This is a genomic window from Seonamhaeicola sp. ML3, assembly GCF_023273855.1.
Classification (GTDB): Bacteria; Bacteroidota; Bacteroidia; order Flavobacteriales; family Flavobacteriaceae; genus Seonamhaeicola.
In genome coordinates, this window is the sequence record NZ_CP096884.1 from 922,744 (window position 1) to 1,038,086 (window position 115,343).

Sequence of the window (115,343 nt, forward strand, 5' to 3'; positions counted from 1 at the left end):
CTTCTGCATTTTCTTTTCTAGAATTACTTAACTCTAATGCATCTGTTATGAACTGAATACTCTTTTTTGCATCTTTCTTGAGGTAAGTTTCAGCAGAATCTATGAACCAGTTAAATTGAGGTTTCACACCAGTTTTAGATGACTTTTTGGAGACGAATCGTTTCTTTTTCTCCGGATGCACCTCTACCAGAATACGTTCGCTACTTTGAATGGTATAATATATGGTTTCAAAATCGATGTGCCTTATAATTAACTCATCTCCTTGTTTGGCCTGAACTCTAAACTCTCCAAATATATCGGTGGTTGTGTACGAACCGCCATTTACCTCTACATTTACATCTGGTATGGCTTCTCTTGTTTCACTTTCAATAACCTTTCCCCTAACGGTAAACTTCGAGGTATTCTGCAAATCTTGTTGAGCTATTAGCGACATGGAGCCAAAAACAAAACCAAAAGTTAATATGTACGTGAGTGCCTTGAGCATAGATTCTTATATATCGATAAACTTACGCACTTTCATTGGTTTAAGAAAATAGCAAATTTAGAATTTAGGCTGATTTTGTTCGTAAAATGGAACATTTACATATTGAAACTTCGCCTTTACTCATTGATATGAAGACTTAACTCATTCTACTTTTTTTAAAAAAAACTTTGATTATAGATTTATGGCACTCTATTAAAATAGTTCATTAAATCAAAAAACAAATCTTATGAAAATCATTAATTACCTTTTACTATTCATTATTTCTACTCAGGTCATTAGCGCTCAATCTGGTAGCAAGAATTTTATCGACCAACCGTACATTGAACTTACTGGTAAAGCTGAAACAGAAGTCACTCCCAATGAAATCTACCTAAAGATTCAAATAAACGAAAATGATAAAAAAGGTAAAGTTAGTGTTGAGAAGCAAGAAGCTCAATTAATAAAAGTTCTGAAGTCACTCAATATAGACATTGATAAAAACTTCTCAATTTTAGACTTTGATGGTTATTTCCAAAGAAAATTCTTAGCTAACAATGAAGTCTCTAAAATTAAAAATTACCAACTTATAGTTAATGACGGTAAAACCTTAGGTAAGGTTTACGTAGCCCTAGACAAAATAGATGTTTCTAATATTTCTATAACTAAAACGAGTCATACCGATATGGAACAGATAAGAAGAGATACTAAACTAAAAGCGTTAAAAGCCGCCAAAGAGAAGGCTGATCAATATGCTAATGCCATTAACCAGTCTATTGGAAATGCCATTCACATACAAGAAATCAATAATACATTCAGAAATAACTCTATGGAATCGAATACTCTTAATGCCTTTTTTAAACATGAAGACAAATCTTATGAAATAGAAAATTTGAATATTAAGTCTATTACGGTGACTGCGAGTGTTATGGCCAAATTTATATTAAACTAAAAACAAGTCTTATGAAAACTTACTTAAAAACACTTTTTATCGGCTTAACTTTAATTGGATTCACTACCTGTTATGCCTATGATAAAAAACCAAAAAACACAGTAACTACTAAAACTGAAGTCAACAAAACGTTACATGACAAAAAATTCATTAAAGTTGCCTTACTGTTAGATACTAGCAACAGTATGGACGGTTTAATAGACCAAGCTAAAGCCCAACTTTGGGACTTAGTCAATGAACTTTCTTATGCGAAATGCGGAACGGACAAACCTCAACTAAAAATTGCGCTTTACGAATATGGTAATGATCGACTAAACGGCGAGGAAGGATATATTAGACAAGTACTTCCTTTTAGTGAAGATTTAGACGATATCTCTAAAGAACTGTTCTCATTAACCACAAATGGAGGTAATGAATACTGCGGACAGGTAATACAAACCTCTCTTAATCAATTACGTTGGGGAAACAATCCAGACGACTTAAAGTTAATTTTTATTGCAGGGAACGAACCTTTTACCCAAGGAAGCGTAGATTACAAAAGGGCTGATGTAAACGCCAACGAAAAAGACGTTACTATTAACACTATTTTTTGTGGTAATTATGACCAGGGCATATCTACAAAATGGAAAGATGGAGCCAAATTAACAGACGGCGACTACATGGCAATAAATCACAACAAGAAAACGGTTCATATAGATTCACCTTTCGATGATGACATACTCATCCTTAATCAAAAATTAAACAAAACCTATATTGCATACGGTAAAAAAGGGAAGCATAAAGTTGCCGAACAAGCCAGGCAAGACACTAACGCTAGTTCTTACGGAAATGCAAATGCCGTAAAGCGTTCCATTAGCAAAAGTTCTCATTTCTACAAAAACTCATCTTGGGATTTAGTAGATGCGGTAGCATTAGATAAAATTGATGTAGAAGATATTGAAAAGGAAGCGCTACCCTCAGAACTTAAAGAAAAATCTACAGAAGACATCAAAACTTATATTTCCACCAAACAAAAAGAAAGAAAGGAAATCCAAAAAAAGATTCAAGACTTAAATGTAAAACGAACCAAATATTTATCTGAACAGACAAAAACTGACAAAAATAATGGTTTGGAAAATGCTATGAGCAAAGCCATAAAGGAACAGGCCAAAAAGAAAAAATACATTTGGGATTAAACAATATAGGCTCGTTATTTTACGAGCCTCTGTTTTTTTAATAATTAACTGCTGGACAATTACAATCGTAACGCTCTCTTCTACAGCCAAAGTTGTAACCTAAGGTAAATTGATGAAATCCACCATTGGTGAAAACGACAGAGTTTGTTTGGTGCGTGTAATTATACGCAAACATAAAGTTCTTATAATTAACTCCTACTAGAGGTGTTATTTGCTGTAGTCTTTGACTGTTAATGGTATTGGCATTAATGTACTCAGCACCATCAAAACTATTTCTGTACGATAAACCAGCCCAAATCGTTCCGAAATCCATTTGTCTGTATACCTTGGCGTTTAAGTCTATTGAGGCCTCTTGAGTAGCATCTCTATATTGGAACATAACAGAAGGTTCGTAACTCCAAGCACTTCCGTATTTTCCAAGAACACCTCCAGCTGTGATTAAATAACGTCTAAGGTTACTGGTTACATTTTCTTGTTTGTTAATACCATCATTATTCAACATATTCTTAACGGCACCATGAACGTAGTAGTCTAAATAGTGATAGGAAAATCCAAAATCAACATTAAAATTCGTTGCATTCTGCACAATCCCATCAATTAACGGGTCTCCAAATGGTGCATCGGCTAAAAAAGTAGTCTCGTCTAACCTGTATTGAATAACCCCAGCACTAAGTCCAAAAGACAGCATATTTAAATCTACTTCACTTCGTGAAAACATAATGTGGTGCGCATAAGTCGCATACGCTCCGGTTTGTGAATGGAATCCGTTTTTATCGGTGTACAATATCCCTCCAACACCTGAAGGACCATCACCTATTCTACCATTTACACTAACCGTTAAAAGTTTTGGTGCATCTTCATGGCCAAACCACTGTTGTCTGCCAGTCATTCTTATCTTAGAACAGTTAGCCGCACCAGCCATAGACGGATGTATTAAATAATAATTATCGGTAAGATAATCTGTGTAGATGGGTAAACCTTCTTGTGAAAAAGTTGCTTCGGTTAAGATGATAGCAAAAATTATAGCAAATATATTTTTTAGACTCATAATCTGTTAGACCAAGTGGGTTTAGATAAGTTTAATCCAAACGTCTTGATTCTTAAAAAATTACACAAAAAAGAACAAAACCTCAACTTTGTTCTTCTGTATCAGAAATTTGGGACACAGAACTCAAATATATGGATATCTATAGTTTTCTTTTAGTATTTTTGTAAAAAATTAGCTAAAATGAACACTTTCACGGTTTCTGTGCAAGAAACATCAAACGACTCAATAGTAAAATTTGAGACCAATCAGTTTTTAACAAAACACCAAAGTTTTGAATTCGGTAACATAGACGAAGCTAAACTATCTCCTTTAGCGCAACAATTATTCTACCTTCCTTTTGTAAAAAAGGTTTACATTTCTGGAAACTTTATTGCCGTGGAACGTTTTGATATTGTTTCATGGAAAGATGTTCAGGATGAAGTTGCAGAACAGATACAAACATATTTAAATAACGGAGGTGTGGTAATAACCGAAGCGGAAGCTCCTAAAAAAGTTCCTGTAACGGTTTATGCTGAGGCAACACCAAACCCTGCCGTAATGAAGTTTGTTGCCAATAAAAAAATAGTAACGGCACTTTTTGAGTTCACATCCATAGACGAAGCTAAATTATCGCCTTTAGCCTCAGAATTATTCCATTTACCATTTGTAAAAAGTGTATTTATTGAAGAGAACTATGTTTCCATAACAAAATACGAAGTTGCAGAATGGCAAGACATTACTATTGAGCTTAGAGAATTCATAAAAAAATTCATTGAAAGCGGCAAAGACATAGTACTTCCTGAAGCTGTAGAAAAACTGGAACAAACCACGCAGCAGAAAGATTCTAATTTCGAGGCACTCGATGACACTTCAAAAGAAATTGTAAACATTTTAGAAGAGTACATTAAACCTGCTGTTGCAAGTGATGGAGGTAATATACAATTCCTGTCTTACAATGAGGAAACCAAAAATGTAAGTGTACTTCTTCAAGGTGCGTGCAGCGGATGCCCATCTTCAACATTTACACTAAAAAACGGTATAGAAAACATTCTTAAACAAATGTTGCCCAACAAAGTTGAAATGGTTGAGGCCATTAATGGATAGTTGATTTCTTTGTGACTTTTGAAATTGCGATGGGTCTTACATTCTAGAACAAAAGGTTTGTTATATAAATTCCTCATTTAAAAAACTCAAAATTTATTAATTTATAAAAAACACATTTAAATTATGGATACAGAAAAATGGATTGCTATCGCCCAAGATCTAATTGTAGAATATGGCTTAAAAGTTATTGGAGCTATTGTCATATGGATTATTGGTTCTTGGATTATTAAAAAAATTACAAAAGGCATTGCCAAAGTAATGACTAAGCAGAATTATGAAGTAAGCCTTCAAAAATTCTTACTCAATCTTATAGGCTGGGGCTTAAAAATTCTGTTGTTCCTCGCTATACTCTCTCAACTAGGTATTGAAACAACATCTTTTGCTGCGATCCTGGCCGCTGCAGGTTTGGCAATTGGTATGGCCTTACAAGGGTCTTTAGGAAACTTCGCAGGAGGCGTTTTAATAATGATTTTCAAACCATTTAAAATTGGCGATTTGATTGAAGCCCAAGGCGAGCTTGGTGTTGTTAAAGAAATTGAAATCTTTACCACTAAATTAACAGGTTTGTCAAATAAAGAAATTATAATTCCTAACGGCTCGTTATCTAACGGTAATATCATTAATTACACAACAGAAGGAACTAGAAGAGTGGATTTGGTTTATGGCGTTAGTTACGATGCCGACATTAAGCAGACAAAAGAAGTCATGATGAATGTACTTACATCACACCCAAAGGTTTTAAAGAATCCTGCTCCAGCGGTTACTGTATTGGAATTAGCCGATAGCTCTGTGAACTTTGCGGTTAGACCTTGGTGTAATACGGAAGACTATTGGGATGTTTACTTCGACATTACTGAAAATACCAAATTAGCGCTTGACGAAGCAGGAATAGAAATTCCTTATCCGCATCAAGTCGAAATTCAGAAAAAAGGATAATTACGATTTGGGCTTTAAAGCCACAAAATCCTTTAAATAATAAGGTTCAAAATAGGCGACATCTTCGGTGTCGTCTATTTTATATTTATTAAAAGCCAAAGCTCCCATATTGTTAGCTGATGGCAATTTGTCTTCAATAAATACAGCGTTGGGATGATTAATAAGTGTTTTTGTTTTCTCAACACCGTCTCCTATAAAGTATACTTTACCCTTATTTAGAAATTCTGAAAAAGAACTTTCTTCTAAAATTTGTGCTTGTGTTTCTCTAATTTGAGTATTGTTTTCGTCAAAAATAGCAGAATATACCTCCATTCTTCTGGCATCTAACATTGGCACTATAACACCATTATCGCAGGAAACCTGTTGCGCCAAAGATTCTAATGTAGACACCGATAACAAAGGGACATCTAATGCAAAAGCCAAACCTTTAGCTGCAGAAACCCCTATACGCAGGCCGGTATAAGACCCAGGGCCTTTACTTATTGCAACAGCATCTAAATCCGTTTTAACAATACCTGCTTCCTTTAGAGCTTCTTCAATAAAAACGTGTAACTTCTCGGCATGTGAATACCCATTTCTACTATCCTCCTTTAACTTAATAACCGATTCTCCTTTTGAAATCGATACCGAACAATTCGTAGTTGCGGTTTCTATATTTAATATTATTGCCAATTATTTAGTTTAATTCCTGTATTGGAATTCCAAAATAAAACTCCAACACTTTTAGTTTAAAAATATAATCGTATTTCGTTCTAATTACCTCACTTTGAGATTGTTCAAATCTTGCTTGAGACTGACTAAAATCGAAAGAATTGGATAATCCAGTACCAAAACGTTCTTTAGCATAAAAGTAGGCTTCTCTTCTTGCCTCTTCTGTTCTTAATGCAGCATCGTAAGCTTTAAGGGCGCCTTTGGCATCATTCATTGCTTGAAACACTTCAGTTTCAAGATCCAGTTTGGCTTGTTCGAACTGATTTTTGGAACGTTCTAGGTTTACCGTACTTCTTTGCACATTATTTTTAGCCGAAAAGCCGTTAAAAATAGGCACTCTTAAACTTAAACCAAAATTATGACCATCATTCACACTAAATTGATCAAAAAGTCCGTCTGGTCCACCAATAATACGCTCGGTATTAAAATTTGGCGATAACACGGTTTCGCCGCTTCCCTCAACAAAACCAATAGATGTAAATGTACCATCAGGAACCCTATCTACTCCTAAAATTTGATCACTGTTAGATGCTCTGGTATTATACCCATAAAACCCCGATAAGGAAGGTTGCAGATTTCCTTTTGAAAGTTTTAAGTCATATTCTGCCAATTTAACATTGGCATCAGCAATTTTAATATCGTAACGGTACTGTTCGGCCTTTTCTACAATAGTCTTGGGTGATTCGTTAAGTATCGAAGTTAAAGGGATATCATAAACAACATCCTGAGTGTCGAAATTTTCGTAGTCGTCTATTCTTAATATTTGCGCCAAGCTAATTTTAGAAAGCATTAGTGCATTTTCCGTATTTACTATTTGCTGCTCTTGCGTCGCTAAAGTTGCTTTAATCTCAAGAGCATCCCCTTTAGGCAAAACACCAGCCTCAACAAGTTCGTCGGTACGAATTAAATCTTGCTTGGTAATTGTGTACTGAGCTTGTTGAATCTTTAGCTGTTCTTTATTGAATAGAATCTGTAAAAAAGAATTTGCTACCATGAGCGAAATATCATCTTTCATGTCCTCTAACCTATATTGACTGGCAAGAATGGCTAGATTAGAACGGTGTAACTGATTTACATTTCGTAAACCATTGTAAAGAGTAACATTCGAGGATAAACCGAAAGAAGTAAACTGAGTGGTTAAATTTTCTAATAAACCTGTAGTGATATTCTGGTTTAAACCAATATTCCAAGAATGACTCCCTGAGGCATTGAGTGTAGGAAGAAAATTTCCTCTAGCATCTTTTTTGTCTATTTCATTTTGCTTAACATTCAACTCACTTTGCTTTACACTTATATTATTTTCTAGAGCATAATTAACACATTCCTGTAGTGTCCATTTTTTTTGTTGCCCGAAAGAAAACTGTAGTGTGCATAACAGAGCTGCTACCAAAAACCCATTTTTCATAAACACTGTCTTGAAATTAAAATTAGTCATCGTCGTTACTTTCATTTTCATCTTCAGAGGCCTTATTCCAAACTTTAATTTTATCACCTTCCTTTACGCCTTTGGTTATCTCTATATTGATACCGTCAGACAATCCTAGCTCAACGCTTTCCTTTTTGTATTTGTTTTCATCAACTAAAATTTCAACAAAAGGTTTTTCTGTTATTCTGTTATACTGAAGTAGAGCTTCTCTTATAGCGAGAACACTATCTTTTGCCTCAATATCAATTTCGGCATTCGCACTGTAACCCGCTCTAATATTTGTTTCAGAATCTACTTCAACATCAGCTTTTACGGTAAACTGAACCGCGCCGTTTTCCTCTTTTCCTTTAGGAGCAACGAAAGTTAACTTAGCAGGAAACTCTTTTTCTCCAATAGCTCCAAGAATAACTTTTATATCCTTACCCTCTTCTATTTTGCCTACCTCAGCTTCATCTACTTTACCTTCAAAAATCATAAAACTCATATCGGCAATAGTAGCTATAGTTGTCCCTGCATTAAAGTTATTACTCTGAATAACTTGATCTCCCTCTCTAACAGGAATTTCAAGAATAGTACCAGATATTTGAGCTATAATGTTCGTATTGGCAGAACTTCCTCCAGATATAGAGCCCCGTTTAATAATTTGATAATCGTTCTGAGCCTGGGCTAAAGTCTCTTTAGCCTGTTTGTACGACAACTCACTGTTCTCAAAATCCTGCTGGGATATCACACCTTTTTTATGGAGCGCTTCATTTCTTTCATAAAGGGTTTTAGCATTATCAAAAGACAGTTTAGACGACGCTATTCTACTTTTAGCACTCACTAAGGCTTGCTCATTAGGCACTACTCTAATTTTTGCGATTAAGTCCCCTTTTTCAACAATATCGCCCTCTTCTACAAGAATTTCATCTACAATACCAGAGATTTGAGGTTTTAACTCAATTTCCTCTTCCGGATTCAATTTACCTGTAGCTACTGCTTTGGTATTTATTGAAGTGTAAAAGGGTTCTTCTACATCAAAAACCTCAATTTCCTTAGAATTGGCATCCATGAAATATTTTAATACGAAAGCTAAAGCGAGTATCGCTACAAGAACTAAAATAATTTTTACTGTTTTATTCATTTTTTTGATTGTTTATTCTTCTCTTAATGCTTCTATTGGCTTTACACTTGTGGCTTTAAATGCCGGTATCAATCCAATTAAAGTACCTAAAGTGATTAAAATTACTAGGGCTACAAACACCACATTGATTGAAACCGACGGGTTTACTAGTGTAGCATCGGGCCCTTGTCCTGCTACTTGATTTAGTATCATTAACGTTATACCGCCAAAAATAATCCCTATGAAACACGCAATTAAACATAGTACTATAGCCTCTAAAATTACCTGGCTCTTTATTTCAAGAGGTGTTGCTCCTATTGCTCTTCTCAAACCAATTTCCTTGGTTCTTTCCTTAACGGTTATTAATAATATATTCCCAATGGCAAAAACACCTGCGATAAGCGTTGCGATGCCCACAAACCAAGTTAGGAATTGCATTCCTGTTAAAAACCCAGTGACCTTTCCAAATTGTTGCCCTGCATTGGCACTCCCAAAGGCCCTTCTATCGCTAGGATGGATTTTATGTATATTTTTAAGCAATAGTTTGCTATCCTTTTCTACCTGAACAATATTAAACTCAGGCTTAGCCGTTATGACCATCCAGCCAATTCTTCCTCCTTGATTAAATATTTGTTGAAAGGTGGTAAATGGTATATGCATATTAATAGGAGGCCCCATGTTTATGTTTGAAACTTTGAAAACCCCAACCACTTTAAAATTTATTCCGTTAATAATTATATACTCACCTATAGCTTTTTCATCTTTTTCAAACAATTGTTTGTAAATATCTTCGGAAATGACAGTCACCTTTCTCTTGTGTTTCATGTCGTTTTCGTTTATGAAACGTCCGTGAATCAGTTTTTTCTTTTCTACGGCATCTAAAAGCGGGTAGTCTCCTCCAACTTGAAAAGTTCCAGAGAGTACTCCCCGATCTACTTTGGTACTTCTTTGGCTTCTTGGAACCACAAACTCTACTCCCGGAATATGTTCTTCTACGCGATGAGCGTCATCTAAAGTTAACCTTACTCCTCTACCTTCCTGAAAACCCTTAAATGGCTTACTTGTTCTTTGTCCCCATATAAATACAGTGTTGGTTGCAAAATCACCAAATAGTCTATTAAAACTATTTTCCATACCTCTGGCCGAACCTAATAATGCAATGAGAAGAAATATGCCAAAGCCTACCCCAAAAATGGTAACTATTGTCCGCAATTTATTTTTACGAATACTATCGTATAATTCCTGCCAAGTATCTCTATCAAACAAAAATTTAATCATACTATTCGTTTCTTAATGCTACTATTGGTTTAATTCTTGAAGCTTTTCGTGCAGGTAAGTAACCCGCAATCACACCAGAAATTATAAGAAGTATTGTTGCTCCAACAACTACAGAAGTCTCTACCGATGGATTGGTTATAAAATACGTTTTCAGTCCCGGTCCTACCAAGCTTAAAATTGTCGCTCCTATTAACAAGCCTATATATCCCGCTAATGAAGTAATTAAAATCGCCTCAAGGAGAATTATGGATACTATAGATCTAGGAGAAGCCCCCAGAGCTTTTCTTACTCCAAGCTCTTTTGTACGTTCTTTTACTATAAAAACCATAATATTACTTATCCCCATTATTCCCGCTATTAACGTACCCAAACCAATGAACAGGACAATAAAATTAAGCACGAACATCATTTGGCTAACATTTTTTGTGCCCTCTGCAAAATTCCGCACTCTTATTGCTCGTTGATCATCTCTAGCTACACCAAATTTATCTTTGAGCTTCGTTGTTAGAGCGTTCCCAAATTCTATGGCTTGGTTGTAGTCTAATTTAGGATTGTAGGTTAAGTGAATAAAATCTATATAATCGTTATTACCATAAATTCTTTGAGCTGTTGTTATTGGTGTATAAATAACCTTTTCTTCATTATCACCCTCATCATCGGAAAAAACACCAACAACCTTGTACGGAATTCCATTTAGACTGATATACTTACCAATAGACTCAACACCGGCAAACAAATCTTCGTCTATCGCCTCTCCAATAACGGCTACTTTTGTTCTATTTAATAAATCTGCATTATTAATGTACCTTCCCTTCTCAACAATGTTGTTTTCTATGTACATATGTTCAGGATGGACAGACCTTACCTGATAGGAATCTTTCTCACCTTTAAAAGAAGCTTCAACATTCCTGTTAACCTTAGAGGTTATGTATTCAACATCATCTCCAAACTCCTCAAGAATAAAATCGTAGTCTTCGTTTTTAAACCTTATTCTTCTACCTGACTGAAATCCTTTATAAGCCTTGGTAGTCCTCCCTGGGAAAACAACGATAGAATTTCTGGCATCTGTACCAAAAAATTCCATGAAGGTGTTTTCTAAACCATTTGCCAAACCAAACAAGATGGTGAATAACATGATGGCAAAAGCAATGGTAAAACCAGAAAGTAAACTCCTGGTTCTATTTTTATTGATACTTTGAAATATTTCCCTCCAAAGGTCTAAATCAAACATACTGCTCTGCTCTTACCTGTGTAATTTTAGCGTCCTCCATAATAACACCATCGCGCAACCTAACAATACGCTTGCACATGTTGGCGATATCCTCTTCATGGGTTACCATCAAAATGGTTTTACCTTCATCATTTAATTGCTGGATAAACTCCATAATCTCGTACGAAGTCTTGGTATCTAAAGCTCCCGTTGGCTCATCTGCTAACAATAACTTAGGATTAGCGGCTAATGCCCTTGCAATAGCAACACGCTGTTTTTGACCCCCCGAAAGTTCTTTAGGCAAATGGTGAGACCAATCTGCCAGACCAACTTTATCTAAGTGAAATAATGCTTTTTCTTGACGCTCCTTACGTTTCATGCCTTGGTAATAAAGTGGCAAAGCAACGTTTTCTAAGGCATTTTTGTAATTAATAAGGTTAAAGGACTGAAATATGAAACCCAAAAACTTATTTCTGTAAACGGCTGCCTTTTTTTCAGTTAAATCTTTTATGGGCAAGCCATCAAGAATATATTCCCCTTCCTCGGCAACATCCAGCATACCTATAATATTCAACAAGGTAGACTTTCCAGAACCCGAAGACCCCATTATGGCTACCATTTCTCCTTCTTTAACAGAAAGATTAATTCCTTTTAAAACATGTAAATGAGAATCTCCTATAGGATAGGATTTGTGTAAGTCTTTGATTTCTAACATCTCTTGGCTGATTATTTAGGTAATAACACTTTGTAGTAAGACTACCAATGCAAAGAAATGTTACAAAAACTAGGCTAAAAAGTTTTTATTATTTTTTTAACGTGCCGTATTTCTTGTAGATAATAAAAATAATACCTCCAACTAGTAAGTAAGGAATAGCCATTAGGTAAACAATACCGTCGTTTATACCCTCTGCAGCACTCTTGGTTTCTTCACTTTCAAGAACCGCTCTACACATGGCACATTGTGCATTACTCTTTAGAAAAGAGAGCAGAGAAAAAAGAAGAAAGGCCGTTTTATATTTCATCTTAGAGGTTCTTACGTTTCGATAAGAGCTATATTTAGTAGTAAGGCGAAATCATGATATAAACTACAACACCTGTTATAGCCACATAAAGCCAAAGTGGGAATGTTATTTTAGCTATTTTTTTATGCTTTTCAATATTATTGGTAATGGCCCTTACATAGGTAATAAGCACAAAAGGAATAACCGCAATAGATAATAGTATATGACTTATTAAAATAAAGTAATACACATATTTGATGGGACCTTCTCCAAGAAATTCGGTGGAATCTGTTGTCATGTGGTGTACAATGTACATTAACAAAAACAGAACAGATAACGCTATGGCAAACTTCATTAAGCGTTCATGACGTGTTATATTTTTATTTTTTATTGCAACAAAAGCCAACACTAGAACTAAAGCAGTTACGGCGTTTATCATAGCATATACTGGTGGCAAGAATATGGGGAGCTCTACATCTATTCTAATTCCAAAAAGTGCTGCTACAGCCAATGGAATAATAATTGACAATGCCACTATTAGCTTGTTGTACTTTTTATCGTCTAAAGTTTCTTTCATGGTTTAAAGACTTTGCTTTGCACTTAACAACAAAGCTATTCGTTTAATAGTTTTTTAATGTCTTCTTTTAAAATACTTATTTGCTCTCTTTCGCCTTCGTCATTAACTTGTTCATCTTCTGATGTTATTCCTCTGTAATAAACAATAGGATTTCCATCTTCTATTCTAGAACGTATAAATCCGTTTTTATCTATTAAAGCGAAATTACCGGAATGTTCAAAACCACCTTCAGCATCTTTATTCTCCCCAGCGTAAATATAGAATCCTTTATTAGCCAAATTGTATATTGCCTCTTTGTCTCCCGTCATTAAATGCCAATTAGGATTGGTAATTCCATAATTATCGGCATAGGCTTTTAACACCTCTGGGGTGTCGTAATCTGGATTTATAGTGAACGATGCCACGCCAAAATTTTCGAAATCCTTGAATTCATTTTGAATCTTAACGAGATTCACGTTCATTCTTGGGCAGATAGTCGGGCAGGTGGTAAAGAAAAATTCAACAACATAAACGCGACCTTCAAAATCTTTATTGGTTATGGTTTTTCCATGCTGATTGGTAAAACTAAAATCTGGAACTTTTCGTTTTTCCCCAAAACTCTCTATAAAGGCTAAATCTGATAGTTTGGAATCTACTGCCTTTTTTTCTTCGGCATAATCACTTCGGCTCTCCTGTCTGGTAATATCGCCTTTGGTAATACGGTCTATTATTCTGGGCACGAATATGATACCGAAAACGAGAATGATAAAAGCTATCCCTATGTACGAATAATTATTTTGCTTGCTCATGCTATTCTTCTATCGGTTTTAAATCGTTCGCTCGCCTTATGGTAGAATTAAATTCTCCTTTTCTTTTCTGCCTGTACTCTGTAAATAGAATCCGCATATCTTCGCTCATCTTGTTTTTTATTGTAGCAACCTCAATACAGTTGTAGGCGCTTAAGCCATAAACAGGTCGGTCTTTGGCTATTTCATCATCCTCCCTGTCATCAATACGACCTCTTTGGTTTAGTTCCTTATCAATTACAAAAACATCATCTGTCGCCAAATCGTTATCTAATGTTGGCACAACTTTTAAGGTGCTGTATAATCTTTTAATAGTTTCTGGTTCCCCATAAACAAAATGCCAAAACTTTAAATCCTCGTAGTGACTTATTTCCTGTCTCAGTTTATTTGCCGTAATCTCAGCGCCTGTTGGCAACACAATCACCACTTGAAACTTTTTAAATCCCTTAAACTTGTCGTAAACCAGTTCTTTTAGATTAGAGGCCGCTGTTGTTTTATTCATGGGATTGTTTCCAAAGAACCCTAAAACCGTTATATGGTCTTTAAGCTGAATGGGCGTATCGCTATTTGAAGTAAACGCCTTTAATTCAATGACATCTTCATTAACAATATCCAGTGGTGTATAGTTGTGAGTGGCAGGATAGAGTAGTAACAAAAAGGTTACGGGCAAAAAAAACAATACTACTAAAACTGTATATCTACCTACTTTCTTTAAATCCATTAAACTAGATTTTATAAAACTATGCAAAAATAAAAAAGGTGGTTCTTAAAAACCACCTTTTAAACTATATTTTAACAGGTTTCCCTGTGTTAAAAATCTCTTTTTATAAAGCCGTCTTTGTAAACACTAAATACATAACCTCCTTCTTGTAAAAGAATAAAGATTAAATAAATAATCAAGAATATTCCTGTCCAGACTACAGCACGTCTTAGACCTGCAGTTTCATCGCGCATGTGCATGAAATCCCAAGTAATGTAATACGCCTTAACAATTGTTAGGATAATGAATATCCAGTTAAGTAATTTCATTCCTAAAAAAGAAACCATTAAGCTTTCTGGCTTAATTATACCCAAAACAACTTCTACAGCTGTTACAATAGACAATAGTATTAGTACTCCCCAAATTTTTTGGGTATTGCTCTTAAACTTTATTAGACCTCTTAATATTGCTAAATTATGTCCGTGTCCCATGATATATCTTAAAATCTATATTTATTAAACTAGGTAGAAGAATGTAAATACAAATACCCAAACTAAATCTACAAAGTGCCAGTACAATCCAACTTTTTCAACCATCTCGTAGCTCTTACGACGTTCGTAAGTTCCTAGTACCACATTAAAGAAGATGATAATATTAATTACCACACCAGAAAATACGTGAAAACCATGGAAACCAGTTATGAAGAAAAAGAAATCTGCAAATAAAGGCGACCCGTATTCGTTAGCATGAAGGTTGGCACCTTCAACGATAACTTTTCCGTTTTCTTTTATTTGCTTAATAGATTCAGCTCTCGATAAAACTGTTTTCTCGCCTTCTTCGTTAATAATTTGTGTTCTTACCAATATATTTTCGTTGGCCTCTAAACCGTGAAGCACTTCGTCTACTGTGTAAGTTGGCAAGCTGCCTTCAGAAGTAAACCACAAGCCTTTGTCACGCGTGTTTTGCACTCTTTCTTTGTGAGCATCTGCTATTGCAAAATCCCTAAGAGCAACCCTTTCACCTTCAGTATCTACAAACTGTAAAATATTACCACCTTTGGTTTGTACAGCGCCATAATCTCCTTTAATGAATGTATTCCATTCCCAAGCCTGAGAGCCTACGAATATTAAACCTCCTATTATGGTTAAGAACATGTAAATGGTTACTTTTGCTTTGTTCATGTGGTGACCAGCATCTACCGCCAATACCATAGTTACAGACGACATAATAAGAACAAACGTCATAAATGCCACATAGTACATAGGAGCATCTACACCATGTAAGAAAGGAAAGTGGGTAAACACCTCATCGGCAATTGGCCATTCTTTGATGAATTTAAACCTTGAAAAACCATAGGCTGCTAAAAAGCCCGAAAATGTTAATGCATCTGAAACGATGAAAAACCACATCATCATTTTACCGTAACTCGCCTTTAGCGGCTGGTTACCGCCTCCCCAAGTTTTTCCTTCTGCTTCAGCATTTACAACTGTAGTACTCATATATAAGGTTGTTATTTAAAAAAGTTGCACAAAAATAATCATTTTATTCATGTAACGAAACAGAACCTCTAAATTTTAAACTATGATAAAAATCAGTTTCAAAAAAATTAGAAATACGCTAATTAATTTCGTTAAATTTTAAGAATCCTTAACGTACAAAATACAAGAACAAGAATAGGTAAACCCAGAGCACGTCTACAAAGTGCCAAAAAATGGCCGACAACTCGAAACCTAGCATTTGCTCTGCTGTATACTTTTGTTTAAAATGATTATAAATTACCACCAATAAACTGATAATACCGGCTGCTACATGCATAATATGCACCACTGCAATGAGGTAAATATAAGACATGGTTACATTACTGGTAGGTCCTGTAAAATTGTATCCTAAGTCTATTATTTGCTGAAAGCCCTTAAATTGAAACACTATAAAGAAAACACCTAAAGTTAAGGTTAACAACAACCATATGGTTGTTGCCGCCCTATTTCCTTGCTTTAAGGTTTTCTTTGCTGCAATAAAGGCAAAACTGCTAATAATGATAAGCACCGTGCTGGTAATAAAGGCATTTGGCAATTGAAAATCCTTTAACCAATCTGGCCTTGAGCTACTTACCAAAAAAGCACTGGTCCATCCCATAAAGGACATAATTAACGAAATGATACCGAACCAAAGCATCATTTTTTTTGCCCTAGCTTGCTTTTCTTGAGGTGTTCCTTGAGTTAAATCCATGGTTATCTTATAAATTTATCAACTACATATACTATTTGAACAAGTGTTATATAGAGCACACTGGCAAGCATTAATTGCCTGGCCGCTTTGGCGGTCATTTCCTTGAATAGCTTGACAGCATAACTTAACATTCCTAAACCTAGCGCAAAAACAGTAATAGCCGCTACAACAGATAATTGTAACTTACCCGTAAACCCAAAAACAGGAATAATAGATACAATAATCGTCCAAATGGTGTACATAATGGTTTGTACCGTTGTACCTTTATCTTGCTTACCTGTAGGAAGCATTTTAAACCCTGCTTTTTCGTAATCCTCAAATAAAAACCAGCCTATGGCCCAGAAATGCGGAAACTGCCAAAAGAACTGCAGCGCAAATAAAGTTCCGGGTTCTATCCCAAAGTCATCGGTTGCAGCTACCCAACCCAACATAAACGGTATTGCTCCTGGAATGGCACCCACAAATACTGCAATGGGCGTCATTGTTTTTAGTGGGGTATAGGCACAGGTATATAAAAATATAGATATGGCACCAAACATTGCTGTTTGTTTGTTTATGGTGTATAGAATTATAATGCCCAGTATGGTGAAAATGGAAGAGATTACAAATGCCGAATTCACAGACATTCTACCCGACGGAATTGGCCTGTTTTTAGTACGCTTCATTAAAGCATCTAAATCCTTCTCTATAATTTGATTGAAGCCGTTGGAAGCACCCACCATAAAATACCCACCAAAAGCAAGTAATATGAGTGTTTGAATATCTATGGTTTCTACACCTAACAAATAACCAGCAAGCGAGGAGAAAACGACGCTCAATGACAAACGCATTTTTGTAATTTCCTTAAAATCTGAAATTACCGAAGGTGTTGCTACTGAAGATTTTGACCTACCCAATGCGATATCATGTTTTGCGAGTGCAAAGATACGCCATAATAGCTTTTTGGCAATGGGTTTGTAAAAATAAACCATCATGATTTTAAAATCCATAGTTTTAAACAAAATGGTGAAATTCTTTTCAACTGCAGGTTGTTATTATTGCGAAGACAGGAATCCTAGAGCAAAACTAGATTCCGAAACAAGTGCGGTACTTTAAAGATTAGGTAATTATATTGAAAAAAGTTTATAAGAACTATAGTATTACATGGCATTCTCCTTTAACTTGAAACTAAAAAAGCCACTTTAAAAAAGTGGCTTTACAAAAAGAAATAATCTTTACCTTAAATCTATTTTTACTCAATTACTATTTGATGGGTTTCCTCTTCACCATTGGCATTAATTTTAAGAATATATGTGCCCTTCTTGAGCTTTGATACATCAATAAGAGTTTCATCATCCATTTGCCCAGATATCACCAAGTTACCGCTAAAGTCAAAAAGCCTGTAAGTGTTTACACTTCGAGAACTTGTGACCATAGCACTTCTGTTCATTGCAGAAAACTCAAAAGGGCTACTTGCAAAATCTTTTGAAGTTTGCGTATTCATGATGGTTAATGTACTTGATGTTGGATTAGGATAAGCCCTAAACATACCTGGATTACTGCAATCTTGATATGATACAAAATAATGAAACCATGGTGACCAACCACAGGAATTTTTAAACCTGATTTCAAATTGGTAGGTTCCGGGGATTAGATTGGGCATAACACCTTCTATGGGATTATTATTAGAAGTTTTTAATGAAGAAATATAGGTATAAGTTGAACTGCCCCATAACTTAATTTTATACTCATAATTTATGGTACCGTTGGCACCATTTAAACTAAACCTATACCTATTATCGTTATGATAAGAGCAAAGATAACCCATAGCCCCTGTGTTAAGGTTATAAAACTCTATAAAACTGGCTAATTGCGGTGCCCCTACCCAAATTTCCTTTTCTATGGTTTCACTAAAACTACATCGATTACTGGATAAAGTACCTTGTAAAATTAATTTTCCGGTGGAATTTAAGTTATTTGTTGTTAAACTTACCGTTTGAGTATTGTTCCCATTGAGACTCGCTAAATGACCTCCAGATAAAATTTGCCAAAAATAGCTTTCTGCTCCAGCCGTTAAACTATAATTATTAGTAACACCATTACACAAAAAACTATTCCCTGACATATTTATACTAGCTCCACAAGCAAAAGCACAGGACTCTGATACAGGTGTATCGGTAAGCTCAGACATTAACCAATTACTGTTGTTTAATGTAAATTGGATATGCTGTTCACTTGTTAATTCATTGGTGTAGAAATTATCAAAGGGTATATGCTTGGGAGCTCTAGGTGGACGAGTAGGCGAATAGGTCTTAGCTAAATCTGTTGTATTAATTACTTCCTGTCCTTCACCAATATCTAAACTACTAAAAGTAGGTATAAAATTAAATGAGGTTTCTAAAAAGGCATCTTCTATAGCCTGTGGCAATTGTACACCTAAGGCTTGAATATCATAAATGCCACCACCTGCATTGTCCAATGGCAACATATTTGATGAAGAGTATACGCTCTTTTCATCTATCAGAGGTTCATGAATGATAATGAAAAATTAAACCTCCTTTCTAATAAATATTTTCCCTTTGTATATCTCTTTTGATTGTTGGTTGGGTAAACCTTTCAAGTTAAATTGCAGGTGAATATCTGAATCTGTTGTCAAAACGGATGAAACAAGCTTTAATGGATTTATTGAAAATGCATTCAAAACTGTCAAAATGAAAGCTAATCCTGATTGAAAACCAACCGTATCATTAATATCTAGAAGTGTGGCGTTGTCGGCAAAACCTAATGGCGTACCACATTCTGAGCCATTGGCAATAGCAATGTTACGTATGCCATTTTGTTGAGGGTAACCCATATTACTGTATTCCGTAGCAAAGCTACTGTGCAATGTATTGGTGTCTATAGCAACATTCCCACCTGTGCCTTGTAATTGGTAAATCAACATTTGTTGGGCGGCAGGCGTTTGTAACAGTTCTAAGGCATTTTCAAGCTCTCGCACAAATTTTTTTATATCTACAACATCAACATCAAAAAGGCTAAGAAAGACCGGTATGTTTATGGTTTCCCCAACCAAATGCCTTACCATAGCTTGATACGCCAAAGGCACATTAGCTCCTTGATGCGGGGCATCATGGCTTATGTATAGCTTTGTGTCATGCGTTTCACTATTAAGTTCCATGTCGCGCAAGGCATAGCGGGCTATTAAGCCGCCCATACTCATGCCCAATACCACGTTTTGCTCCGTACTGCTTCCCTTTAAACCGTTAACCCAATCAATAACGGCTTCTACTACATAGGCATTACGTTGAATATAATCTGTACCGTTTACAAAGTCTATAAATACCAAATCGTAGTCTTCGGCTTCTATAGCATCATTCAAAGTATATAAAACTGCTGGATCTGGGTCTAAATCAACCTCTAATCCTCCTGGATCATCTCTATCAATTAGACTGCGATAATCAAACCTGCTATCTGGGTCAAAACCTTCCACCACGATTAGGGGCTTGGTGAGTTGCATATGCCCTGGTGCCAATTCAACGGTAACCAAAGCCGTACCTGCTATACCTTGCCATGTATTACCTGTTATAGGCTGTCTATTAAAAATAACATCAGTACCAGTACCATTGAAACGTGCAAAAAGCCCACCCTGAGGAGCTATATAATCCACCCAAATTTTAGAATGACTGTATAACGTTGGCCCACCACTATATACAAACTTTACCTTAAGTTCCTTTTCGCCTCCAGAGGTATAGCTTATGGTTTTAACTGCATTAATGGCAACGGTTTGGTAGCCCTGTCCGTTATCAAAATCTATTTGCAATTGGCTTAAGGTCAATCCAGAATTGGTGTATACCAAACTACTCGGCAGTTTGAAGGTAAATGTATCGCCCTGCAACTCATTTTTTAAGGGTGCTACACCAAAAATGGTCTTGGTGTCGTAGGGGTTTCTGCCAGATACATCATAGATGCGGTCATTGCTTACCGTAACATCCCCATTGCTTACCGCATTGGTTTTATATTGTTGGTAATTGTAATATTGTGCTGCCAGTAGCACATCTTCGGTACTATTGGCCTGTTGGGTTTTTAGGTTATCAAACACCACATCTGGCGCGGTCATATTTTGGGCCACTGTACCCACGCGCATGGTGTAAAGCGAACTGTAAAGGGATTGCCACTGGCTTTTATCCACTAGATTATTGGAACTTATAACGCCATTATAGGCTTCTGTCTCATTAAAACGAATGCCAAATTCCTTTAAGTAACCAGTGGTTACCTTGGTTTTATCAATGTTCCCAAAGATGTGTTGCATACGGTTGTAGTAGTTGTTTTGTGCATTGCCGTAAAAAAAGGCAATACAGAGCAGTGTAAAAACGAGTCGTTTTTTCATGATTAAAAATGGATTAAAAGGTTTAAGAATTATCTTAGGGAGTATATTTTACATCGAAACGTCCGTTTGTTATTTTTATATCTTCACAATCATTTGTAACAGTTGAAAATTCAAATGTTCCTGACAATATTAAGTTCTGACTATCTACATTAGAGAAGGTAATTGAACCCTCATATGCATCCTCAATATCATATTTACATTTATCTAAAACATTGAAGTTAGTATATTTAGAGAGTTTTACTAAACTGTAAGAAATATTTTCTTCTAAAGGTCCACCAACAAACAATGCAATATCAACATCTATGTCATCATTTGTTACTCCCCCCCCTAATTGCAATTGGTTTTGTTGGTATATTGCGGTTATTTTCCTTGTGGTAGAAACCACAACAGCTTCACCATTTACCAAATACCCAAACGTATTCTCGCCGGTCTTTGTAGCCAGTGGCAGTTGGTCTATAGGGTCGGTAGAGTTATCATCATCTTTGTTGCAACATGCAGTACTCAGCACAAATAGGCTTAGAAGTAGGACTGTAAGTAGGTTTAATTTTTTCATAGTTTTATTTTTTTGTTTCAACTTAAAAATACTGCTTTATTTGAGAGAAGTTTTAGGCCTAAATACGCTGCTGAAAGATTTGCATATTTATTTCTTTAAAACAGTATTTTTCCTTTTAACAATGTAGTAAAAATATGTCAGAAAAAACTTTTAACTTATGACAAATGTTAGTTCTTTCTTTTTACTTTAAAAATTTATACACCTTAAAGTTTCAGGTAATTTATTAGAGATTCTTCGCTCTGCTCTGAATGACATTAGTTGTCGAAATACCAATTAAACAAATCGGTTCTTAAACCAAAATTAAACCAAACGGTATTGTTGCTAAAGGTTGTAGAAGTGGTAGCGCTAGGGTCGAAATTCCTAACCGTTATATCTGTAAACAACTTTAAATTAGACGCAGTATTTATAATATATCCGGCCTGTAAATTACCGTAAAAAGATGTAGCCTTTATGCCTTGCCCTACCTCCACACCGGTATCGAAAGGTCTGTCGGCTTCGTCGCGGTAAATATCGCCACCATAACTAAAGTTATCGGTGCCGTTATTAAAATCTAAACCTCGGTTTCCAAAAATAAATTTGGCATCGGCAAACCAGCGGTTTAAACGATATCGACCTATTAAAATCAGTTCACTAAAATTCGCTCCCCAAAGATGCGCTAAAGACTGGTTGTTATGCGCATAATTGAGCACTATAGTGTTGTGCGAATAGGTATAAGGTCGAATTCTGTTATACTCCAACTGCAAAAACAGATTATCTACCTTAAAGGCATTGTAATATTTCACCCCTACTTGATAACCGTATTTATTCTTCCAACTTTTTTCACCGCCTTTTATATCGCTTAACGAAAACTCATCTAAGATAAACTGAGCATAGGCGTTTATGTTATCTGTAAACTTATACTTGGCAGCAGCCCCTAAAAGCGCGTTACCTGCCCCTTGACCTGTTTCGAATTCTATGGCCCTGTAAAATATAACCGGATTAAGGTAATTTACATCAAAACCGCGGTCGTTACTGTTGGTCCAAAGTACAGACTCAAACAAACCTAAATTAAAGCGTTTAGATACATTCCAACTTAGGTAATGGTTGGCAACGTACTTGGTTAAAAAAGCTTTGTCTTCGACCACCTCATCGCGTACGTCTTTCATCCACATAAACGTGTTGGTGTATTTTAGTTTCCAAAACTTTGTGTTTAACTTTAAAAATGGGTGCGGACTCGTAACATCGCTTAGCAATAAAGAACGGTATCCATCTCCAATAAAGTTTTTACCGTGCCCGAACTGAATATTTAAAAAATCTACAGGTGAATACGACAGATAGGCTTCGGCCACAGGATAATCGTAAGAGTCTGTTTTAAAGCGCTTGGCAATGCCCCGACCGGGAATTATGGCTGGATCTGGCCCAAAAGCCTTTAAGGTTTCAGCATACCTATTTACGTAATCGGCAAAACGCCCCTGACTTTCGAACACAGCCGAATAAAAATTAAATCTTTTACCCAAACCGCCCTGTACTACAAATCCTCTGGTATTGTTATAGGTTGAATTAAAATCGGCGTCGGTATCTTTACCCACTTGTAAATCGAAAACCGGGTCTATAACAAACCAATAATCCTTTCCTTGAATTTGCACCAAATGTTCGTTCCATAGCTTTTTGCCAACCCAAGTTTCGGTGTCTTTTTGGAGCTTTTTATGTTCGGCTTCAAAATCATAATACTGTGAAACTTCACTATACAAAAATGGTTTTGATGCCGTATGGTTGTTAGTTCCAAGAAGATTCATAGCTCTATCGAATCTGGCATAATCGCTATGAATAAACTGTATGTTTAGCGCACTGGAAAATCGATTATTAGTATACGGTTTAAGTGTTTTATTGAGCTTATCATATTCTTGCTTGGCCGCCATTTCTAATTCAGAAAGTGGTTTTTCTGCCTTGGTATCTTGCAAAACAGCCTTTTCCTTTACCAAAGGAATTCTTATGGGTATTGTGTATTGTTTAAATGTTTTTCTGCCATTGTAAGTTCCGGGCGTAATTTTAGGAAATGTTTCAAAAACCCTATGAACTTCTGCTTTGAGTTCTTTGTAAGCCGCATTTACATAAATGACCTTAAACGTTCCTGTGGTATCTACTTCAAACAGTACCGATACTTTCCCCTTATAATCGGCGTCCACTATATTTTGAGGGACTTTAAAATTTTTAAAGATCAGCTCTGAAACGGTTTTATTAAAACAAAATTGAAGGGAATCTGTACTTACCGATTGGCAATCTGGAAATATAGGAGGTTTTTCGTTAAACGACGTTATCTGAGCGTATCCACTTAATTGAACTAAAAACAGTAATAGTACAAGATATCTCGCCATGAAATAAAGGGCTTTTGTTTTACCACGGAAAGATAGTGTATTTTTTAGTAACCTTGTCTGGGTCTTTAAATCGTAATGCTAACTTGATATACCGAAAAAACCGCTACCAACTAAGTTGATAACGGTTAAATATGCTTAAAATTATTTTTGCTTAATTCTGTACGTCAAACACAATGGGGAGCGTATATCTTACCTTTACAGGTTTATCGCGCTGCTTTCCGGGTTTCATCTTTGGTACTTTATTAATAACGCGTACTGCTTCGCTTTCTAGTTTTGGGTGTGGCGCTCTCGTTCTTATATCAATAACTTCACCTTCTTTGTTGATTGTAAATTGAGTCGTAACAGTTTGTCTTCCAGACAAGCCCAACGCATCGCCCAACGATGTATTAAACTTACTCCTAATTAATTTACTCAGTTTCTCCGACATGCATTTTTTCTTTGCATCATTGGTTTTCTTCTTTTCACATCCAGGATATACGGGCACTTCTTCAATAAAAAGAAAATCTACAATGGGTTCATCTGTTGGTTCATCAACCAAGGTCATATCCTCTAGTGGTGGATTCTTATCGGCTATAGGGTCATCAGGAGTATCAAAAATCTCAGGTAAGATTTCAATGTCATCTGGGACTTCTATGGGGTTTGTAGCCTTCTTTACATCCTTTTGCTCAATGGTCTTTTCTGGCTCTGGTTCTTTTGGCTTGATTAAAGGTATATCAATACTATAAGGATCTTCTACAGTGTACAAATCTGTAACCTCTTGAGGCGTTGTTTCAAAACGCATTTCTAACATCCCATAGGTTACCAAAAGGCAAACTATTAGCCCGACTTGAAAGTACAGGGTGGAGTTTTTTTGTAAATTTGTGTCGTGCTTGTGTGATTTTTTCACAGCTGGGTCATTTTGCCGAATGCCGCTGTGAGAGTCTTTACGATTTCTCATAATAAATTATAGTTTAAATGCCTGCTTTTTAGCAGGCTGGTTAATATTATGTTAAAATCGCAATAAGCATACCAAAAAAGAAATCCCGCTACATTTCTGTAACGGGATTTCGCTTTATGTATTTATTCCTTTAAATTAACACTTAGACTCCGCTAGTGTATTGTGGGGAATTATAATTTCAATTAATCTTGTACCTGGAAAATAATCGGTAAAGAATATGGTACGTTTACTGGCTTACCACGTTGCTTTCCTGGTTTCATTTTTGGCAACAAACCAATAACGCGTTTTGCTTCTTTCTCTAATCCAGGGTGTGGTGCTCTAGCTCTGATACCAACGACAGACCCTGTTTTGTCTATTTTAAAGATAACGTTGATACGTTGTCTTCCTGATAAACCTAAATCACTTGCTAACTCTGTGTTAAACTTTTTATTAACAAACTGAGATATCTTTTTAGACATACAAGCTCTTTTGGCGTTGTTATCCCCTCTATCACATCCAGGGAAAATTGGCACGTTTTCAATAACTGCAAATGGAACGTCGATATCTTCTTCTACTTCTTCTACAACTACCTCTTCTACTTCAACAATTTCAGTTTCTTGGTCAGCCTCGGTAGATTCGATTACAGTCTCTTCTACTTCCTCCTCATCTTCTACAATCTCTATGACTTCTGGTGCAGCTGGTGGCGGTGGTGGAGGTGGTGGTGTTTGGATTTGCTCCGTGATTGGAATTTCTTCTTCTAGCTCTTCATCCATATTAACCATACCTATATCTGTTTCAGACTTATCATAAGTTTTATGGTTAATGGCTAAATTGGTTAACAACAACATTAACGCTAGTCCTATAGCAAAGTACAAGGAACTGTTACGTCCCACATTGGCTTTAGAATTTTTCTTAGGTTCCATAATTTGTTTAGTTTATCAAGATTGCTAAAATAACTTTTTTTTTACCAAAAAAGCAAGAGTTTATATTTTTTTAATGTAGAAACTTTTGGTTATCCACAAGACCGCCAACGCCAATGCTGCCCCTAAGGTATTCGCAAAGGCATCGTAAACATCTAACCCTCTATATTTGGTAAGTGTACCTTGTAATACTTCAAGAATTATACCAAAAATTACGGCTAAGAAAAAAGCATAAAATAATGCCTTGCCTATTCTAAATTTAAATTTAACTAAGAATGAAAAAGACCATAGCATAGTTAATAGACCATAAGCCCCGCAATGAAAAATTTTGTCGGCAAACGATATATCTAGGTCAGGTAAATTTTTTAGCCGTATCAGGCTTATATAAGCTATAAATACTGTGTAGGCAATACTTATTGCTAATATACTTTTTCTAAGCACCGATTAACTCCTTGTAGCCTTCGGCAGATAATAAACTATCGGCCTCAGACAAATCTGAACATTTAATTTTTATCATCCAACCCTCACCATAAGGATCGGTATTTACTTTTTCAGGGTCGTCTTCCAAGGACTCATTGAATTCAATGATTTCACCCGAAATTGGCAAAAACAAGTCCGACACTGTTTTAACAGCCTCTACCGTACCAAATATTTCATCGGCTTCTAAAGTTTCATCTACAGTTTCAACCTCAACATAGACAATATCACCTAGTTCGCTTTGTGCAAAATCTGTAATTCCTACAATGGCAATATCGCCTTCTATTTTAACCCATTCGTGGTCTTTAGAGTATTTTAATTCTGATGGGATGTTCATAATGCTTTTATATTGTTTTAGACAAATGTATTTATTCAAAAAGGAAAATCAAACGCTTGTTCGTTAATTTCCAAAATTATATCGTAATGTTATACCAGACCTTACCGTAGTTTGGGGAAATGCCGTTGAAATAGCATACTCAGAAAACGCATAATCAAAATAAAATATGCCCGTAAGGTTTCTACTGAAGGCATAATCTGCGGTGTACTTTAGGCCCCAAATGGTTTGACCGGAAGTAACTTGATTATTATCTAAATCTAAGTATCGTATTATCGTTTTGTTATCCCGAACAGAAACATCTGCTTTCATATTTAAATCGCTAACAATACGCTTTTTTGGCCCTGCCAATTTGGAGCGAATTCGTAAGTCTTTAATACGATATCCGAGACCTATTGTATATTCGTTGCCAAGTACTTCGGTTAATAAATTATTATCGAAACTAAGCGATAACATACGGTCTCTGGCGACTTCTGCTAAAATCTTTACCGAATTTTTCATTTCGAAATCTATTCGCACTAACGGACTAAAAGATTCGGTTAAATTAACACCTCCAAAAAGACGTTCGTTTTTAAAATTACCCGATTGATCAAAAGCTTCTTGGGGTTGGCTTGCATAATCTACCCCTGGTACCGGCGCTTCATTATCAAAAGGATCTGTGTTTAGATTTAAGTTTGTATTAAACTGGTTTATGGTGTAAGACGAACGGTAACCGTGGGTAACGGAAAAACGTCTGAAGCGTTTTTTAAACCACGCAAATTTCATAAAACCAGAATATTTCAAGTCCCAGTTAGGAATTGGAATATCCCTGAAAGCACCTGTTTTAACTTTGCCTGCATCCTGCCCAGTATACGCTGCTAAAAATGCAGGTAGTAGTACTTTTTGGTTGTTTTTCCCAAAGCCTAGAGGATACCCCTCACTGTCTCTAGCAAAGGTGGAATTTCCATAGAACTCCTCTGCCAAACGATCGGCTATCTTAAGCCTATTGTTACTAAACTCTGTAAAAGGCGCAGAACTAATTTCATCACTCTGCTTAAAAGCAGTCTTAATCAAGACTGTAGAGATATTAAAATTACCAAAAGTATTTGGTGCTAAGGATTGATACTCTAACTCTCCTGCTATGTTATCTACACGGTAATTTTCGGTGTAATTTTCAAAGTAAGTTCTATTACTAATGATATCTATCTTTAAATCCTTAACAGGTTCCAAACTGGCAGAAACATCTATTTGTTTGGTATGTGTAGCTGTATACTGTTGGTTAAACGCATCGAAAACGGTTAACCAGCCTTTTCGAGCGGCCAAAAATCTCACATCGCTTTGGCTACCAAATGTAAAGCCTAAAGTAGGCTTAAACGTACCTATAAACCCTGGTGTTTGCGTAAAACCAGGCAAGAAGGTTCCGTTATTTTCAGAATAACGTATTTGCATTCTTTTAATGCTTGTAAGCAATCCTATACCGGCATTTAAAATCTTAGTAGCAGTTTGGTTTTTAACTTTTGGTTTTGGTTTCTTTTTTACCCCTGGACCTCCTGGTGGCGTTCCTCCTTGAGTAACTCTACTTCTGGCTCTTTTTATTGGCTTTTTTACCAAGCCAATATACCTATAGAACTTGTTCATGTCTAACGATGCATTTAAATCATGAATATTAGAGTTTTGAACTGTATGTGCCGGTGTACCTATACCGCCATCTGCAATGGGTCTTTCATAAAAATCCGAGCCTTTATCCCATTGAAAAGCACCTGTGTATTGATATGTCGCATCAATAAAACTGAACGCTGGAATTTTCTTTAAAGGCAATTGGTAGATTATTCCTAAATTTTGACTTTGTCTATTAGGATCACCAAGATCCAATAAACCGTCCCAAACATCAAGTGTTTCATCTTGTTCTCCCCTAATTAAATCGTTGTCCTTAAAATAATTACGTACTATATTATTGTTTGCAGCCGTAAAATTAAGCTGTAGGGCATCTGTTAAGTTATAGTTGATAGTATACTGAAAATCGAAGGTGTAATTTCTCCTAAACAGTTCTTCTACCGCTATATTATTACCCGTTAAATCAACCTCTCTAAACTTTTGTGTATTAAACTGTCGGTTGATGTCTGTATTTATTGCCACACTCGATGGTAATAAATTAAAGTTCATGTCTTTTAAGAATTTCCAGTAGCGCCCCGTAAATAAGGAATCGTTTTTCTTAAAAGGTTCCACTTTAACCGGATTAAAATTGAAGGCATAATTCGCCCCCATTCTTACGGTTTTATTTACCGAGTTCTCTATTTCGAAATCCCGATGCTCCACTTTATTATAAGAGTAATTGAGTGTTAGATTTTCTACATCGTAAAAACGCGGTGTTTTTTCTGTTGTCCTCGTTTTCCTAACCCCTATAAAATTGATACTCTGGCGCTTTGTATAATCTTCAGATTGTTGTTTAACGGTTTCTCTTTCCTCGGCACTATTAGCCGCTGCCAATCGAGACTCTAAAGTTAAATCCTTATAAAACTGATCGTATTTTGGCGTAATAAGTTCTTCGCTTTGCGCATAATTAAATGGTACTTGAACACCCCATTTTTTTGGTAATAGCTGCCCAACTTGAACATTAGTGACTACATCGTATTGTTTTATATCTTCTAAACTACGCTGAGTTGGGCCTTGCTCAATCCCACCAAAACCAGAGGTACTTTGCCTACCCGTAGCACTAATGTTTGCAAAATCAGCAATATTGGTATCCATACTTACCACAGCTGCCCAACCACCTTCATTATCCATATCGGATAAACGCAATTCGTTGAACCAAACTTCGGCACAAACATCATTTCTACTGGTGGCATTCTTTACACCAACCATCAAGGTTCTAATATCTCCAAAGTTAGGATTACCCTTTATCCCTATTCTTTGCTGTCCGGTAACATACCCCGAAAAAGCATCGTTTACCAATACCAAATCATTACCAACCACATCGTAAAACGTGGGGTCTTCGTCTCCTAGAGTTCCGTCGGAAATCCCCTGTGATTTTATCCTACCTAGAAGTTCTATAGGTAAATTGATTTCATTGACTTCAGGCCAAAGCCCTTCTCTAGTTAGAGACGTGGAAACCTGCAATGGTATTTCAATTTGGTAGAAGTTATCGTTTAAATCGTTACCAATTCTTATGAATCCTACAACTTCATTATCGGATAAGCTTTGTCCGTCGTCGGCACCAGCATGCATAAACATCCTAAGACGTTTAAACTGACGCATATCCACATTAATATTTTTGAATACTGCCTTAGAATCTTTGGTTTCCAAATTACAAACATTCACAACTAAGGATTGTTCGTTTTGTTCGATAACCGTGTTATTATTAAATAACTCCTCTGGCTCAATTCCTGGTGGTCTGTCGTAACTCCCTTCATTTTCCAGTGTTCCTATTACACCCACAGAAAAATCGGTTTGCGGATCATCTGGAGTAGGGTCGTCTTTATCCAGAGCTTGGGTGTAACGTCGCCAATCACTTCGAACCAAATCTAAAGTACCAAAACGGAAAATGGTTTGCTCAGTAAACTCTTTTAGATACATACGCACAAAACGAACCGATCTGATATCTGGACTGTTAACCAACTTTACATGGCTTCCTTGTACTGGAATTCGTAATAAATACCATCTCACATTTTCAGTACTTCCATTGGGCATGTTTCGAGGTCTTTCCTTAAAATCCCTTAAAAAATCCCGAAGAGGATTACTCAATGGTAAGTTATCGAATTCTGCCTGTGTAGCTGGTAGCGTTTGCCTAGTAATATCTAACTCGTATTCAAAGTAACTATCAATAGTATTCATTGTATTATCTCTATTGATATCTTCTACATCGGGTTGCGTATTGGCTGCTCTCTGCGTATCTGTAAAGGTATCTGGTGTATTACCTTCTACCCCATTAAACTTTTTATAGCGATCAAAAATATTTCCTGAAGCGTCAAGGAAATAGGTGTAGTTATCTTTTGAAGGATCTGGTAAATCTCCATAGGCTGGTGGCAACCCTTCTCTACCAACAAATTTAACCTCTTCCGGATCATTATACCCATCATAACCAACATCTTGATTTGTACGTTCCTGACCTGTTGTATCGAATGCGTAAATCAAAGATTGGTTTTGTGGTACTATAGATCCCCATGTTGTAGGGTTTTGGGTAAGTAAATCTACATTACCATCTTCAGGAAGGCCATTTTCATATAGCTTCTTACCATCTTTGATAATGTCTTCTGAAATATTACCGAGGTTGAACACCAATTTACCTCCAGGGTTGGACGGATTTTCTTGAAAAGGATCTTGTAACCAGAACTCTATATACTCTACATTTTGTTGCTCAAAGTCTGTAGAGGTTAACTGTCTTGTTATTCCTGCCCAAGAATCTTCTGGTCTTGTAAGTGTTTCAGAAGTTATATCTATATCGGTAGTTTGAAAATTATAAGGCCCTCTTTCCGTAGGATAATAAGCCAAATCTAAAGTAAAAAGCACTGAATTTTGCCCTTGTACTAGATCTCTATCTGGGAACAGCTCATTAATGAATACTCTACTGGTAAATAACGATGATAGGTCATTATCTGTAATCCCAGTTGGTCTTCTTGAACTGTAAAAAATAGGATCTATGCTATACCAGTTTAACATCGCTCTACCATAACCATTTTGAATTCCTTGACTATCTTCAATCTCATCATCTATACCATTCCCATCCACGTCCAGAGGTCTACTGGATAGAAACCACGATTGTTGTGCCCTTAGATCTATGGCGTTTTGTGTGCCTTCGAAATCGTCTATGTAAGAGGTAGCCTCTCCATTAAAATCAGTACCATTAGGAGCTCCAGGAGCCAAATAGGCAAACTCACCCCGTAAGGACAGGTTAGATTCTGCATCGGTATCTATATTTGGTAATTTGTTAGCCAACCTAGTAAGGAAAGGTACTTTTGTGGCATAATTACCATTAAAACCAAAAATAGTGTTGTTTGTAGGCTCTGTACCAAAATTAGCCTTTTGTGTTATTGGGCGCTCATTTAAGTTTAAAAGTGTTGCTCCAAGCACAAAATCCTCGCTAAACTTATGTTCTATGTTAAGCCCAGTAAATCGTCTGGTTTGTTGTCCAAAAACCGCATTACTCTCGTTTGAAACTTCGATGGGGGTGTTCGATTGCAATAAGGCTTCATCAAGAATTTGAACAGTTCCAACCTGATAGTTAACCGTATAATCAATACCTTCTACCAAAACACGACCCCCGGCTCTCACAACGACCGATCCTGGTGTAGCTGCAAAACCAATAGGAATACCGCTGGAACCTTCAGATTTAAATCGTCCTTTTAATTTAAATTTGTTCTTTTCAGCTTCTTCTAAAGCCGCGGTTTTTGTTTCTTTATAAAGAATATCGTAAACATATTTTCTTTGATTTTCATTGTATAGACTGTTATCGTCCTCGTAGGTTCCTCCTCCTAACACATCAAAGAGATACTCTCCGAAAGGCTCGGCATTGGTGAAAATAATTTTACCGCCCTGTGGAATGACCGTAATACCCGGAAAGAAATCGAAGAAACCATCACCATTGGCCTGTGGATCGTTATTAAAGTTTAATTTATCGAGATTAAAAACTCTTAGGAGCGGTATATTCTCAATAAGATCTTCTTCAGGAGTAGATCCGTTTACCGGGTTTCCGTTTATATCTAAGTCAAAATTAGCTCCAACTGGTGTAATATAATTTAATGGAGAGGCTTCGTTGTAAAAAATATTTAATGTAAAATCATCGGGACTTAGGGTGAATGCTCCCGTATCATAGATATTTTTCATCATTAAGTCCCAAACGGGTTGATCTACATTGGTAATACTACTCTTTAACATTTTTAAAACCAATGCTTTATTTACCACATTGGTTACTTGACCAGAATTACTATCTACATTAACAGCTGTTGCTTCTACACCATCGTTTGCAAATTCACCTACTTGATAAACTTCACCACCAAGGGTATATTGAAATGCTACCGCTAAAACTTCATCATTATTTAAACGCTGCTGAAGTGATATGTATCCCAATTGCGGGTTTAACGTATACTCTTGCGGTGATAACTTTCTGGCATTTTCCAGCTTCGCATAATCAAACCCTTCATTAAGACCAGAGATTAAGAATCCACCTGTATCTACGGTAGAAATATCTCGTATGGCCTCGGTTATTTGAGAACCGGCTCCACCAATATTATTGGGGTCAAAATCGTTGTTACCGTTATCTGGATTAGCATTAGGCCCAACATTTACAAATCCTGGAGGAGGTGATTGCAACCCTATTCTATTCGATTCTCCAATATCTTGAATCGCCACGATATTCCTTACATTCTCAGTTCTGTTGCTTCTGTTGGTTATCCATACTTCTAATCTGGTAATCTGAAGTCCCCTATTATTTATGTTAGGATAAAACTCTAACGATTTATCATAGGTCTCCCTAAAGTATTGCGATAAGAAGAAGTGCCTATTTTCATCGTAGTCTCTTATAAAAAGTTCAAACTCCTCTACCGTTCCACCACCTTGGGCAACTACCGTATTACCTTGTGATCGCTGTTCTGAGAAAACCCCTGTTATGGTTGTCCTCCCAAATTGCAATTGTGTTTTTACACCAAATAAACTTTGTGCTCCTGTTATTAAAGAACTGTTTAAAGGCATGTTAACGTTACCTACTTCTATCTTTTGAATGATATCATCTTCCGTTGGGGTATACTCTAACTTTATTAAGTTTTGGAAATCGAAGGATGCCTGCGTATCGTAATTTGCATTAACTTGCAACCTCGTACCAACTTTCCCTTGAAGACTTAAATTAATTCTTTGATCAAAATCGAAAGTAAAATTACTTCTATTTCGGGGTGAAAACGATGGATTATCCTGTCTTGAAAATAGAATACCTAAATCCATTTCAACAGAACCTTGTGGTATAACCTCTATAGTGTTGCCGCCAAATATACTTTCAAACAATCCAGATTTAACATAAAATTCTGGCAATAAGTTCTTTTGGGCTTCTTCACCGCCTTTTTTTCCATCGAACGCATCAATCTTTTCTTTGTAATACGATTTTATATTTTCCTTGGCAACAAGTTGATGGTATTCTTGTGGCGTTAATATTACCGGGTACTTGATATTAAAACTCCCTAACTTTTCGGTGTAGATGTACCTATCTGTTATAGGGTCGTAAGTATACTTAGATTCTATACTATTTGGCAATGGTGCTTTAATACTTCCTTTGCTAAACCCTGTTTTTGTTGAATCTTGAGCTGTTTCTTGAGACCAAGATACTATTGAAAAAAGCAGTAGCAAGGTCAGGATTGTAGATTGTTTTTTCGAATTATAAAATTTGAGGTTGGCTTTATTCAAAATAAACTATAAATTTTTTAGAGCTTGTTTTATAATGGTCTCGACGTTGGCTTCTGGTTCTGAAGCTACAATCTTATCGACCACGCGTTCTGCCTGTTTTTTTGCAAATCCAAGTACTTCTAATGCAGATAACGCTTCTTCTTTACTGGTATTGTCTTGAGATACCGAAACTTCGTCGATATCATAAATCTTTAATATTTTGTCCTTTATATCTAAAATTACACGTTGTGCCGTTTTAGCGCCAATACCTTTAACAGACTGAATTAAAGCTACATCGCTATTAGCTATACCTTCCCGAATCTGTTTAGGAGTAAGTGAGGATAACATGGTACGCGCTGTGCTTGCTCCTATACCGCTTACCGAGATTAATAATCTGAAAATCTCTCTTTCGGCAACTGTAGAAAAACCATAAAGTGCATGCGCATCCTCCCTAACTTGAAGATGTGTATATAACTTCAGAAATTCATTATCTGGAATTTGAGAGAATGTGTTTAAAGAAATATTAATCATATAGCCTACACCATTACAATCAATAACTACATGTGTTGGTTGTTTTTCGGCAAGCTTACCCTGTATATGCGTAATCATTTAATCATTTTCCTTGACCTCCAAATGTACTAAAATTATTGGCATATCATTACTTACCAAGTACATTTTCCTTGTCTTGTTTTTCCTTCTCTTGAGCATCGATTACAGCAATAGCCGTAATATTTACAATTTCGTCAACACTTGCGCCCAATTGAAGAATATGTACCGGTTTACGCATACCCATCATAATGGGGCCAATAGAGTCTGCTTCATGTAGTTCTTTCAAGAATTTATATGAGATATTTGCCGAATCTAAATTAGGGAATACTAACGAATTAACTTTTTTTCCTACCAACTTTGAAAACGGGAATTTCTCTCTGAGCATATTATCATTTAATGCAAAATCTGTTTGCAATTCACCATCTACTATCAAATTTGGGAAATGACGATGCAAATAGGTAACCGCTTCACGAACCTTAGAGGCTTTCTCATTTGGTGACGACCCAAAATTAGAATAGCTCACCATGGCCATAACAGGCTCCAAACCAAACAGTTTAACTACCGAAGCAGTTAATTGCGCTATTTTAGCAAGATCTTTAGCAGATGGGTCTATGTTAATAGAGGTATCACTTAAAAACAAAGGACCTCGTTTAGTCATCATAAGATTGGTAGTTGCCACCCGTGTTACTCCAGGCGCCATGCCTATAAGCTCTAACATAGGTTTCACCACAGTTGGATAGTTTCGTGAATATCCAGATACTAGGGCATCGGCTTCACCTTGGTCTACCATCATGGCTGCAAAATAATTACGCTCTCGCATTAATCTTTGCGCCGAGTAATAAGTTACTCCCCTGCGTTTACGTTGTTCCCAGTATACTTTAGCGAACCTATCTTTTCTTGGGTTTTCTGCTTCGGTCTTGGGATCAATTATAGGAATATCTGCATCAAATTCAATTGACGCCATGAGTTCTTTTATTGTCTCCGTTCTTCCCAATAATATAGGTTTAGCAATACCTTCTTCATAAACTATTTGTGCTGCTTTTAACACATCTAGCTGATCAGCCTCGGCAAAAACAACACGTTTAGGATTGGTTCGTGCCCTATTCATTAAGAGTCTAATCAATTTATTGTCAGACCCTAATCGTTGTAACAAGGTGTCTTTATACTTCTCCCAATCTTTTATTTTCTTTTTAGCTACTCCAGATTTTATAGCTGCCTTGGCTACCGCAGGTGGAACTTCGGCAATTAAACGGGGATCGAACGGCTTGGGGATGATGTAATCTCTACCAAAGGTTAACTTAGTTTCTCCATAGGCAATGTTTACTTGTTCTGGCACGGGTTCTTTTGCTAATTTCGCTAAGGCTTTAACTGCGGCCATTTTCATGTCTTCGTTAATTGCAGTTGCTCTTACATCTAGAGCGCCTCTAAATATAAAAGGAAAGCCAAGAACATTATTTACCTGATTAGGATGGTCGCTACGGCCGGTAGCCATAATGATATCGTTTCTGGTTTTAATAGCTAGATCGTATTTAATTTCTGGATCTGGATTGGCCATTGCAAAAACTATAGGGTTATCTGCCATAGCCAATAACATATCTGGTGTTACGATATTTGCCATAGATAAGCCTATAAAAACGTCGGCATTTTTCATGGCTTCATCTAGGGTATTTATTTTTCTGTGAGTTGCAAACTCGGCTTTTTCGGCAGTAAGGTTTTCACGATCATCTCTTATCACTCCTTTGCTATCCAACATGACCATATTTTCTTTTTTGGCCCCAAAAGCCTGGTATAATCTTGAACAAGAAATAGCCGCAGCCCCTGCTCCACTTATTACAATTTTGGCTTCAGATATATTTCTATTGGTAAGTTCTATAGCATTAATAAGTGCCGCCGCAGAAATGATGGCCGTACCATGTTGATCATCGTGCATTACTGGTATGTCCAACTCCTCCTTGAGACGTCTTTCAATTTCGAATGCTTCAGGTGCCTTGATATCCTCAAGGTTTATACCTCCAAAAGTTGGCGCTATATTCTTTACGGTTTCTATAAATTCATCAACATTTTCTGTGTCTACCTCAATATCGAACACATCAATATCTGCAAATATTTTAAAAAGCAACCCTTTACCTTCCATTACCGGCTTAGATGCTTCCGGACCAATATTACCTAGTCCTAAGACAGCTGTTCCATTAGAAATTACAGCAACTAGATTTCCCTTAGAAGTATACCTATAAACCTGATCTTTATCCTTTTCAATTTCAAGACAGGGTTCTGCAACACCAGGAGAATATGCTAAAGACAAATCTCTTTGAGTAGCATACTTTTTTGTTGGAACAACTTTTATTTTACCAGGAGTTGGTTTCGCGTGGTATATCAGTGCCTCTCTTCGCTTACTTTCTTCGCTCATAATGGATATTTTTAAAGGTTTTTACTTTTCCTGGGAAATGTAAAATCTATAGAATAATTTAAAGTTTCAAAGATAAGAATCCTCAAAACTATAGCATCAATCTTTCAGAAATTTGATGTTTCTTTTTAGTCCAGTAAATTTAGTTCGCTTAACCGCCGATTTTTTAAATACCTTACGGAACGTGTCTTCGGTTATTTCCTCCCAGTCTTTCTTAGACATAGACAGCAACTCTGGTTGGGGGTTGAATAAAGGCTCACTATGGGATTTTGAAAATCGATTCCACGGGCAAACGTCTTGACAGACGTCGCAGCCAAACATCCAATCATCAAATTGCCCTTTGAATTCTGTTGGAATATTATCTTTAAGTTCGATGGTGAAATACGAGATACATTTACTACCATCTACCACATAAGGTTCGACGATAGCTTGTGTGGGACAAGCATCAATACATGCCGTACAGCTACCACAATGATCAGTTGTAGGGCTATCATAATCTAACTCTAAATCAACAATTAACTCGGCTATAAAATAAAAAGACCCTACCTGCTGGGTTAACAAATTACTGTGCTTACCAATCCAACCAAGACCAGATTTTGCCGCCCAAGCCTTGTCTAATACTGGTGCAGAATCTACAAAAGCACGTCCACTAACTTCTCCTATTTCATCTTGAATAAAATGTAGTAGTGACTTTAATTTGTCTTTAATTACGAAGTGGTAATCTGTTCCAAAGGCATATTTAGAAATCTTGAACGTGTTATCTGTTTGGGTTTCTTCTGGAAAGTAATTTAGCAACAAGGATATAACACTTTTAGAACCTTCAACCAGTTTAGTGGGATCTAAACGTTTATCAAAATGATTTTCCATATAGCGCATTTCGCCATGCATATTAGCATGTAACCATTTTTCTAAACGTGGTGCTTCTTGCTCTAAAAATTCAGCTTTACTAATACCACAAGACAAAAAACCGAGGCGTTTGGCTTCGGTTTTGATAATTGAAGCCCTCTCTCTAGCTCTCTCCCGAGGGGAGAGAGAACTCATACTCAAGTCTTTTTTTCTATTCATAAAATTTCCTCCCCTTTGGGGAGGTTAGGAGGGGCTTTAGAACAACCCTCCTTGAATATTACCTTTAATACGTCCCAAATGTTTATACGCTAATTCAGTAACTTCACGACCTCTGGGGGTTCTCATAATAAACCCTTGCTGGATTAAGAAAGGTTCGTAAACCTCTTCGATAGTTTCTGGACTTTCGCTCACCGCTGTAGCAATTGTAGTAATACCAACGGGCCCGCCTTTAAACTTATCTATAATTGTAGACAAAATTTTATTGTCCATTTCGTCTAAACCATGGGCATCAACATTTAGAGCCTCTAGAGCGAACTTGGCAATTTTTATATCGATACTACCGTTCCCTTTAATTTGAGCAAAATCACGTACCCTACGTAATAACGCATTGGCAATACGAGGTGTTCCTCTACTTCTACCTGCAATTTCTATAGCCGCTTCCATAGAAATAGGAACATTTAAAATGGAAGCACTTCTTTGTATAATCGTAGTAAGTAAGTCTGTTTTATAATACTCTAGCCTGCTTTGAATACCAAACCTGGCTCGCATTGGGGAAGTTAACAGTCCCGAACGGGTTGTTGCTCCAACTAGTGTAAATGGATTTAAGTTGATTTGCACCGTTCTGGCATTAGGGCCAGTTTCAATCATGATGTCAATCTTATAGTCCTCCATAGCCGAGTATAAATACTCTTCTACTATAGGGCTTAAGCGATGGATTTCATCTATGAACAATACATCGCGTTCCTCTAAATTAGTTAATAATCCAGCTAAATCGCCTGGTTTATCTAAAACAGGTCCGGAAGTTACCTTAATACCAACACTTAACTCATTGGCCAAAATATGAGCTAGTGTGGTTTTTCCTAAACCTGGAGGGCCATGAAACAACGTATGGTCTAAGGCTTCGCTACGTAAGTTAGCCGCTTGAACAAAAACTTGAAGATTATCCAAGACCTGATCTTGTCCGGTAAAATCATTAAATGCCAATGGCCTTAACTGCTTTTCAACATCTAATTCTTCTGATGAATAATTTTCGTTGGATGGATTTAGGTTTTCGTTCATGCTAACTTCCCACGAAAGTGGGAATCTCTTTTAGGTTTTCTATAAAGAAATTGAAATAAATTCAATGCAAAACAAATATAATGAAAAAGACCTTTAGAAGTATTTGATACTATCTAAAGGTCTTTTATTATTTCTTGTAAGATTCCTGCATTCGCAGGAATAACTTAATGTTGTAGTTCTTCTTCGCCGTCTTTTAAAGGAACATCCTGAGGTACAAAGTCAACATCGTGTCCAGGTTTACTGTAATCGTAAGGCCAACGGTGTACATGAGGTATTTCTCCTGGCCAGTTACCGTGAATATGCTCTACAGGAGCAGTCCATTCTAAAGTCGTAGATTTCCAAGGGTTTTGTGTAGACTTCTTACCGTAAAAAATACTGATAAAGAAGTTATATAAATAAACCAACTGTACAACACCTCCAATTAAGGCGAAAATGGTTATGATAACGTTCACATTAGATACATCATCAAACAAAGGGAAGTTACTGTTGGTATAATATCTACGTGGTAAACCTGCCATTCCTATAAAATGCATTGGAAAAAATACACCGTAAGCACAAACTGCTGTTATCCAGAAATGGATATACCCTAAGTTTTTGTTAAGCATTTTTCCATACATTCTAGGATACCAATGGTAAATACCAGCAAACATACCATACAATGCAGAGATTCCCATTACTAAGTGGAAGTGAGCCACTACAAAGTAAGTATCGTGAACATTAATATCTAAAGCACTGTCCCCTAAAATAATTCCAGTTAAACCACCAGTGATGAATGTAGATACGAAACCTATAGAGAATAGCATCGCCGGATTCATTTGGAGATTACCTTTCCATATGGTCGTTATCCAGTTGAAGGCTTTTACAGCCGATGGAATAGCAATTAATAAAGTTGTAAATGTAAATACAGACCCTAAGAACGGATTCATTCCTGATACGAACATATGGTGACCCCATACAATCGTTGATAAGAATGCAATTGCTAATATAGAGGCAATCATTGCACGGTAACCAAAAATAGGTTTGCGTGAATTTGTTGCCATAATCTCCGATACAAGACCCATTGCTGGTAATATTACAATATATACCTCTGGGTGACCTAAGAACCAGAATAAGTGCTCGAATAATACTGGAGAACCACCTTGATAATGCAATACTTCTCCTTGAATGAATATATCTGATAAGAAGAAGGATGTACCGAAACTTCTATCCATTATTAACAATAATGCAGCAGATAATAACACTGGGAACGATATAATACCTATTACAGCTGTAATGAAGAACGCCCAAATTGTTAATGGCAATCTTGTCATAGACATTCCCTTAGTTCTAAGGTTTAAAACCGTAACTACATAGTTTAATGATCCCAATAAAGAAGAAGCAATGAATATAGCCATAGATACTAACCACAATGTCATACCTGCACCAGAACCACCTTGAGCCATTGGTAATGCCGATAATGGCGGATAAATAGTCCATCCAGCTGCTGCTGGTCCAGCTTCAACAAACAATGAGATTATCATTACAACACTAGACAAAAAGAACAACCAATAAGATACCATGTTCAAAAAGCCTGAAGCCATATCTCTCGCTCCAATTTGAAGAGGAATTAAAAGGTTACTAAACGTACCACTTAATCCTGCCGTAAGTACAAAGAATACCATAATGGTACCGTGAATAGTTACTAATGCTAGATAGATATCTGCATCCATTACACCATCTGGAGCCCACTTACCAAGTAAAGCTTCAAATACCACATTAGGTTGCTCTGGCCATGCAATTTGCATACGGAACAATAATGACATCATAACACCAATAACTCCCATAATAGTACCTGTAACTAGATACTGCTTGGCAATCATTTTATGGTCTTGACTAAATATATATTTAGTTACAAACGTTTCTTTGTGATGATGTCCGTGGTCGTCGTGTGCGTGTGTATCTGCGTGTGCTGACATAATCTTATATCGTTTTTTCTTTTTTTAATTAGTTAATTAGAGAGTTTTTGAATTCTTTTTGCTCTTTAATCCAAGCATCATATTCTTCCTGTGTTTCAACCACAATCTTCATTTGCATGTTGTAGTGTGATTTTCCACAAATTTTATTACAAATCAATAAGTAATCAAATTCGTAGCGTTCAAGAGCTTCCTCGCCCTTAGCTACTAAATCTTTACTCTTTTCAACTCTAATTTTATTAATGTTGGCTACTTTATCTTTCATTTGCTGAGTATCTCTCATCTCAGCGGTAGTCTTAGTAGGCGTAAAACCAAACTGCGTAATCATACCAGGAACACAGTTCATTTGCGCTCTAAAGTGTGGCATGTAGGCAGAGTGTAATACATCTTGAGAACGCATTTTGAATAACACAGGCTTACCTACTGGTAAATGTAATTCTGTTGTAATAATGTCATCTTGAGCATTAGGATCAGATTCATCAAGACCTAAGATATTTGCTCTATCGATATCAATTAATCGAACATTAGCTTTACCCAATGTATTATCTGCCCCTGCATATCTCGCTTTCCAGTTAAACTGTTGTGCGTATAATTCAACAACTAAAGGATCATCACTTTCATCAACACCCATAATGTTAATCCAAGTATTTAATCCGTAGATTATCAATCCAGCTAATACAATTACAGGAATGATTGTCCAGATGGCTTCTAATTTATTATTATCAGCAAAAAACAAGGCTTTCTTTCCTTTTTCACCTTTGTATTTAAATGCGAAATAGTGTAGTAAAAATTGTGTTACAGTTTGTACAAAAAAGATAATTACCATAGAGATAACCATTAAATTATCAATGGTTGGCCCATGCTCTGAAGCAGAGTTAGACATTAACGGTAAATCTCCCCATTTCACACAACTAACAATGGTTATTATATAGATGAATGCTAAAAAGCCCATCATTAAATATCCGTTTAAGGCATTGTCTTTGTCTGTAGCTACACCTGGTGTGTCGTCGCTACTCCCGTTCTTAGCCTGCGCCAAATCGAATATTTTAACCATTTGCCAAATGGCAATTAAAATAAATACTAAAACTATAATTGTTAATAAAGCAGTCATTGGTATTGTTCGTCTTTATTTAATCTTTAATTAATAATGAAAATCTTCGCTCTCCTTTTTGAAAGGATATCGCTTTACAAGTAATGGTGCTTTTGTTAATGACGTAAACACCACGAATATAAATAGCCCTGCGAATAATAATATTGAACCTATCTCAGGAATTCCTATAAACCATCTATCTCCTACAGTTGCAGGCATAATCATATTGAAAACATCAATATAGTGACCTAAAAGAACAACCAAACCAGTCATAACTACAAACCAAGGTATACGTTTGTAATCAGCGCTCATAAGCATTAAGATAGGGAATACGAAGTTTAATACTACCATACCTAAGAATGGTAATTTATAATCGTTAAACCTAGAAACGAAATATGTTACCTCTTCTGGTATATTTGAATACCAAATAAGCATGAATTGCGAGAACCATAAGTATGTCCAGAAAATACTAATAGCGAACATAAATTTAGCTACATCATGTAAATGGTTTTCATTTACAAACTCTAAATACCCTCTAGATTTAAGATATAAGGTAATTAAAGCGATAGCTGTAATACCACTTACAAACATACTAGCAAATACATACCATCCGAATAATGTAGAGAACCAGTGAGGATCTACACTCATGATCCAATCCCAAGACATCATAGATTCTGTGTATATAAAGAATACTAAGAATCCAGCTGCTATACGGAATGATTTCTTGTAGTTACTATTATCATCTGCTGTATCTTGAGCAATTGAAAATTTACGTGCAAAATGACGATACGCTACCCATCCTCCTATAAACACAATAGCTCTGATAGTAAATCCAGTAATATTTAACCATCCTGATTTACCAGCTACTAGTTTATCGTAATGCACACTAGCTTCATCGGTTAATTCTGGGTTCATCCATACAAACAGGCTATCGTGGCCTAAGAAATGAGAAGCTAAGGCAATAATAACAACGATTACCGCACCAGGCAATAGATAAGATGTGATGCCTTCCATGACTCTAAACAGTACAGGAGACCATCCCGCTTGTGAAGCAATTTGAACCGCATAGAACGCTAAAGTTCCTAAAGCAATCATCATGAAGAAGAATGCCGCAACATATAATGCTGCCCAAGGTCTGTTATGGATTTGGTGCATAACATGCTCAACATGTTTCTTGTGCCCATCACCATGATGTGCTTCTTCACCATGTCCTTTTCCATGATTGTCGTGAGATGCATCTGCGTGCGCATTATGAGCAGGAGCTGCATGAGCTGCTTCTTCACCATGTCCTCCATGATGAGCTTCTTCAGCTAATAAATGCTCAACGTCTTCAAAAGATTTATGAGATGACATAAAACCAATTCCTACTCCTACGGCTCCTAAAACCATTAGAATGAAAGAAAATGTCTTTAATTTATTTGAAAATGTGTACATATCTGTATAATCTTATCTTCTTACTTTTCTAAATCTGCTTTTAACTTTAACACGTATGCTACAACTTGCCAACGCTCTTCTTCATTCAATTGGTTAGCATAAGAACCCATAGAGTTCTTTCCGTAGTAAATGGTGTGATAAATACTTCCTTCGTTGATTGCTCTACCGGCATCATCATAGCTAGGAATACCAAGAATTTTTTCGCGCTTTACTAAATTTCCTTGACCGTTACCTTTATTACCATGACAAATACCACAGTATATATCGTAAAGTGCTTTTCCTGTAGCTAAGTCTACTTGGGTAGAATATAACGGACTTGTTAAAGTAGCTTTTGCCAATTCATAGCCTTCAGTTGAATTTTCAATATCGAAAGGAATATGGCCTCTGGCTACGGTACCATCAACTGGTAACTGAGCTTCTACTCCGTTAGGGAAAGCAGCTTCACCATAAGTTTCATAACCTTGAGATTCATACATATTTGGCATGAATTGATAGTTAGGAGCTGTATCTTTTTTACATGATACTGCTACAAAAACGATTGCTATTGCAAATATTTTAATTAAGCTCTTCATAATACTTATTAATGCGCTTCTTCTTTATCTACTAAATTTACTTCTACAGCTCCAGTTTCCTTAAGTAAGCTCTCTAGTTCACCCTCGTTACCATGTACAGCAATTTCCATTAAGAAATGATCATCTGTGGTTCTTGGATCTGGATTTTCAGCTTTTTTGAATGGCCACATTCTACTACGTAAGTAAAAGGTGATTACCATTAAATGCGCTGCAAAAAACACCGTTAGCTCAAACATAATTGGTACAAACGCAGGCATGTTTTCTATGTAGCTAAAACTTGGTTTACCACCAATGTTTTGTGGCCAGTCTTCAATCATAATGAAATTCATCATGGTAATAGCCACTGTTAAACCAACTAAACCATACATAAACGCCGTAATGGCAATTCTTGTTGGCGCCAATCCCATGGCTTTGTCTAGTCCGTGTACTGGAAATGGTGTATAAATCTCTTCTATATGATGTTTAGCAGCCTTTACCTTTTTTACGGCAGACATTAATACATCATCATCGTTATAAATAGCGTGAATTACTTTTGAAGCTTCCATATGCTACTTTTAGTTTATTAAATTTTTAGCTTGACCAGACCAATCATCACGTTCCGCTCTTCCTGGGAAAGAACCAGTAATAGAATCCAGTAAGTCGTATTCTTTCTTTGTCATTTTGCTCACCTGAAGGTAAGTGAAGATACCGATGCTATTAAGCACTTCTTCCATCTTTGGTCCAATACCATTGATTTTCTTCAGGTCATCAGCTGTTTGAGTGTCTTTATCAAAAGTTCCTATAGAACTTAGTAAGTCCCCAACTTTTTCGGTATTGTCTTCAACTGAAGCAGTAGTTTCTTCTAGAGTGCTAGCGTTAGAAGTGCGTTCATCTGCACCAGTTCCAACCAAACTTTCACCAGCTTCTCTTATTCTCTTGTATCTTTCTCCAGAAGACTTTAATATCGTCTTAACCTCTGCCTGAGCAATTACCGGGAATGTTCTCGAGTATAATAGGAATAGTACGAAGAAGAATCCGATGGTACCAATAAAGATTCCTATATCTACAAACGTAGGAGAGAACATCGTCCATGATGATGGCAAGTAATCTCTGTGTAATGATGTTACAATAATTACAAAACGCTCGAACCACATACCAATGTTTACAACAATTGAGATAACAAATGAGAACATGATACTTGTTCTAAGTTTCTTAAACCACATGAACTGTGGAGAGAATACATTACAAGTCATCATTGCCCAATATGCCCACCAGTAAGGTCCTGTTGCTCTGTTTAAGAAAGCATATTGCTCATACTCTACACCAGAGTACCATGCAATGAACAACTCGGTAATATAAGCCACACCAACAATAGAACCTGTAATCATGATAATGATGTTCATTAATTCTATATGCTGAACTGTAATGTAATCTTCTAGGTTACACACTTTTCTCATGATGATAAGTAATGTGTTTACCATTGCGAATCCAGAAAATACCGCACCTGCAACGAAGTAAGGAGGGAAAATTGTTGTATGCCATCCTGGAATAACGGACGTTGCGAAGTCAAACGATACAATAGTATGTACAGAAAGTACTAATGGTGTTGCTAAACCAGCAAGTACCAAAGATACTTCCTCAAAACGCTGCCAATCTTTAGCTCTACCAGACCAACCAAAACTTAATAAAGAATATATCTTTTGTTGGAAAGGTTTCACCGCTCTATCACGTAACATAGCAAAATCAGGTAATAAACCAGTCCACCAGAAAACTAATGATACCGATAAATACGTTGAAATTGCGAATACGTCCCATAATAATGGCGAGTTAAAGTTCACCCAAAGTGACCCAAACTGATTTGGTATTGGTAACACCCAGTAACCTAACCAAGGACGACCCATGTGGATAATTGGGAATAACCCTGCCTGAACTACAGAGAAAATTGTCATTGCCTCAGCAGAACGGTTAATTGCCATTCTCCATTTTTGACGGAATAATAAAAGTACCGCAGAAATAAGTGTTCCTGCGTGACCAATACCTACCCACCAAACAAAGTTTGTAATATCCCAGGCCCAACCTACGGTTTTATTTAAACCCCAAGTTCCAATACCCGTAGATATGGTATATAAAATACATCCAATACCCCAAAGAAAAGCGGCTAGTGAAATTCCAAAAACAATCCACCATTGTTTATTTGCTTTTCCTTCTACAGGCTTAGCCACATCCACAGTAACATCGTGGTATGATTTTTCTCCTGTAACTAAAGGTCTTCTAATAGGTGCTTCGTAATGAGACGCCATAATTATATAATTGATTCTTTAATTTAGATTTATGCTTCTGTTGTATTTCTCACCTTAGTTTGGTAAATCACGTTTGGTTTTGTTCCAACATGCTCTAACAAGTGATACATACGATTATCTTCCTTAAGTTTTGCAACTTTACTTTCCTTATCGTTGATATCTCCAAATACCATTGCACCACTGCTACAAGCCGAAGAACAAGCGGTCTGAAGTTCACCATCTTTAATTGGGCGTCCGTCACGTTTAGCATCAAGAATTGTTTTCTGTGTCATTTGGATACACATAGAACATTTCTCCATAACACCACGAGAACGTACTACAACATCTGGATTTAATACCATACGTCCTAAATCATCATTCATATGGTAATCGAACTCATCATTACTAGAGTATAAGAACCAGTTGAAACGACGTACTTTATAAGGACAGTTGTTGGCACAGTATCTAGTTCCTACACAACGGTTATAAGCCATGTGATTTTGACCTTGACGACCGTGTGATGTTGCCGCAACCGGACAAACCGTTTCACATGGTGCGTGGTTACAGTGCTGACACATTACCGGTTGGAAAGATACCTGAGGATTCTCAGAGGCATTTTCCATTTCTCCGAACTCACTCAATGAGCTGCCTAAACCAGAAATATTTTCTTTTTTCTCGTTATCTCCCTCGAAAGATTCTTCAGAAGAATAATATCTATCTATACGTAACCAGTGCATATCACGTGATCGACGCACTTCTTCTTTACCTACAACAGGCACATTGTTCTCTGCATGACATGCAATAACACAAGCACCACAACCTGTACACGCATTTAAGTCGATAGATAAGTTAAAATGATGTCCTATTGAACGATCAAACTCATCCCATAAATCAACTTCTGGAGATGTTACTTCAACAGGCTCGTGATTTAACGATACTGTTGGAATAGGGTTCCAAACGTTAGAATCTTTAGTATTGAAAATCTCTAAAGACGTTTCTTTAAGGATATCACCACGTCCCATTAATGTATTGTGCAACTGAACACATGCAAACTCATGCATTCCAGATGCTGGCTCAACAGTTACGTTTTGAACCGTATTAAATCCGCTGTATAATGCATACGCATTAACACCGGTTTGCATTTCTTCTTTTAATCCAGCACTTCTACCATAACCAAATGATAATCCAACCGAACCTTTCGCTTGACCTGGCTGAATGATTACAGGAACTTTCACTGGCTCACCACCTGCTATAGAAATATTAGCATAACTACCATTTAAAGCTCCAGTCGCTTCATGCTCATTTACTAATCCAATAGCTTCAGCATCTGCTTTAGAAACCGTTAAGTAGTTATCCCATGAAGTTCTTGTGATTGGATCTGGAAACTCTTGCAACCATGGGTTATTGGCTTGTTGACCATCACCCATACCAGTTTTGGTATATAGTGTTAATTCTAAACCGTCAGTAGATTTCACAGAAGAGGCTAAAGCACTTGCTGCATTACTTGATGGAGTTTCAGCATCATCAGCAGCTTCGGTAGTATCTTCAGTTTCTGTAGCAATTTCACCAACAAAAACACCATCGTGTAAGGCTTTATTGAAAGAACCACCACCTAAAATGCTAGTTCCCCAAGCGTCTTTGATATAATCTAGGTAAGATACATCGTTACCAGTCCACTTTAGTAAAGCTTCTTGGAACTGTCTTGTATTAAACAACGGACGAATAGTCGGTTGTGTTAGAGCATAGTGCCCTTTCTTTATTTCAACATCACCCCAAGACTCTAAATAGTGAGGTGCAGCAGCTATATAATTGGCTAAGGTTGAAGTCTCGTCTGCTTTCATAGAAAAAGCAACAGAGAATGTGTTTTTTAAGCCTTCAGCAAAGTCAGCAGCATTCGGTAATGTGTAAACTGGATTTACACCACTCATAATTAACACACCAACTTTACCAGCTTTTAAAGCTGATACTAAAGCAGCAACATCTTTATCACTACCTTGTCTTGTTTTAATAGGTGTTTTTGGGTTAAACGCTTTACTTCCTAAAGCTTCGTTGATTTCTAATGCTACTGTCTGTGCATTCACATCTTGAATCCCAGTTACTACAACACCATTACTTCCAGCTTTTTTAAGTTGAGAAGCCGCTTTTTGAACAGCATCTTCCACTTTAGCAGGCAAATCTTTGGTAGCTACAGTCTTTCCAGTTATTAAACTATATAATTTAGACAAAACCGTTCTTTGCTGACTTGGCGTCAAAGGCACACGCTTATCAGCATTAGCACCAGATAATGTCATATTAGATTCAAACTGAATATGACGAGACATTTTACCATGATCAGGAATTCTATTTTTAGCATATCCAGAATCGAATCCGCCTCCTTGCCAATCTCCTAAGAAGTCAGCACCAACAGATACGATTGTCATGGCTTTAGAGAAATCGTAATCTGCAAGACCACGCTCTCCGTATTTAGCTTGGTAAGCATCTAATGCAGCAGATTCTGAAACAGCATCGTAAACTACATGACGAACATTACCACATTTTTCTTTGAATTCAGCAATTAACTTACTTGTTGATGGGCTTGCAAACGTTTGTGTTAATAACACAACTTCTTTACCAGCTGTTGCAGCTTTAGTCAATTCTGAAGTTACTTCAGCATCTAATTCATCCCAAGAAGACTTTTCTCCACCTTTCTTTGGACCTTGAACTCTTAAACTATCGTACAAGCCTAAAACCGAAGCATTCACCCTAGCATTAGCACTACCATTGGCAGCAGCTAAAGCATTGTTTTCAATTTTGATTGGACGACCTTCACGAGTTTTTACTAAAACACTAGCGAAATCAAAACCATCTGCAACCGTAGTAGCATAGTAGTTAGCAACACCAGGAATGATTTCCTCTGGTTGTACTACATAAGGAATTGATTTTTTTACTGGCCCCTCACAAGCTGCTAACGAAGCTGCAGCTGTACTAAACCCAACATATTTTAAGAAATCGCGACGAGTTGTAGAACTTTCTTGTAAAGTTTCTTTATCTCCTAAAAATTCATCTACAGGAATTTCTTGAACAAACTCGTTTTGTTTTAGCGTCTCAACAATAGAGCTGTCTTTTAGCTCTTCAACACTTTTCCAGTATTTCTTGTTTGATGACATATGATATAATTGAATTACTTCTTTTAATTAATTTTATAGTTTTCCGTTTTCACGGAAAGTAAAAACCACTTTTAATAGTGACACTTACCACATTCCAGTCCGCCCATTTCGGCAACTGTTAACTTCTCAACACCATACTTCTTAGACAACTCTTCATGAATCTTGTCGTAGTATTCATTATCCTCAACTTTGACGTTAGTCTCTCTGTGACAGTTAATACACCACCCCATTGTTAACGATGAGTATTGATACAATACTTCCATTTCCTCAACTGGTCCATGACAGGTTTGACACTCTTGACCACCAACAGTAACGTGTTGTGAGTGATTGAAGTAAACAAAGTCTGGCAAGTTGTGAATTCTAACCCATTTTACAGGACTAGATTCTCCCGTATATTTTTGCTGTGAATCATCCCAACCTGCAGCGGCATATAATTTCTTGATTTCACCATCATAAAACTCTTTAGAGTACTCAGGTGTTGTTTCTCCGTTATATTCGTAGATAGATTTGTGACAGTTCATACAGATGTTCAACGATGGAATACCAGAGTGTTTACTAACCCTAGCAGACGAGTGACAGTATTTACAATCTATACCGTTATCCCCAGCATGTATCTTGTGAGAAAAATGAATAGGCTGTACTGGCTGATACCCTTGATCAACACCAATCTGCATTAAATATCCGTATGCAAAATAAGCACTAGACAACAAGAAGAAAATAGCAACAACCAACATTAGGAATTGATTTTCTACAAAAGCCTTCCATAATGGCTTTCTTTTTGTAGCTTCAGGCAAGTCTATATTCTGAGCCTCGGCAAATCTTCTTAAGGTCTTATTTACCAGATAAAGCCCCGATGCTAACAATATGAAAAGAATAGCTAACGCACCTAAAATAATTTCGTTAGAAATTCCTGGCTCAACCGGCTTAGGTGCCACTATAACATCACCAGAACCCGCAGACTTTTGTGGCTCCGCAGCTGTGTAAGCCAAGATGTTATTTAAATCTTCATCAGTTAACTGAGGAAAGGCAGTCATTGCCGCCTTATTGTATTCGTTATAAATCTTGTTTGCGTAAGCATCTCCAGATTTAATAAGAGCTGAACTATTTCTAATCCAGGCATAAATCCATTCTCTATCCAAGCCTTCTTCCTCAGCTAAACGCGCTTCCACGTTACGCAAAGCAGGCCCTGTCATCTTTTTATCTAACTTATGACAAGCCGCACAGTTGGCATTAAATATTGATTTTCCTTTGACTGGGTCCCCGTCCTGAGCAGAGATCGAGGTTGTAAACGCTAATAAAATAACTAAGCCAAAATGAAGAATGTTTTTGCTTAATCTACGGTGAATCACCTGTTTCATATTATTGGTTAAATTAACTTCTAATCTTTGGTATGATTTTTTCATAAAACATGACAAAAGTCATACTTCTAAAATCTCAGGCAAAAGTAAGATTAAAAGTCGATTTTAGAAATGTTACAGAGTTGTTAATTGCTAATTTAGAGAAATTCTAAATAAAAAAATAAACCATAGTTTCGTTAATAACGTATACATTTGTAGAAATAATTAATTATGAAAAATTTGAGTTGTAAAATTAAAGCTGTAATTACCATGTTTTCAATAACTTTTGCAGTACAGAGCTTTGCTCAACAAGGTCAAGTAGAAATCAATCAAGACCAAAACATCACACGTTTATTAAACGTTAAAAAACAACTCAACAAAACCGAAAATAGTTCTGATAGGTACAAAATTCAAATTTATAACGGCAATCGACCTGGTGCTTACGAGGCTCAAAAAGAATTCCGTGAATCTTTTGCCGATTGGCGCTCAACCGACATTTATGAGCCTCCAAACTTTAAAATTTGGGTGGGAAACTTTAGAACACGACTAGAGGCTGATAGAGCTTTAAAACGTATTAAAAGAAAATTTCCTAGCGCATTTATCTTTAAGCCGAAAAAAGAAAAAAACGGATAAAAAGGAGCGTCATTTAAAGAAACGTAACTAAGTGATAATCGCTTCTTTTTTAAAGACAAACCTAACAATGATTTAAATTTATTTCGTATATTCTTACGCTCGTACCTCGCTCAGAATGACGAAGAAAAACATAAAAAAAGCGAACCGATTTAGGTTCGCTTTTTTAATTCGTTTTGTCATGCTGAATTTATTTCAGTATATCAAATAGACTGTCAAACAACACTTTATTTATGAGACCTTGAAACAAGTTCAAGGTGACAATTATTTGGTTTTTAGCCAGTTCTATTTCAAAGTTTTCTTAACGGCTACTTCTTGGAAGGCTTCGATAATATCACCTTCTTTTATGTCGTTATAATTCTTCACCTGCATACCACAATCGTATCCTTTAGAAACTTCCTTAACATCGTCTTTAAATCGTTTTAAGGTTGCTAATTCGCCTGTAAAGATTACCACGCCTTCTCTAATCAATCTAACACCAGAACTTCTGAATATCTTACCATTGGTTACCATACAACCTGCAATAGTTCCGATTTTGGAAATCTTGAACGTTTGTCTGATTTCTGCAGTACCAGTAATTTCTTCCTTGAACTCTGGCGACAACATACCTTCCATAGCATCTTTCAAATCGTTGATGGCATCATAGATAATTGAGTATGTTCTAATATCGATTTCTTCCTTATCGGCTATCGAACGAGCATTACCCATTGGCCTTACGTTAAATCCGATAATAATCGCATCAGAAGCCGATGCCAATAGCACATCACTTTCTGTGATGGCTCCAACACCTTTATGCAAGATATTCACTTGAATTTCTTCAGTAGATAGCTTCTGGAAGGAATCTGTAAGTGCTTCAACAGAACCATCCACATCACCTTTAAGGATAATGTTAAGCTCTTTAAAGTCACCTAATGCAATACGTCTTCCAATTTCATCTAGTGTAATATGACGTTGTGTTCTAACCGATTGCTCACGTTGTAATTGTGCACGCTTGGTTGCAATTGCCTTGGCCTCACGCTCATCTTCAAATACATTGAACTTATCACCAGCCTGTGGCGCACCATCAAGTCCTAAAATGGATACTGGCGTTGATGGCCCTGCTTCTTTAACATTATTTCCGCGCTCATCGTGCATAGCTTTTACTTTTCCACTATGCTGACCAGCTAATACATAATCACCTACTTTTAACGTTCCTGCTTGCACTAAGATCGTAGACACATAACCACGGCCTTTATCTAAGAACGCTTCTACAACTGTTCCAACAGCTGGCTTATCTGCGTTGGCTTTTAATTCTAAAAGCTCGGCTTCTAACAATACTTTTTCAAGTAACTCTTTAACACCTTGTCCTGTCTTAGCCGAAATATCATGTGATTGCACTTTACCACCCCAATCTTCAACCAGAAGGTTCATATTTGCTAAGCCTTCTTTAATCTTTTCTGGGTTAGCTGTTGGTAAATCTATTTTATTGATTGCAAATACAATTGGAACACCTGCAGCCTGAGCATGCGAAATGGCCTCTTTTGTTTGCGGCATGATATCATCATCTGCTGCAGCAACAATAATAGCGATATCTGTAACTTGAGCACCACGTGCACGCATTGCGGTAAACGCTTCGTGACCTGGAGTATCTAAGAATGCTATTTTTTGCCCATCTTCTAGTTCTACACCGTAAGCTCCAATATGCTGGGTTATTCCACCAGATTCACCGGCAATTACATTTTCCTCTCGGATGTAATCCAGCAACGAAGTTTTTCCGTGATCAACATGTCCCATTACTGTTACAATTGGTGCTCTTGGCGCTAGATCTTCTGGCTTATCCTCAACCTCTTCAATCGCTTCCTCAATATCGGCAGTAACAAACTCTACTTTGTATCCAAATTCTTCAGCAACAATAGATAATGTCTCAGCATCTAATCGCTGATTCATGGTAACCATCATACCCAAAGACATACAAGCCGAGATGATTTGTGTAACACTTACATCCATCATGGTTGCCACCTCACTCGCTGTAACGAACTCGGTTACCTTCAGAATTTTACTTTCTGCTGCTTCTGCCTGTAACTCTCTTTCAGTTTGATCTCTATGTTGATCTCTTTTTTCTCTACGATATTTAGCCCCTTTACCTTTAGAACCTTTACCCTGTAGCTTTTCAAGAGTTTCTCTTACCTGACGTTTTACATCTTCATCACTAGGCTCTTCTTTTACAATGTTGCGTCTTCCGCCACCTTGCTTCCCTTTAAAACGGTCATTTCTGTTTTGACCACCTCTATTATTTCCACCTTGTTGCGGACCACCACCAACTTTGCTAATTCTTCTTCGCTTTTTCTTGGCAGTATCTCCTGTTTTAGCATCAGGCTTTTTCTCTTCTTTCTTTTTCTTAGGCTTATTGAACTGAGATAAATCTATTTTATCTCCGGCAATTTTTGGCCCTGTAAGTTTTTGGTATTGGGTTTTTACCCTGCCATCTTTAGGAGCACTATCATCTTGAGCTGGTGCTTCTTTTTGTTCCACCTCCTTTTTTGCCTCTGACTGTTCTACTTTAGGCGCTTCTTCCTTAGAAGGTTCTGCTACTGGCTCTTCAACTTTGGCCTCTTGTGGCTCGCTCACTTGTTCTTCAACAGGCTCTGGAACTGAGGCTTCTTTTACTGGCTCTTCTTTAACCTCAGGCTTTTTTGGAGATAGGTCTATCTTACCAACCGTCTTAGGTCCAGTAATAGTTCCCGAAGCTTTTACAACGTCCTCTTTTTTGGCTGACTCTTTTTGTTTTGCTTCTAGTTCACGCTCTCTTTGCTCACGTAACTCATCTTTCTCTTTTTGCTTGGCCTCACTAACCTCTTTTGAAGCCACTTTTTTGTTAGCATCCGTTTCAAATTCACCTGAAAGGATACCATAAACCTCTTCAGAAATTTTGGTAGTAGGACGCTTTTCTATCTCTATACCCTTAGAATCCAAGAACTCTACTGCACGGTCTAGTGAGATATTAAGCTCGCGTAATACTTTATTTAATCTTATTGTTTCAGCCATAAATTGCCATTAAAATACTCAAATATATATGTTATACCACTTCAACCCTAATCGAATTGGTATTATTCTTCAAACTCTTCTCTTAGAATTTTAATTACTTCGTTAATCGTTTCTTCTTCAAGATCGGTTCTTTTTACTAAATCCTGCGCATCTAACTCTAACACGCTTTTAGCAGTATCTAAACCTGCTTTGTTAAACTCTTGGATGATCCACTCATCTATTTCATCAGAGAACTCACTCAATTCAACATCTTCTTCGGCACCTTCTCTAAATACATCTATCTCGTAACCTGTTAATTGTCCTGCCAAACGAATGTTGTGACCTCCTCTACCTATCGCCTTGCTTACTTCTTCTGGTTTTAAAATAACCTCGGCACGCTTAGCTTCCTCGTCTATTTTTACCGATGTTACCCTTGCTGGGCTCAACGATCTGGTAATGAACAATTGTAGGTTGTTGGTGTAGTTTATTACATCTATATTTTCGTTACCCAACTCACGTACAATACCGTGGATTCTTGACCCCTTCATACCTACACAAGCTCCAACAGGATCGATTCTGTCATCATAAGAGTCTACTGCTACTTTTGCTTTCTCTCCAGGTATTCTAACTACCTTTTTTATTGTGATTAAGCCATCAAATACTTCAGGAATCTCTTGTTCAAATAATTTCTCTAAGAATACAGGAGATGTTCTAGACATGATTATGGATGGCTTAGCACCTTTCAACTCCACACTGTCAATTACCCCTCTCACATTATCTCCCTTACGGAAAAAGTCTGATGGAATTTGTCTGTCTTTTGGTAAAACAATCTCGTTCCCTTCATCGTCCAACAAAATAATAGCTCTGTGGCGAATGTGGTGTACTTCAGCTGTATATATTTCTCCTTCTAAATCTTTAAACTGCTTGTAGATAATGGTATTATCGTGCTCATGAATTTTAGAAATTAAATTTTGACGTAAAGCCAAAATAGCGCGTCTACCTAAGTCTGTTAATTTTACTTCTTCAGATACATCTTCCCCAACTTCAAAATCGGGCTCAATTTTTCTAGCGTCTGTTAACGAAATTTCTTGATTAGGCTCTTCAACTTCACCATCGGCTACAACGATTCTATTTCGCCAAATCTCTAAATCCCCTTTATCTGGGTTAACAATGATATCAAAATTGTCGTCATCACCAAACTTCCTTTTTAATGCGCTTCTAAACACATCTTCCAGAATGGCCATTAACGTTACTCTATCAATTAACTTATCGTCTTTGAATTCTGAGAAAGATTCAATTAACGCGATATTCTCCATAACTCTTACTGAATTAAAATTTAATCATAACTTTTGCTTCTACAATATCTTTGTAAGCGACGTACGCTTCTTTGGTTACTGTTACTTTGCCTTTACCAATGGGTTTAGGCTCCCTAACTTTCCACTGTAAAGTAATCCCTTCTTCTGATGCTTCTGAAAGTGTTCCTTCAAACTTTTCAGATTCGGTCTTTACCTTAAGTGTTCTATTAACATTCTTTACATATTGTCTTTCTTTTACGAGTGGCGCAGTTGCACCAGCAGACATCACATCTAAAGAAAAATCTTGTGCTTCACGATCCAGATTATGTTCTATAGCTCTGCTTATAAAAATGCAATCTTCTACTAAAACCCCATTATCGCCGTCGATAATCACTTTAATTTGATTGTCCCCCTGAATAGAAAAATCTATAAGAAATAAATCTGGTCGGTCTTTTAAAGCAGCCTCCAGCAAATTTTCAACCTTAGCTTTAAACATTTTCTAGTATAAAAAGAGGGGACTTTCCGTCCCCTCATAATCTTTTTTTCGTCTAACAACGCTGCAAATATAGATTTTTTTATTGATTTTTAAAGTATTAATTCATAAATTTAAGTACACCATCTTTGCTAAATCATGAAAAAAATTCTCGTTCCAACTGATTTTTCAGAGCAATCTGAAAATGCCCTTAAAGTGGCTGCTCAATTAGCTAAAACATATAACGCTGAAATTTACCTGTTGCATATGTTAGAACTACCCTTGCATAAAGTAGACCCCTTAAATTCTTATAACGACCTACCGGAAGCTGTATTTTTCATGAAATTGGCGCATCAAAAATTTGAAAAACTTTTAGATAAAGCATACTTAAAAGGGCTTACCATTCATGAACTTGTTGATTTTCATGAGATTTTCAAGGGGATTTTCCAAACCTGTAAAAAACATGATATAGACTTAATTGTTATGGGATCTCATGGTATTAGCGGATTTAGGGAACTTTTAATAGGAAGCAATACCGAGAAGGTGGTAAGAACCTCTGAAGTCCCTGTGCTTGTGATAAAAAAGGAACACACCGATTTTAAAGTAAACCATTTTGTTTTTGCTTCAGATTTCAAGGAAGATTCTAAAGTGCCTTTTTTAAAAGCACTTAAGTTTGCCGAGTTGTTTAAAACCGAAATCCATTTGCTCATGGTAGTCACCGCCAATAAGTTTGTGACCACGATTGAGGCCAAGAAACGCATTCAGAAATTTTTAGATACTGTAACCCCTAATTTCTGCACCATTCATATCTACAACGACGAGACCATTGAAAAAGGTATTATGAATTTCTCGCAATCTATAAACGCCGATTTAATAGGTATGAGCACTCATGGTAGACAGGGGATTTCACATTTCTTTAATGGTAGCATTAGTGAAGATTTGGTAAATCATTCTAAACGGCCTGTGATTACTTTTAAAATATAGTTGCTTCTCGCGAAGTCGCTAAAACGCCGAGAACATTTGTTAGGTGGCAAAAACTAATAGGTAGTTTTTCAATAACAATTCTCCAAAACTGAACGAGAATAGAAAGACCCCCAAAACAACCAAGAAACACCAACAATAGTAAATACTGCAACAACTAAAACAGAAAGTAAATTGCTATTCCCTATTTTCGGTCTTTTATTAATAATGTCTTCGGCTGAATGCATCTTATTGTAATAGATATAATTCAAAATTATAATTAACAATAATACTCCTAACATTAACCACTTGTCAATTTTATAACAAAGAGTGTTTAGGGTAATCATTTCCACAAAACCGTTAACCCATAAAGACTCCGTGAAACTTAAAGCAAATATTACTGTAGCGTGGGGATGGACATCAGGAATAACCCGTGTATAAAACTGATAATAATAGAAATATAAAATCTTAAGCAATCTCATTTTTCGTTTAACTATTAAGTTTTCTGTTGAATTACTAATATTAAACAAAAAACCCTAACTACTTGCGCAATTAGGGTTCAAATTACTGTTGGCCTACTAGGGCTCGAACCTAGACTCTTCTGGACCAAAACCAGACGTGTTGCCAGTTACACCATAGGCCATTGTGTAATTGAGGGTGCAAATTTAGAACAAACTTTTATCTGTACAAACATTTTTTAAAAAAATAATACTAAAACCGATGCGTTTATTTAAAAAAACATGACATAACACATAATCGCTTTAATTGATTTTTAGTAGCCTGGCATATATTGTACTCGGCATTTATGTTAAGACTAACCTAATACTTATACCTTGTTTCATATTTATTGTTAAATTCGCCACAGCATATAAACACCTCATTTTATGACCAATTCTATATTTAAAAAATGGAATACTATTTTAGGATGGTTCTCTTTTTTAATTGCGTTAATCACTTACAGCTTAACAGTTGAACCTACTGTAAGTTTTTGGGATGCAGGAGAATACATTTTAACGTCTTCTAAGTTACAGGTTGGTCATCCTCCAGGGGCACCTTTGTTTCAAATGCTGGGCGCATTTTTCTCGATATTTGCTTTCGAGCCTTCTCAAATTGGTTGGGTAATGAACATGATGAGTGCTGTAGCCAGTGCATTCACGATTTTATTTATGTTCTGGACCATTACTTTATTACTTATGAAGTTAGTAGGCTCCAGTGAAGACAGTCAACCAAAGGCTGTAGCTATCTTAGGTAGTGCTTTGGTAGGTAGTTTAGCATTTACGTTTACAGACTCCTTCTGGTTTAATGCTGTAGAAACCGAGGTTTATGCTATGGCAACGCTTATCATGTCGGTTCTTTTTTGGTTGGGTCTGCGTTGGGAGCAAGATATGGACACACCACGGGGCAATCGTTGGCTTGTTTTAATTGCTTTTATTATTGGGCTTTCTTTTGGGGTTCATTTTATGGGACTATTAACCATCCCGGCAATAGGACTCATCTACTACTTCAAAAATTATAAGGACGTAATGGTAAAAAACTTTATAATAGCCAATGCAGTTTCTGTAGCCATTTTGCTATTTGTATTTAAACTTTTGGCACCTAATATTCTTAAAGTCTTTAGTGTTTCAGAAATTTTCTTTGTAAACTCAATTGGGCTGCCATTTAATTCAGGCTCAATAATAGCAGCCATAATTTTAGTAGGACTCATTGTTTACGGTTTAAATTACACCCGTAAAAAGCAATACAAACATCTCAATACTGGTGTGTTATGTTTAACATTCATAATTATAGGGTTCTCTACTTGGCTCATGCTACCTATTCGCGCAAATGCCAATGTGGTGGTTAATGAGAACAACCCTTCAAGTGCAAGAGAGCTATTAGCCTATTATAATCTAGAACAATACCCAGAAACCCATTTGTTCTATGGCCCATTATTCACAGACATGTTTGCGCCTTTAGACAAAAACAACCCGTACAAGGACGACAAACCCAAGTACGAAAAAGACGAAGAAAAAGGTAAATATGTTGTTGTAAACGACTATAAGAACGCTAGACAAAACTATAACTCTGAACACGCTGCCATTTTACCAAGAATGTGGAGTGGCGAAAATGCCGAAAATTATATGATGTTTTGTGGTTTTCTTGATTTTAACCTTAAACCAGAATATCAATCGAACAAAGATTTACGGAGTCTAGTGAGCAACTTTAAAAGAGAAGTAGCACAAGGTAATGTAGATTACGAAGGGTATATTAAGTTTTTGAAACAATACGGGGTCTCTTACTTTGATATTGAAAAACCATCTTTTGGTAGTAATTTAAGGTATCTTTTCGAATATCAGTTAGGCTATATGTATTGGCGCTACTTTATGTGGAACTTTACAGGTAGACAAGACGATATTCAGGGACGATACGATAACCATGGTAATTGGATTAGCGGCATTAAACCTATTGACGAGTGGCATTTAGACTTCCCTCAAGAAAATTTACCAAGCGATGTTAAAAATAATAAGGCTAGAAACACCTATTATTTCTTACCGCTTATTCTTGGACTTATTGGCTTTTTCTTTTTGTTTAATAAAGACAAGAAATTGTTTTGGGTGATGCTGGTATTCTTCTTATTTACCGGATTGGCCATTCAAGTATATACCAACGTTAGACCATTCGAGCCAAGGGAAAGAGACTATTCTGTTGTAGGTTCGTTTTATGTATTCGCCATTTGGATTGGTTTTGGGGTATATGCCATTTATGAAGCTATCAAAAAATATATTCCACAAAAGTTATCTGCGCCACTTGTTACAGTAATATGCTTAATCTTAGTTCCAGTGATTTTAGCCGTAAACAACTGGGATGACCATGACCGTTCTGGCAAATATACAGCTCAAGCTATGGCCAGAAAATATCTGGACTCTTGTGCAGAAAACGCCATTTTATTTACCATTGGCGACAACGATACGTTTGCCTTGTGGTATGCCCAAGAAATTGAAGGATATAGAACCGATGTACGTATCGTTAATACAAGTTTGTTCCAAACAGATTGGTATATTGACCAAATGAAGCGCAAAGCTTACGAGAGCGACCCTATTCCATCGCAACTAACCCACAACGATTACAAACACGGCACCAACGATTATGTTCGTATTGCTCCTATAATGAAAGACACACTTTCAATTAAAAGAGCATTAAACTTTATAACCAGCGATAATCCTAAAGCTAAGTTCAAATTTTATTTAGAAAACTTCGCAGGCGCAGACCCTAGCAGATACCCTTCGCAAGAACTTAATGCCAGGTACTTCCCAACCGAATTTTTAAGATTACCTGTTAATAAAGACAATGTCCTTAAACACGGTATTGTAAAACCGGAAGACGCCCATAAAATTGTACCGCATATAGATATTCAAATTGATGGCGGCGCCGTTTATAAAAACAGGCTACTTATGTTGGATATCGTAGCTAATAACAACTGGAAACGCCCCATATACTTTACTGGCGGAAGCTTTGGAGATGATGATTACATTTGGATGAAAGACTATTTACAGTTAGACGGTATGTGCTATAAACTCGTTCCTATAAAAACTGCTATAGACCGAGCAAATCCTTTTGATATGGGAAGAATAGATGCCGACCTCATGTATGAAAAAGTTAAACAATGGGACTGGGGTAATAGTGGTAGTCCAGATATTTACCACGATGTAGAAACCCGAAAAAACTCCATTACTTACAGAGGAAATCTAGCCAGATTAATTGAACAGCTTATAAACGAAAATAAATTAGATAAAGCTGAAGAAATAGCAGACTTAGCCATGGCTAATATGCCCGTAGATTACTTCGGCTATTACACACTATTAGAACCATACATTAGCGCCTACTACGAAGTAGGTAATACAGATAAGGCCAGACAACTGTACAAAGATGTAGTTGTGAAATATCAAGAAAGTCTCAAGTATTATAGCAGTATGGAGCCTAAAGACCAAAATCGTGTTTTTGAAGAAATTTACACCGATGTTCAACGCTATAAAGCATTACTGGATGTTCTTATAAGACATGATGATATCGAGTTTGCGAGCTCAGAAGGCGATATATTTAACGACTACCTAAGATTGTTTAAAGCGCTCTATGGAGAAGATGAAGAAGAAACTCCCGTTGATAGGGATTTGCCTTCTCAACCAGATACTGTAATTAACGGACTTAGTGCAGATTAAGGCATGACCTTAACACCTATTAAAACACCTGTAGTCGCTAAAAAAATGTTCCCAAATTATGTTTGGGACATGGCTACTACAGACAAAACCTTATATCTAACATTTGATGATGGCCCTACTCCAGAAATCACCAACTGGGTACTTAGCACTTTAAAACAATACAATGCCAAAGCCTCATTTTTCTGCATTGGCGACAACGTTAAAAAACATCCAAAACTGTTTCAACAGATTATTTCTGAAGGTCACGCCATAGGAAACCATACTCAAAATCACTTAAAAGGCTGGAAAGTAACATCGAAAGACTATTTAAAAAATGTAGAGGCATGCGATAAAGTTTTCAAATCTGAAATGATAGATGATCAATCGCAAATGGTTAATCTCTTTCGGCCACCCTATGGAAAAATAACGCCAAAACAAGGAAAAAAACTCATCAAAATAGGTTACAAAATAATAATGTGGGATGTTTTATCTTTTGATTGGGACAAAAATGTTAGTCCTAACAATTGTCTAAACAATGTTATTACTAAAGCCAAACCGGGCAGTATTGTAGTATTTCATGATAGTGTAAAAGCCTCTAAAAACATGATGCATGCGCTACCGAAAGTTCTGGAGCATTTTAGAGATAAAGGTTACAGATTTAAGAGCCTTTCTTAAAGGTATTCTTGTAAGACATCTATTAACGAATTTGCATCTACCTCACCGCTTTGGCGCCATTTCATTTCACCGCCTTTATAAATAATTAACGTAGGAAGTGCTTTTACCCGAAGTGCCTCAGCGAGTTCTTCATTCTTATCGACATCAATTTTAATCACTTTTGCTTTATCGCCCAATGCAGCTGCAACGTCTCTTAAAACAACGTGCATTGCAGTAGATTGGTCGTTCCAGTCTGTATAAAACTCCAATAACACTGGAATCTCAACATCTATAAGTTCCCCAAATTTAGACATAGGCTTTAGTATTAATTGGTAAATGCCATATTACAAACCTAAACATTTTTTTCGGCATAAAGTCAAACCCTTAATTATCAGGGCCAAAACAAAAGTTATTCTCAAGTCTAATTTATTAAAAAAGGACGAAACAGCACAATTTAATTTTATACTGCTTTAGGGCCTCTTTTAAGTTCTATAACCGTAATCTCTGGCCATATACCTACACGCCCTGGAAAGGCCAAATAGCCAAAACCTCGGTTTACGTTAATGTATTGCCCCAATTCTTCGTAAATACCGGCCCAATGTTTGTAACGCCACTTTACAGGGCTCCATTTAAACCACCCCGGTATTTCTATCCCAAATTGCATACCATGAGTATGGCCGCTTAACGTTAAATGATAGTGATACTTATCTTTAACCACCTCTTTTTCCCAATGGGATGGGTCATGGCTTAACAATATTTTAAAGTCTTCTTGATTTACTTTAGAAGAGGCTTTTTTCAAATCTCCTGCTTTTTTAAATCCGCCGGCTCCCCAATTTTCAACACCAACTAAAGCAATACGTTCTCCGTTTTTTTCGATAAATCTACTATCGTTGAGAAGCAAATCGAAACCTATTTCCTTTTGAACGGCCTTTAAATCTTCTAGATTTTGCCGCTTAGCTTCTTCAGATTCCCAACGTACATAATCCCCATAATCATGATTACCAAGTACAGAGTACAGACCATCTTTGGCTTTAAGTTTACCAAAAACATCAATGTAAGGTTGCATTTCAGTCGCTTTGTTATTCACCATATCACCGGTAAAAAGAATAACGTCGCTTTTTTGTTCGTTTATCAAATCTATAGCGTAGCTTACCTTTTCTTTATCATCAAAACTACCGGAGTGTACATCACTAATCTGGGTGAGTTTATAGCCATCGAAAGCTTCTGGTAAATCTTCAAAATGAAGCGTATACTTCAAGACTTTAAAATTGTATTTCCCTTTAATTACACCGTAAAGAATGGATGCAAAAGGGATAGCAGCTACACCAAGAGCCAGTTGGGAAATAAATTTTCGTCTGCCACTTAAAGTTACCGGAACTTCGGTGCTACTGGAAAACTTTTCGACAACAAAGACCAAACCTCGAATAAGGTCTTCTGCTAAAAGCGTTAATCCGATAATAATTTTTGGAACATAGAATAGAACACACAATATGAGTGCAAGTGAAAAACTAAATGGAATACCGTTAGACCTATCGAAGGTGAAAATCTGAAACAAAAAATTACCTAAAATCGCCAAGGACACAAAAACATAAATGTAGGTAACCAAATGGCTTTTAAAAATTGCCTTTAGGGATTGTAGCGTATAGAAATCCAAAAGCAATAAAACTAGAATAAAAAACAGTAATCGAAGCAACATTTAATTTTTCATCAAAGATAGCGGTAATATAAATTACAGTTAAAAAACGGTTATTTATTTAACGAATAGTTAAGATTTACAACTAAGACGAAAAAATTGAGTATGTATTACGAATTGCTTTCATTTAAATTCTTGTGAATTTTTAATAAAAAATTCATGTACATTTGATTTTCTATCAAATTGAATCCAATGTCTGAACAAAAACGCCTTTTTTTAGTTGATGCTTACGCCCTTATTTTCCGTGGTTACTACGCTTTTATAAAGAACCCTAGAATAAACTCCAAAGGCACAGATACGTCAGCTATTTTGGGTTTTATGAACTCTCTATTGGATGTAATTAAACGTGAACGCCCAGACCATTTGGCCGTTTGTTTTGATAAAGGCGGTAGTGCTGACCGCGTTGAGATGTATGAAGCCTATAAAGCCAATAGAGACGAAACTCCCGAAGCCATAAAAATAGCGGTGCCATACATTCAAAGTATTTTAAAAGCTATGCACATCCCCATTATGGTAAAAGAGGGCTATGAGGCCGACGATGTTATTGGCACACTTTCTAAACAAGCCGAAAAAGAAGGCTATAAAACCTATATGGTAACTCCAGATAAAGACTTTGCCCAATTGGTATCTGAGAACATTTTTATGTACCGCCCCGTTTTTGGTGGTGGCTATGAAACTTGGGGTATTCCTGAAGTTCAGAAAAAATTTGAAGTTGAAGACCCTTTACAGGTTATAGACTTTTTAGGTATGATGGGAGATTCGAGCGATAATATCCCTGGTTTGCCTGGTGTTGGCGAAAAAACAGCTAAGAAATTCATCAACCAATTTGGTTCAATGGAAGGTCTTCTTGCTAATACAGATCAGCTTAAAGGTAAAATGAAAGAGAAAGTTGAGGCCAATGGCGAATTAGGTTTACTTTCAAAGAAGTTAGCGACCATTATGCTCGATGTACCTGTAACTTTCGATGCTAAAGATTTTGAACTAGACCATCCAGATATAGAACAGGTGAAAACGATTTTTCAGGATTTAGAGTTTAGGCGATTGACCGATAATTTCCTAAAAACTTTTGCCGAGAATAGTGAGCCTTTAGCGACTGAAAACCCTACATCTACAACCGAATCAAAAAGTCCTGCAAAGGCAAAATCATCAGCAGGAGCCGGTCAGTTTTCCTTATTTGATACAGACGGCTCAATTGGAACAGATACTGAAACAAGTTCAGCATTTACAAGAAAAACAGCAGAAACCACATCACATTTTTATCAATATATAAACACCAGCGTAGCTAAAGCATTGTTCTTAAAAAAGTTGATGCAACAAAGTAGTGTTTGCTTCGATACGGAAACCACTGGAATAAATCCAATAACTGCCGAATTGGTTGGGATTGCTTTTTCTTGGGAAGCTGGTAAGGGCTTTTATTTACCTTTTCCAGAAAACAAAGATGAGGCCCAAGAATTAATTGAAGAATTACGTCCATTTTTTGAAAGCGAAGACATTGAAAAAATTGGTCAGAATTTAAAATACGATATCAAAGTTTTAGCAAAGTATCATGTAGAAGTAAGGGGTAAATTATTTGATACGATGTTGGCCCATTACCTCATAAATCCAGATATGCGCCACAACATGGATGTGCTGGCTGAAACCTATCTAAACTACACGCCAATTTCTATTGAAACCCTAATTGGTAAGAAAGGAAAAAATCAACTTTCTATGCGCGATGTAGCCTTAGATAAACAAACAGAATATGCTGTTGAAGATGCCGATATCACTCTTCAATTAAAGGAACATTTTCAAAACGAACTAGGCGAAGCCAATATCCAAAAACTGTTTGATGATATAGAACTACCTCTTTTAAGGGTTTTAGCCAATATGGAACTAGAAGGCATTAATTTAGATAAGGCCTTTTTAAATTCCTTGTCTGAAGATTTAGATACCGATATTAAGGATTTAGAACAGAAAATATACGTAGCTGCAGGTGAAGAATTCAACATAGCTTCACCAAAGCAATTAGGGGTTATCCTCTTTGAAAAAATGAAGTTGGTTGATAAACCCAAAAAGACTAAAACAGGACAATATTCCACCTCGGAAGATGTATTAAGCTATTTAGCTAAAGATCATGAAATCATCCAAAACATCTTAGATTTTAGAGGACTTTCAAAATTAAAAAGCACTTATGTAGACGCTCTGCCAAATCAGGTTGAAACTAGTACAGGGCGAGTGCATACAGATTATATGCAAACCGTAGCTGCTACGGGACGTTTAAGCAGTAATAACCCCAACCTTCAAAATATACCCATTCGAACGGAACGTGGCCGACAAGTCAGAAAAGCGTTTATTCCAAGAAATGGAGATTATACACTTTTAGCTGCCGATTACTCTCAGATAGAATTACGTGTTATTGCGGCTTTAAGCCAAGAGGAAACCATGATAGAAGCCTTTAAAAACGGGGAAGACATTCATGCTTCAACGGCTTCAAAAGTTTTTAATGTGCCTATTAATGAAGTTACCAGAGAACAACGTAGCAATGCCAAAACGGTTAACTTCGGGATTATTTATGGTGTCTCTGCATTTGGATTAAGCAACCAGACCAACCTAAGCAGAAGTGAATCTAAAGACCTAATAGACACCTATTACACTACATACCCTAAACTTAGAAACTTTGTAAGTGAGCAAGTGGCCTTTGCACGCGATAATGGTTACGTACAAACTGTTCTAGGAAGACGTCGCTACCTAAAAGATATCAATTCAAGAAATGCCGTAGTTCGTGGTGCTGCTGAACGAAATGCTGTAAATGCTCCTATTCAAGGGAGTGCGGCAGATATTATAAAAATTGCCATGATTAATATTCACAACAAATTAAATGAAGGCAATTTTAATACTAAAATGCTATTGCAAGTACATGATGAATTGGTATTCGACGTATATAAGCCCGAATTGGAAGCCATCAAATCTTTAGTTAAAACCGAAATGGAAAATGCTTATAAACTAGAAGTACCTTTAGATGTGGATTTAGACATTGGTGATAACTGGTTGGAGGCGCACTAAGAGTTGACCAGAACTCATATAACACCCCTATAATCCCCTCGAGGGGATATTGTGTTGGGTTGTCACCTTTAAGGCATATTCTCTAGCCCAATATAACCCTTGTCAATACCTCCCAAAAGTTAAAATTAGTAAGGCTTAAACCAAGCAAACGACCTCTTACAGGATAGAGATTGTTGCTATGGGAGCTGTCAAAAAGATTTGTTGCATCTTAAGTTTTATGTATGCCATGCATGCCGTGGGACAAACCTGCTGTTCTGGTGGTATTCCCCTTTCCAACAACATAGGTCTGCCTTTATCTGAAAAAGGCACTTTTCAATTCGGACTCAATTACGATTTTAATAATCTAAACACTTTAAATGCTGGCTCCGAACGACTGAATGACGACACACGTCTAAGAACTACACATTCTGTACTTCTTAACAGTAGCTTTGCTCTTACAAATACTTTGTCTGTTGAAGGATTATTTACATGGGTAAATCAACGTCGTATCATTACAAGTCCTTTCGACGGAAGCAGAAATTTAGAAGCCTCTTCTGGCGTTGGTGATGCCATTCTGTTAGTTAAACATAATTTCCTGAACCTCATATCAAAAGATAGCGATTTAACCTTGGGATTGGGAACAAAGATGCCTTTAGGCTCATCTACCGAAGTAGACAGGAACGGTATTTTACTTATTAACGATTTACAACCCGGAAGTAATGCTTGGGATATCATCTATTGGTTATCTACTGCGAAACGCTTTAATTTCAGGCCTTCGTTAAACGTCTCTACAAGGTTTGTATACAGAAATACGGGTACTGATACAGAATACCTAGGAAACTCTACTTATAAATTCGGTAACGAATTTCAGGCTTTTTTAGGTTTTTCAGATCAATTTACGCTGCTAAAAACACTTGTATCTCCAAGTATAAACTTCAAGTATCGCAACACAGTAAAAGATAGAATTGAAGGTAGACAGCTTGATAACACTGGTGGTAATTGGATTTTTTTAATCCCTAACATTTCCATAAACTTAACTCCTAATCTAACGCTATCAACCAAGGCCGAATTACCACTTTACAGTAATGTAGACGGTACACAATTAACACCTACTTATAGATTAACAACTGGCTTCCTGTATAAGCTATCTCCAAAAGAAAGTCCATTAAATTTTAATTCAAAATAAAAATGAAAAAGCATTTAATTTTCTTGTTTACCATTACCCTTTTATGGTCTTGTAGCAGTTCTGAAACCATACCATTAGATAACCCGAACCCGTCACCACAAGCCTTGGAATGGCTAATCCCTATAAACGAAGTAAGAGATGGCGGCCCAGGGAAAGATGGGATTCCCTCAATCGATGACCCAAAATTTACCAACGCCAATAATGTCGATTTTTTGAACGATGATGACTTGGTTATTGGTATTTTCCAAAACGGTATTGCTAGAGCTTACCCACACGTGGTTATGGATTGGCACGAAGTTACCAACGATGAAATAAACGGGGCTTTTTTTACTTTAAATTATTGTCCGCTTACAGGCACAGCATTTGCTTGGGAAAGTGTATCGAAAAACGCAAGGACGACTTTTGGTGTTTCAGGACTCCTTTACAATGCTAACTTGATAATGTACGATAGAAACACAGACAGTAATTGGTCGCAATTAGGATTAGAGTGTGTAAATGGCGAACTCATTGGAGACCAACCTAAACTGTATAATGTGATAGAAACGAATTGGGCTACTTGGAAAACCCTATATCACGATTCTCAGGTTTTAAATACCAATACCGGTTTTTCAAGATCTTATGGTATTTCTCCTTATGGCGATTATGCTGTAAACAACGAACGCTTTATTTTTAGGCCAGCCATAACAAACCCAGCCCTACCAAACAAACAAAGGGTCTATACTATTATTGATGATGACAAGGCAAAAGTTTATCAATTCTCTGACTTTGAAAACGGAAAAGTAATTCGCGATAATTTTAACGGCAATGATTATTTGATTGTTGGAAATAGCAATGTTATTAATGCCTTTAAATTAGATCCTAATACTTCTAACCACAATTTTAGCTACAGCTTTAATAATTCTGAAGTTTTTTTTAGTGATGATAATGGTAATAGCTATTCTATTTTTGGGAATGTTGTAAGTAATTCTAGAAATGGCATATCTTTTGAACCAGTAAAATCTGTAATGAGTTATTGGTTTGCTATCGCTGCATTTTACCCTAATCCAGAAATTTATGAGACTCCTTAAAATAATGCTCTAATACCATAACAATTGATGAAACACATTATCAAAATTCTGATACTAATTGTTTTTTTTTGTTTTAGTTGCCAAACTGATGACTTGGATTTATTTGACCCCAATGCGGTTAGAGACCCTATAACTATAGATTCTCAAATTACCTTTGCAGACCCCAATTTGGTGCAAGAGGCAAAGGATTTACATGCCAGGTTGCAGCACATTACACAAAAAGGAATTGCCTTTGGCCAACAAGAGGCTATTTTTGGTGGTTTGGACTTTTATGAATACAATTCACTCGAAAGCGATTTTAGTTTAGCAGCAGGAGATTACCCGGCCATTATTGGCTTCGATTTAGAGGGTTGGGAGCGCTGGGACACTTCAATCCCAATTGAGCGTTTTTTGTCTCGATGGGAAAGCGCTATAAAGAACGCCCATAATAATGGCAGTATAATTACGATAAGTTGGCATGCCTCGAATCCATTATCAGGGGGCGATGCCTTTGACAGGACAAAAGTTGTAGGTGAAATGCTAGAAGGCGGATCCGTAAGGAGTAGGTTTCTACGCTACTTAGAAGATATTGCTTTCTTTCTTAACGAGTTAAAAGACGAGAATGGTCGCCCTATACCCGTTCTCTTTCGCCCATGGCATGAAATGAACGGGGATTTCTTCTATTGGGGCGAAGGTCTTAGAACAAACGAAGAGTTTAAACAGCTCTACAGGGATACCGTAACTATATTGAGTGAAACGTATAATGTACATAATGCTCTATATGTTTATTCGCCCAACATTGTAACCAACGCGGCTGAGTACATGAAGAATTACCCAGGTGACGATTATGTAGATATGCTCGGTATAGACCTCTATGACTTTAGAAATGGTAATTTTCTCAATGATGCTATTCGGAATTTAGATATCGTTGAAAATATAGCTCGTGAAAAAAATATGCTCTTTGCACTTACCGAAACTGGGATAGAGAATGTACCACAGAGCAACTGGTGGACCGATAATCTATATAGAGCTATAAGAAGTAGTTCAATAACTTATGTTATGATTTGGAGGAATGCCAGAAAAGACCACTTTTTCGGACCTTATGAAGGGCATCCTTCCGAAGAGGATTTTAGAACCTTTGTATCCAAAGACGTTATCCTATTAAACAGTGATATACAAACGGAATAATGCTTAACGCCTCTTCTTCTTAGACCTAAACTTGGCTTTATTTTTTCTTTGATTAAAAGGCACGGCGTCATTAAAGGTATTCTTGGTTTTACCAGGTTTGTTTTTGCGCCATTTGTCGTTTTCTGGCAACAGCACTTTTAGTAGATCCTGTCTGCCCAACTTATCCAAGGTATTTTTAATCCAAGCCTTATTCTCATTTTTATACCAAAAGAAAAAACGGTGTTGTTCGTCTTTTTCCTTTTGAGTCTTTGGTGTTTTAACCTTTTCCAGAGTATACGGGTGATAACCACTGTAATAAATCACGGTAGCCACGGTCATAGGTGTAGGCGTAAACCCTTGTACTTGTTCTAATTGAAAGCCCATGTCTTTGGTTTCAGCAGCCAGGTTGGCCATATCCTCAGCTTCACAGGCCGGATGATTCGAAATAAAATAAGGTATTAATTGAAGTTTCAGCTTATGCTTTACATTGATTTTATCAAATCGATCCTTGAATTTATGAAAATATTTAAACGAAGGTTTTCGCATCAATTTTAAAACGGGATCGCTAGTATGTTCAGGTGCTACTTTTAATCTACCTGAAACATGCTTGGTCATGACCTCTTCGGTATAATCATCAAGTTCTTTGGCATCGGCATTTTTATTGAATTCGGGTACTAACATATCATGACGAATACCACTACCAATAAAAGACTTTTTCACCTTTGGATGACTATCAACCGCTTGATATAGCTGCGTTAAAGGTTTATGAGATGTATCTAGATTACTACATATAACAGGCGAAATACAAGAAGGCGCCACACACTTATCGCATATAGATTGAATCTTACCTTTCATTTTGTACATGTTGGCACTAGGCCCACCAATATCTGATAAATATCCTTTAAAATCAGGCATATTAGCCACTTTATCAACTTCTTTCAATACCGATTCCTGACTTCGCGAAGCAATAAATTTCCCTTGGTGGGCTGATATGGTACAAAAACTACATCCGCCAAAACAGCCTCTGTGAACATTTATAGAGAACTTGATCATTTCAAAAGCAGGTATAGGACCGCGCTTATTGTATTTAGGGTGTGGTAATCTGGTGTAGGGCAAATCAAACGAAGCATCAATCTCATCCTCTGTCATCGTTGGATACGGCGGATTAATCATCAATGTTTTATCACCAACTTTTTGAAAAATTCGCCTAGCATACAACTTATTGGATTCCTGCTCTATGATTTTAAAGTTGGATGCGTAGGTTTTTTTATCCTGTAAACAAGTTTCATGTGATGCTATTTCTACATCTTCCCAATTACTGTTTTTTGGAATTTTATCGTCTTCATTGAGTAGAACGGCCGTTTGCTTTACCGTATTAATACTGCTAAAAGGCACCCCTTTTTGCAACAATCTAACCACCTCACGTAAAGGTTGCTCTCCCATACCATAAACCAGCATATCGGCTTTAGAAGTTTCTAAGATAGTTGGCAACAACTTATCGCTCCAATAATCATAATGGGTTACACGTCTTAATGAAGCCTCTATACCTCCAATAAGCACAGGAACATCAGGCCATTTTTCTTTTAAGATTTTAGTGTAAACCGTGGTGGCATAATCGGGTCTAAATCCAATATCACCATTGGGTGTGTAGGCGTCTTTTTTACGGCGTTTCTTGTTGGCGTTGTAATTACTGATCATGGGGTCCATACACCCGCCGGTAACACCAAAGAATAATTTGGGTGCTCCCAACTTTACAAAATCCTGAAGATTATCATTAACATTGGGCTGGGGTACAATGGCCACTCTTAACCCATAACTTTCCAAAATACGACCAATAACCGCAGGACCAAAAGACGGATGATCCACATAGGCATCGCCACTAAACAATATAACGTCTAGTTCCTCCCAACCACGAATTTTCACTTCTTTATTAGTGGTTGGCAACCATGCTGATAACCTTAACTCCTCCATTGCTTTGCAAAAATAGCTAAAAAATCACGGTTTGGTGCCTAATAGTTTATTATGATTGATAATTACACTGAAATCATAAGAAGCACAAGAAAATAAAAAAAGAGTGTATTTTTGCACTTCCTTATTTTAAGACATGAGCATCATTTCAAAAGATATAGAAAAAGCTGCAGCTATTTTAAGTGCAGAAAAACTGGTGGCCATACCTACAGAAACCGTGTATGGCTTGGCTGGCAATATCTTTAGTGAAAAAGCGATAAAATTAATTTTCAAGACAAAGCAAAGACCACTTTTTAATCCGCTTATTGTCCATATACCCTCAATTGAAAGATTAAAAGATATAGCGAGCCACATACCTCCCAAAGCACAGCAATTAGCTGAAACGTTTTGGCCAGGCTCCATGACTTTAGTTCTTAAAAAACAGGAGACTATTCCAGATTTAGTAACTGCAGGAAAGGATACCGTTGCGGTAAGAGTTCCTAATCACCCCGTAACTTTAGAATTATTAAAACAGCTTGACTTTCCTTTGGCAGCGCCTAGCGCTAACCCCTTTGGAAGCATTAGCCCCACCAAACCGGAACACGTTACGAGCTATTTTGAAGATAATATCGAACAGGTTTTAGATGGTGGTGCTTGTAAAAATGGTATCGAATCAACGATTATCGGTTTTGAAAATGAAGACCCTATCATATATCGTCTTGGGTCTTTGTCTATAGAGGACATAGAGAACGTTATCGGTCCTGTTAACTTAAAAAACAAAAAAGAAATAAAACCAGATGCTCCTGGGATGTTGGCTCGACACTATGCGCCCAATACTCGAACTTTTTTAACTGAAAATGTTTTAGAAGAGATAGAAAAGCATGTGAGCAAACGCATTGGCATCCTATCCTTTAAAACGCTATTCAAAGATAAACGTATTACCACTCAAATAGTGCTTTCAGAAAAAGGTGACATGGCAGAAGCTATGTCTAGATTGTATGCTTCCATGCATACTTTAGATGGTCAAAATCTAGATGTTATAATTGCACAACGCTTTCCAGATTACGACCTAGGAAAATCAATAAACGACAGATTGCAGCGTGCTACTTTTAGCAGTTAATTTTTAATGCTTGCAGCTATCTGATTTTCAGCAAGAAAAAATCCCCAGCTTAGGTTTGTTAATCAAATATTTAATCGTAAATTTGCAAACTCTTTTTTGAAGAGGAATGTTTAATATATAAAAATAATTAGTGTGGACACATTAAGCTACAAAACGATTTCAGCAAACAAAGCTACTGTTAATAAAGAGTGGGTTTTGGTTGATGCTGAAGGTCAGACGCTTGGTCGTTTAGCTTCTAAAGTTGCAAAACTTTTAAGAGGTAAGCACAAGCCAAACTTCACACCACACGTTGATTGCGGAGATAATGTAATTATTATCAATGCAGAAAAAATCAACTTAACTGGAAACAAGTGGACAGATAAATCATATATCCGTCACACAGGTTACCCAGGAGGTCAAAGAAGTTTAACTGCTACTGAATTGTATGGAAAAGATCCAGCAAGAATAGTAGAAAAATCAGTAAAAGGAATGTTGCCTAAGAACAAATTAGGGGCAGCTTTATTCCGTAACTTAACAGTTGTTGTAGGTGCTGAGCACAGTCATGAGGCTCAAAAACCTAAAACAATTAACTTAAACGAATTCAAATAATGGATGTAATTCACAAAATTGGCCGTAGAAAGACGGCTGTTGCTCGTGTGTATGTTGCCCAAGGAAAGGGAAACATAACTATTAACAAAAAAGACTTAGCGGATTACTTTACTACTGGAACACTTCAGTATAAAGTTAATCAACCTTTAGCTTTGACTAACAATGAAGGCAACTTTGATATTACAGTTAATGTATATGGAGGTGGCATTACTGGCCAAGCCGAAGCTGTACGTTTAGCTATATCTCGTGCTTTATGTGAAGTGGATGCTGAAAACAGAGCTATCTTAAAACCAGAAGGATTATTAACTAGAGACCCAAGAATGGTAGAGCGTAAAAAATTCGGTCAGAAGAAAGCGCGTAAAAAATTCCAGTTCTCTAAACGTTAAAACCTTTTTTCGAAGTTTATTTGGATTTGCACTAAACTCAAGTTTAAGCTCATTCAAATAAACTTCAAATTAAAATTTAATTAAAAACAGTTATTGTTGTTCCTAGCCCTAAGGCAGGATTTAGTTTAGCATCTAAATGATTAAGGCGAATTAAAAAATGACCACTTAATCATTGCTAATTCAACAGAACGTAAACTATTACAAAAATGGCAGTAGAAGTAAAAGAATTACTTGAAGCAGGTGTACACTTCGGACACCTTACACGTAAGTGGGACCCAAACATGGCCCCTTACGTTTATATGGAACGTAACGGTATCCATATTATCAACCTTTACAAAACAGCGGCTAAAATTGATGAAGCTGGTGCAGCTTTAGCAAAAATCGCAGCCTCTGGAAGAAAGATTTTATTCGTAGCAACTAAAAAGCAAGCAAAAGATATCGTTGCTGAAAAAGCAGGCTCTATTAACATGCCTTACATCACAGAAAGATGGCCAGGTGGTATGTTAACTAACTTTGTTACTATCAGAAAAGCTGTTAAGAAAATGGCTTCTATTGATAGAATGAAAAAAGACGGTACTTTTAACACACTTTCTAAGAAAGAGCGTTTACAAGTAGACCGTTTAAGAGCTAAATTAGAGAAGAACTTAGGTTCTATTAGCGACATGACACGTTTACCAGGTGCGTTATTCGTAGTTGATATTAAGCGTGAGCATATTGCAATTAAAGAAGCTCAAAAATTAAACATTCCAATTTTTGCAATGGTAGATACCAACTCAGACCCACGTCAAGTTGATTATGTTATCCCTGCAAATGATGATGCTTCAAAATCAATAGACAAGATTTTATCATACGTAACAGATGCTGTTGCTGGTGGTTTAGCAGAACGCAAAGCTGAAAAGGATGCTGCTGCAGCTGAAAAAGATGCGCCTAAAGCTAAAGAAGCTCCAGCTAAGGCAGTAGTTGCTGAAGAAGAAGAATAAATAACATTAATAAAACATAAATAAGTCGTTTGGTTCTTTTCTTTGCAGAAATAAATTAAACGACTTTTTTAAATTAAAAATACTATGAGTACTACAGTAAAAATAACAGCCCAAGAGGTTAATAAACTTAGACAAGCTACAGGTGCAGGAATGATGGACTGCAAAAAAGCTTTAGTAGAAGCTGAAGGTGATTTTGATAAAGCAATTGAAGTTTTACGTAAAAAAGGACAAAAAGTTGCTGCCAAGAGAGCAGATCGTGAATCTAGCGAAGGTGCTGCTGTAGCAAAAGTAAATGCTGACAATACAGTTGGTGTTGCAATTGTATTAGGATGTGAAACCGATTTTGTTGGTAAAAACGAAAACTTTTTAGCACTTGCTAGTCAGTTAGGTGATATCGCTTTAAACACGGCTTCTAAAGAGGAGTTTTTAGCTGCTGACTTTGACGGAATGACCGTTGCAGATAAATTAGTTGAGCAAACGGGTGTAATTGGTGAGAAACTAGACATCAAAGCGTTTGAAAAAGTTGAAGCTGCTTACGTTGGTTCTTATGTTCACATAAACAAAATTGCTGCTGTTGTTGGTTTCTCTAGCGTAGTTGATAATGCTGAGACATTGGCTAAAGATGTCGCTATGCAAATCGCCTCTATGGGAGCTACTACATTATCTTACAAAGATTTCGACCCAGCTTATGTTGCTTCTGAAACTGAAGCTAGAATTGCTGCAATCGAAAAAGATAATGAAGAGTTAGAGCGTTTAGGAAAAACACTTAAAAACGTACCAAAATATATCTCTCAATTACAATTAACTGATGAGGCCATAGCACAAGCTGAAGAGGAAGCCAAAGCTGAATTAAAAGCTGAAGGTAAACCAGAGCAAATTTGGGATAGAATTTTACCAGGTAAAATGCAACGTTTCATTTCTGATAACACAACTTTAGATCAGGAACAATGTTTATTAAACCAAAACTTTATTAAAGACGAGAAGAAAACTGTTGAAGCTTACGTTTCTTCTTACGGTGAGGTTGAAATTACAGGTTTTAAACGTGTTACTTTAGGATAAGCTAATTTCTGCTTTCGCAGAAATCTTAATATCATAAAAAACCATCATTCTAAATTGTTAGAATGATGGTTTTCTTTTTTTAAAAACTTTAATTTACTGTTTGAAAGATATTTTTACCAATTAAGAATATCATTATATTTGCACAACTTCATAAAACATTCAATGAAATACAAAAGAATACTCCTCAAACTATCTGGCGAAGCCTTAATGGGAAATCGTCAATACGGCATTGACCCAGACCGACTTGCAGAATACGCTAAAGACATAAAAGACATAACAGATAAAGGTGTTGAAGTAGCCATAGTTATTGGCGGCGGAAACATATTTAGAGGGCTTTCTGGAGCCAGCAAAGGTATGGATCGTGTGCAGGGAGACCACATGGGCATGTTGGCTACTGTAATAAATGGATTGGCACTTCAAGGCGCTATGGAAGATGCAGGTATTGAAACCAGGTTACAAACAGCCATTAAAATAAATGAAGTAGCAGAGCCTTTCATTAGAAGACGTGCCATGAGACACCTAGAAAAAGGACGTGTTGTTATTTTTGGTGGTGGCACAGGTAATCCTTATTTTACTACAGATTCCGCAGCCGTTTTAAGAGCCATTGAAATTGAAGCAGACGTTATCTTAAAAGGAACTCGTGTGGATGGCATTTACACTGCAGACCCAGAGAAAGACAAAACAGCTATAAAATTCAATAATATTTCTTTTGATGAAGTTCTAAGCAAAGGACTCAAAGTAATGGATACTACAGCCTTTACACTTAGTCAAGAAAACGAATTACCTATTATTGTTTTCGATATGAACAAAAAAGGTAATTTACTAAAAGTTGTTTCAGGAGAGGAAATCGGAACCGTTGTTAATGTTTAATTTGGCGTAATTTTTGTTTAATTACGTTCTAATAAATTAAAAAACCATGAACGAAGACATACAATTTATATTAGACAGTGCTAAAGAGTCTATGGACAATGCACTTAAGCATTTAGAAAAACAATTGGCCAATATTAGAGCAGGAAAGGCAAGTCCTGCTATGCTAGGCAGCGTTATGGTAGATTATTATGGTTCTCAAACCCCTTTAAACCAAGTGGCCAATGTTAACACCCCAGACGGTAGAACGATTACCGTTCAGCCATGGGAAAAAAACATGCTTCAAGAAATTGAACGCGCCATTATGATTGCCAACTTAGGTTTTAATCCAATGAATAACGGTGAAAGTATCATTATCAATGTTCCACCGTTAACAGAAGAACGTAGAAGAGATTTATCTAAACAAGCAAAGTCTGAAGCTGAAGATGCCAAAGTTGGTATTAGAAATGCGAGAAGAGATGCCATGCATGAGATTAAAAAATTAGAGGATGCTTCTGAAGACCTTAAAGGGAATGCCGAAATTGACATACAAGAAATGACCGATTCTTACGTTAAGAAAGTGGATGATATTTTCGTAAAGAAAGAAACAGAAATTATGACAGTATAGTTTTTACTATAACTACACTGTCATTCTGAACTCCTGCAAAGCAGGAGAGTTATTTCAGAATCTTATCGGTTTACATAAATAGAATCTGAAACGAGTTCAGATTGACAAAACACTTGTTTTTTTCAGAGTTACTATTGCAAACTCTTATAGTTTTTATGTTGAGACATTGTTTTTTTATTTTTTCATTTCTTTGTTTTAACATAACCTATGGTCAACAACCCAAAGAAACCTCTCAAGACTCTACTCAAAAAAAAGCCTTTATCCGGCATCTTGGCAACGGTTATTTACCAACCAAATATTTTAACTTCGACCTTAGATACCTTATAAAATTCAACCAATATGAAGGTGTTAGAACAGGTTTGGGAGGTACAACAAACCAAAATTTTTCAAAAAACTTAAAATTTCATGGCTACACCGTTTATGGATTTAGAGACGACCAATTTAAGTTTAGTGCCGCCACTTCAATTAGATTAGCACCTAAGACCAATACCTGGATCAACTTATCTTATACCGATGATTTACAAGAAACGGGAAGCACTACATTTTTAACCGACGGCAGGTTTTTTCAGTTTTTTGAACCACGTTTACTAAATATAGATTTGTTCCATCAACACATTACAAAATCGTTCTCAATAGAGCATCAATTATTTAGACAAGTAAATACCAAAACTGAATTTTCAGTTAGCAAAATAAAACCTACTTATACCTACAACTTCAATTCTAATGGCACCTCATTAAGCAACTTTAGAATTAGCATGGCTAAAATTGCTTTTCAATGGAGTCCGTTTAGTGAATTTAATCGAACAGAGGAGGGTTTTAAAGAGGTGCAATCGGGTTATCCTAAATTTACACTTCAATATTCAAAAAGTTTAAAAAATGTATTTGAGAGCAACTTCAATTTTTCAAAAATAGACTTTAAGGCCATCCAAAAATTTATAAAAACAGAAGACAATTACACAGAGATTACATTAGTATCTGGGCTAGCCAATGGGGATGTTTCTTTAACGCATCTATATCATGCTTATCCCAATAACATTACTAAGGAAACCATTTTACAGCGATTCTCTGTGGCTGGCCTAAATAGTTTTGAAACCATGTACTTTAACGAGTTCTTCTCAGATAAGTTCGTAACCTTTCAGTTAAAACGTGCGTTTAAACCTTTTTTAATTTCAGAAAGATTTAAACCCCAACTGGTATTAATAACAAGATATGCTCTTGGTGATATGGAATCTCCAGAAAGACATGAAAATATCACCTTTAATTCGCTTAAAAAAGGGTATACCGAGTCTGGTATAGAACTTAATAAATTACTGTTTGGTTTTGGCTTGAGCTTCACCTATCGCTACGGTGCTTATTATTTACCCTCTTTCGCAGATAATATAGCCTTAAAGTTCACATTTAACGTGAGTTTGTGAGGTAATACCGCTGATTTTTCTACCTTTGCGCAGCTTTCATAAAAAGGGATGTTTAAACTATTCAGCAAAGGCTTTTGGGATGTTATAGCAAGACTGATTTTACGTAATAAAATTGGTATTTTATTAGCTATAATTGTTGCTACTTATTTTTTTAGCCTGCAGTGGGATAACATGAGGTTCACCTATACCGAGGCTAACCTCTTACCTGATGACCATGAAGTAAATATTTCCTATAATAATTTCTTAGATACCTTTGGAGAAGAGGGGAATCTCATTGTACTAGGCGTAAAAGATAGCAGCCTATTCACAATTGATAAACTGAACGCTTGGAATAAACTTTCTCATAGCTTTTTGGAATATGATGCCGTTGAAACCGTCATCTCCATTAAGGACCTTCAAAAGCTAGTTAAAGATACAGAGAATGAAAAATTCAATTTAGAGCCGTTTATAAAAGACTCCATAACTTCTCTAGAGCAAATTGACAAACTTCAAAACGAACTCTTTCATAAATACCCTTTTTACGACAATTTCCTGTTTAATAAAGACACCAAAACCGTAAGAACGGCGATTTACATGAACAAGGAGATTGTAAATACCTCGGCCAGAAAGGATTTTGTTATTGATGTCTTAGCTGATAAAATAGAGGCTTTCGAAAAAGAGTACGATTTAGATGTGCGTGTTTCTGGAATGCCTTACATCAGAACACTTAACTCACAAGTAATTATCAATGAAATTAACTGGTTTGTCATTGCTGCTTTACTAGTTACTTCGATAATTTTCTTTTTCTTTTTTAGGTCTTTTAGAGCGACATTTATCTCGTTAATCGTTGTTTGTATCGGCGTGATGTGGACACTCGGGATTATTGGTCTATTCAATTATGAAATTACAGTTTTAACAGCCTTAATACCGCCACTAATCATTGTAATAGGTATTCCAAACTGTATATTTTTAATAAACAAATACCAACATGAAGTGAAACTTCATGGTAATAAGGTTAAGTCTTTACAGCGTGTTATTACCAAAATTGGTAATGCAACATTAATGACCAATGTTACTACCGCTTCTGGTTTTGCCACTTTTATTCTTACCGAGAGCAAACTTCTTAAAGAATTTGGTGTTGTGGCCTCTCTAAGCATTTTGGCCATTTTTATTTTATGCTTATTAATTATACCTATAATCTACACCTTCTTGCCATTCCCAAAAGACCGACATTTAGAACACCTAAATAAACGTTGGATAGGTGGTTTCGTAAATTGGATGGAATGGATGGTAAAACAGCGCCGTATTGCAATATATAGTATCTCTGTATTACTTCTTGTAGTTAGTATGATTGGTATTTATCAAATTAGAATCTCTGGAAGTTTAGTTGAGGACATGCCCAAAGAAGCTGAGTTTTTTAAAGATATTCGCTTTTTTGAAGAAGAGTTTAATGGTATTATGCCCTTAGAGTTTATGGTTGACACCAAACGCAAAAAGGGGGTAATGAAGCTGTCTACACTAAAACGTATGGACGATTTGGAAGATTTAATAATTGAAATTCCTGAATTATCTAAACCCATTTCGGTAGTTAGCTTAGTTAAATATTCTAAGCAAGCCTATTATAACGGCAACCCTAAATATTATCAGTTACCAACATCCCAGGAAAATAATTTCATTTTATCGTATGCCAAAAACTCGTCATCGAACGTGGACCTACTCAATAATTTTGTAGATAGCACTGGCCAATATGCTAGAATAACAACGTTCATGAAAGATGTAGGCACAGATAAAATGGAGCGTATAGAAGAAGATCTTCAAAATAAAATTGATAAGGTTTTCCCAAAAAAACGTTACGATGTAACTATGACCGGAAAAGCACTAGTATTTCAGAAAGGCACCAAATACCTAGTGAAAAACTTAGCCATTTCATTATCCTTGGCAATTCTTCTCATCTCCTTATTTATGGCCTATATGTTTAGGTCTGGAAGAATGATTATCATCTCCCTAATTCCAAACTTACTACCCTTACTGGTTACTGCAGGCTTAATGGGGTATTTAGGAGTTCCCATCAAACCCTCTACCATTTTAGTGTTTAGTATAGCTTTTGGTATTTCGGTAGACGATACAATTCATTTTCTAGCAAAATACAGACAGGAATTACAAGCTAATAATTGGAAGATTAAAGTTTCTGTTTACGGTGCGTTAAAAGAAACTGGTGTGAGTATGTTCTATACCTCCATTGTGCTTTTCTTTGGATTCTCTGTTTTTACGATTTCTAGTTTTGGAGGCACTGTGGCTCTTGGAGCCTTAGTTTCAGCAACACTCTTGTTCGCCATGTTATCGAATTTATTATTACTTCCCTCTCTATTATTATCACTAGAACGCAACATTGCAAATAAGGAAGTTTTAAGAAAACCTCCAATAAATATTATCCCAGAAGAAGATGACAAGGAAGAGAATTTCAAAAACTAATATTTTTTTAATTTTTAGTTATAGAATTTTATTTTTTAGTTGTTTTAAACTTGTAAGCCGAAAGGCTTTTTTTATATTTACGTAATAAATCCAGATATTAATGCAACAATTTACCGTTTTAGAATTATTATCTAAAGATATTTCCTTAACAGAAGTTGAAATAAGAGGCTGGGTTAGAACTTTTAGAGCCAATAGGTTTATTGCCTTAAACGATGGCTCAACTCTAAAAAACATTCAATGTGTTGTGGACTTTGAAAGCCTAGATGAAGATGTCCTGAAACGCATCACTACAGGAGCCGCAATACATGTTACAGGTAATTTAGTAGAAAGCCAAGGTAAAGGTCAAAGCCTAGAAATTCAGGTTAAAACTCTCGAGATTTTAGGAGATTCAGACCCTGAGACCTATCCAATACAACCTAAAAAACACTCCTTCGAATTTTTAAGGGAAAACGCTCACTTAAGAACCAGAACAAATACTTTTAGTGCTGTTATGCGCCTTAGATCTGCATTATCTTATGCCATACACCGCTACTTTAATGAAAACGGATTCTACTACATGCATGCTCCTATTATTACTGGTAGTGATGCAGAAGGAGCCGGTGAAATGTTTAAAGTAACAAGTTTAGATGTAAATAATTTACCAAAAAATGGAGGCAACAAAGTTGATTATTCCAAAGACTTTTTCGGAAAGGAAACTAACTTAACGGTTTCTGGGCAGCTAGAAGCCGAAACATACGCCATGTCTTTAGGTAAAGTTTATACCTTCGGCCCCACTTTTAGAGCCGAAAATTCCAATACGTCTCGTCACTTAGCAGAATTCTGGATGATTGAACCCGAGGTTGCTTTTATGGATTTGGCTGGCAACATGGATTTGGCTGAAGATTTTCTGAAATATGTTATTAAATATGTTTTAGAAAATAACAAAGAGGACTTAGACTTTTTGGATAAGCGCCTACAAGATGAGGACAAAAGAAAACCGCAAGCGGAACGCAACGATATGACACTACTTGAAAAGCTCAAGTTTGTAACAGATAATCATTTTAAGCGTGTAAGCTATACAGAAGCGGTAGATATCCTTAGAAACTCTAAGCCTAATAAGAAAAAGAAATTCAAGTACCTTATTGATGATTGGGGATCTGATTTACAGAGCGAACACGAGCGCTTTTTGGTAGAGAAACACTTTAAATGTCCTGTAATCTTATTCGACTATCCTGCGGATATTAAAGCTTTTTATATGCGCCTGAATGACGATGGCAAAACGGTTAGAGCTATGGATATCCTATTCCCAGGCATAGGTGAAATAGTAGGTGGTGCCCAACGCGAAGAAAGATTAGATATTCTTAAAGAAAAAATGGCAGCTATAAATATCCCAGAAGAAGAACTTTGGTGGTACTTAGACTTAAGAAAATATGGAACAGCTGTGCATTCTGGATTTGGTTTAGGCTTTGAACGTTTGGTTATGTTCGTAACTGGAATGAATAATATTCGTGATGTCATTCCTTATCCAAGAACACCTCAAAATGCCGAATTCTAGGCTAGCCTGAGCAAACGGTATCGCCAAACAATAGAAAAGTATATTCATCAGCGCATTATAAATTCACGTCTTTGCGAGTCACGTACGATTAAAAAAATGAAATTTCTTTAGTTTGGTACGACTTTGGCAAGCTCATTGCTTTTTTTATCTTTGATTAACAACAAGCAACCAAATCATGCTCAAACAACATTTACAGTTTAAACTGTCTCAAAAGTTATCTCCGCAACAGATTCAATTAATGAAATTGATCCAGTTGCCCACTCAAGCCTTTGAGCAAAGGCTAAAACAAGAATTAGAAGAAAATCCAGCATTAGAAGGCGGAAAAGAAAATAAGGATGAATTTGATTCTGAATTCGACAATAGCGAAGATTACAACGATAGTGATACCATTAACGCCGATGATATTAATGTAGATGAGTATTTAAGCGACGATGAAATTCCTGATTATAGAACACAAGCTAATAATTATAGCAGTGATGATGAAGAAAAAACCATCCCTTATGCGGCAGGAGTATCTTTCACCCAGCATCTTGTAAATCAATTAAATACTTACAGGTTAACAGAAGAAGAAAGAGATATCGCCGAATTTTTAGTTGGAAGTGTTGATGAAAGTGGCTATATAAGAAGAACCTTATCTGATATTATGGATGATTTGGCTTTTACTCAAAATGTTTATACTACAGAAAGTGATATTGAAAATGTATTAAAAGTAGTTCACCAACTAGACCCGGCCGGTGTTGGCGCAAGAAATTTACAAGAGTGCTTGAGTATTCAGTTACATAGAAAAGAAAAAACACCAGATACTGATTTGGCCATAAACATCATTGATAAAGCTTTTGAACAGTTTATAAAAAAGCATTACAAAAAATTGATTCAGAAATTCGATATCTCTGAAATTCAATTAAAAGATGCTATTTCAGAAATAGAACACCTTAACCCAAAACCTGGGGGGTCGTATTCAGGAAACAATAGAATAGTTGAACATATTATTCCCGATTTCGCTATTAAAATCGTAGACGGAGAATTGGAACTTACCCTGAATGGAAGAAATGCACCAGAACTTCACGTTTCCAGAGAATACAATAATATGCTTAAGGGCTACAAAGATTCTAAAGACAAATCTAAATCCCAGAAAGACGCCGTAATATTCATTAAACAAAAATTAGATGCCGCCAAGTGGTTTATTGAAGCTATTAAACAACGGCAGCAAACCCTTTTTGTTACTATGAGCGCTATTATGCACTATCAAAAAGAGTATTTTTTGAGTGGTGATGAGCGCAATTTGAAACCTATGATTTTAAAAGATATTGCCGATGAGATTTCCATGGATGTATCTACGGTCTCTAGAGTTGCTAATAGTAAGTATGTAGACACGCCTTATGGCACTAAACTTATTAAGGACTTCTTCTCTGAGTCTATGAAAAACGATCAAGGTGAAGATGTGTCTACTCGAGAAATTAAAAAAATACTGGAAACCGTAATAGAAGAGGAAGATAAAAAGAAACCTCTAACTGATGAAACACTTGCAGGTATTCTTAAAGAGAAAGGCTATCCTATTGCTAGACGAACAGTAGCTAAATATAGGGAGCAACTGGATATCCCTGTTGCCAGATTACGTAAAAAAATATAATGGATTATATTTTAAGAGGTATATCATTTATATTTCACCCCTTGCTAATGCCTCTTCTTGGAGTGGTATTTTACTTTTCCAAATCACCTAGATTTATTCCAAATGAGATAATTTGGGCAAAAATACTATCTATTAGCATTTTAACTATAGCGCTGCCAATATTACTCTATTATCTATTAAAGACGCTAAGGCGTGTAAAATCCATATACCTGAAGACCACTAAAGAGCGTATTGTACCTTTGGCGCTTAATTGTGTTGTGATACTGATTGTTATTAAACGAATTGTAACTCCTGCTCAAATAATAGAATTATACTATTTCTTTGTTGGCATTTTAATTTCAAACATGGCCTGTCTACTTTTCGCATTGTTAAAATTCAAAGTCAGTATTCATATGATTGCTGTTTCTGGCGTCTTTATGTTCTTCATAGCCCTTAGTATTCACTTCAGTATTAATATAAATGGTACTTTGGCCTTAATGGCTTTAATTCTTGGTGCTGTAGCAACCTCACGATTACATGTAAACGCACATACATTTAAAGAATTAATCATAGGAACCTTAATAGGCGCGCTTCCTCAATTAATATTACTCTCTTATTGGTTATAAAAAGTAAAATATAAGTCCGATTTTTAAAGTTCTTATATCTAAACTTTCATTATTCAATGTAGCATCTTCTGTAAATATTGGACTTAACCCATAGTAGAAATACAAGTTCCAAGTAGCATATCCCGCAGAAAGTGTTAGACCGTATTGAAATTTATTAAAATCTTCTAAATCACTCAGTTTCCGATTTCCTAAAACTCCTTGATACTTGGCTGTATTTGCAATTAAATACCCCAATTTCATTCCCGCATATATACGCCAAAAATTATAATCTGCAGCAGTGGAAGTTCGCCATCTAAACTCAAAAGGGACTTCGGCATAGTGCGACGAAAATTTGTTTTTTGAAAAGCTATTAGCATCCAATACACTAAAGCTTAATGTACCAGTAGAAACTCTATCGATTAGAATATTCTGGTTAAACGAATTTGTAGAATACCCTAGTCCTAAAGCCAATGCTAAATTTCTTCCTTTATTTATTGGCATGTCTTTGATAAAGCCTAGTTGAAATCCCAAAGAAAATCCGCTCTGAGAAACTTCAGTAGGTTTTTCTCCAAATAAATTATAAGTAACACCTAAATAAAACTGATCTTCCTTATATAGGGAGTCTAAGGCTTTAACATTAGTATTATCCTGAGCACAGACAACACAGGGCAGAAATAAAAACCACAAAATTAGGAGTATCTGTTTCACTTAAGATAACTATTGATTAGTAGAAGGGTTGACTCTAAAAAACAAAAGGCGTTCTGAAGTTTCAAAACGCCTTTATATATAACTAAGATTAAGATTATCTTCCTAACGGACTACCTTTCTTGGTAGTGTAATTAATTTTAAGCGCATTAACCTTACGTAACTCTTGCTTAATATCTCCGATTGTTCCCATATTGGCCTCGCTATCAACTTTTAAAGCTGTAGTAAGAAATGGAATCAATTCTTCTCTTTTAGAAGCTCTCTCTGCTGCAATAAACGCCGCAATATCTTTTACATCTGCAAAATCGTCGTTCAACTGAATTCTAGTTTCAGTACCAAATTGCTTGTAATTTTCACTTGGCTTACCTGCATAAATATACATTACCAAATCTTTCTTATCAAGCTTTTCCAACTGATCTGCAAAAGGTAAGTTATTTTCAATCTTTAAGGTGTTCTCACGCATAACCGTAGCCACCATAAAAAAGAATAATAACATGAAAACGATATCTGGCAAAGATGCTGTAGATATAGCTGGTAATGCACCGCTTTTTTTCTTTTTAAATTTAGACATATTATTGAATGTTAAATTAAAATTATTGTACCTCTGAAAGCTTTTGAGGATATTCCAACTTAATTTGGTCTATCTTCTCTTTTAACCTTTCTTTATTTCCTGGCCAGTTAACGTCTTTATGATTTGCCTGCATTTCTGTGAAAGACTTCCCATAAAGAGCTTGTGCTCTTTTGTTTCTTAAGTCATTATAAGCTGCTACCAATTCATTCTGAACTGCTATATACATCTTATAAGACGTTTCTCTTTCATTTTTTAAAGAAATGATGGCCTTATCAGGATTGTCAGATGAAGCGGGGTCTTTTTTTCCGCTACAATAGTTACATGAACCATCTCCTCCATTGTCCAAAAATTCAACAGCAGCTGCTCTCAAATCTTTCAATTCCATTATTTCGTCTTCAACAAGCAATTGATCTTTACCATTAAGTAAAACCGTAAAGATATTTTTTTGCTTGATGATTACATCCTCTTCAGACTCTTCCATTGGCGGTAACTTTCTGTTAATTCCAGAATCTACCTCAATAGTAGTTGTTACAAGGAAAAATATCAATAATAAGAAGGCAATGTCGGCCATGGAGCCCGCATTTACTTCTGGTGCTGCTCTTTTTGCCATAATTATTATTTATTAAATATTTTTTTAACTCCAGAGTATGCCATTGAAGCTATAGCTAATATTGCTAACACGTAAAAAGCATAAAGCCCTGCTCCAACATTCTTTGATGTTGCCTCTGTTACATCTTGTCCTTTTTCAACAAAAGGTTGTAAATCTAAATCTGTTCCTGAAGATATTCCATAAGACACCAATATGATGGCTAAAAACGCTCCAACAGACATTAAGGTCTTCTTGATATTTCCAGCAAACAAGCCCTTTAGAACGAAAATAATAACGAACCCTAATATTAAGGCGAGTATTACATAGGAAACGTATAACAGATTACCCCCCATGCTACTTGCTGTATCTTCATCACCAAACCATATCATGAACACAAAAATTGCGCCAAGAATAGCTAGTGCGAAGGCTACTATTTTTAAAATTTTATGTAAACCCATATTCTTTCTATTTATTTATATTACTTTTTATTCTTAACCAATAAATCCATTAACGTGATAGAAGCATCTTCCATGTCGTTAACGATACTATCGATTTTTGCAATAATATAATTGTAAAAAATCTGAAGAATAATAGCTACAATAAGACCGAATACCGTTGTTAAAAGTGCTACTTTAATACCACCTGCAACTAACGAAGGCTGCATGTCTCCTGCTGCTTCAATCTTATCAAATGCTTGAATCATACCAATTACCGTTCCCATGAACCCTAACATTGGTGCCAATGCGATAAATAATGAAATCCAAGATACATTTTTCTCTAATTGCCCCATTTGAACACCACCGTAAGCTACAACAGCTTTTTCAGCAGCTTCGATGTCTTCGTCTGCTCTATCAAGTCCTTGATAGAAAATAGAAGCGATAGGCCCTTTAGTATTTCTACAAACTTCTTTTGCTGCCTCTACACCTCCAGAAGCTAGAGCATCCTCAACGCTTTGCGTTAATTTCTTTGTGTTTGTAGTAGAAAGATTTAAAAAGATAATTCTCTCTATGGCAATTGCTAAACCTAGAATTAAACATAACAATACAATCCCCATAAATCCAGGACCTCCTTCAATAAATCTTTTCTTTAATTCTTGATGAAAGCTTTCACTGTCAGCATCAGCTGCAGCAGCTCCTTCTTCCTGAATTGTAGCAGCAACTGTTGTCGCTGTAGTTGTAGTTGCAATTGTACTTGCGTTAGCTGTTCCAAATACCATCATTCCAGTTATGGCAAGGATAGAAAATAATCTTTTCATGTCTCGATCTTAATTTTATTAGTTAAAGTGTTAAAGATAAAAAAAATAAGTAACTAATCTCTTAAAAACAACAGCAGAGAGGAAGGGATTCGAACCCTCGATACCCTTTTGAGGTATACACACTTTCCAGGCGTGCGCCTTCGACCACTCGGCCACCTCTCTATAGTTTATTTCAATCGTATTAATTACGGGGGATGAAATAACAAAAAATTCTTTAAATCTTAAAATTTTAAAGGGTTAATTTTAGGTCATTTCTCCTCTTAAAGGCTTTTCATAAGTTGTTTTAAAAATTTCACTCGATATATTACACCCCAATAGGTGCATTAACTTAGTAACGGCAGCTTCTGTAGTAATATCTTTGCCCGAAATTACTCCAATTTCCTTAAGGCTATTACTCGTTTCGTAATGCCCCATAATAACACTACCTTTAGAGCACTGCGTGATGTTCACAATGTGGACCCCATTTGTTATCCTGTCTTCTAATAAATTGATAAACCAAGATTCTGTTGTACAATTTCCCGCTCCGTAAGTTTCTAAGATAACTGCTCTTAAATTTGGCGTATCAAAAACACTCTGAATAACACCTTTGGTTATACCCGGAAATAATTTAATAAGGGCAATATTGCTATTAAGGTTTTTATGAACCTTAAATGGTTTATTAACGTGTGGATTGAACAAATACTTTTTATTCACTTTTAAATGCACCCCAGACACAGCAAGTTCATTATAATTGGGAGAAGCAAACGCTTCAAAATGCTCCGCATTCATCTTTGTTGTTCGGTTACCACGATAGAGTTTGTATTCGAAATACAAGCAAACCTCCTGAATTACAGGAATTCCATCTTTTTGTAAAGAAGCAACTTGAATTGAGGTAATGAGATTTTCCTTGGCATCGGTTCTTAAATCTCCTATTGGTAATTGCGAACCAGTAAAAACAACAGGTTTTGCTAAATTATCTAACATGAAGCTTAAAGCAGAAGCTGTATAACTCATCGTATCACTTCCATGAAGTACCACGAAACCATCAAACTTATCATAATTAGTCTCAATCAATTCGGCAATTTCCACCCAATATTCGGGGTTCATATTACTCGAATCAATTGGTTTGTTGGAAACCGTTTCAATATTACAGTCTAACAATTGTAACTCGGGAATTTTGTCCAAAAGCGTTTTAAAATCGAATGCCTTTAAAGCACCGGTTTTAAAATCCCTTATCATACCAATGGTTCCACCGGTATAGATAAGTAATATATTAGGTTTTGATTCACTCATAAATTAAACCCCAAATACCTCTTTTGAGTTTTGCGTTGTAATGGCTGCAATTTCTTCAATTGGTAAGTTATAAATTTCGGAAAGCTTATCCAACACCTTTAATATATATATACTCTCATTTCGTTTTCCTCTATAAGGCACAGGTGCTAAATAAGGCGAATCTGTTTCCAATACAATATGCTTTAAATCTATTTCATTTAAAAACTTGTCAATCTTCCCATTTTTAAAAGTAGCCACACCACCAATACCCAATTTCATATTATAGGACAGAGCTTGATGCGCTTGTTCCAAAGTTCCTGTAAAGCAATGAAATATTCCAAACAGCCCATCATGTTTAACCTCTTCTAAAACTTCAAAAATCTCATCAAAGGCTTCCCTACAATGAATCACAATTGGTAATTTATGTTTTTTAGCCAGTTCTATTTGATATTTAAATGCTTCCTGTTGAATACCAAGTGTTGTTTTATCCCAATACAGATCTATCCCAATTTCGCCTACGGCATAAAACTGCCTTTTGGACAACATCTCTTCTACGTGTAGTAACTCTTCTTTGAAATTCTCCTTGACATGTGTTGGGTGCAATCCCATCATTAAAAACACATTATCAGGAAAATCTTGTTCCAATTGCAACATAGATTCTGTATAAGTTGAATCGATAGCGGGAATAAAAAATCGTGATATATTCTGCTCGATGGCACGTTGAATCATCTCATACCTATCTCCATCAAAAGCTTCGCTGTATAAATGTGTATGCGTATCAGTAATTGTCATGCTGCGAAAATAAGGAAGAAGGTAGTATAATAAAAGGACCTGTCAGGTTTTTGAAACCTGTCAGGTCTTGAATTGAATGTATCAATCTAATTTCTTAATTAACCTCTGCGCCACTTCATAATCATCAGCATCTTCTGGAATGGCTCTTAAAATCTCCAAACAGGCATCATATTCTTTTTGTTTCAATTTACTTAATGCCAAATACCAAGTGGCTTTGTGTTTGTATGCTGAATTACTCTTTCTTAATATTTCTAACAGTTCCTCTGCTTTATTATATTGATTAGTTTCAATAAGTGTAATAGCGATATAATACTGTATTTCAGAATTTGAAGTATCATCTTTGTAAATTTCATTAAACAATGCCAAAGCGTTTTCAAATTCTTTCGAATTAAAGGCATTTTCTGCATCTTTCAATTTTGAATTTTGCTCTCCTCTCATCATTAAACTAATAGTATCATGGTCTGCAAAATCACTATAGGCTGGTGTTGAAAATTGTTGAAATGTAAAAATCCCAAATAACAAGACAATACTTGCTGCAATGGCATATTTGAATAATTTGAAAACTTTAGGTTTAGATTTACTTTCGGAAACAGCTTCATCTTTATTAAAGTGTTTTTCTGAAATATTTTTAAGATTAGCCTCGAAAGCTACTGAATCTTCTTCATTTTCAAACTTATTTCCTAAAAACGATGATAGTTCCTTATAGGTATTGAATGCTTGATTAAATTCTGGTTCGGTTTCTAATCGTAACTCAAAAGCTGTTACTTCCTCTGGTGATATCTCACCAGTTAAGTAAGATTCAAATAGTATGTAATTTTTATCCTCCATGACAATTAACTTTTAAGTTGGTTAAATTCAGGCGACCCTTGAACCAGTTCCGTTAGTTTCCCAATGCATAAAGATTTCTTTTTTCGGGCATAAGCGTATGTTACCCCCAAGCTCTTAGCAACTTCTTCCATAGATTTAATTTTAAAAGTTGCCGTTAACAAATCTTTACAAGCCTTTCCCAGATTATTGAACATTTCTGAAAACAATGCTCGCTTTTCACCAAAAACTGAGGTTTCAAAAGCTAGTTCTTGAGCCCCGTCATCTTTAGATAATACTTCCTCATTAATTGTTACCTCTTTGTTAGAAGATTTTTTTAATTCATTCAGCCATTTTCGTTTACACAACAAAAAGAAGTAGGCATCAAACGGACAGGTTAATTGCAATTTCTTTTGGCTTGCTTGATTATAAATAGTTATTAAGGTGTCTTGAATAACATCTTGGGCTTCATCTGCGCTTCCACTATTCTGCTTAATATAATTCACCACTTTGGGCACAAACTTGTCATAAATAGATTGGATAACAAACGAGTTATTCTGTAGTAATCCATCAATGTATTTCTGGTCTTCGTGAATTTTTTTTTCGCCCATTAACCCTTGTATTTGCTACTAATGTAAAAAAAGTTTGAAAAAAAAGGGTAACAAATTTTATATGGTTTTGATATAAGGGTGTAACAGTCAAAAAATAAGACGAAACAAAATTTACTAATCCATAAAAATTTAGAAATCATGAGAAAATCAATTTTAATTATCGGAGCCGTAGTGTTATCAATATTAAATACAAACGCTACAAATGAAAACAAGACCCTTAACACTTCAAACGAAGTTGTAGAAATTACAAAAGATAACATTGCTCAAATTTTTGAGTGGAAAGTTGAAACTAACAAAAGTACCTACTCAGGAACATCATTATCACTTGAGCAAGCAAAAAGAATGATGGCATTATCTAGTTCTGGTGAAATCGTAAAAGCAAAAGAAATTAAAAGTTATTTTGTTTTGAAATCTCAACTTAACAACGCTGAAAAAAGAAATTACTTCTGGGAAGTTGAGACAGCTACAGGTAACGCCAAAGGATATTCTTCAACCGAAGCCCATGCTAAAAAAATGATTGAATTAGTAGCCTCTGGTGATGCTATTGTGAACAAAATAATCATTAGTCAACCTCAACAATAATTAAAAAAAAGAAAAAAATCAAAAAACGGGGTAACAAATTCGTTGCCCCGTTTATATAAACTCGAATAACAATTAAAAATTAATATTATGAAAACTTATAACACTTTTAAAATCAACACAAAAAACGTAATCGCTCAATTAAGAACCTTTACCTATTTATTTGGAACATTTTTTATTACGGCTTTATTACTTGCAAGCTGTTCAAACAACGATGACGGAGATGATTTTCCAATTGAAGTTGCTACTCCTGAAGAATTCAAAGCTATTCAAGATGAAGTTCTTGAAGACTTAACACAATCATTTCAATTTAATGCCGAAGATGGTTGGGTAAACTTAACTTCAGAAAATGGCGTAAACATTGGTATCAACGCTGGATGTTTAACGCTTAACGGAAATGCTGTATCTGGTCAAATAGATTTGGACTTTGTAGAATTATTTGATAAAGGAAACATGTTATTAACTAACAAACCAACTATGGGAATGTTGCCTAACGGAGATAAAGCCATGTTGATTTCTGGTGGTGAGTTCTTTATTGAAGCCACTCAAAACGGCCAAGCTTTAGATACCAATTGTAGTATTCAAATGTCAATTCCTTCCGCTTTAACTGGAGGTACCGACAATGATATGACTTTATGGAATGGAATTATTGATGAAGACGGAAACTTAGCTTGGGAAGAAGCAAATCGTGAAGATGGTGCCGGAGGACCACAAGGCGAGGGTGGACTATTTGTTGAAGGCAACCAATACTATACTTTTGTTCATGATTTTGGGTGGAGTAACGTAGATAGATTCTACAACGATCCAAGACCAAAAACAACCATTCTTGTTGATGCGCCAGATGGTTATGACAATACTAACTGCGCACTTTATTTATCATATGACGGTGAAGACACTGGGTTAGCAAATTTAGATACCTATAGTACCGAAACAGGATTATTCTCTGAACATTATGGGCAAATTCCAATAGGGTTAGAATGTCACGTCATCTTTGTAACCGAAGAAAACGGTAACTGGAAATACGCTATAAAGGGAGTAACCATTGATGAAAACGAAACTATTGTGATTTCTGAAGATGACACCAATGTAGTTACAGAATCTCAATTGATGAATTTAATTAACGATTTACCATAAACATAGCTTTTTTTTAAACCTACTTAATGGTTTGCCGTAAATGCTTAACCTATTTGTTTAAAGCCAGAAATGTAAGTTTCTGGCTTTTTCACTTCAATTGACCTTTACCACTTAATAATAAGTCTTTGTATATTTAAACACCTAAACATTATCTAACATGCCCAAGAGTTTAATTTTTTCAATGTTTCTTTTACTGACTGTTTTCGGTTTTTCCCAACAAACTATTGAAAACGATACCATAAACAGAACGGCTACCATAAATCACAACACCCAAGGCAATGCTGTGGAGTTCACTCCTGAAATCCCAACATTAAATCAAATTGCAGGAGCTCCAAAGGCATTTTACACCTATCATTGGGAGTTTGGTGACGGCAATTACAGTAAAGAAAAGAACCCAAAGCACACTTATAAAAAGAAAGGCGAATACGAAGTAAAACTTTGGGCCACAAACAATTATGCCAACGGAAAACCACCAACAACAAGACCTAAAAAAGTAGCTATTAATAATGTTACCGAAGATTATGAAGATATAGCTTCTATGGATGACGATTTCACCTTAAAACGAAATAGAGAGCCTGTTCCTGACCAAGAAATGGTTACCATTTTAAGTTACAAAAACACCAAAGACTATATCACCAACGGAAAGTTGTATTTGTTCTACAACGAACTTAAATATAAGAACGACAATTTCGAGTTAATTGAAACCAGAACACATCACAACGAAAAAGATATTTCTAATAGTGGTTTTGCCTACACCCATAATATTGATGACGACAGAACTTATATAGCATCTTTAAATGATGATTTAATTGAAAGTACCCTAACACTTCAAGATTCCACCGAAAAAATGAATTTACCTTTAACCATTCAGGAATCAAAAGGTATTTACAAAAACTGGAGCTTACTGGAATTTGACAATATGCAACCTAATGAGGAACGCAATATATTTTTCAGTTTAAAAACTACTCCTGAGATGGTGAAAGACACCAGCGCTATCATTTCGGTTCGGGGTATTTATGTTCCTGATGCTAATTATGACAACCATAAAGTAAAAGATATGGAAATGGAGATTGTGACCTCTCACGACCCCAATAAAATGTCTTCTAACGGAACGTTTATGAACTACAGATTTGTTCGGTTTAAAACCTTAAAATATAAAATCAAGTTTCAAAATAATGGTGAAGGTCCTGCCAGAACCATACGTTTGGAAACTGATATTCCTGAGATGTTAGATAAATCGACTTTAGAAGTCATGGACATGTATCCAAAATGTGATATTTGTCCCAAACGGGAAGTTTTATATAGTTGTCTCGACACTACTTTTACAGAGAATCAAGCCATATTCACTTTTAAAAATATTTACTTACCAGGGAGTGAACAGAAGAACGTTAAGGAATACGATTCTACAAAAGGTTTTGTAAAGTACAAGATAAAATTTGCCAAAGACTTTCATAAGAAGAAAACCAAAAGTAGAACAACCATTATTTTTGATAAAAACGAGCCTATTTTAACTAACTATTCTACTACAAGGTTTTTACCAGGCATCTCAGTCGGGATAAAAACGGGATATAACTCGTTTAGCGATTTAAATAATTCCGAAAGTTATTTTATTGGGGCAACCTTGTCGCCTTATAAATCATATCGTTGGTATTGGCAGGTGGAACTGATGAACAATTTTCACAACTATGATTCGAGCACGAATGTCGTAGATGAAATTGTAGATGATGCTTCGGGCTTTAGGTTCCGGCAGCTAACTACCACCAATTCAAGTTTTGAAAATATAGATTGGGATATCCCCATATTACTAAAATACAACGTGAATAATTTCATAGGTCTTGGAGTCGGTTTACAGAACACGATTTCAATAAGTGAAAACCAAAACCAAAACGTTTTAATAGAACAATTTGAAGGCGTTCAACCCGGTGCACCAGTTATTAATATTATTGAAGATAGTTCTAGCAATTCAGACTCGTTCACCAACCTCAGAACAGGATTCCTAGTTGAAGCCACCGCTGGTTTTTCTAGAATTGGCCCAAGTGTTGGTGCACGTTATATCATGAACTTTGAAGATAATTTTAATTATTGGCAGTTCTTTGCTATCTGGAAATTCTAGTGCCTAGTGGCTAAGCCACTTTTGGCAGTTCACTCAAACTAAATACCCTGCAAGGATTAGTAAACCTTGTATATCTGTAAAAACATTAATGAAAAAACTACTATTCTTTTTTATCCTTATCCATGGCTTTTGCTTTTCACAAGACCTTGAAGAATCGATTTATGTGGCGGCCGAAACCTTTATGGCTAATCCCAATGAGTCATCGCTTCAAACTTTAACACAACAAGAATTAGAATTTAAAACCCAAGTCAAAACTAAAGACGAACAATTGGCTTTGGTCTTTTTACAAAGTCATAAAGGCTATTATTTAGACACCTATTCCAGATTAAAGGAAGCCATTGCTACTTATGAAGATGCTGTGAAACGGTTTAATGATAACGACCTTTCAAAATTATCTGACTTTGATATTATTGAAAGTTGTATGATTCCATTGGGGAATTTATATACTAAAACTGGCGACTTTACTAATGCCTTGAACACTATCAATCAGTACGTGTTTCTAGCCGAACAACATAAAAACTTCCAGCATCAAATTAGTGGCGCTATTAATCTTTCAAAATTATACTATACTATTGGTGAACATGATTTGGTAATAATCATAGTCGATAAGGCCTTAAAAATTCCTAATATTTCTAATCCGGAAAGGGAGCAATTGCTTTACATAAAGAACAACAGTCTTATTAAATCAAATGAACTGGCAAGTTTTGAAGAAGAAGTAAATGCTCTTGATACCGAACAAACATACAAATTACATCTTACAACAGGCAACTACGAAAAAGCCTTAACTGAATTTCAAGAATACAAAAAGAAAATATTCACTAACAAAGAGTTGTCTAGACGGCAAATAGCTCAAGTATATATTGAAGAAGCCCAGGTTTATTTTGTAAACAACAATTCAGTAAAAGCAAAGGAATTATTGCAACTAGCGCTTCGCACACTACTTCCTGATTTCAAGCTAAATCGCCTACCCGATAAAGCTCTACTTTACGAGGAAAACAAGTTCATTGATATTTTCGATTTGTATGCTGAAATTGAAACCAATCCAGAGGAGATTTTAAAAAGCTATGATTTGAGTTTTTATGTTTCCGATTTACTAAAAAGCAATTGGACTACACAAAAGACAAAGACCTTAAACGAAAGCAATAACCGGATAAGAAGCGAAAAGTGTATCGATTTACTTTTCAATATGTTTCAAAAAACGAAAGATGCAACACTTTTAGTTAAAGCCTTTGAATATTCTGAAAACACCAAAGTATTTACCCTAAAAGAAACGTTTCAGATGAAACAACGTTTAGAAAAACACCCAACAGACAGCTTATTAATTCTGGAATACCAACTTATAAAAAAGCAAGAGCGTATTACAAGTAAATTGGTTATTGAAGAACTTGAAAATAATAGAGCCTCTGAAATAAATAGGTTAAGCAAACAACTAAGCGACATTAGTTTAAAATTGAAATCCTTAAAACCTCCCATTTTAAAAAAGTACGGAGAGCTAGAAAGTTTTATTTCCATTACAGACCTACAAAAAAAATTACATGAAGACAATGCCGTTTTAGTCGAATACTTTTATGGTAAAAACATGATTTATCAATTCATAATTTCAAGCTCCACAATTGAATTGAATGAGGTTGCAGAAACCAAAAACGCAAAAACTCCAATTTTAGAATTCATTCACCTTTTTGACGATGCGGCTGTTATTAATAATGATATTTCTAGCTACACCTCAAAGGCACATCAATTGTATAAACTACTCAAACTTGATGCTGTTTCAAAATGGAAAAATGTCATTATTGTCCCCGACAGTTTTCTCAATTTCATTCCTTTTGAAACGCTTTTAAGCGAGGAGACCAAAACCTCATCGTTTTCAAAAATGCCCTTTGTGGTAAAATCGCAAAACATCGTTTATAATTCCAGTGCTTGTTTTTACACAACTGAAATCACTCCAAAATCAAATGCTAATTTATTGGGTGTCTTTCCTGTATTCGAAAACACGAATAGAGCATTAACCTTCTCGCTAAACGAAGCAGCGGTCATTCAAGATGAAACTACCTCTGATGTATTATTTAATGAAAACGCCACTAAACTAAACTTCCTCAAGAAAGCCCCAAACTATGGTCTACTCCATCTATCAACCCATGCCAGTTCTGGTACTTCTAGAAAGCCGGCAAATATAGAGTTCTATGATAACACTCTTTATGTAGATGAATTATATGGGCTTGACCTTAACCCTAATCTAGTGGTTTTAAGTGCCTGCGAAACTGGTATTGGAAAACTTTATAAAGCCGAAGGCGCGATGAGCATCTCAAGAGGCTTTCAATATTCGGGAGCCAAGAATTTGTTGTTCTCGTTATGGCAAATAAATGATTTATCGACTTCACAGATTATGCAATCGTTTTATAAAAACTTCGGAGACACGCAGTCGGCTTTTCTAGCCAACCAAAATTCTAAACTGGAGTATCTTCAAAATGAATCAATCAGTAACTCTAAAAAGTCGCCTTACTATTGGGGGGCTTTTGTGTATTATGGTGACCTTTCGTATCCAGATTCCAGACCCTATCTGTGGTACGTAATCATATTCGGGTTAGTATTTTTTATTATAGTATTTTTACGTTCTAAATTTAAATAGCCTTATGAACACTACTTTACAAGAATTTCTTTTGAATAAGGGTTATACTAAGATAAAATTACACCTTACCAGAACCAATCACTTTGAGATTAAGGCTTCAATAAATGGACAAAAAGGTGTGTTTATATTAGATACAGGAGCTTCTAGCTCATGTGTCGGGTTTGAAAGTGTTGACACCTTTAAACTTACAACTGAGGATTCTGCCATAAAGGCTGCTGGAGCAGGTGCTATAGACATGGAGACTAAAATGTCTAAGAAAAATAAAGTCAAAATAGGCAAATGGCGTCATGATAAAGTAGTTTTGGTTCTATTTAACTTAACCCATGTAAATACTGCGTTGATTAATCACGATTCTAAACCTGTTGATGGTATTATAGGTGCAGACATTCTAAAAAAAGGGAAAGCCATCATAGATTATCAGAAGAAATATTTATATTTAAAATTATAAATTTTCTATCTCTCCAAACATGAATACATCGATTGTTATTGCAGACGATCACCCATTAATGCTTAGAGGTTTAACCGATTTCTTAAACTCTAAAGGGTTTAATATAGTTGGTAGCGCCACAGATGGAAATTCAGCCTATAATCTTATCGTAAAATTAAAACCCGAGATTGCCATTCTAGATATTAGAATGCCTTACAAAACAGGACTTGAAATAGCTGAAGATTGTATAAAGAATGATTTACCTACCAAAATTATTCTTATCACTTTTGACAAGGAAGAAGAACTTTATGAAAAAGCCAAGAGTCTTAATGTTTACGGTTATATTTTAAAAGATTTTGCTGTTGAAGAAATTGAAACTTGCATAGAACAAGTCATAAATAACAAACCTTATTTTAGTGAGGAGATTGTACAATCTCTCAACTCCAGCCCAATAAATAGTCACCTAGAAGAGCTCGAAAAACTTACTAGGTCGGAACTCAAAATAGTAAAGTTAATAGCAGAAAACAAAACAAGTCATTGCATTGCTGAAGAACTTTCAATTTCTGTTAGAACTGTTGACAAACATAGAAGTAATATTGTAGCTAAACTAGGTCTGGATAACAAGCCTACATCGCTTTCCATATGGGCTAATTTAAACAAAGAACACCTCTAAAATACGTAGAACTGCGTATTTTTTTTACTTGTCGTAAAACTTATCTTTACAATGCTATTAATTAGTTCTTAGGGAGAATTAAGAGAGCTCTGGTATTTTAACAATCTGGAGCTCTCACTTTTTTTGTCACCATATCAAATCTAAAAATTACGTACAAGTGCTTATTTTTTGTTTGAAACTTGAAACCTAATTTTATAAGCGCTATTAAGCTATTTATAATTCTTTTTTGAGAGATAGAATTATTGAACCAGGCTCTGCACTTTTAGTGCAGAGCTCTTTTAAACTTTCGTGTAGAATGACAAACTCAATGAGAAGAAAAACCGTGGTTTTACAGAAAATCTGTGTGGTTAGCCTTTTCATTCTAGTAGTAATTATTATTTCAATAAATATTATTATTTGTTTTAGTTAATTGGATTAAAACAAAAAAAGGGATGCTCGTAAGAACATCCCTTTTTTTTGAATAATAATACCCTTATAACTCTAATGCTTTTTTAACATCGTTGTTCATTAATATCTCTATTGGATTTTCTAAGGCTTCTTTAACTGCAACCAAGAAACCAACGCTTTCCTTTCCATCTATAATTCTATGATCATAAGATAAGGCTACGTACATAATAGGACGTATCTCTACTTTTCCATCTACCGCAACAGGACGCTCAACAATATTGTGCATTCCTAAAATACCACTTTGTGGTGGATTAATAATTGGTGTAGATAACATACTACCAAACACACCTCCATTGGTAATAGTAAACGTACCACCTGTCATTTCATCAACTGTAATCTGTCCGTCTCTTGCTCTAAGCGCTAAACGTTTTACTTCAGATTCAACACCTCTAAAACTAAGGTTTTCAGCATTTCTAATTACCGGCACCATAAGACCTTTAGGTCCAGAAACAGCTATGCTTATATCACAGAAATCGTAAGACAACATTTCTTTCCCATCTATCATAGAATTTACAGCTGGGAACATTTTCAAAGCACGAACAACTGCCAATGTAAAGAAACTCATAAACCCTAAACTAACACCATGCTTAGATTTAAACGTTTCTTTATACTCGCTTCTTAAAGCGAAAATAGGCGACATATCAACCTCGTTGAATGTGGTTAGCATCGCTGTTGTATTTTTAGCCTCAACTAAACGCTCGGCTACTTTACGACGTAGCATAGACATTTTACTTCTAGAAGTACCTCGGCTTCCACCTGTTGGAGTACCCATTGAAGGAACCGCCTTAATAGCATCGTCTTTAGTAACTCTGCCATCTTTTCCTGTTCCACTTACAGCAGCAGCATCAATACCTTTCTCCGCCAATATCTTTTTTGCAGCTGGACTTGCTGTTCCGGTTGCGTAAGTAGCTTCTTGTTTAGCTTGAGCAGGAGCCGCTTCTACCTTTGCAGGTTCTTCTTTTTCTTCAGGCTTGGCCGCTTCGTCACCCTCTGGCTTTTCAGCACTAGTATCTATAAGACAAACCACAGCACCTACCTCTACAGCATCACCTTCTTCTGCCTTTAATGTAATAGTACCACTAACTTCTGCAGGAAGCTCAAGCGTTGCTTTATCGCTATCTACCTCAGCAATGGCTTGGTCTTTTTCAACATAATCGCCATCTTCTACTAACCATGTAGCTATTTCTACTTCGGTAATAGACTCTCCTGGTGATGGTACTTTCATTTCTAAAATCATCCTGTAATAATTTTAATTGTAAATTTTTTTCTTTTTTTATTTATATACTGAAAACGTCTTCTATAACTTTACGTTGTCTTGCTTTATCTCTTGCACTAGAACCTGGTGCCGGTACCGAGTTATATGGTCTCGCACATACTTCAAGTTTAACGATATCCAATCTTTGCGCCATGAAGCCCCAAGCCCCCATATTCTTAGGTTCTTCTTGAGCCCATATGTATTTCTCAGCATTTGGATAACTGTCAACAACCTTTTGAATCTTATCTAAATGAAGTGGGAACAACTGTTCTATTCTAACTATGGCTAAGTCTTCTCTGTTTTGCTCTTCCCGTTCTGCAAGCAATTCATAATAGAACTTACCAGTACAAAATACAACTTTCTTAACCTTATCTGGGTTTATAGTATCTGGTATAACTTCTTGAAATTCACCACCAGCTAAATCTTTTAAAGGTGAAACCGCTTTAGGATGTCTCAACAAACTTTTAGGGGTGAACACTATTAAAGGCTTCCTAAAATCGCGCTTCATTTGGCGACGTAATAAGTGGAAAAAATTTGCTGGCGTAGTACAATCTGCAACAATCATATTATCGTTAGCACAAAGTTGTAAATAACGTTCCATTCTGGCTGATGAATGTTCAGAACCTTGCCCCTCATAACCATGAGGCAATAGTACTACAACACCATTTTGTGCTTTCCATTTATCTTCTGCTGCCGATAAGTATTGATCGAATATGATTTGGGCACCATTACTAAAATCACCAAACTGAGCTTCCCATATGGTTAATGTATTTGGATTGGCCATCGCATAACCATAGTCAAACCCTAATACCCCGTATTCTGATAAAAATGAATTGTAAATATACATTTCACCTTTATTGTTTGGGTTGGTATTTAAAAGATTGATACGTTCTTCGGAAATTTCATCTCTTAGAATGGCATGACGGTGGCTAAATGTTCCACGCTCAACATCTTGTCCAGATATTCTAACATTAAAACCTTCCTCTAGTAAAGTACCATAGGCTAATGTTTCTGCCATTCCCCAATCTAAAGTATCGGTTTCAAAAACCATTTTTTCACGCCCTTGCAAGATACGCTCTGCCTTTCTTAAAAACTTCACGCCTTCTGGAACAGAAGAAACTACTTTTGATATGTTTTTTAAGCCGTCTTCAGAATATGTCGTATCGACAGTTTCAAGCATAGCATCTACACCTCTTCTTGTAAAATTGGTCCATCGCTCTTGCATAAACTCCCTTACTTTAGAAGCCTCTTGCTCTTTCGCCTTTTCGTACTGATTTTCTAGAGTATTCCTAAATTCACTCACAATACCATCAGAATAAGTCTTATCTATAGTGCCTTCAGCAATTAATTTATCTGAATAGATTTTAAAAGGATTCGGGTGTTTTGAAATATTCTTGTATAACTTAGGTTGTGTAAACCTAGGTTCGTCACCTTCATTATGTCCATATTTTCTATACCCTAATAAGTCAATATATACGTCTTTTTTGAAACGCATTCTGTAGTCTAATGCCATTTCTATGGCATGCACCACGGCTTCGGCATCGTCTGCGTTTACATGCAATACTGGAGATAAGGTCACTTTGGCAACATCTGTACAGTAGGTACTAGACCTTGCATCTAAGTAATTCGTTGTAAATCCAATTTGGTTATTAACTACAATATGAATTGTTCCTCCTGTTTTGTAACCATTCAGTTGACTCATTTGTGCCACTTCGTAAGCAATGCCTTGACCCGCGATTGCAGCGTCACCGTGCACTATAATTGGAAGAATCTTAGAGTCATCACCATCGTAGTCATCGTCTATTTTAGCTCTAGTGATACCCTCGGCAACAGGACCAACAGTCTCTAAATGCGAGGGGTTAGGCACTAAATTCATCTTTATATTCTTCCCGTTCTGGTAAGTCTTATCTAGAGTTAGCCCCAAATGGTACTTAACATCACCATCAATATTCTGATCTTCGAAATCCTTTCCTTCAAACTCACTAAAAAGTTCATTAAGTGGTTTCCTAAATATATTTACTAGAGTACTCAACCTTCCTCGGTGTGCCATACCTAAAACACACTCTTTAACACCATAATTTTCTACAGAATAATACAGGGCGTTACTAATTGCAGGTATTAATGACTCTCCGCCTTCTAAAGAAAAACGCTTTTGACCAACATATTTAGTCTGTAAAAAGTTCTCGAAATTTACCGCTTGGTTTAGCTTAGATAGGATGTATTTTTTTGTTTCTGCTGAATAGGATGGGTGATTATCGTTAACATTAAGCTTGTCCTGCCACCATTTAATAACCTCTGGGTTACGCAAATACATATACTCCACACCAATAGAATCGCAGTATATTAGTTCTAAATGATTAAGAATCTCTCTTAAAGTTAGCGCTTTTAAACCTAAAACCTCTCCCGCATTAAAAACGGTATCTAAATCGTTTTCGGAAAGTCCGAAATTTTCTAATTCTAGAGTTGGCTTGTAAGATCTTCTTTCTCTTACAGGGTTTGTTTTGGTAAACAAATGCCCACGCATTCTATAACCATCAATAAGTTTTACAACCTGAAACTCTTTTTGCAAGTGTTCCGGCATTTGGGTAGAAACCCCCTCTACAATCTCTCCATCGACACCATAATTTTCACTACCAAAATCGTATCCTTGAAAAAAAGCTCTCCAGCTAGGCTCTACACTATCTGGGTTTTGTAAATATTGTTCGTACAAATCAGCAAAGTATGCTGTATGTGCTGCGTTTAAAAAGGAATATTTATCCATTGTTAATTTGTCCTAACTCTTGTTGAAAAAACATTCTTCAAAAATACAATTTTTATAAAAATTAGATATTCTACATCTAAGAATTATACTTACACAAATAACTTTTAATGAATACTACCTTTTAATTGTTAAATTTTTAATGATTTTTAAATATTTGCTGTTATTTTTTTCAATCGTTGAAAACGAATACTTAGAAAACTACGTATTTTATCAAATTTTAGCAATAAGAACCACTTAAACACCTAAAGTGGCAGAAAGGATTTTCCTGTTATGATTTGATCTGCGGCATCCTTAATTTTCAAATTATTTAAATTTTTAAGTACTGTGTTTTTCGATGCGCTTAAAATATGATGCAGTGGGCAAGGTTTATTTTTATTACAGTTCTCCAGACTCAACATACATGACAACAGTTTGTCATCGCCATCAATCGTCACTATAATGTCCATAATCGATGCTTCTAGGTTATTACTATTTAAATAAAAACCACCTTTTGGCCCCCTGGCTGAAGACACTATATCGGCATGTACCAATTGCTGTAACAGTTTTGCAATATAGGCTTGAGGAACATTTATTGGCTCAGCAATATCCTTTACCATCACCTTGTACTCGCTAGTGGAATTAGCTGCCAAGTACAAAACAGCTTTAACCGCGTATTTTGAAGAATTTGAAAACATTTATTGTTAGGGATAAATGGCGAATTTATAAGTTAAATATTATGTATTCCATGATCTTTATCATGTTTAAAGGAAAATCTTATATTAGCTTTACAAACTCCAAACCGACATAAAATGAGAACTATCTACGCAGTATTATTACTTTGTTTTGTCCTTTTTAACTGTGATAACAAATCGAAAAAAGAGGAAAAAGGGTTTACCTACGAAAACGAAACGACCTCTACAGAATCTGAGAAATCTAAACAAGAGACAAGCACTCCTGAATCCATAGCAGTCGATATGTCTAATAAAGGCATTGGCCCAATACAGACGATGGATATCTCTAAAAAAATTGATAAAAAATTGGCTAAAAACGGGAAAGAGACATTTTATAAACTCTGTACGGCTTGCCATAGACCTGATAAGAGGTTCATAGGCCCAGCTGTAGCTGGAATTTTAGACAGACGTTCTCCTGAATGGGTTATGAATATGATTTTAAACCCTGTTGAAATGATTCAAAAAGACCCCATAGCAAAAGCTTTAATGGTCGAGTATAATGGCGCACCGATGCCCAATCAAGGACTCTCTGAAGACGATGCAAGAGCTATCTTAGAGTATTTTAGAACCCTAAAACAGTAAAACCTTACTCCTAGAATAAATTATTGGCAACCTAACAAATGTCATGTTTTCTACTTGAAATGAAGTCTACTTTTGAGTTTCCTTAAAAGAAGACAAAAATATCCTTTATTATAAAAACGCAATGAATACAATAGAAAACAAAACCGTAGCCGATATCGTTTCTCAAAATATAAAAACAGCACATATCTTTAAAAAATATGGTATCGACTTTTGTTGTGGTGGCGGCATAACCATACAAAAGGCATGTGAGAAAAAAGACTTAGACTACAATCTTTTAGCTAAAGAACTTTTAGAAGTTGACACGCCCTCTAAAGCATACGACTATAACTCTTGGGAATTAGATTTTTTAATTGATCATATTATTAATATCCACCATAGTTATGTAGAAGAATCCATTCCTTTAATTTTGGGGTATTCTAATAGAGTTGCTAAAGTGCATGGTCATCATTACACCGAGGTCGTTGAAATAAATAAACTATTTACCGAAGTTGCAAATGAATTAGCTGCGCATCTAAAAAAAGAGGAATTGATATTATTTCCACACATAAAAAAGCTGTTAAAACTAAAAACACAAAACGCCGCTGTAGAGACACCTCCATTTAAAACAGTAAACAACCCAATACAAATGATGGAGGAAGAACATGAAACTGCAGGCGATATTTTTAAAACCATAGCAGAACTAACCAACAACTATACCCCACCAGAAGGTGCTTGCAATACTTTTAAAGCGCTCTATGCCAAACTTGAGGAGTTTGAACAGGATTTGCATCAGCATATTCATTTAGAAAACAATATTCTGCACAGAAAAGCAAAAGCTCTAGAATTAAGCTTTAATTAAACACCAGTAAATAAGAGGTGTTCGTATAACGAAAAGGTTAATAGCAATTGCGAAACCAGACTTTCTGCCATTCGCGCCTTAAGATTAAAAACGACACCTCTTCTGCTAGTTTTATAGTATCGTCTCCTTGTAAAGATTTTATAGCTTTTTCAGGAACATCAATTATGTACAATAAGTTCAAATAATCGGCAAATTTCTCTTGAATGAGTTTGTAGACGGCTTCATGAAGTAGTAGTTTTAAACTGGATGGTAAAATATCCTCATGAAAGTCTAAATCTAAGTTAGCCAACAAGAAGTCTTTGTTCAGTTGGTGCACTAACTTTTTATATAAATTTAGATGGTTGGCTTCTTCTACTAAAGCATCAAAAGTTGAGGGTAATTGCATTATACACTTCTACGCATTAATCCGTTCCCAAAATCTATGAGTAACTGTTTTTTGTCTTTAGAAATATTCAAATGTTCTAAAGCAGCAAATGCTTTTTTGGTATAATCCTCAACCGCTTGTTTAGTGGCTTCACTGGCTCCTGTAGTCTTAAAAAGCTCTTTAACTACAAAAACTTTTTCATCTGTCTTATCTGTTTCAGAATTAAATAGTTTAACGAGCCTTGAGCGTTCATTTTCAGATGCAAACTCTAGAGCCTTGAGATATAGATAGGTTTTTTTGTTTTCAATAATATCACCCCCAACTTGTTTACCAAAGGTTTCGGGATTACCAAAAGCATCCAGATAATCATCTTGCAATTGAAACGCAATACCTAAATGTCTTCCAAATTCATAAATGTAATCTTGGTCTTGCTCTGAAGCACCAGCAATAATGGCTCCCATTTTCATTGCGGCCGCCACTAAAACAGATGTTTTGTATTCAATCATTTTAAGATACTCGGGGATGGTAACATCGTTTCTGTTCTCGAAATCGACATCGTATTGTTGCCCTTCACATACCTCGATAGCCGTTTTACTTAACAATTTGCTTAATGCCTTATAAACACCAGGCTCGTAATCCTCTAATAACTGATACGTAAGGATAAGCATGGTATCACCCGATAAAATTCCCGTATTTATATCCCATTTTTCATGCACAGTGGTATGACCTCGGCGAAGCGGGGCATCATCCATAATATCGTCATGCACAAGTGTGAAATTATGAAAGACTTCCACACTAGCTGCAGCGGGAAGGGCCTCTTTATGATGTCCGCCAAAAATATCGGCGGTCATTAAAGTTAAAACAGGACGTAGCCGCTTACCTCCTAGATTTAAAATATAGGCTATGGGTTCGTATAATCCTTTGGGTTCTTTGGCAACAGAAGATTTGGTGTACGCGTTCAAGAAAGACAAAAACGCTTCTTGGTATTTTTCTATAGATAGCATTAAACAAAAATAAAGCAATTCAATGTATTAAAATACTATAAGGTAAACTAAGTGTTAAAAAAACGTAAAACTTAGGAAACTTTTTTTGTTTTATAAGTTTCCGCTCTATATTTGCACCCTGATTATGAGAGAAAAGATAATACACAAGGCAGCCGATTTATTTTTAAATTTTGGATTTAAAAGTGTTACCATGGATGATATTGCCAACGAAATGGCCATATCCAAAAAAACCATATACGTACACTTTGCCAACAAAACAAAACTAGTCGAGGCCGTAACTTTTTCAATTTTTGAAAATGTGTGCGAGGGAATTGATGGTATTTGTAATACTTCAGAAAACCCTATACAGGAGCTTTACGATATAAAAATGTTTGTGTTACATTATTTAAAGAACGAGAAAAGCTCACCCCAGTTTCAATTAAAAAAGTATTATCCGCAAATACATACTCAACTTACATTAAAGCAATTCGATAAAATGTATGGCTCGGTTAAAGACAGCCTGCAAAATGGTATAGATACAGGCTTGTTTAGACAGGCTATTGATGTGGACTTTATTGCTAGGATGTATTTTAACGGAATGACCGGTATTAAAGACCAAACTATTTTCCCTTTAGACAGATTTGACATGGAATACCTAATCGAAAGTTATTTGGAATATCATTTAAGAGCCATTGTTACCGATAAGGGACTGGAAATACTAAATACGTTTACTAAAGAAAATCAATCATAAAACAAAGCCATAATGAGCATATCATTTTGGTAATGTGGAACTATTAAATCAAAATCAAAACATGAAAAACAAACTAATTTTAACACTTAGTTTATTTTGCACACTCTTTGTCTTTTCTCAGGAAAGTACCCATAGTTTTACTCTAGAAAAAGCTGTTGACTATGCCTTAGAGCATAATAGAAATGCTAAAAATGCTTCTTTAGATATACAAGCTGCAGAGAAGCAAAAATGGGAAGCCACAGCAACCGGACTACCGCAAATAAGTGCAAGTATAGACTATCAAAACTTTTTAAAGCAACCGGTTTCTGTTATTCCTGCCGAATTTTTTGGTGGAAACCCCGGAGAGTTCGCTGAAGTCATATTTGGTACCCAACAAAACGTTAATGCCTTTGCTAAAATTGACCAGAAAATTTTTGACGGTTCTTACCTAGTTGGGCTTCAATCGGCCAAAGTGTTTTTAGAGATTTCTAAAAATGCCAAAGAAAAAACAGATTTAGAAGTCCGTAAAGCAGTAATAAACGCTTACGGAAATGTTCTTCTTGCCGAGGAAAGCATCAAGATTTTAGAACGCAATATTAAACTTCTTAAGGAAAACCTAGATGAAACTACCAAGATTTACAAAAACGGTTTGGAAGAAGAAGAAAGTGTAGAACAACTACAAATTACACTCTCTAGTGTTGAGAGTAATTTAAACAACACTTCTCGATTAAAGTCTTTAGCTTACCAAATGCTCAACATCACGTTAGGCCTTGATATTAATTCCAATACCATTTTAATGGATAACTTGGAAAGTTTAACGTCGCAACACATTAACTTATCTTTATTAAGCACCGAGGATAATATTGAAAACAGCGTAGACTATAGAATCGCCAAAAACGATGAAAAATCGAAAGAACTCCTCCTTAAATTAGAGAAGAGTAAAGCCTTACCTACGCTAAATGCTTTCTTAAACGGTGGTTATTCTTCTTTTAGTAATGAGTTCAATTTTACAGATAGCAATCAGCCTTGGTTTGGATCCTCGCTTTTGGGAATTAACATGCGCGTACCCATATTTAGTAGTTTAGGCAGAAGTGCCGCAACTCAGCGTGCTAAAATAAACCTTGAAAAAGCCAAACAAGATTTATCTGAAGTTGAGCAAAAACTAAAACTTCAAATTGCATCTGCAAAAAGTAACTATCAATTTGCAATCGAAGATTACGAAAACAAAAAAAGCAACTTAAACCTTGCCGAGCGTATAGAATCTAAAAACCAAACTAAGTTTTTTGAAGGCATAGCGTCAAGTTTTGAGTTAAGACAAGCACAAAATCAGCTCTACAGCTCACAGCAAGAATACTTGCAATCTATGCTCGATGTTATCAATAAAAAAGCAGAATTAGAAACTGTACTAAACACCGTTAATAATAACTAAATATCAATCATAAAATGAAAAAAATATATTCACTATTTATCGTTGCTACTTTACTAGTTTCTTGTGGAGGCGATAAAAACGTTTCAGTTGAAGACCTGATAACTTCAGGAGATTTAAAAGAAATAAGAGCTAAGAAAGCCGCTTTAGACGAAGAACAAAAAACGCTTAGCGCTAATATTAAACTTTTAGAAGATAAAATAAAAGAACTGGACCCTCAGCAAAAAATACCTTTAGTGACCACTTTTAAAACTAACGAAGAAGTATTTACACACTTTGTGGAACTTCAAGGGAATGTAACCACCAAACAAAATGTAGTAATTAATGCTGAATTTGGAGGTGTACTAACCCAAGTTTACGTAAAAGAAGGACAGCGTGTTTCCAAAGGACAATTGTTAGCCAAAATTGATGATGGCGGACTAAGCCAACAGCTCACTCAAATAGAAATCCAAAGAGATTTAGCCAAAACAACTTTTGAACGCCAAGAAAGACTATGGAACCAAAAAATAGGTAGCGAACTACAATATTTACAAGCTAAAGCTAGCTACGAAGCTAAGCTACAAGCTGCAAAACAACTAAAACAGCAAATTGCCAAAACAAAAGTAACGGCCCCATTTACGGGTACAATCGATGATATCATTTCAGACCCAGGTACAGTAGTTGCTCCAGGGCAATCACCAATTTTTAGAATTGTTAATCTTAAAGATATGTATATCGAAACCGATGTTCCAGAAAGTTATATTTCTAGCATAACCAAAGGAAAAGAGGTTATCGTAGATTTCCCTATCCTCGGAAAAGAGATAGACACAAAAATACGTCAAGCAGGAAACTTTATAAATCCAGCAAACAGGACGTTTAAGATTCAAGTGCCTATAGATAATACAACAGGGTTAATCAAGCCAAACCTTACTGCAAAACTTAAAATAAACGATTATACCAGTGAAAAAGCCATACTTATTCCTTTAAGTATTATTTCAGAAAATGCAAAGGGCGAGCAGTATGTATATACTATTATCGACAAAGCCAATAGTAAAGGTAAGGTTAAGCGCGTTATTATAACTCCTGGTAAAACCCAAGGTGACGATATAGAAATTTTATCTGGACTTACTAGCAATATGGAAGTAATTAATGATGGTGCAAGGACTGTAAAAGACGGACAAGAGGTAAAGGTTAAAGCCATGAATCAGGGATAAGACAAGCAACAAAATAGTTGTCATTCCTGCGAAGGTAGGAGTCTATAAAAGATTAACAATCAACATAATGTGGATTCCCGCTTACACAGGAATGACAAAAAAGATATAATCATGAGCAAAAAGAAAAAAAACAATAAAAAGGTAGATAAGGAATTTGGCTTATCATCATGGGCTATTGGTAACAAAACCACCATGTATGTTTTAATTGCCGTAATTCTTATTCTAGGTGCTGGCGCATATTTTGGTATGCCTAGAGAAAACTTTCCGGAAATAAAGGAAACTAAAATCTATATTAGTTCTGTTTATCCCGGGAATACTGCCGAAGATATAGAAAAACTAATCACAGACCCAATCGAAGACCGGCTTAAAACGGTGAGCAACGTTGTAGAAATAACCTCAACATCTCAAGAAGATTACTCTATAGTTGTCGTTGAATTCGATGAAGATATTTCGGTAGAAGCGGCCAAACAAAAAGTAAAAGACGAAGTTGACTCTGAAACAGCAAGCGAAGACTGGCCAACGTTTAATGGCGCAAAGGTAGAACCAAATGTTTTCGACCTTAGTATGTCTGAAGAAATGCCTATTCTTAACATTAACATCTCTGGTGATTATCCCGTAGAAAAGCTGAAAGAATACGGTGAATATCTTGAGGAAGAAATTGAAGGGTTGCTTGAAATCAAACAAGTTGATATTCGTGGCGCTCAAGACAAAGAGGTTGAAGTCGCTGTAGATATCTACAAAATGATGGCGGCTAAAGTAAGTTTCGATGATATCATAGGTACGATAAGCCGTGAGAATATGACCATGTCTGCCGGCAACTTAATTGCGAGTGGCCAACGCAGAACAATTAGGATTATTGGCGAAATAGAAGACCCTAAAGAACTTGAGAGTTTTGTTGTAAAATCAGAACACAATAACCCTATTTACCTAAAAGACATTGCCAAAGTCTCTTTTAGAGAAGAAGACCGAACCACTTACGCCAGAGAATTTGGTCATCCTGTGGTTATGTTAGATGTTAAAAAACGTGCCGGTAAAAACATGGTTGCCGCCGCAGAACAAATTCAGGAGATTGTTAAAACAGCTATTGCAGAGGTTTTTCCTCCAGATTTAGAAGTTTCCATCTCTAACGATCAATCGTCTAAAACCATTGGTCAAGTTGATGATTTGGTAAACAATATCATATTTGGAATCTTACTTGTGGTTACTGTACTTATGTTCTTCCTTGGGTTCAAAAATGCCCTTTTCGTTGGTTTTGCAATTCCTATGTCGATGTTCATGTCACTTATGATCTTAAGTTTTATGGGCTTCACCATGAATACCATGATTCTTTTTGGACTGATTATGGGACTTGGAATGCTTGTAGATAATGGTATTGTTTTGGTTGAAAACGTTTATCGTCTCATGAGTGAGGAAGGCCTATCTAGAATCGAGGCCGCCAAAAAAGGGATTGGCGAAATTGCCTTTCCCATCATAATTTCTACCGCTACCACTGTGGCTGCTTTTATTCCTTTGGGAATGTGGCCTGGGGTTATGGGTGAATTCATGATTTATTTCCCAAAAACATTAGGTGTGGTACTTGGCTCGTCATTATTCGTTGCTATTTTCTTCAATTCGGTTTTGGTATCTCGCTACATGACAATCGAAGACAAAGAAATGCCGCTTAAGAACATCATCCAATTATCGCTTATTATTGGAGGTATAGGTTTGTTAATACTCCTTTTTGGAGGTAGCGCAAGAGGTTTGGGTACGGTTATGATTTTTACTGTTATTCTACTATGGCTGTACCGAATTGCCCTAAGAAATTGGGCTAACGGATTCCAGAATAAAGTCCTTCCAAAATGGGAAGCCTTTTATGAAAAAGTGTTACGTGGTGCCTTTAAAGGCCGATGGCCAATTGCAATTACGGTTGGTACTTTCGCTTTGTTAATCATTGCCTTTATGGGCTTCGGAATGTCCATTGAAAGCCAGCGCACCAAAGTGGAATTTTTTCCAGACAATACACCTAACCAGATTATAGTATACATAGAATACCCCGAGGGTACAGATATTACTAAAACAAATGCCATTACCAAGGACATTGAAAAGCAGGTTTATGAAATTATAAAGAGTTCGGAATATATGGACGGTAATTTTAATTTCTTAACCGAGAGTGCCGTATCTCAAGTTGGTGAAGGTGCTGGAAATCCGCAAACAGATGGTGGTTCGCAAGCTGAAATGCCTCATCGCAGTAAAATTACGGCTACTATGCGCGAGTACAAATTCCGAAAAGGTGCCGATAGTAATGAACTCCTTAAAAAAGTACAGGAAGAACTAAAAGACATTTATCCCGGTGTAGCGATTTCGGTCGAAAAAGACCCTATTGGTCCGCCTGTTGGATACCCCATAAATATAGAACTGGAAGGTGATGATTATTCCGAATTAATTGCAACCGCAGAGAAAATGCGAAACTTTATTAATTCCAAGAATATTCAAGGTATCGACGAATTAAAAATCGATGTAAACAAGTCTAAACCTTCCATGCAAGTTGTGGTAGACCGCAAAAAAGCAGGGGAACTGGGCGTTAATGCCGGACAAGTAGGACAGCAATTACGAAACTCTATTTTTGGAGCTAAAGCGGGTATCTATAAAGAAGATGGTGAAGACTACGATATTTATGTGCGTTTTAATGAAGAAAACAGATATAATACCAGTGCGCTTTTCAACCAAAAAATTACGTTCAGGGATATGGCTACAGGGCAAATAAAGGAGATTCCTGTTTCTGCCGTAACCAAACAAAGCAATGCCTCTGGATATAATGCTATAAAGCATAGAGATGTTAAACGTGTGGTAACCTTATACTCTGCACTGGCTCCAGGGTTTACAGATGCAGCGGCCATTGTTTCACAAATTCAGGCAGAAATGGATAATTTCACCGAGCAACCCGAAACTGTTAAAGTAGATTATACAGGGCAAATTGAAGAACAAGCAAAACAAATGAGTTTCTTAATGGGTGCGTTTTTCGCTGGCTTAGGTTTAATTTTCTTCCTATTGATTTTCCAATTTAACTCAGTATCAAAACCCGCTATTATTATGCTCGCTATTTTCTTAAGCTTAATTGGTGTGTTTGGAGGATTGATCATTACCGGAAAACCATTCGTTATCATGATGACCATGATGGGAATCATCTCACTTGCAGGAATTGTTGTAAATAACGGTGTGGTACTTTTAGATTACACCCAACTATTAATTGATAGACGAAAACACAAACTGGATTTAGAGGACAATCAATATCTAGATACAGAAGATTTAATTGAAGCTATTGTTAAAGGTGGTAAAGCACGTTTACGTCCGGTTTTATTAACGGCCATAACCACAATTTTAGGGTTAATTCCGTTAGCAACAGGATTGAATATAAACTTCTTTACACTATTTAGCGACTTTAATCCTAACATTTATGTTGGTGGAGATAATGTTATTTTCTGGGGGCCTCTGGCTTGGACCGTAATATACGGCTTATTCATTGCTACCTTCCTAACATTAATAGTTGTTCCCATATTATTCTATTTGGTGACTAAAATTAAAATGCGTTTGTTTAAAAATAGAGCTGTACAAACAACAGCTGTAGTTGAGCAAGCCGAATTTAATATAGAAGGCGCTTAAAAGCCACCAAAAAAACCATACCAAAAGGAGCCACAATTTATCATGTGGCTCCTTTTGTTTTTTACAAGTCCTATTGCACAACAAATACCAAGTAAATACCATAGTTTTTACAAAAAACATTAAATTTGCCCTCTATTTGAGGTACTGAACCAAATTCAGCATATAACGAATATCATGATTGATAAATTAAAAGAACTCATAGCCGAAGCCGAAGCATTTTCTGCACAAACGAAAGATGAAGTAGAAGCCTTCCGTATTAAATACCTTGGTAAAAAAGGGCTATTAAACGACTACTTTGCCGAGTTTAAAAATGTAGCAAACGAGCAAAAGCGTGAGTTTGGACAAACTATTAATCAGTTAAAGAAAACAGCCGAAGACAAAGTAAAAGCCTTAAGAGATGAGCTTGAAAGCAAGGAAGAAGTTAAAGGTATTTACGGCGATTTATCGCGCCCTGGTGAGCCTATTCAAATAGGTGCACGCCACCCTATTTCTTTAGTAAAAAATCAGATTATTGATATTTTTTCGCGTATTGGTTTTAATGTAAGCGAAGGGCCAGAAATTGAAGACGACTGGCACAACTTTACCGCATTAAACTTGCCAGAATACCATCCGGCTCGCGATATGCAAGACACCTTTTTTATTCAAACAGATCCAGATATTCTACTAAGAACACACACCAGTTCTGTTCAGGTGCGTTATATGGAAAACAATAAGCCGCCTATTAGAACGATTTCTCCCGGAAGAGTGTATAGAAACGAGGCCATATCGGCACGTTCGCACTGCTTTTTCCATCAGGTGGAAGGACTTTATATTGACAAGGATGTTAGTTTTGCCGACTTAAAACAAACCCTTCAGTATTTTACGACTGAAATGTTTGGAAAATCTGAGATACGTTTACGCCCATCGTACTTCCCGTTTACAGAGCCTAGCGCCGAAGTTGATGTGTATTGGGGCCTAAAAACAGAAACCGATTACCGTATTACCAAAGGTACCGGTTGGTTAGAGATTATGG

Annotated in this window: 94 protein-coding genes and 2 tRNA genes (2 of these 96 only partly in view); 37 read left to right on the forward strand and 59 right to left on the reverse strand. The window is 36.1% G+C overall.

Going from position 1 to position 115,343, the window contains the following annotated elements:
* Positions 1-484: the beginning of a histidine kinase gene (locus M0214_RS04245; RefSeq protein ID WP_248724227.1), read on the reverse strand. 1,682 nt of this gene lie to the left of the window's left edge; only the first 484 of its 2,166 coding nucleotides appear in the window; it begins with the start codon at positions 482-484; its stop codon lies off the left edge, out of view.
* Between the two features lie 226 nt (positions 485-710).
* Between M0214_RS04245 and M0214_RS04250 the strand changes: the two genes are divergently transcribed.
* Both M0214_RS04250 and M0214_RS04255 read left to right on the forward strand, forming a co-directional pair.
* A complete protein-coding gene (locus M0214_RS04250) occupies positions 711-1,412 on the forward strand; it encodes an SIMPL domain-containing protein (protein WP_248724228.1) in 702 nt (233 codons plus the stop codon).
* Positions 1,413-1,423: 11 nt separating this feature from the next.
* The gene (locus M0214_RS04255; RefSeq protein WP_248724229.1) at positions 1,424-2,587 is read left to right on the forward strand and encodes a hypothetical protein; all 1,164 of its coding nucleotides are present in this window, start codon (positions 1,424-1,426) and stop codon (positions 2,585-2,587) included.
* 37 nt (positions 2,588-2,624) lie between these two features.
* Here M0214_RS04255 and M0214_RS04260 read toward each other — a convergent pair whose 3' ends face one another.
* Positions 2,625-3,635, reverse strand: a complete 1,011-nt coding sequence (locus M0214_RS04260) for a type IX secretion system membrane protein PorP/SprF (RefSeq protein WP_248724230.1) — start codon at positions 3,633-3,635, stop codon at positions 2,625-2,627.
* Positions 3,636-3,815: 180 nt separating this feature from the next.
* Between M0214_RS04260 and M0214_RS04265 the strand changes: the two genes are divergently transcribed.
* Entirely contained in the window at positions 3,816-4,718 is a 903-nt protein-coding gene (locus M0214_RS04265) for a NifU family protein (protein WP_248724231.1), read from the forward strand.
* Between the two features lie 123 nt (positions 4,719-4,841).
* Positions 4,842-5,654 (forward strand): mechanosensitive ion channel family protein, encoded by an 813-nt coding sequence (locus M0214_RS04270; protein WP_248724232.1) that lies wholly within the window; start codon positions 4,842-4,844, stop codon positions 5,652-5,654.
* Here M0214_RS04270 and tsaB read toward each other — a convergent pair whose 3' ends face one another.
* The 35 genes from tsaB to M0214_RS04445 all read right to left on the reverse strand — a co-directional run bounded on the left by tsaB (position 5,655) and on the right by M0214_RS04445 (position 50,824).
* Complete coding sequence (tsaB, locus tag M0214_RS04275) at positions 5,655-6,326, reverse strand: tRNA (adenosine(37)-N6)-threonylcarbamoyltransferase complex dimerization subunit type 1 TsaB (RefSeq protein ID WP_248724233.1); 672 nt, start codon at positions 6,324-6,326, stop codon at positions 5,655-5,657. It lies immediately after the preceding gene.
* Positions 6,327-6,330: 4 nt separating this feature from the next.
* Positions 6,331-7,770 (reverse strand): TolC family protein, encoded by a 1,440-nt coding sequence (locus M0214_RS04280; RefSeq protein ID WP_248724234.1) that lies wholly within the window; start codon positions 7,768-7,770, stop codon positions 6,331-6,333.
* A gap of 22 nt (positions 7,771-7,792) precedes the next feature.
* Positions 7,793-8,914: an efflux RND transporter periplasmic adaptor subunit gene (locus M0214_RS04285; RefSeq protein ID WP_248724235.1), complete on the reverse strand. Its 1,122-nt coding sequence runs from the start codon at positions 8,912-8,914 to the stop codon at positions 7,793-7,795.
* Positions 8,915-8,926: 12 nt separating this feature from the next.
* Positions 8,927-10,171, reverse strand: coding sequence for an ABC transporter permease (locus tag M0214_RS04290; protein ID WP_248724236.1), 1,245 nt, complete (start codon positions 10,169-10,171; stop codon positions 8,927-8,929).
* A gap of 1 nt (position 10,172) precedes the next feature.
* Entirely contained in the window at positions 10,173-11,402 is a 1,230-nt protein-coding gene (locus M0214_RS04295) for an ABC transporter permease (protein ID WP_248724237.1), read from the reverse strand.
* Complete coding sequence (locus M0214_RS04300; RefSeq protein WP_248724238.1) at positions 11,395-12,096, reverse strand: ABC transporter ATP-binding protein; 702 nt, start codon at positions 12,094-12,096, stop codon at positions 11,395-11,397. The genes M0214_RS04295 and M0214_RS04300 overlap by 8 nt, the downstream gene beginning before the upstream one ends.
* A gap of 88 nt (positions 12,097-12,184) precedes the next feature.
* Entirely contained in the window at positions 12,185-12,403 is a 219-nt protein-coding gene (locus M0214_RS04305; protein WP_248724239.1) for a hypothetical protein, read from the reverse strand.
* Between the two features lie 34 nt (positions 12,404-12,437).
* On the reverse strand, positions 12,438-12,959 hold the full coding sequence (locus M0214_RS04310) for a DUF420 domain-containing protein (RefSeq protein ID WP_248724240.1): 522 nt from the start codon (positions 12,957-12,959) through the stop codon (positions 12,438-12,440).
* A 35-nt stretch (positions 12,960-12,994) separates the two neighbouring features.
* Positions 12,995-13,747, reverse strand: coding sequence for an SCO family protein (locus tag M0214_RS04315; RefSeq protein ID WP_248724241.1), 753 nt, complete (start codon positions 13,745-13,747; stop codon positions 12,995-12,997).
* 1 nt (position 13,748) lies between these two features.
* A complete protein-coding gene (locus M0214_RS04320; RefSeq protein ID WP_248724242.1) occupies positions 13,749-14,465 on the reverse strand; it encodes a hypothetical protein in 717 nt (238 codons plus the stop codon).
* A gap of 89 nt (positions 14,466-14,554) precedes the next feature.
* Positions 14,555-14,935 (reverse strand): cytochrome C oxidase subunit IV family protein, encoded by a 381-nt coding sequence (locus tag M0214_RS04325; protein ID WP_248724243.1) that lies wholly within the window; start codon positions 14,933-14,935, stop codon positions 14,555-14,557.
* Between the two features lie 24 nt (positions 14,936-14,959).
* Positions 14,960-15,943 carry a cytochrome c oxidase subunit 3 gene (locus tag M0214_RS04330; RefSeq protein ID WP_248724244.1) on the reverse strand — a complete coding sequence of 328 codons (984 nt, stop codon included), beginning with the start codon at positions 15,941-15,943 and terminating at the stop codon, positions 14,960-14,962.
* Positions 15,944-16,091: 148 nt separating this feature from the next.
* A complete protein-coding gene (locus tag M0214_RS04335; protein ID WP_248724245.1) occupies positions 16,092-16,673 on the reverse strand; it encodes a cytochrome c oxidase subunit 3 in 582 nt (193 codons plus the stop codon).
* Between the two features lie 2 nt (positions 16,674-16,675).
* Positions 16,676-17,662 (reverse strand): heme o synthase, encoded by a 987-nt coding sequence (gene cyoE / locus M0214_RS04340; RefSeq protein WP_371873537.1) that lies wholly within the window; start codon positions 17,660-17,662, stop codon positions 16,676-16,678.
* A gap of 242 nt (positions 17,663-17,904) precedes the next feature.
* Complete coding sequence (locus M0214_RS04345; RefSeq protein ID WP_248724246.1) at positions 17,905-19,140, reverse strand: T9SS type A sorting domain-containing protein; 1,236 nt, start codon at positions 19,138-19,140, stop codon at positions 17,905-17,907.
* Positions 19,141-19,200: 60 nt separating this feature from the next.
* Complete coding sequence (locus M0214_RS04350) at positions 19,201-21,039, reverse strand: hypothetical protein (RefSeq protein ID WP_248724247.1); 1,839 nt, start codon at positions 21,037-21,039, stop codon at positions 19,201-19,203.
* Positions 21,040-21,073: 34 nt separating this feature from the next.
* Positions 21,074-21,592 (reverse strand): hypothetical protein, encoded by a 519-nt coding sequence (locus M0214_RS04355; protein WP_248724248.1) that lies wholly within the window; start codon positions 21,590-21,592, stop codon positions 21,074-21,076.
* A gap of 254 nt (positions 21,593-21,846) precedes the next feature.
* Positions 21,847-23,946 carry a gliding motility protein RemB gene (locus tag M0214_RS04360; RefSeq protein ID WP_248724249.1) on the reverse strand — a complete coding sequence of 700 codons (2,100 nt, stop codon included), beginning with the start codon at positions 23,944-23,946 and terminating at the stop codon, positions 21,847-21,849.
* 151 nt (positions 23,947-24,097) lie between these two features.
* Complete coding sequence (locus tag M0214_RS04365; RefSeq protein WP_248724250.1) at positions 24,098-24,832, reverse strand: energy transducer TonB; 735 nt, start codon at positions 24,830-24,832, stop codon at positions 24,098-24,100.
* Positions 24,833-25,065: 233 nt separating this feature from the next.
* A complete protein-coding gene (locus M0214_RS04370; RefSeq protein WP_248724251.1) occupies positions 25,066-25,785 on the reverse strand; it encodes an energy transducer TonB in 720 nt (239 codons plus the stop codon).
* A gap of 60 nt (positions 25,786-25,845) precedes the next feature.
* The gene (locus M0214_RS15300; RefSeq protein WP_256467949.1) at positions 25,846-26,223 is read right to left on the reverse strand and encodes a VanZ family protein; all 378 of its coding nucleotides are present in this window, start codon (positions 26,221-26,223) and stop codon (positions 25,846-25,848) included.
* The gene (gene gcvH / locus M0214_RS04380; protein ID WP_248724253.1) at positions 26,216-26,596 is read right to left on the reverse strand and encodes a glycine cleavage system protein GcvH; all 381 of its coding nucleotides are present in this window, start codon (positions 26,594-26,596) and stop codon (positions 26,216-26,218) included. Before gcvH ends, M0214_RS15300 begins: the two co-directional genes overlap by 8 nt.
* 63 nt (positions 26,597-26,659) lie before the next feature.
* Positions 26,660-33,958, reverse strand: coding sequence for a cell surface protein SprA (gene sprA / locus M0214_RS04385; protein WP_371873538.1), 7,299 nt, complete (start codon positions 33,956-33,958; stop codon positions 26,660-26,662).
* A gap of 6 nt (positions 33,959-33,964) precedes the next feature.
* Complete coding sequence (gene ruvA, locus M0214_RS04390) at positions 33,965-34,546, reverse strand: Holliday junction branch migration protein RuvA (RefSeq protein ID WP_248724255.1); 582 nt, start codon at positions 34,544-34,546, stop codon at positions 33,965-33,967.
* A gap of 49 nt (positions 34,547-34,595) precedes the next feature.
* The gene (locus tag M0214_RS04395; protein ID WP_248724256.1) at positions 34,596-36,893 is read right to left on the reverse strand and encodes an NADP-dependent malic enzyme; all 2,298 of its coding nucleotides are present in this window, start codon (positions 36,891-36,893) and stop codon (positions 34,596-34,598) included.
* 96 nt (positions 36,894-36,989) lie between these two features.
* Positions 36,990-37,931 carry a tRNA epoxyqueuosine(34) reductase QueG gene (gene queG / locus M0214_RS04400; protein ID WP_248724257.1) on the reverse strand — a complete coding sequence of 314 codons (942 nt, stop codon included), beginning with the start codon at positions 37,929-37,931 and terminating at the stop codon, positions 36,990-36,992.
* A 60-nt stretch (positions 37,932-37,991) separates the two neighbouring features.
* Complete coding sequence (ruvB, locus tag M0214_RS04405; protein ID WP_248724258.1) at positions 37,992-39,014, reverse strand: Holliday junction branch migration DNA helicase RuvB; 1,023 nt, start codon at positions 39,012-39,014, stop codon at positions 37,992-37,994.
* Positions 39,015-39,178: 164 nt separating this feature from the next.
* Positions 39,179-40,969, reverse strand: coding sequence for a cbb3-type cytochrome c oxidase subunit I (locus M0214_RS04410; RefSeq protein ID WP_248724259.1), 1,791 nt, complete (start codon positions 40,967-40,969; stop codon positions 39,179-39,181).
* Between the two features lie 28 nt (positions 40,970-40,997).
* Positions 40,998-42,077, reverse strand: coding sequence for a cytochrome c oxidase subunit II (locus tag M0214_RS04415; protein ID WP_248724260.1), 1,080 nt, complete (start codon positions 42,075-42,077; stop codon positions 40,998-41,000).
* A 30-nt stretch (positions 42,078-42,107) separates the two neighbouring features.
* Positions 42,108-43,490 carry a quinol:cytochrome C oxidoreductase gene (locus tag M0214_RS04420; RefSeq protein WP_248724261.1) on the reverse strand — a complete coding sequence of 461 codons (1,383 nt, stop codon included), beginning with the start codon at positions 43,488-43,490 and terminating at the stop codon, positions 42,108-42,110.
* Positions 43,491-43,510: 20 nt separating this feature from the next.
* Entirely contained in the window at positions 43,511-44,062 is a 552-nt protein-coding gene (locus tag M0214_RS04425; protein ID WP_248724262.1) for a cytochrome c, read from the reverse strand.
* Between the two features lie 8 nt (positions 44,063-44,070).
* Positions 44,071-44,607 (reverse strand): DUF3341 domain-containing protein, encoded by a 537-nt coding sequence (locus M0214_RS04430; RefSeq protein ID WP_248724263.1) that lies wholly within the window; start codon positions 44,605-44,607, stop codon positions 44,071-44,073.
* A 9-nt stretch (positions 44,608-44,616) separates the two neighbouring features.
* Positions 44,617-46,341, reverse strand: coding sequence for an NrfD/PsrC family molybdoenzyme membrane anchor subunit (nrfD, locus tag M0214_RS04435; RefSeq protein WP_248724264.1), 1,725 nt, complete (start codon positions 46,339-46,341; stop codon positions 44,617-44,619).
* Between the two features lie 29 nt (positions 46,342-46,370).
* Positions 46,371-49,466: a TAT-variant-translocated molybdopterin oxidoreductase gene (locus tag M0214_RS04440; protein WP_248724265.1), complete on the reverse strand. Its 3,096-nt coding sequence runs from the start codon at positions 49,464-49,466 to the stop codon at positions 46,371-46,373.
* Positions 49,467-49,537: 71 nt separating this feature from the next.
* A complete protein-coding gene (locus M0214_RS04445; RefSeq protein WP_248724931.1) occupies positions 49,538-50,824 on the reverse strand; it encodes a c-type cytochrome in 1,287 nt (428 codons plus the stop codon).
* A 210-nt stretch (positions 50,825-51,034) separates the two neighbouring features.
* Between M0214_RS04445 and M0214_RS04450 the strand changes: the two genes are divergently transcribed.
* Complete coding sequence (locus tag M0214_RS04450; RefSeq protein WP_248724266.1) at positions 51,035-51,436, forward strand: SPOR domain-containing protein; 402 nt, start codon at positions 51,035-51,037, stop codon at positions 51,434-51,436.
* Between the two features lie 282 nt (positions 51,437-51,718).
* On the opposite strand, the gene infB is transcribed toward M0214_RS04450, so the two are convergent.
* The 3 genes from infB to rimP form a co-directional block, all read right to left on the reverse strand.
* The gene (gene infB / locus M0214_RS04455) at positions 51,719-54,457 is read right to left on the reverse strand and encodes a translation initiation factor IF-2 (RefSeq protein ID WP_248724267.1); all 2,739 of its coding nucleotides are present in this window, start codon (positions 54,455-54,457) and stop codon (positions 51,719-51,721) included.
* A gap of 62 nt (positions 54,458-54,519) precedes the next feature.
* Positions 54,520-55,752 carry a transcription termination factor NusA gene (nusA, locus tag M0214_RS04460; RefSeq protein ID WP_248724268.1) on the reverse strand — a complete coding sequence of 411 codons (1,233 nt, stop codon included), beginning with the start codon at positions 55,750-55,752 and terminating at the stop codon, positions 54,520-54,522.
* A gap of 13 nt (positions 55,753-55,765) precedes the next feature.
* Positions 55,766-56,227 (reverse strand): ribosome assembly cofactor RimP, encoded by a 462-nt coding sequence (gene rimP / locus M0214_RS04465; protein ID WP_248724269.1) that lies wholly within the window; start codon positions 56,225-56,227, stop codon positions 55,766-55,768.
* A 135-nt stretch (positions 56,228-56,362) separates the two neighbouring features.
* Here rimP and M0214_RS04470 point away from each other — a divergent pair, with 135 nt between their 5' ends.
* Positions 56,363-57,187 (forward strand): universal stress protein, encoded by an 825-nt coding sequence (locus M0214_RS04470; protein ID WP_248724270.1) that lies wholly within the window; start codon positions 56,363-56,365, stop codon positions 57,185-57,187.
* Between the two features lie 546 nt (positions 57,188-57,733).
* On the opposite strand, the gene M0214_RS04475 is transcribed toward M0214_RS04470, so the two are convergent.
* Positions 57,734-57,806, reverse strand: a tRNA-Gln gene (locus M0214_RS04475).
* 241 nt (positions 57,807-58,047) lie between these two features.
* Between M0214_RS04475 and M0214_RS04480 the strand changes: the two genes are divergently transcribed.
* Both M0214_RS04480 and M0214_RS04485 read left to right on the forward strand, forming a co-directional pair.
* Positions 58,048-61,359 carry a DUF2723 domain-containing protein gene (locus M0214_RS04480; protein ID WP_248724271.1) on the forward strand — a complete coding sequence of 1,104 codons (3,312 nt, stop codon included), beginning with the start codon at positions 58,048-58,050 and terminating at the stop codon, positions 61,357-61,359.
* A 3-nt stretch (positions 61,360-61,362) separates the two neighbouring features.
* Positions 61,363-62,013 (forward strand): polysaccharide deacetylase family protein, encoded by a 651-nt coding sequence (locus M0214_RS04485; RefSeq protein ID WP_248724272.1) that lies wholly within the window; start codon positions 61,363-61,365, stop codon positions 62,011-62,013.
* On the opposite strand, the gene M0214_RS04490 is transcribed toward M0214_RS04485, so the two are convergent.
* Together M0214_RS04490 and M0214_RS04495 are read right to left on the reverse strand one after the other, a co-directional pair.
* The gene (locus M0214_RS04490) at positions 62,010-62,306 is read right to left on the reverse strand and encodes a co-chaperone YbbN (RefSeq protein WP_248724273.1); all 297 of its coding nucleotides are present in this window, start codon (positions 62,304-62,306) and stop codon (positions 62,010-62,012) included. The two genes, M0214_RS04485 and M0214_RS04490, sit on opposite strands and share 4 nt — an antisense overlap.
* 146 nt (positions 62,307-62,452) lie before the next feature.
* Entirely contained in the window at positions 62,453-63,685 is a 1,233-nt protein-coding gene (locus M0214_RS04495) for a metallophosphoesterase (protein ID WP_248724932.1), read from the reverse strand.
* A gap of 192 nt (positions 63,686-63,877) precedes the next feature.
* Between M0214_RS04495 and polA the strand changes: the two genes are divergently transcribed.
* The 4 genes from polA (at position 63,878) to M0214_RS04515 (ending at position 70,126) form a co-directional block, all read left to right on the forward strand.
* Entirely contained in the window at positions 63,878-66,727 is a 2,850-nt protein-coding gene (gene polA / locus M0214_RS04500; protein ID WP_248724274.1) for a DNA polymerase I, read from the forward strand.
* A gap of 178 nt (positions 66,728-66,905) precedes the next feature.
* Positions 66,906-67,892, forward strand: coding sequence for a hypothetical protein (locus M0214_RS04505; protein WP_248724275.1), 987 nt, complete (start codon positions 66,906-66,908; stop codon positions 67,890-67,892).
* Between the two features lie 2 nt (positions 67,893-67,894).
* A complete protein-coding gene (locus tag M0214_RS04510) occupies positions 67,895-68,959 on the forward strand; it encodes a DUF3179 domain-containing protein (RefSeq protein WP_248724276.1) in 1,065 nt (354 codons plus the stop codon).
* Between the two features lie 93 nt (positions 68,960-69,052).
* Positions 69,053-70,126 (forward strand): glycoside hydrolase family 26 protein, encoded by a 1,074-nt coding sequence (locus tag M0214_RS04515; protein WP_248724277.1) that lies wholly within the window; start codon positions 69,053-69,055, stop codon positions 70,124-70,126.
* Between the two features lie 3 nt (positions 70,127-70,129).
* Here M0214_RS04515 and M0214_RS04520 read toward each other — a convergent pair whose 3' ends face one another.
* A complete protein-coding gene (locus tag M0214_RS04520) occupies positions 70,130-72,076 on the reverse strand; it encodes a YgiQ family radical SAM protein (protein WP_248724278.1) in 1,947 nt (648 codons plus the stop codon).
* A gap of 133 nt (positions 72,077-72,209) precedes the next feature.
* On the opposite strand from M0214_RS04520, the gene M0214_RS04525 reads away from it, so the two are divergent.
* From M0214_RS04525 to M0214_RS04580, 12 genes are all read left to right on the forward strand, one after another.
* Positions 72,210-73,172 carry an L-threonylcarbamoyladenylate synthase gene (locus tag M0214_RS04525; protein WP_248724279.1) on the forward strand — a complete coding sequence of 321 codons (963 nt, stop codon included), beginning with the start codon at positions 72,210-72,212 and terminating at the stop codon, positions 73,170-73,172.
* A gap of 132 nt (positions 73,173-73,304) precedes the next feature.
* A complete protein-coding gene (gene rplM, locus M0214_RS04530; RefSeq protein ID WP_248724280.1) occupies positions 73,305-73,760 on the forward strand; it encodes a 50S ribosomal protein L13 in 456 nt (151 codons plus the stop codon).
* Positions 73,760-74,146, forward strand: a complete 387-nt coding sequence (rpsI, locus tag M0214_RS04535; RefSeq protein WP_248724281.1) for a 30S ribosomal protein S9 — start codon at positions 73,760-73,762, stop codon at positions 74,144-74,146. The genes rplM and rpsI overlap by 1 nt, the downstream gene beginning before the upstream one ends.
* Before the next feature lie 206 nt (positions 74,147-74,352).
* A complete protein-coding gene (rpsB, locus tag M0214_RS04540; RefSeq protein WP_248724282.1) occupies positions 74,353-75,126 on the forward strand; it encodes a 30S ribosomal protein S2 in 774 nt (257 codons plus the stop codon).
* Positions 75,127-75,210: 84 nt separating this feature from the next.
* Positions 75,211-76,185, forward strand: coding sequence for a translation elongation factor Ts (gene tsf, locus M0214_RS04545; RefSeq protein ID WP_248724283.1), 975 nt, complete (start codon positions 75,211-75,213; stop codon positions 76,183-76,185).
* Between the two features lie 162 nt (positions 76,186-76,347).
* The gene (gene pyrH / locus M0214_RS04550) at positions 76,348-77,055 is read left to right on the forward strand and encodes a UMP kinase (RefSeq protein WP_248724284.1); all 708 of its coding nucleotides are present in this window, start codon (positions 76,348-76,350) and stop codon (positions 77,053-77,055) included.
* 46 nt (positions 77,056-77,101) lie between these two features.
* Positions 77,102-77,659 (forward strand): ribosome recycling factor, encoded by a 558-nt coding sequence (gene frr, locus M0214_RS04555; protein ID WP_248724285.1) that lies wholly within the window; start codon positions 77,102-77,104, stop codon positions 77,657-77,659.
* 155 nt (positions 77,660-77,814) lie between these two features.
* On the forward strand, positions 77,815-79,074 hold the full coding sequence (locus M0214_RS04560) for a DUF5686 family protein (RefSeq protein ID WP_248724286.1): 1,260 nt from the start codon (positions 77,815-77,817) through the stop codon (positions 79,072-79,074).
* 48 nt (positions 79,075-79,122) lie between these two features.
* On the forward strand, positions 79,123-81,525 hold the full coding sequence (locus M0214_RS04565) for an RND family transporter (protein ID WP_248724287.1): 2,403 nt from the start codon (positions 79,123-79,125) through the stop codon (positions 81,523-81,525).
* 100 nt (positions 81,526-81,625) lie between these two features.
* Positions 81,626-83,059 carry an asparagine--tRNA ligase gene (asnS, locus tag M0214_RS04570; RefSeq protein ID WP_248724288.1) on the forward strand — a complete coding sequence of 478 codons (1,434 nt, stop codon included), beginning with the start codon at positions 81,626-81,628 and terminating at the stop codon, positions 83,057-83,059.
* 175 nt (positions 83,060-83,234) lie between these two features.
* On the forward strand, positions 83,235-84,689 hold the full coding sequence (rpoN, locus tag M0214_RS04575) for an RNA polymerase factor sigma-54 (RefSeq protein WP_248724289.1): 1,455 nt from the start codon (positions 83,235-83,237) through the stop codon (positions 84,687-84,689).
* Complete coding sequence (locus tag M0214_RS04580) at positions 84,689-85,294, forward strand: hypothetical protein (RefSeq protein WP_248724290.1); 606 nt, start codon at positions 84,689-84,691, stop codon at positions 85,292-85,294. The genes rpoN and M0214_RS04580 overlap by 1 nt, the downstream gene beginning before the upstream one ends.
* Here M0214_RS04580 and M0214_RS04585 read toward each other — a convergent pair.
* The 10 genes from M0214_RS04585 to M0214_RS04630 form a co-directional block, all read right to left on the reverse strand.
* Complete coding sequence (locus tag M0214_RS04585) at positions 85,289-85,981, reverse strand: porin family protein (RefSeq protein ID WP_248724291.1); 693 nt, start codon at positions 85,979-85,981, stop codon at positions 85,289-85,291. The two genes, M0214_RS04580 and M0214_RS04585, sit on opposite strands and share 6 nt — an antisense overlap.
* A 94-nt stretch (positions 85,982-86,075) precedes the next feature.
* Positions 86,076-86,549 carry a biopolymer transporter ExbD gene (locus M0214_RS04590; protein ID WP_248724292.1) on the reverse strand — a complete coding sequence of 158 codons (474 nt, stop codon included), beginning with the start codon at positions 86,547-86,549 and terminating at the stop codon, positions 86,076-86,078.
* Between the two features lie 22 nt (positions 86,550-86,571).
* The gene (locus M0214_RS04595; RefSeq protein WP_248724293.1) at positions 86,572-87,159 is read right to left on the reverse strand and encodes a biopolymer transporter ExbD; all 588 of its coding nucleotides are present in this window, start codon (positions 87,157-87,159) and stop codon (positions 86,572-86,574) included.
* Between the two features lie 5 nt (positions 87,160-87,164).
* Complete coding sequence (locus M0214_RS04600; RefSeq protein ID WP_248724294.1) at positions 87,165-87,596, reverse strand: hypothetical protein; 432 nt, start codon at positions 87,594-87,596, stop codon at positions 87,165-87,167.
* Between the two features lie 20 nt (positions 87,597-87,616).
* Complete coding sequence (locus M0214_RS04605; protein WP_248724295.1) at positions 87,617-88,393, reverse strand: MotA/TolQ/ExbB proton channel family protein; 777 nt, start codon at positions 88,391-88,393, stop codon at positions 87,617-87,619.
* A gap of 74 nt (positions 88,394-88,467) precedes the next feature.
* Positions 88,468-88,555, reverse strand: a tRNA-Ser gene (locus M0214_RS04610).
* Positions 88,556-88,636: 81 nt separating this feature from the next.
* Positions 88,637-89,665, reverse strand: coding sequence for an asparaginase (locus M0214_RS04615; protein ID WP_248724296.1), 1,029 nt, complete (start codon positions 89,663-89,665; stop codon positions 88,637-88,639).
* A gap of 3 nt (positions 89,666-89,668) precedes the next feature.
* Positions 89,669-90,436 (reverse strand): TatD family hydrolase, encoded by a 768-nt coding sequence (locus tag M0214_RS04620; protein ID WP_248724297.1) that lies wholly within the window; start codon positions 90,434-90,436, stop codon positions 89,669-89,671.
* Between the two features lie 81 nt (positions 90,437-90,517).
* Positions 90,518-91,264: a CDC27 family protein gene (locus M0214_RS04625; protein WP_248724298.1), complete on the reverse strand. Its 747-nt coding sequence runs from the start codon at positions 91,262-91,264 to the stop codon at positions 90,518-90,520.
* Between the two features lie 5 nt (positions 91,265-91,269).
* Positions 91,270-91,851: an RNA polymerase sigma factor gene (locus M0214_RS04630; protein WP_248724299.1), complete on the reverse strand. Its 582-nt coding sequence runs from the start codon at positions 91,849-91,851 to the stop codon at positions 91,270-91,272.
* Between the two features lie 138 nt (positions 91,852-91,989).
* Between M0214_RS04630 and M0214_RS04635 the strand changes: the two genes are divergently transcribed.
* From M0214_RS04635 to M0214_RS04660, 6 genes are all read left to right on the forward strand, one after another.
* Positions 91,990-92,433 carry a hypothetical protein gene (locus tag M0214_RS04635; protein ID WP_248724300.1) on the forward strand — a complete coding sequence of 148 codons (444 nt, stop codon included), beginning with the start codon at positions 91,990-91,992 and terminating at the stop codon, positions 92,431-92,433.
* Positions 92,434-92,520: 87 nt separating this feature from the next.
* Complete coding sequence (locus M0214_RS04640; protein WP_248724301.1) at positions 92,521-93,564, forward strand: hypothetical protein; 1,044 nt, start codon at positions 92,521-92,523, stop codon at positions 93,562-93,564.
* A gap of 157 nt (positions 93,565-93,721) precedes the next feature.
* Positions 93,722-95,677 (forward strand): PKD domain-containing protein, encoded by a 1,956-nt coding sequence (locus M0214_RS04645; protein ID WP_248724302.1) that lies wholly within the window; start codon positions 93,722-93,724, stop codon positions 95,675-95,677.
* An 88-nt stretch (positions 95,678-95,765) separates the two neighbouring features.
* Complete coding sequence (locus M0214_RS04650; protein ID WP_248724303.1) at positions 95,766-98,303, forward strand: CHAT domain-containing protein; 2,538 nt, start codon at positions 95,766-95,768, stop codon at positions 98,301-98,303.
* 4 nt (positions 98,304-98,307) lie between these two features.
* Entirely contained in the window at positions 98,308-98,751 is a 444-nt protein-coding gene (locus M0214_RS04655) for a retropepsin-like aspartic protease (protein ID WP_248724304.1), read from the forward strand.
* A 19-nt stretch (positions 98,752-98,770) separates the two neighbouring features.
* Positions 98,771-99,403 (forward strand): response regulator transcription factor, encoded by a 633-nt coding sequence (locus M0214_RS04660; RefSeq protein ID WP_248724305.1) that lies wholly within the window; start codon positions 98,771-98,773, stop codon positions 99,401-99,403.
* A gap of 472 nt (positions 99,404-99,875) precedes the next feature.
* Here the strand turns inward: M0214_RS04660 and odhB are convergent, their stop codons facing one another.
* The 3 genes from odhB to M0214_RS04675 all read right to left on the reverse strand — a co-directional run bounded on the left by odhB (position 99,876) and on the right by M0214_RS04675 (position 104,540).
* Positions 99,876-101,087: a 2-oxoglutarate dehydrogenase complex dihydrolipoyllysine-residue succinyltransferase gene (odhB, locus tag M0214_RS04665; protein ID WP_248724306.1), complete on the reverse strand. Its 1,212-nt coding sequence runs from the start codon at positions 101,085-101,087 to the stop codon at positions 99,876-99,878.
* A 40-nt stretch (positions 101,088-101,127) separates the two neighbouring features.
* Positions 101,128-103,866 (reverse strand): 2-oxoglutarate dehydrogenase E1 component, encoded by a 2,739-nt coding sequence (locus M0214_RS04670; RefSeq protein WP_248724307.1) that lies wholly within the window; start codon positions 103,864-103,866, stop codon positions 101,128-101,130.
* A gap of 242 nt (positions 103,867-104,108) precedes the next feature.
* On the reverse strand, positions 104,109-104,540 hold the full coding sequence (locus tag M0214_RS04675) for an Rrf2 family transcriptional regulator (RefSeq protein ID WP_248724308.1): 432 nt from the start codon (positions 104,538-104,540) through the stop codon (positions 104,109-104,111).
* A gap of 114 nt (positions 104,541-104,654) precedes the next feature.
* On the opposite strand from M0214_RS04675, the gene M0214_RS04680 reads away from it, so the two are divergent.
* Positions 104,655-105,158, forward strand: coding sequence for a cytochrome c (locus M0214_RS04680; protein ID WP_248724309.1), 504 nt, complete (start codon positions 104,655-104,657; stop codon positions 105,156-105,158).
* 121 nt (positions 105,159-105,279) lie between these two features.
* On the forward strand, positions 105,280-105,996 hold the full coding sequence (gene ric, locus M0214_RS04685; protein ID WP_248724310.1) for an iron-sulfur cluster repair di-iron protein: 717 nt from the start codon (positions 105,280-105,282) through the stop codon (positions 105,994-105,996).
* A 37-nt stretch (positions 105,997-106,033) separates the two neighbouring features.
* On the opposite strand, the gene M0214_RS04690 is transcribed toward ric, so the two are convergent.
* Positions 106,034-106,381 (reverse strand): hypothetical protein, encoded by a 348-nt coding sequence (locus M0214_RS04690; protein ID WP_248724311.1) that lies wholly within the window; start codon positions 106,379-106,381, stop codon positions 106,034-106,036.
* Positions 106,381-107,364, reverse strand: a complete 984-nt coding sequence (locus M0214_RS04695; protein ID WP_248724312.1) for a polyprenyl synthetase family protein — start codon at positions 107,362-107,364, stop codon at positions 106,381-106,383. Before M0214_RS04695 ends, M0214_RS04690 begins: the two co-directional genes overlap by 1 nt.
* 124 nt (positions 107,365-107,488) lie before the next feature.
* Between M0214_RS04695 and M0214_RS04700 the strand changes: the two genes are divergently transcribed.
* The 5 genes from M0214_RS04700 to pheS all read left to right on the forward strand — a co-directional run.
* Positions 107,489-108,094: a TetR/AcrR family transcriptional regulator gene (locus tag M0214_RS04700; RefSeq protein ID WP_248724313.1), complete on the forward strand. Its 606-nt coding sequence runs from the start codon at positions 107,489-107,491 to the stop codon at positions 108,092-108,094.
* A 61-nt stretch (positions 108,095-108,155) separates the two neighbouring features.
* Positions 108,156-109,502 (forward strand): TolC family protein, encoded by a 1,347-nt coding sequence (locus tag M0214_RS04705; RefSeq protein WP_248724314.1) that lies wholly within the window; start codon positions 108,156-108,158, stop codon positions 109,500-109,502.
* Between the two features lie 14 nt (positions 109,503-109,516).
* Positions 109,517-110,692, forward strand: coding sequence for an efflux RND transporter periplasmic adaptor subunit (locus M0214_RS04710; RefSeq protein ID WP_248724315.1), 1,176 nt, complete (start codon positions 109,517-109,519; stop codon positions 110,690-110,692).
* Between the two features lie 111 nt (positions 110,693-110,803).
* Positions 110,804-114,331, forward strand: coding sequence for an efflux RND transporter permease subunit (locus M0214_RS04715; protein WP_248724316.1), 3,528 nt, complete (start codon positions 110,804-110,806; stop codon positions 114,329-114,331).
* Positions 114,332-114,505: 174 nt separating this feature from the next.
* A protein-coding gene (gene pheS / locus M0214_RS04720; protein WP_248724317.1) for a phenylalanine--tRNA ligase subunit alpha crosses the window boundary here: on the forward strand, positions 114,506-115,343 show its 5' portion. Its footprint extends 182 nt past the window's final position; only the first 838 of its 1,020 coding nucleotides appear in the window; it begins with the start codon at positions 114,506-114,508; its stop codon lies beyond the right edge, outside the window.

What these genes read in the sequence shown, in the direction of transcription:
- M0214_RS04360 (WP_248724249.1), bottom strand. Translation starts at nt 23,946, where the DNA reads ATGGCGAGATATCTTGTACTATTACTGTTTTTAGTTCAATTAAGTGGA.
- rimP (WP_248724269.1), bottom strand. Translation starts at nt 56,227, where the DNA reads ATGTTTAAAGCTAAGGTTGAAAATTTGCTGGAGGCTGCTTTAAAAGAC.
- cyoE (WP_371873537.1), bottom strand. Translation starts at nt 17,662, where the DNA reads ATGGATTTTAAAATCATGATGGTTTATTTTTACAAACCCATTGCCAAA.
- M0214_RS04630 (WP_248724299.1), bottom strand. Translation starts at nt 91,851, where the DNA reads ATGGGCGAAAAAAAAATTCACGAAGACCAGAAATACATTGATGGATTA.
- M0214_RS04315 (WP_248724241.1), bottom strand. Translation starts at nt 13,747, where the DNA reads ATGAGCAAGCAAAATAATTATTCGTACATAGGGATAGCTTTTATCATT.
- M0214_RS04250 (WP_248724228.1), top strand. Translation starts at nt 711, where the DNA reads ATGAAAATCATTAATTACCTTTTACTATTCATTATTTCTACTCAGGTC.
- M0214_RS04520 (WP_248724278.1), bottom strand. Translation starts at nt 72,076, where the DNA reads ATGGAGGAGTTAAGGTTATCAGCATGGTTGCCAACCACTAATAAAGAA.
- M0214_RS04675 (WP_248724308.1), bottom strand. Translation starts at nt 104,540, where the DNA reads ATGTTTTCAAATTCTTCAAAATACGCGGTTAAAGCTGTTTTGTACTTG.
- gcvH (WP_248724253.1), bottom strand. Translation starts at nt 26,596, where the DNA reads ATGAACATCCCATCAGAATTAAAATACTCTAAAGACCACGAATGGGTT.
- M0214_RS04635 (WP_248724300.1), top strand. Translation starts at nt 91,990, where the DNA reads ATGAGAAAATCAATTTTAATTATCGGAGCCGTAGTGTTATCAATATTA.
- M0214_RS04280 (WP_248724234.1), bottom strand. Translation starts at nt 7,770, where the DNA reads ATGAAAAATGGGTTTTTGGTAGCAGCTCTGTTATGCACACTACAGTTT.
- M0214_RS04395 (WP_248724256.1), bottom strand. Translation starts at nt 36,893, where the DNA reads ATGAGCGAAGAAAGTAAGCGAAGAGAGGCACTGATATACCACGCGAAA.
- tsf (WP_248724283.1), top strand. Translation starts at nt 75,211, where the DNA reads ATGAGTACTACAGTAAAAATAACAGCCCAAGAGGTTAATAAACTTAGA.
- rpsI (WP_248724281.1), top strand. Translation starts at nt 73,760, where the DNA reads ATGGATGTAATTCACAAAATTGGCCGTAGAAAGACGGCTGTTGCTCGT.
- M0214_RS04480 (WP_248724271.1), top strand. Translation starts at nt 58,048, where the DNA reads ATGACCAATTCTATATTTAAAAAATGGAATACTATTTTAGGATGGTTC.
- nrfD (WP_248724264.1), bottom strand. Translation starts at nt 46,341, where the DNA reads ATGGCGTCTCATTACGAAGCACCTATTAGAAGACCTTTAGTTACAGGA.
- M0214_RS04670 (WP_248724307.1), bottom strand. Translation starts at nt 103,866, where the DNA reads ATGGATAAATATTCCTTTTTAAACGCAGCACATACAGCATACTTTGCT.
- M0214_RS04690 (WP_248724311.1), bottom strand. Translation starts at nt 106,381, where the DNA reads ATGCAATTACCCTCAACTTTTGATGCTTTAGTAGAAGAAGCCAACCAT.
- M0214_RS04355 (WP_248724248.1), bottom strand. Translation starts at nt 21,592, where the DNA reads ATGAAAAAATTAAACCTACTTACAGTCCTACTTCTAAGCCTATTTGTG.
- M0214_RS04700 (WP_248724313.1), top strand. Translation starts at nt 107,489, where the DNA reads ATGAGAGAAAAGATAATACACAAGGCAGCCGATTTATTTTTAAATTTT.
- M0214_RS04485 (WP_248724272.1), top strand. Translation starts at nt 61,363, where the DNA reads ATGACCTTAACACCTATTAAAACACCTGTAGTCGCTAAAAAAATGTTC.
- M0214_RS04710 (WP_248724315.1), top strand. Translation starts at nt 109,517, where the DNA reads ATGAAAAAAATATATTCACTATTTATCGTTGCTACTTTACTAGTTTCT.
- M0214_RS04595 (WP_248724293.1), bottom strand. Translation starts at nt 87,159, where the DNA reads ATGGCAAAAAGAGCAGCACCAGAAGTAAATGCGGGCTCCATGGCCGAC.
- M0214_RS04620 (WP_248724297.1), bottom strand. Translation starts at nt 90,436, where the DNA reads ATGACAATTACTGATACGCATACACATTTATACAGCGAAGCTTTTGAT.
- M0214_RS04255 (WP_248724229.1), top strand. Translation starts at nt 1,424, where the DNA reads ATGAAAACTTACTTAAAAACACTTTTTATCGGCTTAACTTTAATTGGA.
- ruvB (WP_248724258.1), bottom strand. Translation starts at nt 39,014, where the DNA reads ATGAACGAAAACCTAAATCCATCCAACGAAAATTATTCATCAGAAGAA.
- M0214_RS04565 (WP_248724287.1), top strand. Translation starts at nt 79,123, where the DNA reads ATGTTTAAACTATTCAGCAAAGGCTTTTGGGATGTTATAGCAAGACTG.
- ruvA (WP_248724255.1), bottom strand. Translation starts at nt 34,546, where the DNA reads ATGATTACGCATATACAGGGTAAGCTTGCCGAAAAACAACCAACACAT.
- M0214_RS04285 (WP_248724235.1), bottom strand. Translation starts at nt 8,914, where the DNA reads ATGAATAAAACAGTAAAAATTATTTTAGTTCTTGTAGCGATACTCGCT.
- M0214_RS04680 (WP_248724309.1), top strand. Translation starts at nt 104,655, where the DNA reads ATGAGAACTATCTACGCAGTATTATTACTTTGTTTTGTCCTTTTTAAC.
- M0214_RS04625 (WP_248724298.1), bottom strand. Translation starts at nt 91,264, where the DNA reads ATGGAGGATAAAAATTACATACTATTTGAATCTTACTTAACTGGTGAG.
- M0214_RS04655 (WP_248724304.1), top strand. Translation starts at nt 98,308, where the DNA reads ATGAACACTACTTTACAAGAATTTCTTTTGAATAAGGGTTATACTAAG.
- M0214_RS04580 (WP_248724290.1), top strand. Translation starts at nt 84,689, where the DNA reads ATGGATTATATTTTAAGAGGTATATCATTTATATTTCACCCCTTGCTA.
- pyrH (WP_248724284.1), top strand. Translation starts at nt 76,348, where the DNA reads ATGAAATACAAAAGAATACTCCTCAAACTATCTGGCGAAGCCTTAATG.
- M0214_RS04410 (WP_248724259.1), bottom strand. Translation starts at nt 40,969, where the DNA reads ATGTCAGCACACGCAGATACACACGCACACGACGACCACGGACATCAT.
- M0214_RS04350 (WP_248724247.1), bottom strand. Translation starts at nt 21,039, where the DNA reads ATGAAAAAACGACTCGTTTTTACACTGCTCTGTATTGCCTTTTTTTAC.
- M0214_RS04605 (WP_248724295.1), bottom strand. Translation starts at nt 88,393, where the DNA reads ATGAAAAGATTATTTTCTATCCTTGCCATAACTGGAATGATGGTATTT.
- M0214_RS04440 (WP_248724265.1), bottom strand. Translation starts at nt 49,466, where the DNA reads ATGTCATCAAACAAGAAATACTGGAAAAGTGTTGAAGAGCTAAAAGAC.
- M0214_RS04270 (WP_248724232.1), top strand. Translation starts at nt 4,842, where the DNA reads ATGGATACAGAAAAATGGATTGCTATCGCCCAAGATCTAATTGTAGAA.
- M0214_RS04590 (WP_248724292.1), bottom strand. Translation starts at nt 86,549, where the DNA reads ATGTCTAAATTTAAAAAGAAAAAAAGCGGTGCATTACCAGCTATATCT.
- rpoN (WP_248724289.1), top strand. Translation starts at nt 83,235, where the DNA reads ATGCTCAAACAACATTTACAGTTTAAACTGTCTCAAAAGTTATCTCCG.
- M0214_RS04645 (WP_248724302.1), top strand. Translation starts at nt 93,722, where the DNA reads ATGCCCAAGAGTTTAATTTTTTCAATGTTTCTTTTACTGACTGTTTTC.
- ric (WP_248724310.1), top strand. Translation starts at nt 105,280, where the DNA reads ATGAATACAATAGAAAACAAAACCGTAGCCGATATCGTTTCTCAAAAT.
- M0214_RS04295 (WP_248724237.1), bottom strand. Translation starts at nt 11,402, where the DNA reads ATGTTTGATTTAGACCTTTGGAGGGAAATATTTCAAAGTATCAATAAA.
- M0214_RS04525 (WP_248724279.1), top strand. Translation starts at nt 72,210, where the DNA reads ATGAGCATCATTTCAAAAGATATAGAAAAAGCTGCAGCTATTTTAAGT.
- M0214_RS04305 (WP_248724239.1), bottom strand. Translation starts at nt 12,403, where the DNA reads ATGAAATATAAAACGGCCTTTCTTCTTTTTTCTCTGCTCTCTTTTCTA.
- M0214_RS04650 (WP_248724303.1), top strand. Translation starts at nt 95,766, where the DNA reads ATGAAAAAACTACTATTCTTTTTTATCCTTATCCATGGCTTTTGCTTT.
- M0214_RS04505 (WP_248724275.1), top strand. Translation starts at nt 66,906, where the DNA reads ATGGGAGCTGTCAAAAAGATTTGTTGCATCTTAAGTTTTATGTATGCC.
- M0214_RS04615 (WP_248724296.1), bottom strand. Translation starts at nt 89,665, where the DNA reads ATGAGTGAATCAAAACCTAATATATTACTTATCTATACCGGTGGAACC.
- M0214_RS04325 (WP_248724243.1), bottom strand. Translation starts at nt 14,935, where the DNA reads ATGGGACACGGACATAATTTAGCAATATTAAGAGGTCTAATAAAGTTT.
- asnS (WP_248724288.1), top strand. Translation starts at nt 81,626, where the DNA reads ATGCAACAATTTACCGTTTTAGAATTATTATCTAAAGATATTTCCTTA.
- M0214_RS04425 (WP_248724262.1), bottom strand. Translation starts at nt 44,062, where the DNA reads ATGAAGAGCTTAATTAAAATATTTGCAATAGCAATCGTTTTTGTAGCA.
- M0214_RS04370 (WP_248724251.1), bottom strand. Translation starts at nt 25,785, where the DNA reads ATGGAACCTAAGAAAAATTCTAAAGCCAATGTGGGACGTAACAGTTCC.
- M0214_RS04335 (WP_248724245.1), bottom strand. Translation starts at nt 16,673, where the DNA reads ATGGATTTAACTCAAGGAACACCTCAAGAAAAGCAAGCTAGGGCAAAA.
- M0214_RS04260 (WP_248724230.1), bottom strand. Translation starts at nt 3,635, where the DNA reads ATGAGTCTAAAAAATATATTTGCTATAATTTTTGCTATCATCTTAACC.
- M0214_RS04310 (WP_248724240.1), bottom strand. Translation starts at nt 12,959, where the DNA reads ATGAAAGAAACTTTAGACGATAAAAAGTACAACAAGCTAATAGTGGCA.
- M0214_RS04320 (WP_248724242.1), bottom strand. Translation starts at nt 14,465, where the DNA reads ATGGATTTAAAGAAAGTAGGTAGATATACAGTTTTAGTAGTATTGTTT.
- M0214_RS04415 (WP_248724260.1), bottom strand. Translation starts at nt 42,077, where the DNA reads ATGACTGCTTTATTAACAATTATAGTTTTAGTATTTATTTTAATTGCC.
- rpsB (WP_248724282.1), top strand. Translation starts at nt 74,353, where the DNA reads ATGGCAGTAGAAGTAAAAGAATTACTTGAAGCAGGTGTACACTTCGGA.
- M0214_RS04470 (WP_248724270.1), top strand. Translation starts at nt 56,363, where the DNA reads ATGAAAAAAATTCTCGTTCCAACTGATTTTTCAGAGCAATCTGAAAAT.
- M0214_RS04715 (WP_248724316.1), top strand. Translation starts at nt 110,804, where the DNA reads ATGAGCAAAAAGAAAAAAAACAATAAAAAGGTAGATAAGGAATTTGGC.
- nusA (WP_248724268.1), bottom strand. Translation starts at nt 55,752, where the DNA reads ATGGAGAATATCGCGTTAATTGAATCTTTCTCAGAATTCAAAGACGAT.
- M0214_RS04445 (WP_248724931.1), bottom strand. Translation starts at nt 50,824, where the DNA reads ATGAAACAGGTGATTCACCGTAGATTAAGCAAAAACATTCTTCATTTT.
- odhB (WP_248724306.1), bottom strand. Translation starts at nt 101,087, where the DNA reads ATGATTTTAGAAATGAAAGTACCATCACCAGGAGAGTCTATTACCGAA.
- queG (WP_248724257.1), bottom strand. Translation starts at nt 37,931, where the DNA reads ATGAGTTCTCTCTCCCCTCGGGAGAGAGCTAGAGAGAGGGCTTCAATT.
- M0214_RS04450 (WP_248724266.1), top strand. Translation starts at nt 51,035, where the DNA reads ATGAAAAATTTGAGTTGTAAAATTAAAGCTGTAATTACCATGTTTTCA.
- M0214_RS04290 (WP_248724236.1), bottom strand. Translation starts at nt 10,171, where the DNA reads ATGATTAAATTTTTGTTTGATAGAGATACTTGGCAGGAATTATACGAT.
- polA (WP_248724274.1), top strand. Translation starts at nt 63,878, where the DNA reads ATGTCTGAACAAAAACGCCTTTTTTTAGTTGATGCTTACGCCCTTATT.
- M0214_RS04330 (WP_248724244.1), bottom strand. Translation starts at nt 15,943, where the DNA reads ATGAGTACTACAGTTGTAAATGCTGAAGCAGAAGGAAAAACTTGGGGA.
- M0214_RS04430 (WP_248724263.1), bottom strand. Translation starts at nt 44,607, where the DNA reads ATGGAAGCTTCAAAAGTAATTCACGCTATTTATAACGATGATGATGTA.
- M0214_RS04695 (WP_248724312.1), bottom strand. Translation starts at nt 107,364, where the DNA reads ATGCTATCTATAGAAAAATACCAAGAAGCGTTTTTGTCTTTCTTGAAC.
- M0214_RS04345 (WP_248724246.1), bottom strand. Translation starts at nt 19,140, where the DNA reads ATGTTGCCATTGGACAATGCAGGTGGTGGCATTTATGATATTCAAGCC.
- M0214_RS04600 (WP_248724294.1), bottom strand. Translation starts at nt 87,596, where the DNA reads ATGGGTTTACATAAAATTTTAAAAATAGTAGCCTTCGCACTAGCTATT.
- M0214_RS04660 (WP_248724305.1), top strand. Translation starts at nt 98,771, where the DNA reads ATGAATACATCGATTGTTATTGCAGACGATCACCCATTAATGCTTAGA.
- M0214_RS04490 (WP_248724273.1), bottom strand. Translation starts at nt 62,306, where the DNA reads ATGTCTAAATTTGGGGAACTTATAGATGTTGAGATTCCAGTGTTATTG.
- infB (WP_248724267.1), bottom strand. Translation starts at nt 54,457, where the DNA reads ATGGCTGAAACAATAAGATTAAATAAAGTATTACGCGAGCTTAATATC.
- M0214_RS04640 (WP_248724301.1), top strand. Translation starts at nt 92,521, where the DNA reads ATGAAAACTTATAACACTTTTAAAATCAACACAAAAAACGTAATCGCT.
- M0214_RS04265 (WP_248724231.1), top strand. Translation starts at nt 3,816, where the DNA reads ATGAACACTTTCACGGTTTCTGTGCAAGAAACATCAAACGACTCAATA.
- M0214_RS04560 (WP_248724286.1), top strand. Translation starts at nt 77,815, where the DNA reads ATGTTGAGACATTGTTTTTTTATTTTTTCATTTCTTTGTTTTAACATA.
- M0214_RS04420 (WP_248724261.1), bottom strand. Translation starts at nt 43,490, where the DNA reads ATGTACACATTTTCAAATAAATTAAAGACATTTTCTTTCATTCTAATG.
- frr (WP_248724285.1), top strand. Translation starts at nt 77,102, where the DNA reads ATGAACGAAGACATACAATTTATATTAGACAGTGCTAAAGAGTCTATG.
- M0214_RS04705 (WP_248724314.1), top strand. Translation starts at nt 108,156, where the DNA reads ATGAAAAACAAACTAATTTTAACACTTAGTTTATTTTGCACACTCTTT.
- M0214_RS04510 (WP_248724276.1), top strand. Translation starts at nt 67,895, where the DNA reads ATGAAAAAGCATTTAATTTTCTTGTTTACCATTACCCTTTTATGGTCT.
- M0214_RS04300 (WP_248724238.1), bottom strand. Translation starts at nt 12,096, where the DNA reads ATGTTAGAAATCAAAGACTTACACAAATCCTATCCTATAGGAGATTCT.